The 95,244-nt window shown below is 70.8% G+C and carries 90 protein-coding genes and 4 pseudogenes; 24 read left to right on the top strand and 70 right to left on the bottom strand.

Going from position 1 to position 95,244, the window contains the following annotated elements; translation table 11 throughout:
• Positions 1 to 103 precede the first annotated feature (103 nt).
• Positions 104 to 337 (bottom strand): annotated as a pseudogene (locus ABT078_RS24260) (hypothetical protein); the annotation flags it as partial.
• Positions 338 to 505: 168 nt separating this feature from the next.
• Here ABT078_RS24260 and ABT078_RS24255 point away from each other — a divergent pair.
• Complete coding sequence (locus ABT078_RS24255) at positions 506 to 715, top strand: hypothetical protein (protein ID WP_351231081.1); 210 nt, start codon at positions 506 to 508, stop codon at positions 713 to 715.
• Positions 716 to 1,183: 468 nt separating this feature from the next.
• Here the strand turns inward: ABT078_RS24255 and ABT078_RS24250 are convergent, their stop codons facing one another.
• Both ABT078_RS24250 and ABT078_RS24245 read right to left on the bottom strand, forming a co-directional pair.
• Complete coding sequence (locus ABT078_RS24250; RefSeq protein WP_351231079.1) at positions 1,184 to 1,603, bottom strand: DUF5958 family protein; 420 nt, start codon at positions 1,601 to 1,603, stop codon at positions 1,184 to 1,186.
• 545 nt (positions 1,604 to 2,148) lie between these two features.
• Positions 2,149 to 2,295 (bottom strand): annotated as a pseudogene (locus tag ABT078_RS24245) (GntR family transcriptional regulator); the annotation flags it as partial.
• Positions 2,296 to 2,805: 510 nt separating this feature from the next.
• Here ABT078_RS24245 and ABT078_RS24240 point away from each other — a divergent pair.
• Entirely contained in the window at positions 2,806 to 3,501 is a 696-nt protein-coding gene (locus tag ABT078_RS24240) for a hypothetical protein (RefSeq protein ID WP_351231077.1), read from the top strand.
• A 765-nt stretch (positions 3,502 to 4,266) separates the two neighbouring features.
• Here ABT078_RS24240 and ABT078_RS24235 read toward each other — a convergent pair.
• The 4 genes from ABT078_RS24235 to ABT078_RS24220 all read right to left on the bottom strand — a co-directional run bounded on the left by ABT078_RS24235 (position 4,267) and on the right by ABT078_RS24220 (position 9,100).
• Positions 4,267 to 5,214, bottom strand: a complete 948-nt coding sequence (locus ABT078_RS24235; protein WP_351231075.1) for a restriction endonuclease — start codon at positions 5,212 to 5,214, stop codon at positions 4,267 to 4,269.
• A gap of 327 nt (positions 5,215 to 5,541) precedes the next feature.
• A complete protein-coding gene (locus ABT078_RS24230) occupies positions 5,542 to 5,982 on the bottom strand; it encodes a VOC family protein (protein ID WP_127357022.1) in 441 nt (146 codons plus the stop codon).
• A gap of 120 nt (positions 5,983 to 6,102) precedes the next feature.
• Positions 6,103 to 6,354 carry a hypothetical protein gene (locus ABT078_RS24225; RefSeq protein ID WP_351231073.1) on the bottom strand — a complete coding sequence of 84 codons (252 nt, stop codon included), beginning with the start codon at positions 6,352 to 6,354 and terminating at the stop codon, positions 6,103 to 6,105.
• Between the two features lie 202 nt (positions 6,355 to 6,556).
• Positions 6,557 to 9,100, bottom strand: a complete 2,544-nt coding sequence (locus tag ABT078_RS24220) for a SpoIIE family protein phosphatase (protein WP_351231071.1) — start codon at positions 9,098 to 9,100, stop codon at positions 6,557 to 6,559.
• Between the two features lie 142 nt (positions 9,101 to 9,242).
• Here ABT078_RS24220 and ABT078_RS24215 point away from each other — a divergent pair, with 142 nt between their 5' ends.
• A complete protein-coding gene (locus tag ABT078_RS24215; protein ID WP_351231068.1) occupies positions 9,243 to 9,893 on the top strand; it encodes a response regulator in 651 nt (216 codons plus the stop codon).
• A gap of 176 nt (positions 9,894 to 10,069) precedes the next feature.
• Here the strand turns inward: ABT078_RS24215 and ABT078_RS24210 are convergent, their stop codons facing one another.
• Positions 10,070 to 11,245, bottom strand: a complete 1,176-nt coding sequence (locus tag ABT078_RS24210; RefSeq protein WP_351231066.1) for a sensor histidine kinase — start codon at positions 11,243 to 11,245, stop codon at positions 10,070 to 10,072.
• A gap of 88 nt (positions 11,246 to 11,333) precedes the next feature.
• Between ABT078_RS24210 and ABT078_RS24205 the strand changes: the two genes are divergently transcribed.
• The 3 genes from ABT078_RS24205 to ABT078_RS24195 all read left to right on the top strand — a co-directional run bounded on the left by ABT078_RS24205 (position 11,334) and on the right by ABT078_RS24195 (position 12,621).
• The gene (locus ABT078_RS24205) at positions 11,334 to 11,714 is read left to right on the top strand and encodes a trimeric intracellular cation channel family protein (RefSeq protein WP_351231064.1); all 381 of its coding nucleotides are present in this window, start codon (positions 11,334 to 11,336) and stop codon (positions 11,712 to 11,714) included.
• Entirely contained in the window at positions 11,633 to 12,085 is a 453-nt protein-coding gene (locus ABT078_RS24200; protein WP_351231062.1) for a TRIC cation channel family protein, read from the top strand. The genes ABT078_RS24205 and ABT078_RS24200 overlap by 82 nt, the downstream gene beginning before the upstream one ends.
• A gap of 140 nt (positions 12,086 to 12,225) precedes the next feature.
• Positions 12,226 to 12,621, top strand: a complete 396-nt coding sequence (locus ABT078_RS24195; RefSeq protein WP_351231059.1) for an ATP-binding protein — start codon at positions 12,226 to 12,228, stop codon at positions 12,619 to 12,621.
• 399 nt (positions 12,622 to 13,020) lie between these two features.
• Here the strand turns inward: ABT078_RS24195 and ABT078_RS24190 are convergent, their stop codons facing one another.
• The 11 genes and pseudogenes from ABT078_RS24190 to ABT078_RS24140 form a co-directional block, all read right to left on the bottom strand.
• Positions 13,021 to 13,161, bottom strand: a complete 141-nt coding sequence (locus ABT078_RS24190) for a hypothetical protein (RefSeq protein WP_351231057.1) — start codon at positions 13,159 to 13,161, stop codon at positions 13,021 to 13,023.
• Positions 13,162 to 13,252: 91 nt separating this feature from the next.
• Positions 13,253 to 13,963 carry a GntR family transcriptional regulator gene (locus ABT078_RS24185; protein WP_351231055.1) on the bottom strand — a complete coding sequence of 237 codons (711 nt, stop codon included), beginning with the start codon at positions 13,961 to 13,963 and terminating at the stop codon, positions 13,253 to 13,255.
• A 42-nt stretch (positions 13,964 to 14,005) separates the two neighbouring features.
• Complete coding sequence (locus ABT078_RS24180) at positions 14,006 to 14,965, bottom strand: ornithine cyclodeaminase family protein (RefSeq protein WP_351231052.1); 960 nt, start codon at positions 14,963 to 14,965, stop codon at positions 14,006 to 14,008.
• Positions 14,962 to 15,963 (bottom strand): proline racemase family protein, encoded by a 1,002-nt coding sequence (locus tag ABT078_RS24175; protein ID WP_351231050.1) that lies wholly within the window; start codon positions 15,961 to 15,963, stop codon positions 14,962 to 14,964. Before ABT078_RS24175 ends, ABT078_RS24180 begins: the two co-directional genes overlap by 4 nt.
• 41 nt (positions 15,964 to 16,004) lie before the next feature.
• Positions 16,005 to 16,907, bottom strand: a complete 903-nt coding sequence (locus tag ABT078_RS24170) for a dihydrodipicolinate synthase family protein (RefSeq protein WP_351231048.1) — start codon at positions 16,905 to 16,907, stop codon at positions 16,005 to 16,007.
• A gap of 139 nt (positions 16,908 to 17,046) precedes the next feature.
• Positions 17,047 to 18,603, bottom strand: a complete 1,557-nt coding sequence (locus ABT078_RS24165; RefSeq protein WP_502981288.1) for an FAD-dependent oxidoreductase — start codon at positions 18,601 to 18,603, stop codon at positions 17,047 to 17,049.
• Positions 18,584 to 18,898, bottom strand: a complete 315-nt coding sequence (locus ABT078_RS24160) for a (2Fe-2S)-binding protein (RefSeq protein ID WP_351231044.1) — start codon at positions 18,896 to 18,898, stop codon at positions 18,584 to 18,586. Before ABT078_RS24160 ends, ABT078_RS24165 begins: the two co-directional genes overlap by 20 nt.
• The gene (locus ABT078_RS24155; protein ID WP_351231042.1) at positions 18,895 to 20,070 is read right to left on the bottom strand and encodes an NAD(P)/FAD-dependent oxidoreductase; all 1,176 of its coding nucleotides are present in this window, start codon (positions 20,068 to 20,070) and stop codon (positions 18,895 to 18,897) included. Before ABT078_RS24155 ends, ABT078_RS24160 begins: the two co-directional genes overlap by 4 nt.
• A gap of 69 nt (positions 20,071 to 20,139) precedes the next feature.
• Positions 20,140 to 20,397 (bottom strand): annotated as a pseudogene (locus ABT078_RS24150) (collagenase); the annotation flags it as partial.
• 47 nt (positions 20,398 to 20,444) lie between these two features.
• On the bottom strand, positions 20,445 to 20,843 hold the full coding sequence (locus ABT078_RS24145; RefSeq protein WP_351231040.1) for a RidA family protein: 399 nt from the start codon (positions 20,841 to 20,843) through the stop codon (positions 20,445 to 20,447).
• Positions 20,840 to 21,982: an acyl-CoA dehydrogenase family protein gene (locus tag ABT078_RS24140; RefSeq protein WP_351231038.1), complete on the bottom strand. Its 1,143-nt coding sequence runs from the start codon at positions 21,980 to 21,982 to the stop codon at positions 20,840 to 20,842. Before ABT078_RS24140 ends, ABT078_RS24145 begins: the two co-directional genes overlap by 4 nt.
• 130 nt (positions 21,983 to 22,112) lie before the next feature.
• Here ABT078_RS24140 and ABT078_RS24135 point away from each other — a divergent pair, with 130 nt between their 5' ends.
• Together ABT078_RS24135 and ABT078_RS24130 are read left to right on the top strand one after the other, a co-directional pair.
• Positions 22,113 to 23,729 (top strand): AMP-binding protein, encoded by a 1,617-nt coding sequence (locus ABT078_RS24135; protein WP_351231035.1) that lies wholly within the window; start codon positions 22,113 to 22,115, stop codon positions 23,727 to 23,729.
• A gap of 4 nt (positions 23,730 to 23,733) precedes the next feature.
• Entirely contained in the window at positions 23,734 to 24,546 is an 813-nt protein-coding gene (locus ABT078_RS24130) for a PaaX family transcriptional regulator (protein ID WP_351231033.1), read from the top strand.
• On the opposite strand, the gene ABT078_RS24125 is transcribed toward ABT078_RS24130, so the two are convergent.
• Together ABT078_RS24125 and ABT078_RS24120 are read right to left on the bottom strand one after the other, a co-directional pair.
• Entirely contained in the window at positions 24,527 to 26,854 is a 2,328-nt protein-coding gene (locus ABT078_RS24125; protein ID WP_351231087.1) for a bifunctional salicylyl-CoA 5-hydroxylase/oxidoreductase, read from the bottom strand. The two genes, ABT078_RS24130 and ABT078_RS24125, sit on opposite strands and share 20 nt — an antisense overlap.
• Before the next feature lie 329 nt (positions 26,855 to 27,183).
• Positions 27,184 to 28,011 (bottom strand): enoyl-CoA hydratase family protein, encoded by an 828-nt coding sequence (locus ABT078_RS24120; protein ID WP_351231031.1) that lies wholly within the window; start codon positions 28,009 to 28,011, stop codon positions 27,184 to 27,186.
• Positions 28,012 to 28,301: 290 nt separating this feature from the next.
• Here ABT078_RS24120 and ABT078_RS24115 point away from each other — a divergent pair, with 290 nt between their 5' ends.
• Positions 28,302 to 28,811 carry an ATP-binding protein gene (locus ABT078_RS24115; RefSeq protein WP_351231029.1) on the top strand — a complete coding sequence of 170 codons (510 nt, stop codon included), beginning with the start codon at positions 28,302 to 28,304 and terminating at the stop codon, positions 28,809 to 28,811.
• 3 nt (positions 28,812 to 28,814) lie between these two features.
• Here ABT078_RS24115 and argF read toward each other — a convergent pair whose 3' ends face one another.
• From argF to kdpF, 16 genes and pseudogenes are all read right to left on the bottom strand, one after another.
• Complete coding sequence (gene argF, locus ABT078_RS24110; protein WP_351231027.1) at positions 28,815 to 29,825, bottom strand: ornithine carbamoyltransferase; 1,011 nt, start codon at positions 29,823 to 29,825, stop codon at positions 28,815 to 28,817.
• Between the two features lie 69 nt (positions 29,826 to 29,894).
• On the bottom strand, positions 29,895 to 31,148 hold the full coding sequence (locus ABT078_RS24105) for an arginine deiminase (RefSeq protein WP_351231025.1): 1,254 nt from the start codon (positions 31,146 to 31,148) through the stop codon (positions 29,895 to 29,897).
• 109 nt (positions 31,149 to 31,257) lie between these two features.
• Positions 31,258 to 31,764: a hypothetical protein gene (locus ABT078_RS24100; protein WP_351231023.1), complete on the bottom strand. Its 507-nt coding sequence runs from the start codon at positions 31,762 to 31,764 to the stop codon at positions 31,258 to 31,260.
• A 217-nt stretch (positions 31,765 to 31,981) separates the two neighbouring features.
• Positions 31,982 to 34,549, bottom strand: a complete 2,568-nt coding sequence (locus ABT078_RS24095; protein WP_351231021.1) for a polynucleotide kinase-phosphatase — start codon at positions 34,547 to 34,549, stop codon at positions 31,982 to 31,984.
• On the bottom strand, positions 34,546 to 36,006 hold the full coding sequence (locus tag ABT078_RS24090) for a 3' terminal RNA ribose 2'-O-methyltransferase Hen1 (protein ID WP_351231018.1): 1,461 nt from the start codon (positions 36,004 to 36,006) through the stop codon (positions 34,546 to 34,548). Before ABT078_RS24090 ends, ABT078_RS24095 begins: the two co-directional genes overlap by 4 nt.
• 68 nt (positions 36,007 to 36,074) lie before the next feature.
• A complete protein-coding gene (gene mmuM / locus ABT078_RS24085; RefSeq protein ID WP_351231016.1) occupies positions 36,075 to 36,983 on the bottom strand; it encodes a homocysteine S-methyltransferase in 909 nt (302 codons plus the stop codon).
• An 82-nt stretch (positions 36,984 to 37,065) separates the two neighbouring features.
• A complete protein-coding gene (locus ABT078_RS24080; protein ID WP_351231014.1) occupies positions 37,066 to 37,989 on the bottom strand; it encodes an LLM class F420-dependent oxidoreductase in 924 nt (307 codons plus the stop codon).
• Between the two features lie 66 nt (positions 37,990 to 38,055).
• The gene (locus ABT078_RS24075; protein WP_351231012.1) at positions 38,056 to 38,634 is read right to left on the bottom strand and encodes a DUF6099 family protein; all 579 of its coding nucleotides are present in this window, start codon (positions 38,632 to 38,634) and stop codon (positions 38,056 to 38,058) included.
• Positions 38,635 to 38,759: 125 nt separating this feature from the next.
• On the bottom strand, positions 38,760 to 39,131 hold the full coding sequence (locus ABT078_RS24070) for a nucleotide pyrophosphohydrolase (RefSeq protein ID WP_351231010.1): 372 nt from the start codon (positions 39,129 to 39,131) through the stop codon (positions 38,760 to 38,762).
• Positions 39,128 to 40,320 (bottom strand): annotated as a pseudogene (locus tag ABT078_RS24065) (AAA family ATPase). The gene ABT078_RS24070 and the pseudogene ABT078_RS24065 overlap by 4 nt, the downstream one beginning before the upstream one ends.
• Before the next feature lie 56 nt (positions 40,321 to 40,376).
• Positions 40,377 to 40,793: a cell division protein SepF gene (locus ABT078_RS24060; RefSeq protein ID WP_351231007.1), complete on the bottom strand. Its 417-nt coding sequence runs from the start codon at positions 40,791 to 40,793 to the stop codon at positions 40,377 to 40,379.
• Positions 40,794 to 40,944: 151 nt separating this feature from the next.
• A complete protein-coding gene (locus tag ABT078_RS24055; RefSeq protein ID WP_351231004.1) occupies positions 40,945 to 41,628 on the bottom strand; it encodes a response regulator in 684 nt (227 codons plus the stop codon).
• A gap of 131 nt (positions 41,629 to 41,759) precedes the next feature.
• On the bottom strand, positions 41,760 to 42,473 hold the full coding sequence (locus ABT078_RS24050; protein ID WP_351231002.1) for a potassium-transporting ATPase subunit C: 714 nt from the start codon (positions 42,471 to 42,473) through the stop codon (positions 41,760 to 41,762).
• 5 nt (positions 42,474 to 42,478) lie between these two features.
• Positions 42,479 to 44,626, bottom strand: coding sequence for a potassium-transporting ATPase subunit KdpB (kdpB, locus tag ABT078_RS24045; protein ID WP_351231000.1), 2,148 nt, complete (start codon positions 44,624 to 44,626; stop codon positions 42,479 to 42,481).
• Complete coding sequence (gene kdpA / locus ABT078_RS24040; protein WP_351230998.1) at positions 44,623 to 46,287, bottom strand: potassium-transporting ATPase subunit KdpA; 1,665 nt, start codon at positions 46,285 to 46,287, stop codon at positions 44,623 to 44,625. The genes kdpB and kdpA overlap by 4 nt, the downstream gene beginning before the upstream one ends.
• Positions 46,288 to 46,295: 8 nt before the next feature.
• Positions 46,296 to 46,385: a K(+)-transporting ATPase subunit F gene (gene kdpF, locus ABT078_RS24035; RefSeq protein ID WP_063785316.1), complete on the bottom strand. Its 90-nt coding sequence runs from the start codon at positions 46,383 to 46,385 to the stop codon at positions 46,296 to 46,298.
• Between the two features lie 280 nt (positions 46,386 to 46,665).
• Here kdpF and ABT078_RS24030 point away from each other — a divergent pair, with 280 nt between their 5' ends.
• The gene (locus tag ABT078_RS24030) at positions 46,666 to 46,854 is read left to right on the top strand and encodes a hypothetical protein (RefSeq protein ID WP_351230995.1); all 189 of its coding nucleotides are present in this window, start codon (positions 46,666 to 46,668) and stop codon (positions 46,852 to 46,854) included.
• Positions 46,855 to 47,098: 244 nt separating this feature from the next.
• On the opposite strand, the gene ABT078_RS24025 is transcribed toward ABT078_RS24030, so the two are convergent.
• The 3 genes from ABT078_RS24025 to ABT078_RS24015 all read right to left on the bottom strand — a co-directional run bounded on the left by ABT078_RS24025 (position 47,099) and on the right by ABT078_RS24015 (position 48,917).
• Positions 47,099 to 47,266 (bottom strand): SRPBCC family protein, encoded by a 168-nt coding sequence (locus ABT078_RS24025; RefSeq protein ID WP_351230993.1) that lies wholly within the window; start codon positions 47,264 to 47,266, stop codon positions 47,099 to 47,101.
• A gap of 95 nt (positions 47,267 to 47,361) precedes the next feature.
• Positions 47,362 to 48,459, bottom strand: coding sequence for an XdhC family protein (locus ABT078_RS24020; RefSeq protein ID WP_351230991.1), 1,098 nt, complete (start codon positions 48,457 to 48,459; stop codon positions 47,362 to 47,364).
• 176 nt (positions 48,460 to 48,635) lie between these two features.
• Positions 48,636 to 48,917 (bottom strand): hypothetical protein, encoded by a 282-nt coding sequence (locus ABT078_RS24015; RefSeq protein ID WP_351230988.1) that lies wholly within the window; start codon positions 48,915 to 48,917, stop codon positions 48,636 to 48,638.
• A gap of 489 nt (positions 48,918 to 49,406) precedes the next feature.
• Here ABT078_RS24015 and ABT078_RS24010 point away from each other — a divergent pair, with 489 nt between their 5' ends.
• Positions 49,407 to 50,000: a GNAT family N-acetyltransferase gene (locus ABT078_RS24010; protein ID WP_351230986.1), complete on the top strand. Its 594-nt coding sequence runs from the start codon at positions 49,407 to 49,409 to the stop codon at positions 49,998 to 50,000.
• A gap of 164 nt (positions 50,001 to 50,164) precedes the next feature.
• On the opposite strand, the gene ABT078_RS24005 is transcribed toward ABT078_RS24010, so the two are convergent.
• From ABT078_RS24005 to ABT078_RS23995, 3 genes are all read right to left on the bottom strand, one after another.
• Positions 50,165 to 50,473, bottom strand: coding sequence for an isochorismatase family protein (locus ABT078_RS24005; RefSeq protein WP_351231085.1), 309 nt, complete (start codon positions 50,471 to 50,473; stop codon positions 50,165 to 50,167).
• Between the two features lie 317 nt (positions 50,474 to 50,790).
• On the bottom strand, positions 50,791 to 51,147 hold the full coding sequence (locus ABT078_RS24000; protein ID WP_351230984.1) for a VOC family protein: 357 nt from the start codon (positions 51,145 to 51,147) through the stop codon (positions 50,791 to 50,793).
• Between the two features lie 12 nt (positions 51,148 to 51,159).
• The gene (locus ABT078_RS23995) at positions 51,160 to 51,366 is read right to left on the bottom strand and encodes a cold-shock protein (protein ID WP_351230982.1); all 207 of its coding nucleotides are present in this window, start codon (positions 51,364 to 51,366) and stop codon (positions 51,160 to 51,162) included.
• A 263-nt stretch (positions 51,367 to 51,629) separates the two neighbouring features.
• On the opposite strand from ABT078_RS23995, the gene ABT078_RS23990 reads away from it, so the two are divergent.
• Complete coding sequence (locus tag ABT078_RS23990) at positions 51,630 to 53,576, top strand: ABC transporter ATP-binding protein (RefSeq protein WP_351230980.1); 1,947 nt, start codon at positions 51,630 to 51,632, stop codon at positions 53,574 to 53,576.
• A gap of 180 nt (positions 53,577 to 53,756) precedes the next feature.
• Entirely contained in the window at positions 53,757 to 54,125 is a 369-nt protein-coding gene (locus ABT078_RS23985; RefSeq protein WP_351230978.1) for a hypothetical protein, read from the top strand.
• Positions 54,126 to 54,287: 162 nt separating this feature from the next.
• Here ABT078_RS23985 and ABT078_RS23980 read toward each other — a convergent pair whose 3' ends face one another.
• From ABT078_RS23980 to ABT078_RS23970, 3 genes are all read right to left on the bottom strand, one after another.
• Positions 54,288 to 55,055 carry an NPP1 family protein gene (locus ABT078_RS23980; RefSeq protein ID WP_351230976.1) on the bottom strand — a complete coding sequence of 256 codons (768 nt, stop codon included), beginning with the start codon at positions 55,053 to 55,055 and terminating at the stop codon, positions 54,288 to 54,290.
• A 266-nt stretch (positions 55,056 to 55,321) separates the two neighbouring features.
• Positions 55,322 to 58,402 carry a glycoside hydrolase family 3 protein gene (locus ABT078_RS23975; protein ID WP_351230974.1) on the bottom strand — a complete coding sequence of 1,027 codons (3,081 nt, stop codon included), beginning with the start codon at positions 58,400 to 58,402 and terminating at the stop codon, positions 55,322 to 55,324.
• A gap of 1,047 nt (positions 58,403 to 59,449) precedes the next feature.
• Positions 59,450 to 59,689 (bottom strand): hypothetical protein, encoded by a 240-nt coding sequence (locus ABT078_RS23970; RefSeq protein ID WP_351230972.1) that lies wholly within the window; start codon positions 59,687 to 59,689, stop codon positions 59,450 to 59,452.
• 12 nt (positions 59,690 to 59,701) lie between these two features.
• Here ABT078_RS23970 and ABT078_RS23965 point away from each other — a divergent pair, with 12 nt between their 5' ends.
• Positions 59,702 to 60,349: a hypothetical protein gene (locus ABT078_RS23965; RefSeq protein WP_351230970.1), complete on the top strand. Its 648-nt coding sequence runs from the start codon at positions 59,702 to 59,704 to the stop codon at positions 60,347 to 60,349.
• A 55-nt stretch (positions 60,350 to 60,404) separates the two neighbouring features.
• Positions 60,405 to 61,175, top strand: coding sequence for a DUF1775 domain-containing protein (locus ABT078_RS23960; RefSeq protein ID WP_502981286.1), 771 nt, complete (start codon positions 60,405 to 60,407; stop codon positions 61,173 to 61,175).
• Between the two features lie 75 nt (positions 61,176 to 61,250).
• On the opposite strand, the gene ABT078_RS23955 is transcribed toward ABT078_RS23960, so the two are convergent.
• The 4 genes from ABT078_RS23955 to ABT078_RS23940 all read right to left on the bottom strand — a co-directional run bounded on the left by ABT078_RS23955 (position 61,251) and on the right by ABT078_RS23940 (position 65,654).
• Complete coding sequence (locus ABT078_RS23955) at positions 61,251 to 62,486, bottom strand: DUF418 domain-containing protein (RefSeq protein ID WP_351230968.1); 1,236 nt, start codon at positions 62,484 to 62,486, stop codon at positions 61,251 to 61,253.
• A gap of 255 nt (positions 62,487 to 62,741) precedes the next feature.
• A complete protein-coding gene (locus tag ABT078_RS23950) occupies positions 62,742 to 63,035 on the bottom strand; it encodes a hypothetical protein (RefSeq protein ID WP_351230966.1) in 294 nt (97 codons plus the stop codon).
• 79 nt (positions 63,036 to 63,114) lie between these two features.
• Positions 63,115 to 64,368, bottom strand: coding sequence for an MFS transporter (locus ABT078_RS23945; RefSeq protein ID WP_351230964.1), 1,254 nt, complete (start codon positions 64,366 to 64,368; stop codon positions 63,115 to 63,117).
• Entirely contained in the window at positions 64,365 to 65,654 is a 1,290-nt protein-coding gene (locus ABT078_RS23940; RefSeq protein WP_351230962.1) for an ATP-grasp domain-containing protein, read from the bottom strand. Before ABT078_RS23940 ends, ABT078_RS23945 begins: the two co-directional genes overlap by 4 nt.
• Positions 65,655 to 65,876: 222 nt before the next feature.
• Here ABT078_RS23940 and ABT078_RS23935 point away from each other — a divergent pair, with 222 nt between their 5' ends.
• On the top strand, positions 65,877 to 66,851 hold the full coding sequence (locus ABT078_RS23935) for a helix-turn-helix transcriptional regulator (protein WP_351230960.1): 975 nt from the start codon (positions 65,877 to 65,879) through the stop codon (positions 66,849 to 66,851).
• A 36-nt stretch (positions 66,852 to 66,887) separates the two neighbouring features.
• Here ABT078_RS23935 and ABT078_RS23930 read toward each other — a convergent pair whose 3' ends face one another.
• From ABT078_RS23930 to ABT078_RS23895, 8 genes are all read right to left on the bottom strand, one after another.
• Positions 66,888 to 67,082, bottom strand: coding sequence for a hypothetical protein (locus ABT078_RS23930; protein WP_351230957.1), 195 nt, complete (start codon positions 67,080 to 67,082; stop codon positions 66,888 to 66,890).
• 15 nt (positions 67,083 to 67,097) lie between these two features.
• The gene (locus ABT078_RS23925) at positions 67,098 to 67,517 is read right to left on the bottom strand and encodes an aldo/keto reductase (protein ID WP_351230955.1); all 420 of its coding nucleotides are present in this window, start codon (positions 67,515 to 67,517) and stop codon (positions 67,098 to 67,100) included.
• 494 nt (positions 67,518 to 68,011) lie between these two features.
• The gene (locus ABT078_RS23920; RefSeq protein ID WP_351230953.1) at positions 68,012 to 69,262 is read right to left on the bottom strand and encodes a TIGR02679 family protein; all 1,251 of its coding nucleotides are present in this window, start codon (positions 69,260 to 69,262) and stop codon (positions 68,012 to 68,014) included.
• Entirely contained in the window at positions 69,253 to 73,389 is a 4,137-nt protein-coding gene (locus tag ABT078_RS23915; protein WP_351230951.1) for a TIGR02680 family protein, read from the bottom strand. Before ABT078_RS23915 ends, ABT078_RS23920 begins: the two co-directional genes overlap by 10 nt.
• The gene (locus tag ABT078_RS23910) at positions 73,386 to 74,621 is read right to left on the bottom strand and encodes a TIGR02678 family protein (RefSeq protein WP_351230949.1); all 1,236 of its coding nucleotides are present in this window, start codon (positions 74,619 to 74,621) and stop codon (positions 73,386 to 73,388) included. The genes ABT078_RS23915 and ABT078_RS23910 overlap by 4 nt, the downstream gene beginning before the upstream one ends.
• Positions 74,618 to 76,174 (bottom strand): TIGR02677 family protein, encoded by a 1,557-nt coding sequence (locus ABT078_RS23905; RefSeq protein ID WP_351230947.1) that lies wholly within the window; start codon positions 76,172 to 76,174, stop codon positions 74,618 to 74,620. Before ABT078_RS23905 ends, ABT078_RS23910 begins: the two co-directional genes overlap by 4 nt.
• 227 nt (positions 76,175 to 76,401) lie before the next feature.
• On the bottom strand, positions 76,402 to 76,839 hold the full coding sequence (locus tag ABT078_RS23900) for an SRPBCC family protein (protein ID WP_351230945.1): 438 nt from the start codon (positions 76,837 to 76,839) through the stop codon (positions 76,402 to 76,404).
• Complete coding sequence (locus ABT078_RS23895; RefSeq protein WP_351230943.1) at positions 76,836 to 77,177, bottom strand: ArsR/SmtB family transcription factor; 342 nt, start codon at positions 77,175 to 77,177, stop codon at positions 76,836 to 76,838. The genes ABT078_RS23900 and ABT078_RS23895 overlap by 4 nt, the downstream gene beginning before the upstream one ends.
• Before the next feature lie 113 nt (positions 77,178 to 77,290).
• Here ABT078_RS23895 and ABT078_RS23890 point away from each other — a divergent pair, with 113 nt between their 5' ends.
• The 4 genes from ABT078_RS23890 to ABT078_RS23875 are packed head-to-tail and all read left to right on the top strand — an operon-like array spanning position 77,291 to position 79,042.
• Complete coding sequence (locus ABT078_RS23890) at positions 77,291 to 77,719, top strand: SRPBCC family protein (protein WP_351230941.1); 429 nt, start codon at positions 77,291 to 77,293, stop codon at positions 77,717 to 77,719.
• Positions 77,720 to 77,754: 35 nt separating this feature from the next.
• Positions 77,755 to 78,177, top strand: a complete 423-nt coding sequence (locus ABT078_RS23885; RefSeq protein ID WP_351230939.1) for an SRPBCC family protein — start codon at positions 77,755 to 77,757, stop codon at positions 78,175 to 78,177.
• 8 nt (positions 78,178 to 78,185) lie between these two features.
• Positions 78,186 to 78,515 (top strand): TfoX/Sxy family protein, encoded by a 330-nt coding sequence (locus tag ABT078_RS23880; RefSeq protein ID WP_351230937.1) that lies wholly within the window; start codon positions 78,186 to 78,188, stop codon positions 78,513 to 78,515.
• A gap of 59 nt (positions 78,516 to 78,574) precedes the next feature.
• Positions 78,575 to 79,042, top strand: coding sequence for an SRPBCC family protein (locus ABT078_RS23875; RefSeq protein WP_351230935.1), 468 nt, complete (start codon positions 78,575 to 78,577; stop codon positions 79,040 to 79,042).
• A 344-nt stretch (positions 79,043 to 79,386) separates the two neighbouring features.
• Here the strand turns inward: ABT078_RS23875 and ABT078_RS23870 are convergent, their stop codons facing one another.
• Positions 79,387 to 79,563 (bottom strand): hypothetical protein, encoded by a 177-nt coding sequence (locus ABT078_RS23870; protein ID WP_351230933.1) that lies wholly within the window; start codon positions 79,561 to 79,563, stop codon positions 79,387 to 79,389.
• An 18-nt stretch (positions 79,564 to 79,581) separates the two neighbouring features.
• Between ABT078_RS23870 and ABT078_RS23865 the strand changes: the two genes are divergently transcribed.
• Complete coding sequence (locus ABT078_RS23865; protein WP_351230931.1) at positions 79,582 to 80,001, top strand: hypothetical protein; 420 nt, start codon at positions 79,582 to 79,584, stop codon at positions 79,999 to 80,001.
• Between the two features lie 262 nt (positions 80,002 to 80,263).
• Here ABT078_RS23865 and ABT078_RS23860 read toward each other — a convergent pair whose 3' ends face one another.
• The 4 genes from ABT078_RS23860 to ABT078_RS23845 all read right to left on the bottom strand — a co-directional run bounded on the left by ABT078_RS23860 (position 80,264) and on the right by ABT078_RS23845 (position 83,506).
• Positions 80,264 to 80,839 carry a hypothetical protein gene (locus ABT078_RS23860; RefSeq protein ID WP_351230929.1) on the bottom strand — a complete coding sequence of 192 codons (576 nt, stop codon included), beginning with the start codon at positions 80,837 to 80,839 and terminating at the stop codon, positions 80,264 to 80,266.
• Between the two features lie 80 nt (positions 80,840 to 80,919).
• A complete protein-coding gene (locus ABT078_RS23855) occupies positions 80,920 to 82,170 on the bottom strand; it encodes a hypothetical protein (protein ID WP_351230927.1) in 1,251 nt (416 codons plus the stop codon).
• Positions 82,171 to 82,172: 2 nt separating this feature from the next.
• Positions 82,173 to 82,892 carry an ATP-binding cassette domain-containing protein gene (locus ABT078_RS23850; RefSeq protein WP_351230925.1) on the bottom strand — a complete coding sequence of 240 codons (720 nt, stop codon included), beginning with the start codon at positions 82,890 to 82,892 and terminating at the stop codon, positions 82,173 to 82,175.
• 143 nt (positions 82,893 to 83,035) lie between these two features.
• Entirely contained in the window at positions 83,036 to 83,506 is a 471-nt protein-coding gene (locus ABT078_RS23845; RefSeq protein WP_351230923.1) for a hypothetical protein, read from the bottom strand.
• 392 nt (positions 83,507 to 83,898) lie between these two features.
• Here ABT078_RS23845 and ABT078_RS23840 point away from each other — a divergent pair, with 392 nt between their 5' ends.
• Complete coding sequence (locus ABT078_RS23840; RefSeq protein ID WP_351230921.1) at positions 83,899 to 84,519, top strand: hypothetical protein; 621 nt, start codon at positions 83,899 to 83,901, stop codon at positions 84,517 to 84,519.
• A 245-nt stretch (positions 84,520 to 84,764) separates the two neighbouring features.
• Here ABT078_RS23840 and ABT078_RS23835 read toward each other — a convergent pair whose 3' ends face one another.
• Together ABT078_RS23835 and ABT078_RS23830 are read right to left on the bottom strand one after the other, a co-directional pair.
• On the bottom strand, positions 84,765 to 86,093 hold the full coding sequence (locus ABT078_RS23835; protein ID WP_351230919.1) for a class I SAM-dependent RNA methyltransferase: 1,329 nt from the start codon (positions 86,091 to 86,093) through the stop codon (positions 84,765 to 84,767).
• Between the two features lie 85 nt (positions 86,094 to 86,178).
• Complete coding sequence (locus ABT078_RS23830) at positions 86,179 to 88,227, bottom strand: APC family permease (RefSeq protein ID WP_351230917.1); 2,049 nt, start codon at positions 88,225 to 88,227, stop codon at positions 86,179 to 86,181.
• Between the two features lie 328 nt (positions 88,228 to 88,555).
• Between ABT078_RS23830 and ABT078_RS23825 the strand changes: the two genes are divergently transcribed.
• Positions 88,556 to 89,224 (top strand): potassium channel family protein, encoded by a 669-nt coding sequence (locus ABT078_RS23825; protein ID WP_351230915.1) that lies wholly within the window; start codon positions 88,556 to 88,558, stop codon positions 89,222 to 89,224.
• Positions 89,224 to 89,904, top strand: a complete 681-nt coding sequence (locus tag ABT078_RS23820; RefSeq protein ID WP_351230913.1) for a potassium channel family protein — start codon at positions 89,224 to 89,226, stop codon at positions 89,902 to 89,904. Before ABT078_RS23825 ends, ABT078_RS23820 begins: the two co-directional genes overlap by 1 nt.
• Positions 89,905 to 90,227: 323 nt before the next feature.
• Here the strand turns inward: ABT078_RS23820 and ABT078_RS23815 are convergent, their stop codons facing one another.
• The 5 genes from ABT078_RS23815 to ABT078_RS23795 form a co-directional block, all read right to left on the bottom strand.
• On the bottom strand, positions 90,228 to 90,968 hold the full coding sequence (locus tag ABT078_RS23815) for a DUF3159 domain-containing protein (protein WP_351230911.1): 741 nt from the start codon (positions 90,966 to 90,968) through the stop codon (positions 90,228 to 90,230).
• 3 nt (positions 90,969 to 90,971) lie between these two features.
• Complete coding sequence (locus ABT078_RS23810) at positions 90,972 to 91,379, bottom strand: OB-fold nucleic acid binding domain-containing protein (RefSeq protein ID WP_351230909.1); 408 nt, start codon at positions 91,377 to 91,379, stop codon at positions 90,972 to 90,974.
• Between the two features lie 113 nt (positions 91,380 to 91,492).
• Positions 91,493 to 92,176, bottom strand: coding sequence for a response regulator (locus ABT078_RS23805; protein ID WP_351230907.1), 684 nt, complete (start codon positions 92,174 to 92,176; stop codon positions 91,493 to 91,495).
• Positions 92,177 to 92,242: 66 nt separating this feature from the next.
• Positions 92,243 to 94,786: a DUF4118 domain-containing protein gene (locus tag ABT078_RS23800; protein WP_351230905.1), complete on the bottom strand. Its 2,544-nt coding sequence runs from the start codon at positions 94,784 to 94,786 to the stop codon at positions 92,243 to 92,245.
• 180 nt (positions 94,787 to 94,966) lie between these two features.
• Positions 94,967 to 95,244, bottom strand: a 278-nt coding sequence (locus ABT078_RS23795; RefSeq protein ID WP_351230903.1) for an ATP-binding cassette domain-containing protein, incomplete at its 5' end; no start/stop codon positions are given.

The raw sequence follows: 95,244 nt of genomic DNA, 5'->3' as shown, positions 1-95,244 counted from the left end.
TGGGCGCTGCTGCGTGACGGACGGGTCTTCACCGCCGCCCCACCGGTCACGCAAGCGGCTTGACTTCGTCATTGAGACTCCAGCCCAAAGCCGCTACGCCGACCTACGGAGCTGCCTTCGCCGGATCCCCAGAATGGGCCCTGCGGGTCGGGGCATGGTGCTCTGGTCGACCTGGCCGCGGTGCGAGCAGACGGTCCATGTGGCTGATCGCCTCCCGCTGGGTGTCGTGGACGACGTGCGTATAGAGGTCCATCGTGATGCTGATCTGACTGTGTCCGAGGGTCTCCATGATGACCCTCGGCGCGACACCGGCCGCCGTCAGCAGCGTGGCGCAGCCAGCCGGTACCTCTGTCTTCGCCCCGTCCAGCGTCGGAGGGGTTGCGGCGTCTGCCTGCCACGACTCGCGGGTCCGCTCACCGTCACCCATTCTGAGTAATAGGGCGCCCCTGACATAAGCGCGGTCATCCCGAAGCGCCGAACCAGGAAGACTAGAGAGGAGAATGTCATGCGTATACGACGACTCCTAGGCCTCGCCCTCGCCACAGCAACCCTGGCCGGCGTGAGTGCCGTCGGCGCCGCCACCGCTCAGGCAGCGACGTATCCAGCGATCTCGGCCGAAGAGTGCACGGCCCAGGGCGGAACGGTCAACCAGGGCGGCCCCTACCGCGGCCCCACGTGCACCTTCCCCGACGGGCACTCGGAAAGCATTACCTGAGCGCGCCGGACCAGATGGGCGGGGCATGGTGGCCCTGACATCATGGAGCATCGCCCCGCGTACAGATCCACCGGAGCTCTTTGCGCAGAGCGTCACGAGCGCGCACTACCCAACCTCCAGTGAGACGGCACCACTTGGAGCTGACCTCCTGCCGGCCCGCAAGCCCTCTGCAAGCTGCGGTGACGGCAATCCCCGACGGCAACGTCTGCACACTGAAGCGGTCTCGACCGCTTCCCGGAGCACGTACCGCGCCTTGCCGTCAGCTCGGCAGGCAGGCGAGCCGTCCAGACGAAGCGCAAGATACGCAAGAAGCGCCAGCCCAAGCTGACATCCACAGGTGACTTCAACGACGCCGAACAACAACGCACTTGCACGCCCCGCCGTGCACTCCGCCACCGCAGGACTCCGGGGCCAAAGCGAGCGCTGATCGAACTCCTAAAGCGGGTGTCGCCCCGTGAGCGAGCGCCGTCACGGGGCCGTCTCCTGGCTGGCGGTCAGGTGATGCCAGGGGTGGCTGCAGCTGTGGACACGGCATCGTGCCCTGCGTCTGCCGTCCGCGACGGCCAGCAGGGCGATCAGCAGACGGAAGGCCTTCATTCGCTCGTGCTGCGGGGTCAGCCCGGCGATTCTCCCCACCTGGTCCTCGATCTGTCCTCGAACGAGCATGACCGCAGGAGTGTGGGTCGGCCGAAGGCCGGAACGCCGGATGCTCTCCAGGGCTTCCTCTGCGGTGGGATGAGCCTGGAAGCAGAACACCGCTAGCAGGCCCAGCGTCCCGGTCTGTTCGTCCTCGGAGAGGGACGCGAACCATGCGATCCCCTCGTCGAGCGGGCGCAGGTCCTGGGCGAGTTCGTTCAGGTACTCCCCGGTGCCCGGTCTGTATCGCATGGCTTTCCCTCCCGTCTCGGCTGTCCGCCCATCGTCATCTGTCGGAGGCCACCGCCGCATTCCCATATTGCGGACCCAGAGCCAGCAGGGCGACGTGCCCTCTGAAGGGGCGCTTCCCTTGCCGACCTTGGTTCTGGTGGCGCGACCGCAGGTTCGCGCGTGCTGCCGCACTACGCGCTGAGGACGCGGCCAGCAGAGCGCGATAGCCCGGGGCCGTCTCTGGGCCGTCCGAGGCCACTCAAGGACGGCCAACAACGACCAAGGACGGCAGCACGGTTACAGGTCAATAGTGCCCGAGATCGCTCGCAAGACCCAGGGCAAGAAGAAATATCGCCCACTCGCTCTCACTGCGCCCCCCTGCCTGCGATTGTTCCGCGGGCAGGGGGCTCGTCGCTGCGCTCGGGCCGACGTCGTGACGCACGTCAACGCACCCCGGGAGGAAGTCGCCTGCCGGTACCGCTCACGTCGCCGCAGCTTCAGGTCGCCGGGGGCCGGTGACAGGACGTAGGCGTCAGCCGCCAGGTTTCGCACACTTCCACAGCCCGCCGGCGCCGTCGGGCGAGCACGCGCCGCACTGAACCGACGCGCGCGGAGACTTCCAGACCGGCCTTCTTCTCCTTCACCTCCAGTCTGTCGGCCTGTGGAGGACTGGCCAGCCGCACCCCCTCAACGATGAACGCGGACGCACCTTCTGTTGCCTGGGTCGGGCAGCTCCAAAGCTCACGGATCATGATCACGCGCCGAGGCTGCTCGACCGACCTGCGGCGCGCTGTGGAGCGCCGTCCCACCCGTGCATCCACGCTCGATGAGGTACACAACTGTCGGCTGTCGAACCGCCAGCGAAGGCCCGTCTTGCCGTTAAAGATCGAAAACTATCGCCCCAGCATGCAGCGTGGTTGACCCGCGTAGAGGACGTCATAGCTAGGGGTGATACATGTGAAGTGATACTTAGTTGTCCTACGGCACTCGCTGTACCGCGCATCGCCGTCGCGCCCCATTCCGTGCACTCAGCTACCAGAGATCCGACAAGGCAGTCCAACATTGGGGGCGTGCGAACCGAACCCAGGCTCAGCCATGAAGACACCATCGCGGAACTGCTTCGATCCTCCCGAAGGCTCGGGAAAGCGGTACCCATCCGACGGTCCTTCGTGCAACGGCCACTACGGTCGGAAAATGGAGCGGCGCGCAGCAAGCCAGGACCAATGGCTCAGCTCGTGGCGAGCAGGCAAGAGAAGGCATTGGATCTTCTTCTACTCGTGTACGCCGTCACCGTAAAGGAAGACTTCAGCACCTCTCATTGGTCCACGACGTGGGCCCGAGCCATCAACGGCTCGTACGACGAGCGAAGCGCTTCCGCGCAAATTTCTCGCCTCTGGCGTCAACTCGAAAGCCATAAGTTGATCACGCGGAGCCAGAGCGGACGGCAGGCGAATGTCAAAAAACTAAGAGAAGATGGCACCGGAAAGCCCTACACGCGACCCCTGGCCGAAAAGGATGGATTCCTTGGCGAGGTCTATTTCAAACTTCCATATGGATACTGGGATTCAAACTGGCATAACCGTCTTACGCTTCCCGCAAAGGCAGTCCTGTTCATTGCAATGAGTCTGCGCAAACCCGAATTTACCTTGCCAGACCGCTGGACGTCAGAGTGGTACGGGATTTCCGAAGCAACCGTGACACGGGGGCGAGCCAAGTTGGAGGCCGAGGGAATCATCGCCGTGGCACGAGAGGAGACGACTTCCAGCCTCAAAGAGATGCACGGCTTCGGGAGGCGCATTTACTACAGACTAGAAGATCCATTCAACCGGAACATTCGTAACGGGTTGACTCAAACCTCCCCAATGGGCCCCTCAAGTGGAAAAGGGAAGGCGATAATCCGCAGCATTCGCCCTGATTAGCGCAGGAAGACGGGGGTAGCTCCCTGCGTCACCAGAGAGCCACCGACACACATTGATAATGAACATCAGACAGGAGATCACCATCAACGCCTACGAGCGTACGGCCAGCCAGACACCAGTCAACAGGCCGACCGAAGGAACAGCGCCTGCGGGCCCCACCGCCCTCGCCCCCGCTATGGGAGGCGCAGTGGGAGGAGGAATCACCGCTGGAGTCATTTCGGCAGCAACTGGCAGCCCAAGCGCTCTTCTGGCAGTGCTTGGTGTTGTCGGTCTGCTCCTTCTGCTCGTCCTCGGGCCAGCGGTCTGGTCCAGGAAGGCGGAACGGCGGGAAGCCGCACTCGCAGTAGTGGATCGGATCTTCGGTCCCGCAGGACATCGGCCAAGCTGAGGCTGGCACCTGCACAGGGTCACCCCAAATGAAAAACGGGAGACGGTGTTGGGTGACTTCGGAGGTATACGTCTTCCACTTCCGCCGGGCCCCAAGATCACAGCCGAGGGCGCAGGCGTCGTGGCCACGTGCTGGCCGTCGTGGGCCTCTCTAGGAGGCAGCCCAAAAGCGTGGCTGAGTCCGACGAGGCATACGCGTTCATGATCGGTTGGCGCCCTCACCGTCGTGGCTGACCGTCGTCGGCCGTGGCACAGACAAGCCCCGGGGGGCTGGTCTGGAGCAATGACTGTGCTGGCCGGCGAACGGACAACAAGCGGATGGCGGACAGTGCTGCCGCCTGCTCTTGATGCCGTCCGACCCGGCCAGGTGCAGAGTGCTCAGTCCGACTCAGAGAAGATCTTGGAGACGGGCAGGAAGCAGTGCCCTGTCTCGCTCGCGTGCCGCTTCTTGCGGCGCATCAACTCGTCCAGGCGGATGCGTTGGTCGAGCACAGCCATAAAGTCGCCCCCATCCATCGTGATGAACGGCGTGCTGAGGCTGTAGACCGCCAGGGCGTCCGAGGTGAAGTTGCTCATGCTGATGTATAGGCCGAGGGTGTTCTTGCCCTTGCGCTCGATGTTGCTCTTGAAGACGTCCAGCTCCCGGCGACCGATGGCCTCTTTCCACCACTTGGCTTCGAGGACGTAGTGGTCAGTGTCGAATGAGAACGCACCATCGATCTGCTCGTGGTCCAAGCTGTATGCCGCCCGCGGTTCCAGGTCGTACAGGGCGAACAGCTCATTGATGAAGCCCTCGAAGTCTCTCCCCCGCTGCTGCGGGTTGGCAGCCGAGTGCATCACGATGAACCGTTGATTCAGCTCCTCATGGGCCTGGGCAAACGCTCGGTCGTCCTGGGCCTGTTTGGCGCTCTCCGCGATGGCAACCGCGTGTGCCTCATGCTCCGCGATGACCTCACGCTGCTTGGCAGTCCAACGCCTCAACTCCGCTACAGCCGCAGTCGCTTTGGCTACTTTCTCTTCCCCATCCTGCTGGGAAGTCAGGTTAGGGAAGGTCTCCATGTCGGCGATGTCGAGCATGAGTGCGACCGTCAGGTCGAGGTACCGGGCCTCATTGGCTTGCAGCAGGTTAACCAACTGGCCGGACACTTCCCGCTTGGTGGACGACGGGAAGCTCAGCTGTGCCAGGAGCTCACTGTGGTCCTTCAGCATTGCTCGGACGTAGAGCTCAAAAGGTCCTTTGTTCCAGTAGATCGTGGTCAGCGCCTCGACTAGTGCCGTGTATGCGGCCGGGCGGATGGCCTTACTGCGGTTGTTGGGCTGCGGCACCGTCCCCCTCCTCCTTACGCACGATGACCGACCTATCACGGTACCGCGCGATCAGTCGATGACCAGCCTGTATGACGGGATTTGATCCCGGAAGGGCTTCGATCCTGCGCCGACACCAAGATGATTTTGGTCGGGCTGACATCCACAGGTGACATCAACGGCATCGGACGTAGGTACCCATGCACGTCTCAGCACGTACCCGTCGATCGAGCAGGGGCGCTGCCGGGCCGCGCTCGGATCGAACTCCTGAAGCGGGTGTCGCAGGTTCGAATCCTGCCTGGAGCACAAGGGACAGCCCCGCACCGATCATGGTGCGGGGCTCCTTCGTCAGCGCAGTTGCTCGGCCAGTCCGACGATGATGCCCTCCGGGCCGCGGATGTAGCAGAGCAGATAGCTGTCCTCGAACCGGGCGATCTCGCCGACGAGTTCGGCGCCGTGAGGGCGCAGACGGGCAACGGTGTCCTCGATGTCGTCGACGGCGAACATGACGCGGTGCGTGCCCAGAATGTTGTGCGGCCGGTTGCGCGGCCCGGCGCTGATCACCGCGGGGCTGCGGTACTTCGCCAGCTCGAGCCGGCTGTGACCGTCCGGGGTCCGGACCATCGCGATGTCACAGCGGACGCCGTCGAGTCCGGTGCACTGGTCGGCGAAGAGGCCCTCGACCTCCGCCCTGCCCTCCAGCTCCATACCGAGTTCCACGAAGAACGCGATGGCGGCATCCATGTCTTCGACGACGATACCGACGTTGTCCATCCGCTGAATCGCCATGCTGGGTTCTCCTTCTTCCTCGTGCGGCCGGTGGTGGGCCGCTGATGTCCCTGGGACGGAGCCGGTGGCACGTTCTCGACATCCCCAGGCCGCCGAACTCCGAAAGATCTGGATCGCGCCTCAGGTGAGATTCATCCGGATGTGCCAACCCACCGCCAGCACGATGAGAATGGCTCCCACGAAGGCCCACACCGTGGTTGCTGCGCTGTGCGAGGTATAGATCAGAGCAATCATGCTCAGCCAGATACCCGGCAGGAGCGGCCGTAGCCAGTGGACGTTGGCGCCCCCCTGTCGAATATGTGTCGAAGGCGCCGATCTATCGCGCTCGGCGTCCGTGGAGCACCAGGTCAGGAGGGATGCGCCGACGATCACACCAGGCGCCTTCGAAGCGCCTGCCTACTGCGCTGCCCGGTCAGCCGGGGCCGTCGTGGGGCCGTTGAACGTAGCGGAAGGCTGACCACGGACGACAGTCAACGACAGCCCCGCCGCAGGTGGGAGGGGCCGTCGTTGACAATGGCAGAGCTCAGAAACCCACCCCGTGAGTTCCGCGACATCTGATCCGTGAGGACGGCCGTCAGCCGGAGGGCAGGGCCTGTTCCGTCCAGATGGACTTGCCGTCGCGGCTGTACCGCGTCCCCCACCGCAGGACGAGCTGGGCCACGATGAACAGCCCGCGTCCGCCTTCGTCGTCGTCCGCGCTGTGGCGCAGGTGGGGGGCGGTGTGGCCCGCGTCCGCGACCTCGCACACGAGGGTGCAGTCGCGGATGAGTCGCACGTGCAGCGGGCCCTCGGCGTACCTGACGGCGTTCGTGACCAGCTCGCTGACGATCAGCTCGGTGGAGAACACGAGCTCCTCCAGGCCCCAGTCGGTCAGCCGGCCGGCCACCAGCTCCCGCGCGTGGCCGGCGGCGACCGGCTCCGCGCGCAGGGTCCAGGCGGCGACCCTGCGGCTGTCGAGTTCGCGGGTACGGACCAGCAGGAGCGCCGTGTCGTCGGTGGTGGTGCTGCCGGGAAGGAGTTCGGAGATGACACGGTCGCAGAGCTCCTCCAGGGAACTCGAGTTCTCGCTGAGGACCTTCCCCAGGGTCTCCAGCCCCTTGTCGATGTCCCGGTCGCGCAACTCGACGAGGCCGTCCGTGAAGAGGGCCAGCAGACTGCCCACGGGCAGTTGGACCTCGAGGGACTCGAAAGGCAGTCCCCCGAGTCCCAGCGGCGGGCCGGCCGGCAGATCCGGGAAGCTGACATGCCCGCCGGGCTCCACGATCGCGGGGGGCAGATGGCCCGCGCGGGCCATGGTGCAGGACCGCGACACGGGGTCGTAGACCGCGTAGAGGCAGGTGGCCCCGGCTGCGACATCGTCGTCGGCGGCGGCTTCGAGGGGGTCCGCACCGGCCTCCGCCGTCTGCCCCACGAGATCGTCGAGCCGCTTGAGGAGTTCGTCGGGCGGGATGTCCATCGGCGCGAGCGCACGCACCGTCGTACGCAGCCGTCCCATGGTGGCCGCCGCGTGGAGCCCGTGGCCCACCACGTCCCCGACCACGAGTCCGACGCGCGTTCCGGACAGTGGGATGACGTCGAACCAGTCGCCGCCGACGCCACTCAGATCATCCGTGGGCAGATAGCGATGAGCCACCTCGACCGCCGAGTTCGGCGGCAGGTACTGGGGAAGGAGCTGCCGCTGAAGAGCGAGCGCCGCAGCACGTTCGCGCGTGTAGCGGCGGGCGTTGTCGATGGACACCGCGGCCCGGGCGGCCAGTTCGTCCGCCACCGCGACGGCACCGCTGTCGAAGATCCCCGACCCGCTGCGGCGTACGAAGGTGACAAGGCCGAGGGAACTGCCGCCGGCGCGCAGCGGCACGACGAGTGTGTCGTCCTCGAGCACGAGCCCGCCCGAGGCGAGGCTGCGGTGCTGGGGCGAGCCGTTCTCGTACTCCACCGGATGCGGCGGACGGCCCGGTGCCCGCGCGGAGTTCGCGGAGCCCGCGGAACCCTCCGGTGCGGCCGAGCGGGAGGACGCGCGGACCAGCTCGGTGCCCGCCGGGCCCGCGACGCCCGGCACCTCGCCCTCCAGCACGGCCGGAGCGAGGTCCACCTCGACCAGGTCGGCGAACTCGGGCACCGCCACGGCGGCCAGCTCGTCCGTGGTGGCGATCACGTCCAGCGTGGTGCCGACGCGACGGCCGGCCTCGACCAGCAGATTGAGCTGGCGCTGCGTCTCGTAGCGGTCGGAGATGTCGAACGCGTCCTCGCACACGCCGAACACATGGCCGTCCGGGCCCTGCAACCGGTAGTACGAACAGGACCACAGGTGTTCCTTGCCGGGGTCGCTGGGCTGCTGTCCGCGGAAGTGCAGATCGATGATCGGCTCCCCGGTCTCCAGCACCTGGCGCATGACCGCATGCAGCGTTTCCGGGTAGCCCGGTGTCACGAACCTGCCTCTGGGGTACAGCTCGTCGGCCAGCCTGCCCCGGAGTTTCACGAGCGGCAGCCCGAGCTCGACCTCGGAGGCGGCGTTGCACCAGACGAGACGGAAGTCGGTGTCGTATATGGCGAAACCCAGAGGTGACTGGACCGCCAGCCCGTCCAGCATGGCCAGCCGGGACTCCCAGTCCCTCAGCCGTTCGCGCTCGGCCGCCATGAGGACCCGCTGTGCCGGCCCGGTTCCGGACAGGTGACAGGCCACGGTGACGAGTGGCAGACGGTGACCGTCGCGGTGGACGGCGATCTGCACGTCACGCTCGGGCGGCCAGGGCAGGACCGGCTCGCCGGCGGGCTGGTCGGCCGGCGCGGGTCCGGGCGTGGATGCGGGTGCGGGCGTGGATGCGGGTGCGGGCGTGGATGCGGGTGCGGACGCGGGTGCGGACGCGGCTGGGGATCCAGTTGGGGATTCGGCCGTGGATCCGTCCGTGGATCCGTCCGTGGATCCGTCCGTGGACAGCAGAAATGTGCCGAGAGGCCGTCCGATGATCTCGGCCGGCCGGTAGCCGAGGAGCTCCTGCGCGGCGGGACTCCAGCCGACCACGATGTCCTGGCCGTCGACCACGAAGGTGGCCGCCTTCGTCACGTCGAGCGGGCCACGGAAGTCGGCGTCCCCGGTCGCCTTCCTTGCGTAGCTCATGACGCCCTCACCGGCCTGCTTCATCAGGTCCAGACTCCGCCTGATGCTGACTCTGCGCAAGCGATCGGATCGCTCGTGCGCCCGGGCCCACGGCGCCTCCGGCGACGGCGCGTCGCGGTGCGACCTGCCGCATGATGGGACCATGATCCATGTCCTTGTCGTCGACGACAGCGAGATCGTGCGCCGCGGGCTGAGCGACATCATCGAGTCGACTGACGACATGCATGTCGTGGCCGAGGCCTGGGACGGCCGGAGTGCCGTGGATGCCGCCCGCCAGTTCAGCCCGGACGTCACCCTGCTCGACATCCGGATGCCGGGCATGGACGGGCTGGCCGCGACGCGCGAGATGAGGGAGCTGCCGCGGCCGCCCCGGGTGCTGATCCTGACGACGTTCAGTGCGGACGAGTACGTCGACGAGGCCGTACGGGCCGGCGCCAGCGGCTTCCTCCTCAAGGACACGCCTCCGGAGGAACTGCTGCGCGCCGTGCGTCAGGTGGCCGAGGGCAAGGCGGCCCTGGACCCGGCGGTGACCGGGCGGCTCCTGGACACGCTGGCCGGGCAGGCGTCGCAGCTCACGGCGGCGGAGAAGCAGTCCCTGGAGGCACTGTCGGAGCGGGATCTCGAGGTGCTGAGGCTGATCGCCAGGGGCCTGTCCAACGCCGATATCGGCGCCGCACTCCACATCAGCGAGGGGACGGTCAAGGGCCAGGTCAGCCGGCTGCTGGCGAAGATCGGCGCCGACAACCGGGTGCAGGCCGCCCGGCTGGCCTACCGGGCGCGCCTGGAGCGCTGACGCCCGCTCAGGGCGTCCGGGGCTGACGTTCGCCGTCCGCGGTCCAGGCTCGGAGTCGATCCGCACGCCGGTGCTCGAAGTCCGGCCTCGGCGTGGTGCCCCGAGTCGGTCCTGCGGGGCCGGTGCCGGGAGCCGGTCCGTACGGCGGTGCTCGGACTCGGCCCTCAGGCCGGTGCTCACGGTGCGGCGGGCCTGTGCGGGATGAAGGCGTCGATCCGGTAGCCACCGTCGTACGGCCCCGCCGTGATCTTGCCGTCGAGCAGCGCGACGCGCTCGGCCAGGCCGATCAGGCCGTTTCCGCCGCTCGGTGGCAGCGGTGGCGCGTCCACGTACCGGTCGCCGCCGGCCGGGTGGCCGTTGGTGACCTGCACCTCGACGCCGTCGACCCGGCACTCGACCACGACGCCGACCGACGCCCCGGGCGCGTGCTTGGCGGCGTTGGTGAGCCCTTCCTGGACGATGCGGTGGATGGCGCGCTGGACAGGGGCCGGCAGCGTCTCCGGGTGCCCGTCGATCCGCAGCGTCGCCGGACGGCCGAAACGGGCGGAGCGTTCGACGAGCTTGTCGAGCTGCGAGGCGTCGGGCTGCGGTGCCGTTGCGGCCGGCCGGTTCTGGCGGCCCCGGCGGCCGGGGGTGAGGACGCCGAGGACCTCGCGCAGTTCCTCCAGAGCCTGGTGGCCCTCGTCCCTGATCAGCTCGGCGGCCCGTGCGACGGCCGGGGCACCGCGGGCCTCGGGGCCGACCTTCAGCGCGCCGGCGGTGAGCACGATGTTGCCCACGCGGTGGGCGACCACGTCGTGGAGTTCGCGGGCGATACGGGCGCGTTCGCCCACCTGGGCGCGCTCGACCAGCAGATGCCGCTCCCGCTCCATGGCGTCGATCGTGGCCTGCGCCTCGATGGCGAGATCGCGGCGGATCGCGACGGCGTAGCCGACGACGAGCGGTCCGAGGATGAACGCGAGCGTGAAGGCCGCGGCCCGCAGATCCCAGTCCGGCGGACCGGCCCACAGCACGAGCACCCCCGCCGCGCAGCCCGCGACGCCGAACCGTACGAGGGTGCGGATGCGCCGGTACGCCTCGCCGACGGTGTACATGGCCACGGCCAGGGCCACCGGGGTGAAGGTGATCACGTAGCCCACCATGATGACCGCGGCCACCACGCCGGGGCTCCGGCGGCGCCACCACAGCACGGAGCCGACCAGGCCCGAGGTGACGGCGGCGACGGCGGTCGGCTGCCCGGTGAGCAGCCCGTTGGACGGTTTGATCCAGGTGTCGGCGACGCCGATGACCACGACGAGCGCGGTGAGCAGAGCGTCCTGCCGCCGCACCGACCAGCCTCGCCACCCGGTCACTGCGCCTTCACCACCTCACGCACGTCGTACATGACGCCGTATGTGACGCCGTATACGACGTCGTGCATGGCCGTAAGCGACGTCGTACATGTCGGACGTGACGTCGAGCATGTCGTGCACCTTTCGGCCACTGTATGACTTTCGTCGTGCCGAATCGCGACGACCGGCACGCCGCAGCGGTGTGCCGGTCCCCAAGACTGAACCCATGCTGCATGCGCTCTGCCTCGTGGGCATCGCCGCGTTCACCGCCAGCGGTGTGCTTGCCGCGCACCGCTCCCGGATGGACCCCTTCGGCGGGCTCGTCCTCGCCTTCGCCGCCTCCGTGTCGGGCGGCACCCTGCGGGACCTGATCCGGACCGTCACCCGCTGTACTGGACCCACGACTGGGTGCTGCTGGCGGTCATCGGTGTCGTCGCCGTCGCGACCATGGCGTATCTGCACAGGTGGGAGCTGCCCCAGCGGGCGCTGATGATCGTCGACGCGCTCGGGCTCGCGGTCGTGACCGTCATCGGGGCGCGCGCCGCCGTCGACGCGCAGGTCACCCCGCTCGCGGTGATCATCCTGGCGGTGCTCACCGGCGTGACGGGCGAGGTGGTGCGGGACGTGCTGTGCGGGCAGTTCCCTCCGCTGCTGCTGCGGGAGGAGGTGTACGCGACCGCCGCGGTCGCCGGCGCCGTGTGCTACCTGCTGCTGGACCGGGCGGGCGTCGGCACCGGTGTGGCCACACCGGTGGCGACGGGCCTGGTGTTCGTCCTTCGGATGACCGCGATCTTCCGGCGGATGAATCTGCCGACGTCGAGCCCGCGGCCGTCACACGACGAAAGTTACGTCGCGATGTGACGTACGACAGCCCGGAAACCGGCAGAAAGCGACGCTGCGGGCCCGTTCCGCGCCGCCACGCTGGAAGGAGTCCAGTGGACCGGCGGGACAACCGGTCCGGCGGACGGACCTCCCCGACTGTGACTGCTTGGAGCGCACTCATGACCGGAAACGGCGCTGTCGCCATCCTGCCCCGTCACCCCCGCGCAGCGGCTCAGGCCCGGCGCGTCCTCGATGAGGTCGCCCCCGCAGACTGCGAGATCACCGAGACCGCGGCGTTGCTGCTGTCCGAGGTGGTGTCGAACGCCGTACGCCATGCCGACGGCATCGTCATCGAGGTCACCGTCGCCCTTGACGAGGCCGCCGGCGGCATCACCGGAGCGGTCTTCGACACCGAGCCGGGGATGGGCGGCGGAGCCCGCTCGGGCGACGAACCAGCGGACGCCATGGAGACCGGCCGCGGGCTGGACCTCCTGGAGGCGCTGGCCGGGTCCTGGGGTGTGACGACGGTCGGTGACCGCGGCAAGTGGGTGTGGTTCCAGCTCGCGGCGGCCTGAGCGGCGGCGGCTTGGGCGACGGCGGTGGCTTGGGCGACGGCGACGTACGACCGGCGTGACGGGCAGCCGCGTACGGGCCGAGCGGCTCGACCCTGTCGACGCGTGGCCCGGGATCCTCCACGACATCCGACACGGCGAACGCACCGGCCGGGTCACCGCGGATGCCGTGCCGGGCCGGCGGATGCGGCTCACGGTGCCGACGGCGTCGCTGCCACGTAGTCCCGAACGCCCGTCGGGCGTTGCAGACCTTCTCCGACGGACGGCCCGGACGGACGACGACCCGTCACCACGCTCCATGTGCCGGCCGAAGTCCACTGGATCCGGCCCGTTCGTCGGTGTGCACGCCGACACGGTGGCCACCGTGCTGAGAGGACCACACCGCGCGCAGCACAGCTCGCGTCACGTACCCGCTCTCTCCGCGACGAACGAGCGCAGCATCGCCGCGAGCCGCTCGGGCTGGTCCTCCGCGACCAGCGTGCGGCTGTCCTCGATCTCCACGAGCCGCCCCTGCGGTCCTGCGGAGAGTTCGATCTCGGGCATGGAGCCTCCTCGATCCCTCACGAAGTCGTCCGAGGAGGGGGCCGGGCGGTCGGCGTTGCGGACCGCGCCGGGCGGGGCCAGAGCCGGGCCGTCAGCGGATGCCGATACCGCGCCTCGGTCGAGGCTCCACCGGCTCGTCCGCGGACTCCGCCCACAGTGAGCGGACATGACCGAGATGGCGGGTCATGCACGCCTCGGCGGCCTGCGCGTCCCCGGCGAGCATCAGATCGAGCAGCTCATGGTGCTCCACCGCCGAGGCGATCAGCAGGCCGAGCTCGTCGAGTCTGGTGAGGCCATAGAGCCGGGAGCGCTTGCGGAGGTCTCCGACGGTCTCGACCAGGCGGTCGTTGCCGGCCAGGGCGAGCAGGCCGAGGTGGAAGCGGCGGTCCGCGTCGAGATAGCCGATCAGGTCGTGGCCGCTGGCGTACATCACGATCTCCTCGGCGACGGGGCGCAGCTTCTCCAACTGCTCCCTCGTCGCCAGCCGCGTGACGGCGCCGATGGTCGGCACCTCGATCAGCGCGCGGAGTTCGGTGTACTGGTCGAGGTCGCGCTCGCTGACCTCGGTGACCCGGAAGCCCTTGTTGCGGACGGGTTCCACCAAGCCCTCACGGGCGAGGTCGAGCATCGCCTCGCGCACCGGTGTGGCGGAGATCCCGAAGTCGGCCGCCAGGCCGGGCGCGGAGTAGACGTGGCCCGGGCGGAGTTCGCCCGCCACCAGCGCGGCACGCAGGGCGTGGGCGACCTGGTCGCGAAGCCGCTCCTGAGCGGTGATCAGGCTGATCTGCTTCAGGTCCCCCATGGCGCTTCCTCCGAGAATCCAGTGGAGGGCAAGCGTACAATGTCACGTTGCGCTGCCCGGTCGGCTCGTGGCCGCCCGATGGACAGCGGCGGCCACGGCAAGATCCTCCCAGGCCATGCCCACGCTCTTGAAGAGCTGTGGACAACCTGCGGCCGCGGTGACCCGTCCCATGACCAGCTCGGCGAGCGTGCCCCTGATGTGGTCGGGGCCGATGGCCCCTTCTGTCTCCGGAACGATGAGATCACCGGCCTCGCGGCCGGCGGCCGTCCGCGCCTCGACGTACACCGCCGAGCGGCGGACGAGCGCGGTGTCGGTCTCGCGGGCGTCCGGCTCGTGCGAGCCGACCGCGATCACGGTGGCGTGGTCCGGGACCAGTCGGCCGTCGAACAGCGGTCGGCGCGCGGTGGTGCAGCACAGGACGAGATCGGCGTCCGCCACATCGTCGGGAGTGCCGGTACGGGCGTCGAGCCCTCGTGTCCGGGCGTGTGCGGCCAGCTCCTCGGCCGGTTCCCGGCGTGGCGCGACCACCGTCACCCGCGTCAACGGCAGCACCGCGAGGGCCGCTTCGAGGTGGCCGTGGGCCTGTGGTCCGGCGCCGAAGAGCACGGCGTGCCCGGAGCCGGGCTCGGCAAGGTGTCGCAGGGCGACGGCGGAGACGGCCGGTGTGCGCAGGGCGGTGAGCGCCGCCCCGTCGAACAGGGCGAGCGGCACCAGGGTCTCCCCGTCGAGGAGCAGACAGCTCCCGGTGATCCGGGGCAGTCCGCGCGCCGGGTTCGCCGGGGCGACGCCGGCGATCTTCACTCCGGCGTATGTCCCGGCCGCGGCGGGCATCAGCAACAACTGGCCTGCTGTCACCGCGACATGGGTGCGGGGCGGGCAGCTCTCGGGGTCGAGGCCGTCCCTGAGCACCGCCTCCACGGCGTCGGCCGCGGCGGCGGGTGCCAGCAGCGCCGCGATGTCGTCGGCGCCGAACTGGAGCAGGCCCTTCGCGTGCACGGTCACAGGAGGAAGCCTCCGGGGAACGGGTCGGACGGATCCAGGAAGTACTGTGCGGTGCCGGTGATCCAGGCGCGGCCCGTGACGGTGGGGACGACGGCCGGCAGTCCGCCGACAATGGTCTCCCCGACGAGGCAACCGGTGAACTCCGTGCCGATGTACGACTCGTTGACGAAGTCACGGCCGAGGGGCAGTTCACCGCGCGCGTGGAGCTGTGCCATCCGGGCGCTGGTGCCGGTGCCGCACGGGGAGCGGTCGAACCAGCCGGGGTGAATGGCCATGGCGTGCCGGGATCGTACGGCGTCCGAGCCGGGGGCGGCGAGATAGACGTGCTTGACGCCGCCGATGCCCGGGTCCTCCGGGTGGACGGGCCGGTCGGTGGCGTTGATGGCGTCCATGACGGCGAGTCCGGCGGCGAGCAGGTCGTCCTTGCGGGCGCGGTCGAAGGGCAGGCCGAGGGCGTCCAAAGAGACGAAGGCGTAGAAGTTGCCGCCGTATGCCATGTCATAGGTGACCGTGCCATGTCCGGGTACATCGACCTTGCGGTCGAGCCCGAGACAGAACGACGGCACATTGGTGAGGGTTACGGAGGTGGCCTCGCCGTCCGAGACCTGTACGTCCACGCTGACGAGCCCGGCCGGGGTGTCGAGGCGGACCGTGGTGACGGGTTCGGTGGCGGGCACCATGCCGGTCTCGACGAGGACGGTGGCGACGCCGATGGTGCCGTGGCCGCACATGGGCAGCAGTCCGGACACCTCGATGTACAGCACTCCGTAGTCGGCGTCCGGCCGGGTGGGCGGCTGCAGGATCGCGCCGCTCATGGCGGAGTGTCCGCGCGGCTCGTACATCAGCAGCGTGCGGATGTGGTCGAGGTGCTCGATGAAGTGCAGCCGGCGTTCGGCCATGGTGGCGCCGGGGACGATCCCGACACCGCCGGTGACGACACGGGTGGGCATGCCTTCGGTGTGCGAGTCGACGGCGTGGTAGACGTGACGCGTGCGCATGGGTCCCCTTCTCGCTGCTGGTTCCCGGCGGCTGCCGGCGGCTACCGGTGGCCTTCGGCGAGCGCCTTCTCGGTGGCGGCGCGAACGGCCGTCTCCTGCTCACCCGTGAGCTGTGCGCGCGGCGGACGCGTCGGACCGCCGGGACGGCCGGTCACATCCATGGAGAGCTTGATGGCCTGGACGAATTCGGTTCTGGAGTCCCAGCGCAGCAGCGGGTGCAGGGACTTGTAGAGCGGCAGCGCGGTGTCCAGGTCGCCGGCGACGGCGGCGTGGTAGAGCGCGGCGCAGGAGGCGGGCAGCGCGTTGGGGTATCCGGCGATCCAGCCGACCGCGCCGGCCAGGGCGAGTTCGAGCAGGACGTCGTCCGCGCCGGCCAGCAGGTCGAGCCCCGGCGCGAGTTCGGCGATCTCGTACGCCCGGCGCACATCACCGCTGAACTCCTTGACGGCGACGATGCTCTGCTCGCCGTGCAGCCGGGCGAGCAGGGCGGGGGTGAGATCGGTCCTGGTGTCGTACGGGTTGTTGTACGCGACGACGGGAAGGCCGCAGCGCGCGACGGCGGCGTAGTGGGCGGAGACCGCGCCCTCGCCGGCACGGTAGGCGTTGGGTGGCAGCAGGAGGACGGATCCGGCGCCGGCCTCGGCGGCCTGGTCGGCCCAGCGGCGGGCCTCGGCGCTCCCGTACGCCGACACACCCGGCATCACGCGGTTCCCGTCGCCCGCCGCCTCGACGGCGGTACGGACGACGCGGGCGCGTTCGTCGTCGGTGAGCGTCTGGTACTCGCCGAGGGAGCCGTTCGGGACGACGCCGTCGCAGCCGTGCTCGATCAGCCAGGCGACATGGGCGTCGAAGGCGTCGTAGTCGATGGAGAGGTCGTCGCGGAGGGGCAGGGCGGTGGCGACCATGAGGCCGTGCCAGGGGCGCGTACGGGATGCGGGTGCCATGGCAACTCCTAGTGTGAGATGTGACATTTTATTAATCGTCGTGACGCCTCCACAAGGGCAAACACCCTCACCGTGCTCATGTCTGACGAGCCGTCGGCCCCCGGGCGCGTAGTCTCCCGCCCGAGTCTCGCCCCTGGCTTCAGGCCCGGTCCGCTTCGTTTGGCGGTACGGGCTCTCCGGGGTGCGCGTCCGGCCCGGGCAGACCGGCAAGCTGGTTCAGCGGCACCGGGCAGGACAGCGGCCGTCGGTCCGGGGCGGGCTCCTCGCCGGCCAGACAGGCCACCGCGGGCCCGCACATGCGCCCCTGGCACCAGCCCATTCCGGCGCGGGTCAGCAGTTTCACGGTGCGGGCGTCGTGCGCACCGAGTTGACCGGCTGCCTCCCTGATCAGCCCTGCCGGGACCTCCTCGCAGCGGCACACCTGGGTGGTGTCGTCGAGCCACGCGGTCCAACCGGGCCCCGGGCGGTGCACGGCCGCCATCACCTCGGCGAAGGCACGCAGCCGGTCCCGGCGGGCCCGCAGCACCGCCGCGCGCCTCGGCCGCGGGGTGCCGTGCAGGGCGCGAGCGACGGAAAGAGCGGCCAGTTCGCCCTCGGCCAGGGCGAGTTCGGCCCCGCCGATCCCGCCGGTCTCCCCCGCCGACCACACACCGGGGACGGAGGTGCGCTGCTCGTCGTCGAGATCCAGGACGGCAGTGCCGTCGGCCGAGCGGCGCGTGGCGCAGCCGAGTCCGGTGGCGAGCTCCAGCTGCGGGACCAGGCCGTGTCCGACGGCGAGCGCGTCGCACGGGATGCGGCGCGCGCTGCCGGACACGGGCAGCCAGTCGCGGTCGAGCCGCGTCACGGTCACGGCCTCGACCCGGTCCGAGCCGTGCGCCTCGGTGACCGCGTGCCGGGTGAGCAGTCGCACGCCGTGCCGGAACAGCACGCCGCCGTGCACGGCCCCTTCGGCGAGCTTGGCCGGATTCCGTACCAGGGCGGGCAGATGACGGGCGTACGCGGGGTACGCGGCGGCCTCCACGACCGCGGGCACCGCGGCCCCGGCGGCGGCGAGGGACCCGGCGACGGCGAGCAGCAGCGGTCCGCTGCCTGCGACGACGATCCGCTTGCCGGGCAGGACGAGGCCGGACTTGAGCATGGCCTGTGCCCCGCCGGCGCCGACGACGCCTGGCAGGGTCCAGCCGGGAAAGGGCAGTTGACGTTCGTAGGCGCCGGTGGCGATCAGCACCGTACGGGCTCGGACGGTGACGGCGCTCTCGTCGCCGCCGTGGCCCGCGACGGCGTGGAGCCGTCGGCACGGTGTCCCGCCCGGCTCCCCTGTCTGCGGGGCCTCTTCGGGGAGGACGGTCCACACATGGTGTGCGGGCAGCTGGCGGATGCGGCCCGAGGCCATGTGGGCGCGGAGTCCGCGTTCGAGGCGCGCGAACGCCTGCCACTGGTGGTGCAGGGCTTCGGGCCGCGCGGCGCGGAGGCCGGGTGCCGGGTGGCGGTAGAACTGTCCGCCGGGCCGCTCCCCCGCGTCCAGGAGCGTCACCCGCAGCCCCAGTGCGGCCGCGGTGACGGCGGCGGCGAGCCCGGCGGGGCCCGCTCCGACGACGGCCAGCTCGCAGGGCCCAGCGGGCCCGGAGGATTCGAGGGGCACCAGGCGACAAGAGGGCTGAGGGGGCTGACGGGGCTCAGACGGTGAGGTCGTCATGGCCGGTGCCCTTCTGAGTGGTGACCGCATCGCCCGGGCGGGCCGGAACCAGGCAGACGCGCTGGTTGGGGCGGCCGTTGACCGTGGCGAGGCAGTCGTAACAGGCGCCGATGCCGCAGAACGCCCCTCGGGGCGCGCCGCCGTCGCGGGTGGTGCGCCAGGCGAGGATGCCCGCCGACCAGAGCGCGGCGGCGACGCTCTGCCCGGGCAGCGCGGTGACGGGCCGCCCGTCGAAGGTGATCTCGTACGGGGGTCCGGGCTCGGCCCGCACCAGGGAGACCGGTGTCCTGGTCACTGCGCTGCTCCTGCCTGGTCGAAACGGTCTGGCCGGAACGGCCTCAGGTCCAGGGCGGACTGATCACCACTCAGGACGGCGGCGATCAGCAGCCCGGTCGCCGGGGCGAGCCCGATGCCCGCGCCCTCGTGGCCGCACGCGTGGAACAGGCCGGGCACGCGCGGGTCCGGGCCGATGGCGGGCAGGTGGTCGGGGAGGTACGGGCGGAAGCCGTGGTAGGCGCGGATGACGCGTACGCCTGCGAGTACGGGAAAGAGCGCGGCGGCCTGGCCGGCGAGCCGACGCAGGGCTTCGGCGGACAGGCTCCGGTCGAAGCCGACGCGCTCGCGGGTCGCGCCGATCAGGACCGGGCCGGCGGGCGTGCCTTCGACGACCGCAGAGGACTGGAGGGCGGCGGAGCCGCTGGCGACGTCGGAGATGTAGTCGGCGGCGTAGACCTTGTGGCGGACGACGCGCGGCAGGGGTTCGGTGACGAGGACGAAGCCTCGGCGCGGGAGGACCGGAAGGTGGGCGCCGGCAAGCCGGGCGAGGTCGCCGCCCCCGGTGCCGGTGGCGTTGACGACGGCCGGGGCATGCAGTTCCCCGCGTGGTGTGCGGACGCCGTGCAGGGTGCCGTCCGGCCGGGTGAGGACGGCGGTGACCTGCTCACCGAGGCGGATGCCGGCGCCCGACTCCCTGGCTGCTCGGAGCAGTTGGGCTGCTGCCCGGGCCGGCTGGACCTGGGCGTCCTGCGGGTAGTGGAAACCGCCCGCGAGTCCGTGCGCGAGGTGGGGTTCCAGGTCGTGGAGCCGGTCGGCGGGGATCTCCTCCGTCGTGACGCCGGCCTTCCGCTGCCCTTCGGCCAAGTCGCGCAGTGCGGTGAGGGCGGTCTCGTCGGGCGCCACGACGAGACCGCCCTTGGGCTCGTACTCCGTCTCCGGTGGGAGCACATCGGTGAGTTCGCGCCAGAGCCGGGTGGACAGCAGCGCGAGGTCGAGCTCGGGTCCCGCCTCCTTGTCGGAGACGAGGAGATTGCCTTCCCCGGCGCCGGTGGTGCCGCCCGCGACCCAGCCGCGGTCGACGACCGCGACGGCGAGTCCGGCGCGGCTCGCGTAGTAGGCGCAGGCCGCTCCGACCACGCCTGCGCCGATGATGACGGCGTCCAGGGGACCACGAGGGTTTCTGGTGGGCACAGCAGTAATATGTCACATTGCTATGTGCCGGGGAAGAGAATCATGTGGAACGGCACGGGCCCGCGCGGCTCAGCTGCGCAACGGCCCCTCGCAGCGGTAAGTCGACGTTCCCGCACGGCCGTTGGTCCAGATCTCGACCGGCCCGAAGGAGCAGTTCATGTCGGCGAGATTGGTGGAGGCCACTCCGGCCCGGTCGAGGAGGAAGTAGTCGACCGTCTCGGACATGTCCTTGAAGACGAGGTCCGGATCGCCGGAGTCGGCAAGGCCGGCGGTGATCCTGCCCGTGCAGGCGAAGCGCCGCCTGCCGGGCTCGCCGTTCTCCGTGCAGGCCATCACGGCGGCGTGCGGCAGCGCGCTGCGGCGCGTGCAAGGCCCTACGGCAGTACGGCGATCCCGTCCAGCTCGACCAGTGCCTGTTCGTCCCAGAGGCGCACGGCCCCGATGACCGCCATCGCGGGATAGTCCCGGCCGGCGAGCCGGCGCCAGACGCGGCCGAGTTCGGCGGCGTGGGTGCGGTAGTCCGGGACATCTGTGGCGTAGACGGTGACGCGGGCCAGGTCGTGGGAGGTGCCGCCGGCCGCGGCGAGGGCGGCGAGGAGGTTGGCGAGGGCCGTCTCGAACTGCTCCACGAGCCCGGTTCCGACCACCTTGCCGTCCGCGTCGAGTGCGGTCTGTCCGGCCAGGAAGACCATCCGGGAGCCGGTGGCGGCGACGGCGTGCGAGAAGCCGCTTGCCGGGGACAGCCCGGGCGGGTTGATGCGTTCGAGGCTCATCGGGCGTCCTCCTCGGCACTGGTCCCGGCGTACAGCTCCTTGGCGATGATGCTGCGCTGCACCTCGCTCGCGCCCTCGTAGATCCGTGGGGCGCGCACTTCGCGATAGAGGTGCTCGAGCAGATGGCCGCGTTGGAGGGCGCGTGCACCGTGCAGTTGCACCGCCGCGTCCACGACGTACTGGGCGGTCTCGGTCGCGAAGAGCTTCGCCATGGCCGAGCGCTGCGGTACGTCCACCGCGCCGGAGTCGTACGCGCAGGCCGCCGCGTACACCAGCAGCCTCGCCGCCTCCGTCCGCGTGGCCATCTCGGCGGCCCGGTGGGAGACGGCCTGGAGGTCCTTCAGCGGTCCGCCGAAGGCGAACCGGCCGGAGGTGTGCGCGAGCGTCGAGTCGAGTGCGGCCTGCGCCATGCCGACCGCGAAGGCGCCGACGCTGGGCCGGAAGAGGTTGAGGGTGTTCATGGCGACGCGGAAGCCGCGGCCCGGCTCGCCGAGCACGTCCTCGCGGGTGACGGGCACGCCGTCGAACGTCAGGGCGCCGATGGGGTGCGGGGAGAGCATCTCCAGCGCGCTGCCGGTGAGGCCGGGCCGGTCGGCAGGGACGAGGAAGGCGGTGATGCCCCGCGCGCCGGGCGCCTCACCCGTTCGGGCGAACACGGTGAAGAAATCCGCCTCGGGGGCGTTCGAGATCCAGCACTTCTCGCCGGTCAGCCGCCAGCCGTCGGCGCCGCTGCCCACGGCTTCGAGGGCGAGCGCCGCGGCGTCGGACCCGGCGTCAGGCTCGCTGAGCGCGAAGGCGGCGACGGCCCGGCCCGCGACGATGTCCGGGAGCCAGCGCTCGCGCTGCGCGCCGGTGCCGGCCTGGACGAGCGGGTAGGTGCCGAGCCCCTGCAGCGCCAGGGCGGTCTCGGCCTCTGTGCAGGCGTAGGCGAGCGACTCGCGCAGCAGGCACAGATCGAGGGCGCTCGTGTCGCCGAACAGGCGCTTGAGCAGGCCCAGTTCGCCGAGGGCGGCGACGAGGGGACGGTTGATGCGGCCCGGTTCGCCCTTCTCGGCGAGGGGGCGCAGCCGCTCGGCCGCGAGCGTACGGAGCTCCGCGCACCAGGCGGTCTGTGCCGGGTCGAGCGAGAATGCGGACATCCGTGCCCCCACTTCCTGCGGCAGGGGGTCCGGGAGTGGACCCGGGAAATGCACCGTATCGCGAACCATTGACTGTCGTCACCATCACGATACGCTCGATGCGCGACCCCACCACGACAAGGGGGCGAACATGGAGCTGACACCCTCGGCCCACCGCGACACCTTCTCGCGCGAGCATCTCCCGCCCGCGGAGCAGTGGCCCCGGCTGCTGCTCGACCTGCCCGAGCTGCGCTATTCCGGGCGGCTCAACTGCGGGGCGGAGCTGCTGGACGCGACGATCGAGCGGTACGGGGCGGGCCGGACCGTCTTCCGTGACGGGAACGGCACCGTCTGGACGTACGGCGAGCTGCGCGAGCACGTGGACAGGATCGCGCACGTCCTGACCGACGAGCTGGGTGTGGTGCCGGGCAACCGGGTGCTGCTGCGCGGACCCACCACCCCCTGGCTCGCCGCCTGCTGGCTCGCGGTGGTGAAGGCGGGTGCGGTGGCCGTCACCGTGCTGGCCCAGCAGCGGTCGCAGGAGCTCGCCACGATGTGCGAGATCGCCCGGGTGGGCCATGCGCTGTGCGACGTCCGTGCGGTCGACGACCTGGTGAAGGCCGAGGTGCCGGGGCTGCGGATCGTGGCGTACGGCGGGGACGCGCCCGACGATCTGCTGCGGCTGGCGGCCGGGAAGCCGGCGTCGTACGAGGCCGTGGCCACGGCGGCGGACGATGTCGCGCTGATCGCCTTCACGAGCGGGACGACGGGGCGGCCGAAGGGGTGCATGCATTTTCACCGGGATGTGCTGGCCGTCGCCGACACCTTCTCGGCCCGGGTGCTGCGGCCGACGCCCGACGACGTCTTCGCGGGCAGCCCGCCGCTCGGCTTCACCTTCGGGCTCGGCGGCCTGGTCGTCTTCCCGATGCGGGTGGGCGCTTCGGCGCTGCTGCTGGAGCAGGCGGGTCCGAGGCAGTTGCTGCCGGCGATCGCGGAGCACCGGGTGTCGGTGCTGTTCACCGCGCCGACCGCGTACCGCGTGATGCTCGACGACGCCGCGGGGTACGACCTGACGTCGCTTCGGCGCTGTGTGTCGGCCGGGGAGAACCTGCCGGCGGCGACATGGCACGCGTGGCAGGAGCGGACGGGGCTGCGCATCATCAACGGCATCGGTGCGACCGAGCTGCTGCACATCTTCATCTCCGCGGCCGACGGGGACATCCGGCCCGGCACGACCGGGCTGCCGGTGCCGGGCTGGGAGGCGCGGGTCGTGGACGGCACGACCGGGGTGCCGGTGCCGGACGGCGAGCCGGGGCTGCTCGCGGTGCGCGGGCCGGTGGGCTGCCGGTATCTGTCGGACCCGCGGCAGCGCGACTACGTGCGTGACGGGTGGAATGTCACCGGTGACACGTACGTACGCGAGCCGGAGGGGTGGTTCCGCTATGTGGCCCGCGCCGACGACATGATCATCTCGGCGGGCTACAACATCGCGGGGCCCGAGGTCGAGGACGCGCTGCTGGACCACCCCGACGTGGTGGAGGCCGCGGTGGTCGCCCGCCCCGACGAGCTGCGCGGCCAGATCGCGGCGGCGTACGTCGTGGTGCGCGAGGGCGTGGTGCGCGACGACGCGACGGCGCGGGCGCTGCGCGACTTCGTCAAGTCCCGCCTGGTCCCGTACAAGTGCCCGCGCGTGATCGTCTTCCTCGACGCGCTGCCCCGTACGCCGACGGGCAAGCTGCAGCGCTTCCGGCTGAGGGGCCTAGAGTGATCACGTGGCCGAGCAGCACACCCCCCGTTCCCTGATCGTCACCCTGTACGGCGCGTACGGACGCGAGACCGCGGGTCCGCTCGCGGTGGCGGAGCTGATCCGTCTGCTGGGTGCGCTCGGTGTGGACGCTCCGTCCGTGCGCTCCTCGGTCTCCCGGCTCAAGCGGCGCGGTCTGCTCGTCGCCGAACGCACGGCGTCCGGTGCGGCCGGTTACGCGCTGTCGGCGGACGCGCGTCAGCTTCTCGACGACGGTGACGAGCGCATTTACGGCCATCCTGTGCCGAGGCCGTCCGACGGCTGGGTGATCGCGGTCTTCTCCGTCCCCGAGGCCGAACGCCACAAGCGGCACCTGCTGCGCTCCCGTCTGGCCCGCCTGGGCTTCGGCACGGCTGCGCCCGGCGTCTGGATCGCGCCCGCCCGCTTCGCCGAGGAGACCCGTCACACCCTGTGCCGTCTGCAGCTCGACCCGTACGTGGATCTCTTCCGCGGCGAACACCTCGGCTTCGCCCCGACGGCGGAGGCGGTGGGGCGCTGGTGGGACCTGGCGGCGATCGCGAAGCAGCACGAGGAGTTCCTGGACACGCACGAACCGGTGCTGCGGTCCTGGGAGTCCCGCTCCGACACCCCGCCCGAGGAGGCGTACCGGGACTATCTTCTGGCTCTCGACTCCTGGCGCCGTCTGCCCTACGCGGACCCGGGTCTGCCGAGGGAGCTCCTCCCCGACGACTGGCCGGGCGGCCGCTCGGCAGGGGTCTTCGCGGGGCTGCACAAGCGGCTGCGGGACGCGGGCGCGGAGTTCATGACGACGGCAGCGTGAGGCGCGGCTTGGGGGCGTCCGTGCGGCCGGTCGGGGGTTTGCGGCTGCCGGCGCGGTACGGGGGCGGCCAAGGGGCGGCCTCGCCGGTGTAGTCCTGGTCGGCGGCCGCGTGGAGGGTCCAGTGGGGGTCGTACAGGTGGGGGCGGGCCAGGGCGCAGAGGTCGGCGCGGCCCGCGAGGAGGAGGGAGTTGACGTCGTCCCAGGAGGAGATCGCGCCGACTGCGACGACGGGGACGCGGAGGGTGTTGCGGATCCGGTCGGCGTAGGGGGTCTGGTAGGAGCGGCCGTACTCGGGCCGTTCGTCGGGGACGACCTGGCCGGTGGAGACGTCGATGGCGTCGGCGCCGTGGGCGGCGAACGCGCGGGCGATCTCCACGGCGTCCTGTGCGGTGGTGCCGCCCGGTGCCCAGTCGGTGGCGGAGATGCGGACGGTCATGGGCCGGTCGTCGGGCCAGACGGCACGGACCGTGTCGAACACTTCGAGCGGGAAGCGCAGCCGGGCGCCGAGTGAGCCGCCGTATCCGTCCGTGCGCCGGTTGGTGAGCGGGGAGAGGAAGCCGGAGAGCAGGTAGCCGTGGGCGCAGTGGAGTTCGAGCAGGTCGAATCCGCTGTGCGCGGCGCGCCCGGCGGCCGTGGCGAACTGCTCGCGGATCGCCGTGAGTCCGGCCCGGTCGAGCTGGTGCGGGACCTGGTTGACGCCCGGGTGGTACGGGAGCGGTGAGGCCGCGACGAGCGGCCAGTTGCCGTCCGGCAGGGGCTGGTCGATGCCTTCCCACATGAGCCTGGTGGAGCCCTTGCGGCCGGAGTGGCCGAGCTGGACGCCGATGGCCGTGCCGGGCGACCGGGTGTGGACGAAGTCGGTGATGCGGCGCCAGGCCGCGGCCTGTTCGTCGGTGTAGAGGCCGGCGCAGCCTGGGGTGATGCGGCCGTCGGCGCTGACGCAGACCATCTCGGTCATGACGAGCCCGGCGCCGCCGAGGGCCCTTGCGCCGAGGTGGACGAGATGGAAGTCGCCGGGGACGCCGTCCTCGGCGGAGTACATGTCCATGGGCGAGACGACGACACGGTTGCGCAGGGTCAGCCCGCGCAGCCTGAAGGGCGTGAACATCGGGGGCGTGCCGGGCGGGCAGCCGAAGTCCTCCTCGACGGAGTCGGTGAACGCCCGGTCGCGCAGCCGGAGATTGTCGTGTGTGACACGGCGGCTGCGCGTGAGCAGGTTGAACGCGAACTGCCGTGGCGGCTGGTCGAGATACGTCCCGAGCTCCTCGAACCAGCGCAGGCTGGCCGCCGCGGCGCGCTGCGTGGACTCCACGACGGGCCGGCGCTCGCTCTCGTACGCCGCGAGGGCCTCGGGGAGTGTGGGCTGCTCCTCGATGCAGGCGGCGAGGGCGAGGGCGTCCTCGACGGCGAGTTTGGTGCCGGAGCCGATGGAGAAGTGGGCGGTGTGCGCGGCATCGCCGAGGAGCACGGTGTTTCCGTGCGCCCAGCGGTCGTTGACGACGGTGCGGAAGGCGATCCAGGTGGAGCTGTTGCCGCGCAGCGGGCGGCCGCCGAGGGCGTCGGCGAAGACCTTGGCGCAGCGCTCGGCCGACTGCTGCTCGTCGCACTCGTCGAGCCCGGCCGCCCGCCAGACCTCCTCGCGCATCTCGACGATGACGGTGGAGGCGCCGGAGGGGTTCTGCGGCGCGGAGGGCCTCGTCGGGGGGTGGTGGTCGGGTGACGGGCGGGCGAAGGGGTATCCGTGCAGCTGCATCACGCCGTGCTCGGTCTCGGCGATCTCGAAGCGGAAGGCGTCGAAGGCGAAGTCGGCGGCGAGCCAGATGTAGCGGCAGCGGTGGGTGGTGATGCGCGGCGCGAAGACGTCGGCGTGCGCGGCGCGGGTGAGGCTGTGCACACCGTCGGCGGCGACGACGAGGTCGTACGAGGCGGCGAGCTCGGCGGCGGGCGGGGCCTCGGTGCGGAACCGGAGCCGCACTCCGAGGGACGCGCACCGCTCGTGCAGGATCTCCAGCAGTCTGCGCCGGCCGAGCGCGGCGAAACCGTGCCCGCCGGAGGTGAGGGTGCGGCCGCGGTGGACGATGTCGATGTCGTCCCAGCGGACGAACTCGTCCTGGAGCGCCCGGTAGACGGCGGGGTCGGCGTGCTCGATGCCGCCGAGGGTCTCGTCGGAGAGGACGACGCCGAAGCCGAAGGTGTCGTCGGGGGCGTTGCGCTCCCACACGGTGATGTCGCGGCGGGGGTCGAGCCGCTTCAGCAGCGCGGCGGCGTACAGCCCGCCGGGGCCGCCGCCGATGACGGCGACGCGCAGGGGTGCGCCGTGGTGGAGGATGCGGTCTGCGGCGGGTTCTTGCCCGGCCTGCCCCTTCGCGAAGCGGGAGGCAAGCCCCTCGGCCTCCCACCGGTGCTCCGCGCCGGGCCCCGATGAGGGGGCGCCGTCCCCGCGCCCCCTCCCCGTACGCCCTGGCGGGCCCGGGGGGACCTCCACCTCGATCGCCGGGGGGACTCCTGCTGAGCCTGTCCGGCGATGGTGGACGGACATCCGGGCCGACCGGGCGGTCCCGGACCCGTCCCGGGGGGCTGCGGGCTCGCCCGCGGAGCCGAGGTGGCCGCGGGGCTCCCCCGCGTACGACGGCATCGTCAGCGCCCCTGCCAGTTCGGGGCGCGCTTCTCCGTGAAGGCCGCGTGGAACTCCGCGTAGTCCTCGCCGTTCATCAGCAGCGCCTGCGTCGCGGCATCGAGTTCCACCGCCGCGGCGAGCGGCATGTCGAGTTCCGCGGTGAGCAGGGCCTTGGTCTGGGCGTGGGCGAGGGCGGGGCCGTCGGCGAGCCGGCGGGCGAGCGCCGCGGCCGCCTTGTCCGCCTCGCCCTCCCCGGTCAGTTCGCTGATCAGCCCGATCCGCTCGGCCTCGACGGCGCGGACCGGCTCGCCGAGCATCAGCAGCCGCGTGGCGTGCCCGAGCCCGACGACGCGCGGCAGCAGATACGCGGCGCCCATGTCGCCGCCGGAGAGTCCGACCTTGGTGAAGAGGAAGGAGAAGCGGGCCGACGGGTCCGCGACCCGGAAGTCGGCGGCGAGCGCGAGCACCGCTCCGGCTCCGGCGGCGACGCCGTGGACCGCCGCGATGACGGGGAAGGGGCATTCGCGCAGGGCCCGTACGACCTGCCCGGTCATCCGGTTGAAATCGAGGAGCTGGGCGGTGTCCATGGCGAGCGTGGCGCCGATGATCTCGTCGACGTCGCCGCCGGAGCAGAAGCCACGGCCCTCGCCGCCGAGGACGAGTGCGCGCACGGATCGCTCGCGGGACAGTTCGGCGAGCAGGTCACGCAGGTCGGCGTAGGCGCCGAAGGTGAGCGCGTTGAGCTTGTCGGGGCGGTCGAGCGTGACAGTGGCGACACCGTCCTGCCTGGTCAGGCGGATATGGCGCCATTCGTCGGTGCGGGGCGCCGAGCTGGGAAAGGGGCTCATGGACACGGCCTCCCTCGGGCTGCCGGCTGCTGCGGACTGCCGCCGGCCAGTGCCTGCCCCACGAAGTTATCACCTGTGCGTGACTTCCGTCACGAGTACGCGATACGGCGGAACCGGCAACCCGGGTGGGCCCGACGGCCCGTCACATGGTCGCGGCCGCGCAAAGGTCCCGTATCAGGTGGGGCACAGGTCCTGGGACGGACGGCACAGAGGCCCTTGGATAGGGGGCTACCCCTCCGTACGGTGGAAAGCAGTACCAGCCGGTACGGAGCACAGCGAACGGACCCGCCTTGTGTAAAGCCCCCTCCACCGCCGCACCGGCGGCGGACGCCCCCACCACTTCCTGGCGTCTCGCGCTGCCGCACACGACGGCCGCCATACCGCTCGCCCGCGCACTGATCCGTACCGCCTTCGCGGAGCTCGAGGCGGCCGACAGCGACACCGCGGAGCTCCTGACGGCGGAGCTCGTCGCCAACGCGGTGGAGCACACCGCGGGCGGGGGCTCGATCCAGCTGGTCGTGGAGCTGCTGCCGACGGGCTGCCAGGTCGAGGTGCACGACCACGACCCCGCCCCGCCGGGCGGCCTCTGCGAGCCGCTGCCGGACTGCGGGCCCGACCCCTGGCAGGAGCACGGGCGCGGCCTGCTCCTCATCCGCGCGCTCAGCTCCGCCTGCGGACACCGCCCCACTCCTCACGGCAAGGCGGTCTGGTTCACGCTTGCCGCCGCCGAGGGGCCCGCTGCCGAGGCGGGTCCGGCTGCGGGCGTGCCGTCCCCCCGCTCGCCGCTGCCGGAGTCGTAGCGGCTATTCGCTCGCGCCGCCCAGCGTCGCCACCAGCACCGCCTTGATCGTGTGCATCCGGTTCTCCGCCTCGTCGAAGACGACCGAATGCGCGGACTCGAAGACCTCGTCCGTGACCTCGAGCTCGCTCAGGCCGTGCCTCTCGAATATCTCCCGCCCGATCGTGGTGCCCAGGTCGTGGAGGGCCGGCAGGCAGTGCAGGAACTTGACGTCCGCATTGCCGGTGGCGCGCAGCACGTCCATCGTCACCGCATACGGGGAGAGGGCCTTGATGCGCTCGTCCCACTTCTCCTTCGGCTCGCCCATCGACACCCAGACGTCGGTGGCGACGAAGTCGGCCCCGGCGACACCCTCGGCGATGTCCTCGGTGAGCATGATCCTCGCGCCGGCGGCCGCGGCGGCCTCGCGTGCGACGGCGACGACCTCGTCCGCCGGCCAGTACGCCTCGGGCGCGACGATCCGCACGTCCATGCCGAGCAGGGCGCCGGTGACCAGGTACGAGTTGCCCATGTTGAAGCGGGCGTCACCGAGGTAGGCGAAGGCGATGCCGGTCAGCGGCTTGTCGCTGTGCTCGGTCATGGTCAGCACGTCCGCGAGCATCTGGGTGGGGTGCCAGTCGTCGGTGAGCCCGTTGAAGACGGGGACCCCGGCGTGGGCGGCGAGCTCCTCGACGGTCGCCTGGCTGTTCCCGCGGTACTCGATTCCGTCGAACATCCGCCCCAGCACCCGGGCCGTGTCCCTGACCGACTCCTTGTGGCCCATCTGCGAACCGGCGGGGTCGAGATATGTCGTCGCCGCCCCCTGGTCGGCGGCGGCGACCTCGAACGCGCAGCGCGTACGTGTCGACGTCTTCTCGAAGATGAGCGCGATGTTCCTGCCACGCAGTCGCGGGACCTCGGTACCGGCCCGCTTGGCGGCCTTGAGTTCCGCGGCCAGGTCGATCAGGCCTCGGAACTCCTCCGCGGTGAAGTCGAGCTCCTTGAGGAAGTGGCGGCCTTCGAGGTGTGTCGCCATGGTGGGTGCTCCTGGGTCGCGAATGCGGGGACCATGGAAGTCTATACGAAGTACTGTATTGCTATACAGTCAGGGGGTGCCCGCGCCGGCGGTATCACGCTCGACGGGACAGCTCATGCACCGCGGGCCGCCGCGCCCTCTGCCCAGTTCGCTGCCCGGGATCTCGATGACCTCGATCCCCTGCTTGCGCAGATGGGTGTTCGTCGTGACGTTCCGGTCGTACGCCACGACCACGCCCGGCTCGACGGCGAGGACGTTGCAGCCGTCGTCCCACTGCTCGCGCTCCGCCGCGTGCACGTCCTGCTTGGCCGTGAGGACCCTGATGTCCTGCAGTCCGAGGGCGGCGGCGATCGCACTGTGCATGTGCTCGGGCGGATGGTCGGTGACCCGAAGGGCCACGCCCCGCTCGCCCTCCGCCGGCTCGATCGTGTACGAGCGCAGCATGCCGAGGCCCGCGTACTGGGTGAAGGTGTCGTGGTCCACCATCGTCAGCACGGTGTCGAGGTGCATGAAGGCCCGCCGCTTGGGCATGTCCAGGGCCACGATGGTCCGCGCGGACCCGGCCTGGAACAGCCCGCGTGCCAGCATCTCGACGGCCTGCGGGGTGGTGCGCTCGCTCATCCCGATCAGCACCGCGCCGTTGCCGATGACCAGGACGTCGCCGCCCTCGATGGTCGAGGGGTAGTCGGCCTGGCCCTCCGACCAGTGGTGGAACTCGCCCGCCTCCGGGCCGGTGAACAGCGGATGGTGTGTGTAGATCGCCTCGAAGTGCACCGTCTCGCGTCGGCGGGCGGGCCAGCGCATGGCGTTGATGGAGACGCCGTCGTAGATCCAGGCGGAGGTGTCGCGGGTGAAGATGTGGTTGGGCAGCGGGCCGAGCAGGAAGTCGTCCAGGTCCATCACATGGAAGCGGACGGACGCGGGCTCCGAGTGACCTGCGAGGAACTCCCTCTTCGTCATCCCGCCGACCAGGGCCTCGGTCAGGGTGGCCGTGTCCATCGCGTCGAAGGCCGCCCGCAGATGGTCCGTGGCGAGCGGGCCGTACTCCTTCTCGTCGAAGACGCGGTCGAGGACCAGCTTCCTGGCCGCCGGGATCTCCAGTGACTCGCGCAGCAGATCGCCGAAGAGATGCACCTTCACTCCGCGGTCGCGGAGCACGTCCGCGAAGCCGTCGTGCTCCTGGCGGGCGCGCCGGACCCACAGGAGGTCGTCGAAGAGGAGCGCGTCCTTGTTGCGGGGGGTGAGCCGCTTCAGTTCCAGATCGGGGCGGTGGAGTACGACCCGGCGCAGCAGCCCGGTCTCGGAGTCGACGTGGAATCCCATGGGGAAACGTTCCCAGACCGGCCCCCTCCCCGCCCACCACAGGCGCAAAGCGGGGGCGAAGAGGGCGGGAGGGGGCCCGGGTCGAAGCCGGGCCGCGCTTCCTACGGCGCTACTGGTCGAACCCGAGCACGGTCCTCGGCGTCGCCCGGAGCTCCGGGAGCAGCACGCCGGCTTCCGGCCGGGCCAGGCCCGGCAGCCCGTCCGTCCCGGCGGCGGGAGCCGTCAGGGGCGCGGCGATGTCGGCGCCCGGAGTCGCGGCCATCACGTCCGTGTCGGGCGACGCGAGGTGGACGGTGCCCACCTCCTCGTCGCTCAGCGGGTGCGGCAGCGGGACCCCGGCCCGCGCCCCCGGCAGCTCACTCGTCAGCGGCACCCGGGGCACGATGCCCGTGGGCAGCACCTTCCCCTCCTCGTACCGCGGAACCTCGGGCGCGCTCGGCACGGGCAGCGGCGCCGCCGCGCTCACGGTGGGCGCCTCCAGCGGAACGGCCTGCTCCAGCGGGTCCAGCGGGACCACGACCGGCACATGCGGCGCGGCCACGGCGGACGGCGCCGCCACCGCCGCGGCCACACATGCCATGAGCGCTCCGAGGCTCCCACGCGCGATCGACTTCATACTGCACTCCGTCCTTCCGGAAATCGCGGACACCCTGCTGTCCGGAAGAACGAGCCCGGCGCCGGAATCCGGCCGCCTTTCCCCCGACTGCAGTAATCGTCGGATCAGCGGCAGGCCCCGTGGAACGGTGCGATCCGTCCACGGGGCCCTGCGCTCGGAACCGGAGGCCGACCGGATCGGAGGCGGAGGCCGCCGGGTCAGAGCCGGGGGTCGCCGGTCAGAGTCGGGGGTCGACCGGCTCCGACTCCAGGGCGAGGACCGCGAAGACCGCCTCGTGGACCCGCCACAGCGGCTCCCCTTCGGCGAGCCGGTCCAGGGCCTCCAGGCCGAGGGCGTACTCGCGCAGCGCCAACGACCGCTTGTGGCCGAGGAACCGGCTGCGCAGCCGGGTCAGGTTGTCCGGACGGGTGTACTCGGGACCGTAGATGATCCGCAGGTACTCGCGCCCGCGCACCTTGATCCCGGGCTGGACGAGCCGGCCCTTGCCGTCCCGTACGAGCGCACGCAGCGGCTTGACGACCATGCCCTCGCCGCCCGCGCCGGTCATCTCCAGCCACCAGTCCACTCCGGCGCGCACCGATTCCTCGTCGCCCGTGTCGACGACGAGACGGCGGGTGCGCTGGAGCAGCCCGGATCTGCCGGCGGCTCCGGACGTGGCGGCGTCGGCTTCCACGAGCCGGTCCAACCAGGCCAGTTGCTCGTCGTGCGGTACGGCGGCGAGGGAGCGGCCCTGGGCTGCGAGGATCTGGAAGGGCGCGAGGCGCACTCCGTCCAGGCCCTCGGTGGTCCAGCAGTACCGCCGGTACGCCTCGGTGAACGCGGCCGCGTCCGCGGCCCGTTCGCGCTGGCGCTCCAGCAGCCCGCCCACCTCGATGCCGCGGGCGACGGCGGCTTCGAGGGCGGCGGTCGCGCCGGGGAAGACCGCGCCGGACGCGGCGCCGACGGCCGCGTACTGCTTGCGGAGCAGTCCGGCCGCCTTGAGCGACCACGGCATCAGCTCACCGTCCAGCAGCAGCCAGTCGGTCGCGAGCTCGTCCCACAGGCCGGCGCCGGTCACGGCCGCGCGCAGGCGCTCCAGGATCTCCTCGGTGACCTGCGCGTCGTCGAAGAAGGGGCGGCCGGTGCGGGTGTGCAGGGCGCCGGTCGCCCCTTCCGCTCCGAAGCGCTCCCGGGCCACGTCCGCGTCGCGGCAGACCAGCGCGACCGCCCGCGAGCCCATGTGCTTCTCCTCGCACACGACCTGCGCGACACCGTCCGCCTTGTACTGTGCGAATGCCTCGGCCGGGTGCTCGAGACAGCCGTCCTCCTGCGAGGTCGCGGTCGGTGCCATCGTCGGCGGCAGGTAGGCGAGGAGCCGCGGGTCGACCGCGAAGCGGCTCATCACCTCCAGGGCCGCGGCCGCGTTCTCCTCCCGCACGGCGACGCGACCCATGTGACGGGTCTCCACGATGCGGCGCCCGTGGACATCGGCGAGGTCCAACGGGCGGCCCTGGTGTCCGCCGGGCGCCTCGGTGACCAGTGGCTTTACGGGTTCGTACCACACCTTCTCGGCCGGAACCTCGACGAGTTCACGCTCCGGCCAGCGCAGCGCGGTCAGCTTTCCGCCGAAGACGACACCGGTGTCGAGGCAGATGGTGTTGTTGACCCAGGACGCGGTGGGCACGGGTGTGTGGCCGTACACCACGGCGGCCCGGCCTCGATAGTCCTCGGCCCAGGGGTAGCGGACGGGCAGCCCGAACTCGTCGGTCTCCCCGGTCGTGTCGCCGTACAGCGCGTGCGAGCGGACCCGGCCGGAGGTGCGGCCGTGGTACTTCTCGGGCAGGCCCGCGTGGCACACGACGAGCTTGCCCTCGTCGAGGACGTAGTGGCTGACGAGGCCCTCGATGAACTCCCGCACCTGCGCACGGAAGTCCGGGTCGCTCGCGTCCTCGCGCTCCAACTGCTCGATGGTCTCGGCGAGGCCGTGGGTGTGCTGGACCTGCCGGCCCTTCAGCCAGCGGCCGAGCTTGTTCTCGTGGTTTCCCGGCACGCACAGGGCGTTGCCGGCCGCCACCATGCCCATCACGCGGCGCAGCACACCGGGGCTGTCGGGGCCCCGGTCGACGAGGTCACCGACGAACACGGCGGTGCGGCCCTCAGGGTGTGCGCCGTCCCCGTAGCCGAGCGTCGCGAGCAGGGTGTCCAGCTCGGAGCGGCAGCCATGGATGTCGCCGATGATGTCGAACGGGCCTGTCAGATGCCGCAGGTCGTTGTAGCGCTTCTCGAGGACGACCTCGGCCGCGTCGACCTCCTCGGCGCTGCGCAGGACGTGCACCTTGCGGAAGCCCTCGCGCTCCAGTCCGCGCAGCGAGCGGCGCAGCTCGCGGCGGTGCCGCTGGATGACGTGGCGGGGCATGTCCGCGCGGTCGGGGCGGCCCGCGTTGCGGGCGGCGCACACCTCTTCGGGCAGGTCGAGGACGATCGCGACGGGCAGGACGTCGTGCTCGCGCGCGATCTGGACGAGCCGGCGCCGGCTCTCCTGCTGGACGCTGGTGGCGTCGACGACGGTGAGCCGGCCGGCGGCGAGCCGCTTGCCGACGATGTAGTACAGGACGTCGAAGGCGTCACCGCTGGCGCTCTGGTCGTTCTCGTCGTCGGCGACCAGACCGCGGCAGAAGTCGGACGAGATCACCTCGGTGGGCTTGAAGTGCCTGCGGGCGAACGTGGACTTGCCGGAGCCGGTGGCGCCGACGAGGACCACGAGGGAGAGGTCGGGGACGGGCAGGGTGCGGGTGATGGTGGTCATGCCGCCTCCACCTCCTTCGTGGTCATGGTGAATACGGCCATCTGGGTCGGGGCGCCCACTTCGGGGTCGTCGTCGCCGACGCCGACGTAGCGGACGTCGTATCCGTGGCGCCCGGCCACCTGTTCGGCCCAGTCCCGGAACTCGGCCCGGGTCCACTCGAAGCGGTGGTCGCTGTGGCGCACGTGCCCGGCGGGCAGGGACTCCCAGCGGACGTTGTACTCGACGTTCGGCGTCGTCACGATCACCGTGCGCGGGCGCGCGGAGCCGAAGACGGCGTATTCCAGGGCGGGCAGCCGTGGCAGGTCGAGGTGCTCGATGACCTCGCTGAGCACGGCCGCGTCGTAGCCGGTGAGCCGCTTGTCGGTGTACGTGAGCGAGCCCTGGAGGAGCGTGACGCGGCTGGACCGGCGCTCGCCCATGCGGTCCAGCTTCAGTCGGCGGGCAGCGACGGTGAGGGCGCGCACGGACACATCCACACCGACGATGCCGGTGAAGCGCACGTCCTTGAGGAGCGCCTGCACCAACTGGCCCTGCCCGCAGCCCAGATCGAGCACGGTGGCGGCGCCCGCTGCGCGCAGGGCCTCCAGGACGGCCTCGCGGCGCTGCTCGGCGAGCGGCACCGGGCGCTCGTCGGTGTCCGTGGTCTCGTCCACGGCGTTGTCGACGTCCTCGACCTCGAGGTCGTCGCTCTCGGCGAGCCGTACGAGCTCGAGCCGCTCCATCGCCTGCCGTGTCAGTCCCCAGCGGCGGGACAGATAGCGGCTGGTGATGAGCTTCTGCTCGGGGTGCTCGGCCAGCCAGCCCTCGCCTGCCCGCAGCAGCTTGTCGACCTCGTCGGGTGCGACCCAGTAGTGCTTGGCGTCGTCGAGGACCGGCAGCAGGACGTACAGCTGCCGCAGTGCGTCGGCGAGCCTCAGCTCCCCTTCCAGGACGAGCCGTACGTACCGCGAGTCCCCCCACTCGGGGAACTGATCGTCGAGCGCCACCGGCTCGGCGTCGACGGAGGCCCAGCCGAGCGGGTCGAACAGCTTTCCCACGAGCTCGGCTCCACCGCGCGCGGGCAGTGCGGGAACCTCGATCCGCAGCGGCAGCGGGTTCTCCGCCCGCTCCGGCATCGCGTGGCACACCCCGCGCAGTGCGCTCTTGAAGACGGTGCTCATCGCGACGGAGAGGAGCGAGGACGCCGCGTAGGGCCGGTCGTTGACGTACTGCGCGAGAGCCGAATCCGGCGCTCCGCCGCGCCCCTTGCCCTTGCCGCGCCGCACGAGCGCCACCGGATCCACCTCCAGCAGCAGCGCGGCTGTGCAGCGCTCGGCGGTGGCCTCGGGGTAGAGGATGTGCGCCGTGCCGTGGGAGGTGGAGAACGTCTGCGCCTTGTCGGGATGCTTGTGCAGCAGAAAGCCCAGGTCGGTGGCGGGACGCTCGGGGGTACCGGTCGCGCTGATCGTCATGAACACGTGTCCGAGTATTGCCCGGTCGACGCTCTCTGACCAGGAATTTTCTCGGGTTCGGCCATGCCGTACCGCTACGGCTGCGGACGGGTGAGGGCGGCCAGCCCGGCGATACGGTCCGGGCCCACGCGGCAGCATCCGCCGAGGAGCCGTGCGCCGGCCGACTGCCAGTCGCGCGCGCGTGCCGGATCGAAGGTGGCGCCGCCGCGCCAGGAGCGTGCGTCGGCATCCCACCGCTCGCCGCTGTTCGGGTAGACGACGACCGGCTTGCCCGTCACCCGGGCGGCGAGCTCCACGGCCCGGTCCGCGTCGCCGGGCTCGCAGCAGTTGACGCCCACGGCGATCACCCGGTCGTCGCCCGCGGTGAGGGCGAAGGCCGCCGCCAGGTCCTGGCCGGCGCGGGTGCGCACTCCCGCGATGGTGTACGAGAGCCAAACCGGCAGTCCGACCGCGTGCGCGGCCCTGAGCAGCGCCTCGGCCTCGTCGGTGTCCGGCACCGTCTCCAGGGCGAGTGCGTCGGGGCCGGCGGCCGCGAGGGCCTCGATGCGGGGGCGGTGGAAGGCCTCCAGCTCCCGCACCGTGAGTCCGTACCGGCCGCGGTACTCGCTCCCGTCCGCGAGCATCGCGCCGTACGGACCGGCCGACGCCGCGACCCACACCTCCCGGTCCGTGCGCTCGGCCGCGGCACGGGCGAGATCCACACTGCGGGCCAGCAGGGCGGCCGCCTCGGCCCTGCCCACGCCGCGCCGGGCGAAGCCCTCGAAGGTCGCCTGGTAGCTGGAGGTGATGAGCACCTGGGCGCCCGCCCGCACATACGCCGTGTGGGCGGCCTCGATCTGCTCCGGGCCGTCAGCGAGCAGCCGCGCCGACCAGAGGTCGTCGGACAGGTCGCAGCCCTGCGCCTCCAGCTGGTTGGAGAGACCGCCGTCGAGGACGAGCGGCCCTTCGGCGAGAGCGGCGGCGAGGCTGCGGACGGGCTTCACAGGTGACTCCGGGTGACTCCGGCCGGCTCCAGGTGAGCTGGGGTGGGGTGAGCGAGGTGAGGGGGGTGGGGTGAGGAGGGGATCAGCCGAGCTGGGACTGGACCTGGGAGGAGATGAGCTCCAGGTGGTCGAGGTCGTGCAGGTCGAGGACCTGCAGATAGACGCGGGAAGAGCCGGCCGCGGCGTACCGGCCGAGCTTGTCGACGACCTCCGCGGGCGAGCCGGCGAGGCCGTTGGTCTTCAGCTCCCCGACCTCGCGTCCGATGGCGGCGGCACGCCGCGCGACCTCCGCGTCGTCCTTGCCGGCGCAGACGACAAGGGCGTTGGAGTAGACGAGGTCGTCCGCCTTGCGGCCGGCCGCCTCGGCGGCGGCGCGGACCCTGCCGAACTGCCGCTCGCTGTCCTCCACGGACGCGAAGGGCATGTTGAACTCGTCCGCGTACCGGGCGGCCAGCCGGGGGGTGCGGGTCGCACCGTGGCCGCCGATGAGCACCGGGACCCTGCGCTGGGCGGGCTTGGGCAGGGCGGGCGAATCCTGCAGCTGGTAGTACGTGCCCTCGTAGCTGAAGGTCTTCCCCGTCTCCGTGGCCCACAGGCCGGACACGATGGCGAGCTGCTCCTCGAGCCGGGCGAACTTCTCCTTGGGGAAGGGGATGCCGTACGCCTTGTGCTCCTCCTCGAACCAGCCCGCACCGAGACCGAGCTCGATCCGGCCGCCCGACATCCGGTCGACCTGGGCGACCTGGATGGCGAGCACTCCGGGCAGCCGGAACGTGGCGGCGGTCATGAGCGTGCCGAGCCTGATCCGCTTGGTCTCGCGAGCGAGCCCCGCGAGGGTGATCCAGGCGTCGGTGGGGCCTGGGAGGCCGTCGGCCGAGCCCATGCGCAGATAGTGGTCCGAGCGGAAGAATGCGTCGAAGCCGAGGTCCTCGGTCGCCTTGGCGACCATCAGCAGGGTGTCGTAGGAGGCCCCTTGCTGGGGTTCCGTGAAGATTCGAAGATCCATGCCTCCATCCTGCACCGTCGTGCGCGGGTCAACCTCTCGATGCGGGTCGGTACGGCCCGTCCGGCCTCAGGGCGAGCTCGTCGCCGAGTCCGGATCGACCCTGCGGCCCTCGCGGTCGCCACGACCCTCCCGGTCGCCACCGCCTGCACGGCCCCCGTCCCGGTCGCGGTCCGGATCCCGGTCACAGACCCGGTCGCGGTCGCGGTCGCGCAAGGAGAGTCTTCGCAGCATCGCCCGGACGCGGTCGTTGGATTCGTCCGTGGCGTCGATCGCCTCGATGCACTGCCAGTAGAGGCCCTCCTCGTCGGTGGCACAGGCGACGCCGACGAGGGCTATGCCGATCTCGCCGAGCAGCGCGCTCAGGAGAGTCAGCGCCCGGCGTGGATCGGTGACTTCGCTGAGCTGCGCGGCCCGGAGGCTGCCGACACCGAGCAGAGGGGGATCGGCGAACCCGCCGCCGCGACCGCCCGCCTCGCTGAGGCCGCGGGCCTCTCCGCGCAGCTCCTGGGGCCCGCACAGGGCCAGTTGCGTTCCGACCGCCTGGGCGAGGGCCTGCGCCTGCCAGGCCTCCGCCACGATGTCCAGCGCGACACGGCTCTCCGCCAGTGCGTGCCGACCGGCCGCGATGAGCCGCTCCGCTTCCATGTACGACGCCCCCGTTCGTACGAAATTCCGCCCAATCAGTCACTACCCAGAGTGAAGGTCGTCCAGACGAAAAGCCAGGGGAATTCGGAAATCTGTGGACAGGAAGCGGGTTGGGGAAAGGTCGATCACTCCGAAGAGTGACGGTCTGCTCGTGAGGGTCCGTCCGACGGCCGTTCGGCCGCCGGGAATCGCAGTTCGTTCCGGTCGATCTTCGCGGCGAGAGCGGCCAGCGCGTCGACGCCGAGCACCTCGCAGAACTGCAGCAGATAGGCGAGAACGTCGGCCACCTCGTCCGCCACACGGTGGGCCTTCTGCGGGTCGTCCATCACCCGCGCGGACTCCTCGGGCGTCAACCACTGGAAGATTTCGACGAGTTCGGCCGCCTCGACGGTCAGCGCCACCGCGAGGTTCTTCGGGGTGTGGTACGGCCCCCAGTTCCGGGCGGCCGCGAACTCGGCCAGTCTGCGCTGCAGTGCCTTCACGTCCAGTTCTGTCACGGCACCAGGTCTACCACCGACACTCCCTCGATCTCCCGGGCGGATGCCCCTCGGTCGGGGTCGCTCACGGTGCCCAGCAGCCGGAGATGGCCGTCGGCGCAGACCGAAGCGGCCAGGGAGGCCAGTTCGGCGATCTGGCGGCGGTCCAGGCAGCGGTCGAAACCGTCGGCCAGGACCGTGAGGCACTGCAGTGCCCTGGGGACCTCCGCCGCCTGGTCCACCGCGAGCACGCCGGGACCCGTGAGCAGGACCAGGGCGAGCGCCAGATAGCGCAGTTCGCCGTCGCCGAGCCGCCCGAGCGGTGTGGCACCGCCGGCGGCCCGGCCGAGGACCGCCCGTACCGTCCCGTCCGCGAGCTCCTCGACGCCCACCTCGGACACCGGGCCCGCGCAGCCCGCCCGGGCGACGGCGGCGAGCCGGGCATGGCGGCGGACGCACTCGCTGCGCGTGCGGTGGAGCACCGCCGCGATGTTGTCGCAGCCCCGTCGCAGCCGCCCCTCACCCGGCGGGACCGGCACACGCATCGACCGCGGCTGCGGGTCGCACGCGAACACCGACCGCAGCGCCACCACCACCTGCTCGGCGGCGGCCAGCACTGCGCGCTCCCCGTCCGTCCTGCCGGAGACCCGCAGCGGCAGCAGCGCCGTGCCGAGCCGGTCGTCGGGAAGCGGGGCGCGGGTGACCCGGACGGCGCCCGCCGTGTGCCAGGCGGCCTGCACACAGGGGCGGGCGGGGTCGCGCAGGGCCGTGCTCAGCAGAGTCCGTCCGCCGCTCGTCAAACGCTCGCCGACGATGCGGAGTTCCGGTTCGGCCTGTACGGCGAGGTCGAGGCGCACGGAGCCGGCGGGCCCGTGGACCGTGCAGCCGATGCGGAATCCGCGCCGGCCCTGCGCGTCCGCCTCCGCGCGCTCGGGGACACAGCCCGCGGGGTCGGGGAAGGCCTCGCCCAGGTCCGCGCCCGAGCCGAGTCTGGCCAGCGCCTCGTACGCCCGCAGGGCGCTCGACTTGCCGCTGCCGCTCGGCCCGGCGAGCAGCGTCACCGGCGCGCCGAGCGGAAAGGCCGCTCCCGGTGCGAGGCGAAGGCGGAGAGCCGCAGCTCGGTGACCACGGGGAGAGCAGCGGCCACATGGGGAGCGCAAGAGGAATCGACGGCCGCGGACGCGGGAAGTGTGCTGGTCGGTGCGTTCATAGAGGGGACGCTACGCAGGGCCGCGCGCGACGAACCGTTACGCCGGAAGGGGCTTCCTACGAATGGGGGACGGCCGCTCCTGCGATGCCTTCGACCTCTGTGCCGAGCGGTGCGAGCAGGAAGACGTTCCGGTCCACCCGGTGCATCCCGCAGCCCAGCCCGAACACGACACCGCTGCTGAAGTCCAGGATGCGCTTGGCCACTTCGGCGTCCGCGCTCGTGAGGTCCAGCAGCACCGGGATCTGCGCGGTGAGGTACTCGGCGACCTCGCGCGCGTCGGCGAACACCTGCACCCGCAGGACGACCATGCGGCGCTGCTCGGCCGCCTCCGCGGCCGAAACGCCGTAGCGGTCCCGCGGGATCGTGTCGTGGTCGACTCTCGACGGCCACTCGTTGCGACCGCGCAGTGGAACGACCTGGGCCAGGCCCTCCCACTGCTCGTCGGTGACGTCGTACCTCTCGTACCTGCTCATGGGACCATCCTCGCGCCCCTCACCCGTTCGGCCCAACACCGACACGGCGCGACAGGTCCCCGTTCTTGACGACCGCTCGGTGCCCGGACGCCCGGTCCTCGAACGCCCAGTGCCCGAACGCCCGGTCCCCGGCCTCTCGGTCCCCGGACCCTCAGCCCTCGAAGCGGTAGCCCATGCCCGGGGCGGTGATGAGATGCCTCGGGTGGGAGGGATCCGATTCGAGCTTGCGCCTCAACTGGGCCATGTAGACGCGGAGATAGTTGGTCTGCGTGCCGTACGCCGGCCCCCAGACCTCCTGGAGCAGCTGCTTCTGGCCCACGAGCCGGCCGCGGTTGCGGATCAGCACTTCGAGCAGATGCCACTCGGTGGGGGTCAGCCGTACGTCACGGCCCTGCCGTTGGACCTTCTTGGCGAGCAGGTCGATCGTGAAGTCCTCGGTCCTGACGGTCAGCGAGCCCTCTCCCGGGACCGCGGCCGCGGTCCGGCGGGTCGCCGCACGCAGGCGGGCGAGGAGCTCGTCCATGCTGAACGGCTTGGTGATGTAGTCGTCCGCGCCCGCGTCGAGGGCGGCGACCTTCTCTTCGGAGGTCCGCCGCGCGGAGACGACGAGGACGGGCACCTGGGTCCAGACGCGCAGGGCGTGGAGTACGTCGATGCCGTCCATGTCGGGCAGGCCGAGGTCCAGGAGTACGGCGTCCGGCGTGGACTCCCCCGCGATGCGCAGGGCGGAGGCCCCGTCGGTCGCGGCGTCCACATCGAACGTGCGGGCCTTCAGGTTGATCACGAGAGCCCGTACGAGCTGCGGGTCGTCCTCGACCACCAGCACCCGGGTCATCGGTGTGCCTTTCTGTAGTACGGCCCCGGGCAGCAGGCCGCTGAGGTTTCCCAGCTGCCCGCTGCCCGGGGTTCGATCACTTGCCGGTCACCGCTCGATCACTGCTCGATCACTGCTCGATCACCGTCGGCTCACTTCTCGGTGAGCTGCTTCAGCGCGATGTTGAGCTCGAGCACGTTGACGCGGGGCTCACCGATGAAGCCGAGGGTCCGGCCGCTGGTGTGCTCGTCGACGAGCTTCTCGACCTGCTTGACATCGAGGTTGTTCTTCTCGGCGACCCGGTGGACCTGGAGGTCGGCGTACTCCGGGGAGATGTCCGGGTCCAGGCCGGAGCCGGACGAGGTGACGGCGTCGGCCGGCACGTCCGCGGGCTTGACCTTGTAGGTGGCGGTGGAGTTGTCCTTGATCACGGCGGCCTTGGCACCGAGGACCTGGGCGCAGAGCGTGCCCTCCTCGGCGTTCTCCGGGCACTTGCCGTCGACCGCGCCGTTGTCGCCGGACCGGTTCGTCGCGCCGGACAGGAGCAGCGAGTACTGGGTGTTCACGCTGTTGCTGCCGAGGCCGTTGGACGGGCGCGGCTGGAACCACTTGAGGTCCGCGACCGACGCCTCCTCCGCGTCGTCCGGGTTCTTCTTCGGCAGGTAGTAGGTCTGGCCGATGAGTTCGGAGCCCACCACCTTGTCGTCGACCTTGATCTCCGAGCCGTTCGCCTTGTTGCTGAACAGGCCCTGGGCGACGCCCGTGATCACCAGCGGGTAGATGACGCCCGTCACCAGGGTCAGGACGAGCAGGGCACGGAGCCCGGCTCCGATCAGCCGTGCCGCGTTTCCGAATGAGTTGTTCATGGCGATCAGCCGATTCCGGGGATGAGGGAGATGAGCAGGTCGATGATCTTGATGCCGATGAACGGGGCGATGAGGCCACCGATGCCGTAGATCCCGAGGTTGCGGCGGAGCATCTTGTCGGCGCTCGTCGGCCGGTACTGCACGCCCCTGAGGGCGAGCGGCACCAGCGCGATGATGATCAGCGCGTTGAAGATGACCGCGGACAGGATCGCGGACTCCGGCGAGGACAGCTGCATGATGTTCAGCTTGTCCAGGCCCGGGTAGACCACCGCGAACATCGCGGGGATGATCGCGAAGTACTTCGCCACATCGTTGGCGATCGAGAAGGTCGTCAGCGCGCCGCGCGTGATGAGGAGCTGCTTGCCGATCTCGACGATCTCGATGAGCTTGGTCGGGTTGGAGTCGAGGTCCACCATGTTCCCGGCCTCCTTGGCGGCCGAGGTACCGGTGTTCATCGCCACACCGACGTCCGCCTGGGCCAGCGCCGGGGCGTCGTTCGTACCGTCACCCGTCATCGCGACGAGCTTGCCGCCGGCCTGCTCCCGCTTGATGAGCGCCATCTTGTCCTCGGGAGTGGCCTCCGCGAGGAAGTCGTCGACGCCCGCCTCTTCGGCGATCGCCTTGGCGGTCAGCGGGTTGTCACCCGTGATCATGACGGTCTTGATGCCCATGCGGCGCAGCTCGTCGAACCGCTCCCGCATGCCGTCCTTGACGACGTCCTTGAGGTGGATGACGCCCAGGATGCGGGCGCCGCCCTCGGGGTCCTCGGCCGCGACGAGCAGCGGCGTGCCGCCGGCCTCGGAGATACGGTTCGCGACCTTGTCGGCGTCGTCGGCGATCTGGCCGCCGCGCTCCTGCACCCAGGCGATGACCGAGGCCGCGGCGCCCTTGCGGACCTTGCGGCCGTCGACGTCCACGCCGGACATACGGGTCTGGGCCGTGAACGGCACCCACGTGGCGTGGGCCAGCTCGCCCTGGTGGCGCTCGCGCAGCCCGTACTTCTCCTTGGCGAGGACCACGACCGAGCGGCCCTCCGGAGTCTCGTCGGCGAGCGACGAGAGCTGGGCGGCGTCCGCGAGCTCGGCGGCGGTGGCGCCGTCGACCGGGACGAACTCGGCGGCCTGGCGATTGCCGAGGGTGATGGTGCCCGTCTTGTCGAGCAGCAGCGTCGACACGTCACCGGCGGCCTCGACGGCACGGCCGGACATCGCCAGCACATTGCGCTGGACCAGTCGGTCCATACCGGCGATACCGATCGCCGACAGGAGTGCGCCGATCGTGGTCGGGATGAGGCAGACCAGTAGCGCGACGAGCACGATCATCGTCTGCGGGGCGTCCGCGTAGGTCGCGAACGGCTGCAGGGTGACGACCGCGAGCAGGAAGACGATGGTCAGCGAGGCGAGCAGAATGTTCAGCGCGATCTCGTTGGGCGTCTTCTGGCGCGCGGCGCCCTCGACCAGATTGATCATCCGGTCGATGAAGGTCTCGCCGGGCTTGGTCGTGATCTTGATGACGATCCGGTCGGACAGCACCTTCGTGCCGCCGGTGACGGCCGAGCGGTCGCCGCCGGACTCACGGATCACCGGAGCCGACTCACCCGTGATGGCGGACTCGTCCACCGAGGCGACGCCCTCGACGACGTCACCGTCGCCGGGGATGATGTCACCGGCCTCGCAGACCACGAGGTCGCCGATGCGCAGCTCGGTGCCCGGAACGCGCTCCTCGGTCTTGCCGTCCTTGGCCAGGCGGCGCGCCACCGTGTCGGTCTTGGCCTTGCGCAGGGTGTCCGCCTGCGCCTTGCCGCGGCCCTCGGCGACGGCCTCCGCCAGGTTGGCGAAGATCACGGTCAGCCACAGCCAGGCCGTGATGGCCCAGCCGAACCAGTCGCTCGGGTCCGAGATCGCGAAGACCGTGGTCAGCACCGAGCCGACCAGGACGACGAACATCACGGGGGACTTGATCATCACCCGGGGATCGAGCTTGCGGACCGCGTCCGGGAAGGACTTGATCAGCTGCTTGGGGTCGAACAGACCCGCTCCGACACGCCCGGCGTCGGGCTTGTGCCCGGTCGGGACGTCCTGGTGCGGCGCCCGGGTGGGTGTGGCAGTGGACATGGAGCCGGGCTCCTCTTGCTTCTTTACGTTGGTGGTCATGACGCCAGCCCCTCGGCGAGCGGACCCAGCGCCAGGGCCGGGAAGTAGGTCAGACCGGTGACGATCAGGATCGTGCCGACCAGCAGACCCGCGAAGAGCGGCTTCTCGGTCCGCAGCGTTCCGGCGGTGGCGGGTACCGGCTTCTGCTCGGCGAGCGAGCCGGCCAGCGCCAGGACGAACACCATCGGGAGGAACCGGCCGAGCAGCATGGCCAGACCGATCGTGCTGTTGAACCACTGGGTGTCGGCGTTGAGACCCGCGAACGCGGAGCCGTTGTTGTTGGCACCGGAGGTGTACGCGTAGAGGATCTCGGAGAAGCCGTGCGCGCCCGAGTTGGTCATCGAGTTGCCCGGGGTCGGCAGGGCCATCGCCGCGGCGGTGAAGCAGAGCACCAGCGCCGGGGTGACGAGAATGTAGAGCGCCGCCAGCTTGATCTCGCGGGTGCCGATCTTCTTGCCGAGGTACTCGGGCGTACGGCCGACCATGAGGCCCGCGATGAAGACCGCGATGATGGCCATGATCAGCATGCCGTAGAGGCCGGAGCCGACACCACCGGGAGCGATCTCGCCCAGCTGCATGCCGAGCAGCGTGATGCCGCCGCCGAAGCCGGTGAACGAGGAGTGGAAGGAGTTCACCGCACCGGTCGAGGTGAGCGTGGTGGCGACCGCGAAGAGCGACGAGGCGCCGATGCCGAAGCGGGTCTCCTTGCCCTCCATCGCGCCGCCGGCGACCTCGAAGGCCGGGCCGCGGCCCGCGAACTCGGTCCACCACATCAGAACGGTGAAGCCGATCCAGATGATGGCCATCGTCGCAAGGATCGCGTAACCCTGCTTCACCGAGCCGACCATCTTGCCGAAGGTGCGGGTCAGCGCGAACGGGATCAGCAGGATCAGGAAGATCTCGAAGAGGTTCGAGAGCGGGTTCGGGTTCTCGAAGGGGTGGGCCGAGTTGGCGTTGAAGTAGCCGCCACCGTTGGTGCCCAGCTCCTTGATGACCTCCTGCGAGGCGACGGCGCCGCCGTTCCACTGCTGCGAGCCGCCCATGAACTGGCCGACCTCGTGGATGCCGGAGAAGTTCTGGATGGCGCCCATCGCGACCAGGAGGATCGCGCCGATCACGGAGATCGGGAGCAGGATGCGGAAGGTGCCGCGGACCAGGTCGGACCAGAAGTTGCCCAGCTCACCGGTGCGGGAGCGGGCGAAGCCGCGCACGAGGGCGACGGCGATCGCCATGCCCACGGCGGCGGAGACGAAGTTCTGCACCGCGAGGCCGCCGGTCTGGACGACGTGGCCCATGGCCTGCTCGCCGTAGTACGACTGCCAGTTGGTGTTCGCCACGAAGGACGCGGCGGTGTTGAACGCCTGGTCCGGGTCGATGGCGGAGAAGCCGAGCGAGCCGGGCAGGCTGCCCTGGACGCGCTGCAGCAGGTAGAGGAAGAGGACGCTGACGGCGGAGAAGGCGAGGACGCCGCGCAGATAGGCGGGCCAGCGCATCTCGGCGGTCGGGTTGGCGCCGATGGCCTTGTAGATCCACTTCTCGGCACGCAGGTGCTTGTCGGAGGAGTAGACCTTGGCCATGTAGTCGCCGAGCGGACGGTACGCCAGCGCGAGCGCCGCGATCAGCGCGAGCAGCTGGAGCACACCAGCAAGAACGGGGCTCATATCTGTGCTCAGAACCTCTCCGGCTTGACGAGGGCGAGGACGAGATAACCCAGAAGGGCGACGGCCACGATGAGGCCGACGATGTTTTCGGCGTTCACAGCTTTGCCACCCCCTTGGCGACGAGAGCCACCAGTGCGAAGACCGCGATCGTGGTGACGACGAAGGCCAGGTCGGCCATCGTGTGCTCCTAGATTTGAGGCTCGGAAATTCGGATCGGACTGTTAGAGGAAACCCCGGGACGGGGGCACTGAGCGCACCGTTGACGGTGCCCTTACGGTCACTGACACGTCCTTGACGCGACTCTTACGCGTGTCGCCGTCGCCCGGGGAAACTCGCAGGCAGGGCGCACGCCGGTGGGCCGGACGGGTGCACCGCGGCATGCGGAACGGCCGGCCGGTCACCGCTGAATCGGCCAACCCGGCGCTGTGGCGCCGCCTGGACGAGGACGCGCGGACGTGTGTGGAACACGGGACGCTGCTGTGCGGGGCGACGGCCCTGCGGCAGCTGTCCGAGCGCATCGACCGGGAGACGGCGCGGACGGTCTTCAAGGTCTCCGGCCTGGAGTAGGCCGGGCAGCGTGGCACCGGCCTGGAGCGGGAGGACCATCTCTCCGAACCGGAGCAGAGCATGGCGCAGAATCTGTACAGATCTCTACAACTCACACCCAAATCACCTTGATCTTCCGGAGTAGGGCGGTGGCCGGGAGACCGGTGCGGACCGGCACGGCCGTCGCGCCGCCGAGCCGGGGCGAGCGCGGGCGTCACGGTGGAACGTGCCGTGCCCTGGTCGCGCGCCTGCTTGCCGCCGACGGTCAGCACCATCCGGTGCGCTTCTCGTCCCGCTCGTCGAAGAGGGCGGTGCCGCGGTAGGTGAGCCTGATCGGGCGGAGCTCGACCTTTGCCGTGCCGCTGATGGCCTCGCCGTCGTAACTCTCGCCCTCGTACGACTCACAGTCGCCCCTGGCGTACAGGCGCGACACCTCGGTGTCGAGGAGCGCGCGTCAGGCGGTGTCGCCCGGGACGGGAACGGTGAATGCGTGCCGGAGTTCCACGGGCCTCGCGTCCTGTCAGGCGTTCAGGCCGGGTGGATCGCCCCCGCCGTCGCGGTCAGCGGCGCGCCGCTGCCGCCCCAGCGCAGCGCGACGATCTCCGCGGCCACGGACACGGCCACCTCCTCCGGGGTACGGGCCCCGAGGTCCAGGCCCACGGGTGAGCGCAGCCGCGCCAGTTCCGTCTCGCTCAGCCCGGCCTCCCGCAGTCGTTTCATGCGGTCGTCGTGGGTGCGGCGGCTGCCCATCGCTCCGATGTACGCGGCCTCGCGGCGCAACGCCTCCTCCAGCAGCGGCACATCGAACTTCGGGTCATGGGTGAGGACGCAGATCACCGTGCGTGAGTCGGTCTCGGTGGCACCCAGATAGCGGTGCGGCCAGTCGACCACGACCTCCACGCCCTGCGGGAAGCGCTTGGGCGTGGCGAAGACCGGGCGGGCGTCGCACACGGTGACGCGGTAGCCGAGGAAGTCCCCGATGCGGGCGACGGCCGCCGCGTAGTCGATCGCGCCGAAGACGAGCATCCGCGGCGGCGGGGCGAACGACTGCAGGAACACGGTGACGGCGTCCTCGCGGCGCTGGCCCTGCGGGCCGTAGTGCCGGAGCCCGGTCGCTCCCTGCGCGAGCTCGCCGCGCGCGTCGGCGGTCACGGCCGCGTCGAGGCCGGGTGCGCCGAGGGTGCCGGCGACGGTGTCCGGCCACACGGCGAGGGCGGCTCCGCGAAGGGCCGGGCCGTCCGTCACCGACGCCACCGTCACGGGGCGGTGCCCCGCGACCGACTCGGCGACCGCACCAAACCCCGGGTCGGTGTCCGGCGCCACCCGCCGGACGAGCAGGGTGATCGCGCCGCCGCAGGTCAGACCGACGGCGAACGCGTCCTCGTCGCTGTACCCGAAGGTCTGCAGCCGCGCCTCGCCGTCGGCGACGACCTCCTTGGCGAGCTCGTAGACCGCGCCCTCCACGCATCCGCCGGACACGCTGCCCAGGACCTCGTCGTCCGGCCCCACGGCCATCGCCGCGCCCGGGCCGCGGGGGGCACTGCGGCTCACCGCGACGACCGTGGCGAGCCCGAAGGGTTCGCCGGCCGCGTACCACCGGCTCAGCGCGGGAAGGATGTCACGCACGCTCGGCTCCTCTCACGGACGTCCATGCCTGTCCGGGTCCGTGCGACGGGCCTTCTCCGGACGTGCCCGGCACCGTCCGGTCGCCCCGGGGGTCCGCCCTCAAGCACCGGTCGGGCTCACCGAGAACCGGGACCGTGCAGCCGCCCCCGGTATCCAGCCTCGAACACCGCACTCGCTCACCGCGAAGCGGAACCCTCGAACTCCTCGTCGACGCGGTCGACTTGATCGACCAGCAGCGCGGAAGGCTGGGTCTGCGGGGCCGGCAGCAACCGCCGTTCGAACAGGACGGGGAACCTCCGGTCGTACAGCCCGCCCTCCAACCGCGCGGCGTCGGTGCTCCCGGCTGCCTCCGCGGCCCGCGGGTGCGGCAGCTGCCGCGAGAAGTCCCCGTCGTACGGGGTTTGCGAGGCGTCGACCCCCTCATGGCGCTGGAGCCGGACGAGCGGCGCGCCCAGCATGTCGGCGAGTGCCCCCGCAGCGACGTCTCGCCCACACCCGCGTCGCCCCCGCAGAAGACCGGCCGGTGCAGCTCGAGCGCCTGACAGCAGGCGATGATCAGCCCTTCGTCCATGGGATACCCGCCGCCCTCCAACCGCCTCCGCACCTCGTCCGGTCCGACCGTCACCGAGATACGGGTCATGAGCCCTCCCCGGGGCCCGGGCAGGGGGTACCAGTCGATTTGTTGTTGCCTATACGACTTTAGGGCGGCCGGGACACCCCCGCGACCGCGTGCGTCCGCGGCTGACCGGCTCCCCTGACTCCTCGCCAGGGGGTCCTCCACGGTCCTGACCCGGGCCGTCAGTGAGTGCCCGCCCGGGATCGTCGGGGCGCGTCGGCCCCGCGTCGCGGTCGGCAGTCCGACGCCGACGAAGCGGTGGACACGGTCCGCGCGGGATCGCGCGGCCCGGTTCCCGCATGGCGCGGACTCGTGGTGCGACGATCTGCGAATGAGCGATGCCGATGCCCATGCCCCTTCCCTCGCCTCGGCCTGGTGGCCGGCGCGGCTGTACACGGAGCGGCTGGTGTTGCGACCGGTCGGCGGACAGGACCTCCCCGTGGCCGAGGTCCTGTGGCGGGACGAGAGGGTCCGGGCCTATCTCGGCGGGCCCGTCAGCGAGGAGAGGATCGCGATCCGGCGGGCCTACCTGCCGGTCGCCGTGGGCGTGTTCGCGGTCGCCCTCCGGGAGACCGGGGCGACGATCGGCCTGGTCACGGTCGACCCGCGATCCTCACGGGGCGCCACGGAGGTGTCGTACCAGTTGCTGCCGGATTCCTGGGGCATGGGCCTGGGCCGCGAGGCGGTGGGAGCCGCGGTGGGCTGGGCACGGGAGAGCGTGCCGGGCTCCGGCCGGGTCGTGGCCGTGACCCGTGCGGCGAACCGGGCGTCGTGCAGGCTGCTGGAGGCGATCGGTATGCGCTGCACCGACGTGCTCGTCGAGTACGGAGAGCGCCAGGCCGTCTACCACACGGACCCGCCGCCTCCGCCCCTCGGCCGCGACACGGTCCCGGTCGTCAACGGACTGCTGCCGGGCGCCGCCTGAGCCGCTCGGTCGTCGATGCCGCCGCCTTCGCCGCGTCCGAGGTCCGGCGCCACCGCCGTCGCATCCCTCGCGAGCCGGGTCAACGGCCGGCGGGTACGGAGCGGAACTCCTCGGCCGTGGTCGGCAGGGCGTCCCCCGCAAAGCGAAACGCGGCCGGCGAACGCTCACCGGCCTCCGCGTCGCCGGCTCCGCAGGCGTCCGTGGCGACGACCGGGACGTGTCCCAGGTCGGCCGCATGCTGGACGGTGGCTCGACACCGATCTCCAGGGCGACGACGCCGATGAGACGGCGGCGGTGGTGATCCCGCAGTCGTGCAGCGCGATGTCGAGCCAGGTGCCCTCGAAGGCCGACATGATGATCTTGTCGATCACGGCCTCGCGGTGCGTGGGCAGCAACTCGGGGACGAGCTGTGTCCGCGGAGCACCCGGCGGGAAGGGCGAGACACGTCCGCGGCTCGTTCGACCCGCTGCCAGGCCGCCACATGCGCAGGCGGGAGGCGCCCATCAGGTCGACGGGAAGCGTGACGTGACGCAGGAACTGCGTGCGGACCCCGCAGGCGCGGGCGGCCTCGACGAACTCGACGGCCCGGAGGACGACACGGTCGCGTCCGCCGATCTGGTCCAGGACGCCGGTCCGCATGTCGTGGACCAGCAGCGCCGCACGTCCGCGGATCGCGCGCCTCTACGAGCGAACGCGAAACACGAGCCCCTCTCGGTCCTCGAGCCCCTGGTGGCTCCAGCCCTAGTGTCCGGCGGCAGCGCCACGGAGCCCCGGCGGCGCCGGGGCTCCCTCATGGACCGAGGCTGTGGGCGACCGGGTGCAGCGGCTGGTAGAGCGGGAGTTCGCACCCGCTCGGCATACGCACCGCCGCGAGCCGCCCCCAGCCCTGTTCGCTCACCGGCTGTGTGATCTCGACACCGTGCTCGGTCAGCTTCGCGAGTACGGCGTCGAGGTCGTCGCACATCAGGTAGAACCCGGTCTGCGCCGGCCCCTCGGTCGGATGCACCGCGATCTCCGCCGGCGGCAGCTTGAAGATCAGCCAGCCGTGCCCTGCATCGACATGCGCAAATCCGAGCACGTCCCTGATGAAGGCCCGGTCGGCGTCGGCGTCCTGGCTGTAGAGGATGACGTGTGCGCCACTGAACACGGCAGCGCCGCCCTAGGTCAGACGGACGACATTGTCCGCCTGGGGACCTTTGGGGCCCTGGCTGACGTCGTACTCGACCTTGTCACCCTCGTCCAGCTGCTTGAAGCCGGTGCCCTGGATGGCGGAGAAATGGACGAACACGTCCGGGCCGCCGTCGTCCTGCTCGATGAAGCCGAAGCCTTTGTCCGCGTTGAACCACTTCACCTTGCCTGTTGCCATGCCGCCAGTGTTCACCACACGACCCCGGCGTCCGCGGCGTGACACGCGCTCACGCGGAGCACCGGTCGTTCCGGACCAGGTACGCGTGCAGCCGTGAGGCCGTGGACCATGGCGCGGGTCCGGCGGTCGTGCGCCACACGTCGACCGCGGCGCGCAGTGCCTCGGTACCGACGGCTTCGAACCGGCCGTGCCGGGCCTGCTGATCCGCTTCACTGAGGGCACGGCAATCCGTCAGCCCGTCATGGCATCCCACGAGGACATTCATGGACACCCAGCCGGACACTCAGCGGGAAACCCCGCTGGACACTCCGTCGCACACCAAGCCGGCCCCCCAGCCGGACACCAAGCCTTACCTCGGATCCGCGCACACGCCGCGGACCCCTCCCGTTGACGGTGACCCGGCTGCCGCCGGCCCGCCTGCGTGGCGCGTGTTGCTGGGCTACGTACGCCCGTACCGGCACTGGCTGTTGCTGGGCGGGCTGCTGAGCCTGGTCACCGGTGCGACCGGGCTGATCCTGCCGCTGGCCGCCAAGCAGCTGGTGGACAATCTGGGCGCGGACAGGCCGGTGACCGGCGCTCTGCTGCTGATGACCGTGCTGGTCGTCGCCAACGCAGGGATCGGGGCGCTCGGGGGGTTCGTGCTGCGGCGCACCGCCGAGTCGGTGGTGCTCACCGCGCGGCGGCGGCTCGTGTCCCATCTGCTGCGCCTGCGCATATCCGCCGTCGACCACGCCGAGCCCGGTGATCTGATGTCCCGGGTCACCTCCGACACGACGCTGCTGCGCGCGGTGACCACCGACTCCCTCGTGGGCGCAGTCACCGGAAGCCTCACGCTGGTCGCGACCGTGGCCATGATGGGCGTACTCGACCCGGTACTGCTGGCCGTCACGCTCGGCGTTCTCCTCTTCGCCGGTACCGTCATCGGGGTCCTCGTCCCCAGGATCAACCGGGCCAGCAAGCGGGCCCAGGAATCGGTGGGCCTGATGGGCGCCGCGCTGGAGCGGATGCTCGGTGCGCTGCGTACGGTCAAGGCGTCCGGGGCCGAGCACCGAGAAGAGGAGGCCATCCACCGGGCCGCCACCGAGTCCTGGCGGTCCAGCGTGCGCGCGGCCAAGTGGGCGGCGCTGGCCGGGAACACCGCGGGCCTTGCCTCGCAGATCGCGTTCCTCACCGTCCTCGCCGTCGGCGGCTCCCGGGTGGCGTCCGGAGCGATCGACGTGGGCACGCTCATCGCTTTCCTGATGTACGTCTTCTATCTGATGCCGCCGATCCAGCAACTCGTCGGCGCCGTCACCGAGTACCAGGTGGGCGCCGCGGCGGTCGGCCGCATCCAGGAGGCCGAGCGGCTGCCGACCGAACCGCTGAGCAGTTCCGCGGCGCTGCCGGCGTCCGGTTCCGAGCCCGCCCGCCTGGCCTTCCGGGACGTGCACTTCCAGTACGCGCCGGACCTGCCGCCGGTGCACCACGGGGTGGGTTTCGCCGTCCCGCCGCGTGGGATGACCGCCTTCGTCGGCCCGTCGGGGGCGGGCAAGACGACAGTCTTCTCCCTCATCGAGCGGTTCTACGAGCCGACGTCCGGCACGATCCTCCTCGACGACCGGGACCTGCTGTCCTGGAAGATCCCGGAACTGCGGGCCGCGATCGGTTACGTCGAACAGGACGCTCCCGTGCTGTCCGGGTCCCTGCGCGACAACCTGGCGCTCGGCGCGCCCGATGCCACGGAACACGACCTGCGGGAGGTCCTTCGCACCACCCGCCTCGACGGCCTCGTCGCCCGGCTGCCCAAGGGCCTCGACACCCTGGTCGGCCACCGCGGCACAAAACTCTCCGGAGGCGAGCGCCAGCGCGTCGCCATCGCCCGCGCTCTGCTTCGCCGTCCCCGACTGCTCCTCCTCGACGAGGCCACCTCGCAACTCGACGCGGTCAACGAGGCGGCGCTGCGGGACACCGTCGCCGAGGTCGCCCGCACGACGACCGTGCTCGTGGTCGCGCACCGCCTGTCCACGGTGACGCTGGCCGACCGGATCGTCGTCATGGACGGCGGCACGGTCCGGGCCGTCGGCACCCACGCCGAGCTGGTCGGCTCCGATCCGCTGTACGCCGAGCTCGCCACGACCCAGTTCCTGGCCGCCACCGACGCCGGCCCCGGTGTCTACGGCCCCGGTGTCGACGGTGCCGTTGCCGCCGACCCCGCTGATACCCACGGTTGAGCCGTCCTGAGCATGTGTCCCCAGGACCGGCATCGGCACGACGCCGTCCACGGAGGGTTGTCGCTGCGTCGACTCGCCCTGCCTGGCGTGCCGTCGGCGCGAGCGATCGCGCGGTCGAACGACTGACCGGCTGACCGGCCGCCGACAGGACACGACTTGGTGGAGAGACGGTGGAACGTCATGACCTCCTGCGTGGAGCAGTCATCAGCACCTCGGCGGCGGCCTTCGGCGGCCGCCCTGCCCGGTCGGTCGCCGACCCGCCCCGTCGGTCGGTCCTACTGCGCGTACGGCTTCGGCTACTTCACCTACTTCGCCGAGGCCCTGCGCGAGCGGGCCGGGATCCGTGACCCGGTCGGGACGGTCAGCCACGGTCACCCTGCACTTCGCGCCGGATGCCCGGCTGCCGGCGGTCGAGGCGGGGAGGCCGGTCCGGTCGCCGTGGTGCAGCCGGCGGCGAGGGCGATCCCGAGAGCCAGGGCGCCGAGCCTGCCGGGCATGGTCGTGGCGCGGCGTGAAGAGGTGGAGCGCGAGGTCATGCCCTCGACATGATCAGCACGCCCGGCGGTGTGTCCAGCACCGCCGTCGATCCCGGATCGACCGATCTTCGACATCGTCGCTGCTCATGGAACTGACAGGGGCATCCGGGGTGATGTGCCACTGTTGCGGAAGAATGACGGTTCGGTCGTTCCGGGATCGTCTTCAGGGCAGCGGTCAGGCGTTGGGGTCGAACGGGATGCCGGCCGGCTTGGCCTCCGCGAGGTGGCTGTTGAAGCTGCCGTCCTTGAGCCCGAAGTGGGCACTGCCGAAGTCGGCCTGGCTCAGCTTGTCGCGGAGACCCGCGGGGTAACCGTTCCAGCCGATCAGCTTGGGGAACTGCCAGCCGTGGTAATGGTTCTCCGGCGGCTCGTCGTTGGAGTTCGCGGGGCGGAAGCAGTGCGTGCTCGCGCCGTCCTTGTGGTAGACGATCTTGGGGTGCGTCCCGTCCCACCGGATCTGGTCACGGCCGTAGATGTTGAAGTCGCCGTGGGCGGAGGTGGAGACGTACTGGGCCTGGTTGTTCTGCACCCACACCACGACGTGCTCCCAGTCGTGGCGGTGCCCGCCGAGGCTGATGCCGGGTATGGCCTGGTCCTTCTCGAAGTAGAGGCCGTAAATGATCGCGCACCAGCCGTTGTTGCACTTGTAGCGCGCGTATCCGTTGGTGTTGTCGAGGTCCCAGGAGTCGCGGCAGCTGCCGTTGAGGGCCCCGGTCGGGTTGAGGCCGGGGTTGATCGTCCCGTCGGGGCCGATGGCGGGAGTGGGGTAGCAGCCGTCCGTGTCGTAGTCGTACGCCGGCTGGAAGGACTGCTCCAGCCCGTCCGCGTTGGCGGGCAGGGCCGGCGGCGGAGCGGCGAACGCGCTGCCCGGGAAGGCGACGACCAGCGCGAGGGCGCTGCCGACGACGAGCGAGGCCTTGCGGATGCGGGAGCTTTTCTTCACTGCGTCCTCCTGGTCGACGGCCGGCGTGGAGCGCCCGTCATATTGGCATGCTCAGCTCAGCCTGTCCGCACTCGTGCACACACCGACCGTCGACAGGTGTCGCGGCGATGAAGGGTCCACCAATACAAGGGGGTTGGGGAACGGTCAGGGACGCCGGCCGCGATGCACCCGGACCCGCGGCAGCGTCGCGTCCGGTGCCACGGCGAAGGGCCCGACCCCACCGGGTCGGGCCCTTCGTCCGGAGCGCGCGAAGGTGCCCGGAGACGTCAGCCGGCCGCCCCGGCGGCCCGGTGGGCCGCGGTGAGCTTGGCCACCGCGCCCGTCAGGTCGCCCGTCAGGAACAGGTGGTCGGCCTCCGCGAAGGGCTTGGCCACCGCAGGCGTGATGCGCTGCCCGATCCGGTGCTGGGCGATCTCCCGCGCCTTGGTGGCGATGGCGCGGCCCGCATCGGACGTGGCCCCGCCCGCCCTCTCGACGAGCGCGGCGGCGACCGCCAGGGCCCTGAGCGTGCGCTCGCCGCCGGCCGGGGCGGAGCCGAGCGTCGTGAGCCCCCAGCCGTACGGGAACTGCGGGTCGTACGCCGTGTCCCCCACGTTGATCGGGATCTGGGACTCGGACCTGGGCCAGGTGACCGGGAGTTGGCCGCTGAAGGCGCGCTTCCCGTACAGCACGTCCGCGACGCCGTCGCCCTCGGTGCCGGGCAGCCAGGAGGCGACCAGGGCGTCGATGTCGCCGAGGCGGTCGCCGATGAGCTGCGGACGACCGGACACCACGAGGACCGCGCACTTCATGGCGGCACAGACCTTGTCGACCACGGCCTTGTCGGCGGCCGACAACTCCAGGTCGTGTCCGTTGCCGACGTCGCCGATGCCCTCCGCGTACGGGGTCTCGCCGACCACGACGACACCCACGTCATGGCCGTCCAGGGGCGCCGACGCGTCCTTCGAGTGCGTGACGGTGCCGGGCGCGGCCTTCTCCATCGCGGCCAGGATCGTCGTCCCCTGGGTGCTCCTCCCCGACGAGCCCTGCCAGCTGACCGTCCAGCCGCCCGCCTGGTTGCCCAGGTCGTCGGCGTTCGATCCCGCGACGTACACCTTCTGTGAGGGCTTCAGCGGCAGCAGACCGCCGTCGTTCTTCAGCAGCACCTGGGACTTGGCCGCCGCCTCCCGGGCCACCGCCCGGTGTTCGGCGGAGCCGACCTTCGCCGGACCCGAGGTGTCGGAGTACGGCTTCTCGAAGAGACCGAGCGTGAACTTCTGCTCCAGGATGCGGGACACCGCGTCGTCCACCCGGGCCTGCGGGATGCGGCCCGCCCCGGCCTCCGCCACGAGCGTGCGGTGGAAGTCCTGGTACGCCGTCGGCACCATGATCATGTCGAGGCCCGCGTTGACCGACGTACGCACGTCGCTCGCGTAGTCGCCCGGGATCTGGTCGATGGCCTGCCAGTCGCTGATGACGAAGCCCTTGAAGCCCATGCGGTCCTTCAGGACACCGTTGATCAGCTCGGCGTTGGCGTGCATCTTCACCGGGCCCGCGTCGTCGCCGACGATGTCGACGGAGGAGTACGAGGGCATGACCGTGCCCACTCCGCGCTTCACCGCGTCCTCGAACGGGGCGAGGTGGACGGCCTCCAGCTCCTCGCGCGTGACCTTGGTGATGCCCTGGTCGATCGTGTACGAGCCGGTGGTGGACGAGCCGAACTCGGTGCCGCCGTCGCCGACGAAGTGCTTGGCCGTGGCCAGCACCTTGTCGTTGCGCTTCAGGTCCTTGCCGTTCGCGGCGCCCTGCATGCCGCGGATGACCGTCTCCATCGCGGTGACCAGTGCCGGGTCCTCGCCGTACGCCTCGTACGAGCGGCCCCAGCGCTCGTCGCGCGTCACGCACAGACAGGGCGCGAAGTCCCAGGGGATTCCGGTGGCACGCACCTCGGCAGCGGTGACGGCGCCCGTCCGCTCGGCGAGCCGGGGGTCGCGGCCCGCTCCGATGCCGATGTTGTGGGGCATGATCGTGGCGCCGACAACGTTGTTGTGGCCGTGGACGGCGTCCACCCCGTAGATCAGCGGGATCTGGAAGCGGGTCGCCTGCGCGCGCAGCTGGTACGCGTCGATCATCTTCGCCCAGGCCTCGGGGGCGTTGGGTGTCGGGACCGAACCGCCGCCGGAGAGCAGCGAGCCGAGGTCGTACGCCGCGATGTCGCCCTGCGCCTTGAGCGCGTTGCGCTCCGCCTGGGTCATCTGCCCCGCCTTCTCGGCCAGGGTCATCCGGGAGAGGAGGTCGGCGACCCGCTTCTTCACGGGCAGCCGCGCGTCCAGATACGGCAGGCCGTGCGCGTCGATCACGACCTGCGGGTTCTCTGCGGGCGCCTTCGCCCCGGAGACCGTCAGCTTCAGCGGGACCGTCTCGGCGGCCTCGGCCGAACCGTCCTTCAGGGTGGGCACGGTGACGGTGCGGGAGGTCCCGGAGGGCGTCCCCGCGGGGAAGGTGACCGTGCCGGTCACCGCCGTGTAGTCCTTGCCGGCGGTCGCGGTGCCGCCGTCGCTGGCGTACTCGACGGTCACCGGCTCCTCGATCGGGGCGGAGCCCGTGGTCGCGACGGTGATCCGGACATCGGCCGAGCCGCCCTCGCCGACCGGGTGGACGGCGGCGTCGGTGACGACCTTGGCGGTGAGCGCCGGGTCGGCCTTGCCGTACAGCTCGACGCCGTCGAGGGCGAACTCGCCCTGCTGCCCGACCGGGAGGGTGAGGGCGTAGCCCCAGATCTCGTTCAGGCCGAGCACCTGGTCGATGCCGCCGACCGGCTGGTAGTCGGTGCGGTACTCGAACTGCGAGAACGGGATCTCGACGAGATGCCAGCCCTCCCAGTCGTCGGTGAAGGACGTGGTCCAGAGCTCGGACGCCTCGCCGTTGGCGCCGCCGTCCTTGAGCTCGAAGTTGATCCGCTTGCCGGAGCCGGGCGGCAGGGGCGCGGTGTTCTGGCCGTACCACCAGAAGCGGATGCCCTGGTGGGCGGTCCAGTCGTGGGCGGGCTCGGCGAAGGCGAAGTCGTGGGTGAATCCGCCCCAGCCGCTGATGTCGTACGAGCCCTTGAGGACCTTGGCGCCCTCGGGGGCGTCCGGGCGCTCCTCGAAGGCCAGCCGGGGATGGTCGTCGGCGTCGCTGCCCCAGGTGAAGATGCCTTCGGCGGGCGGGTTGGCGAAGGGCACCTCGCCCTCGAAACGGTCGACCGCGACCGGGGGCGGTTCGTCCGCAGCGGCCGTGGCCGCCGAGGTGAGAGGGAGCAGTCCGGTGAGGACACATGCGGACACGAGCACGGCGGTTCGTGCGAACCGGGGTCTTGCTTGGTGCATGGGGCTTCCTCCGAGGACGACGCCGGCTTCATTTCACGGGGCGCGAGTCAACTGGCCTGGACCATTGCCGTCAAGACTTCACACCAAACACGTGACAGAGCCAAACCTCGGAGTCTCGTGGGGAGTTGTTCGTTCAGCCTTTGAACACGATGCCCGCCGAACGGCTCACCTTCCGTCGGTCCTCCGTACCCGGGCACCGGAACGACGTCGCCGCTCCCGGTCGTCCGCCGTCACCCCGATCCGGGGTCCTCGGCCGCGTACGGCACCAAGGTGCTGCTGTTCCCGTCGACCGCGAGGGGCCGGCCGAGCGATGGCACCGCGCGCCGTGGTCTGTCGAGGCGTTCGCAGATACGGCGGCCCTCCCGATGGAGGCGGCGTCACGGCTGTCGGTCCAACGCCCCTGCCTCCACACGTCCCCGGAGACGGTGGCCGCGGAGGAGCACTTCGCCACCCGGACGCCAGGCAGGTGCTCTCCTGGGACCACGCGGGCTTCGTCGTCGACGCCCCGCCCATCGCGTATCCGGCGTCCGCGGTCGGCATGGCGGGGTCCGGGTTCGCCACGGTCGCAGACACGGACACGGGCGAGGCGGGGCTTCTCGGCCGCAAGGGCGGCCGGGGGGTTCCACACCTGCGACCAGGGCTGAGGGGACCTGGGCCGCCAGGTCCCAGGGGGCCGCCGCTGCCGCGGGGAACAGGGCGAGGAGCAGTCCGACCGAGCTGCTCCGCGCCCTGCCGCGCGCGGCGAGGGCCTCATCCGCGGCTGCGGTCTGGTCCCGGCGTAGTGGCGCTCCGTCCCGACGGACGAGTGCGGGGCGGGCCTCCGTCCCCACAGACGAGTGCGGGGCAGACCTCCATCCCCACAGACGAGTCCAGGGCAGACCTCCATCCCCACGGACGAGTCCGGGGCAGACCTCCATCCCCACAGACGAGTCCAGGGCAGACCTCCATCCCCACAGACGAGTCCAGGGCAGACCTCCATCCCCACGGACGAGTCCAGGGCAGACCTCCATCCCCACGGACGAGTCCAGGGCGGGCGCACCCAGCGCCTCACACCCGGCAGGAGCCCTTGCGAACGCGGGACCCGACCGCGGGACCGGTGACGATGCCGGCGCTCTCGTCGACCACCGCCCGGCTGCGACGGCCGCAGCCGTGGTGGCCGTGCCTGCCCGGGCTGCGCCGGGTGCCGGCGGCGACCGCGCTGCCGGGTTCGGCCGTTCCGGTCGGGATCACCGCGACCGCCCGTCGAATCCCGAACTCGGCGGCCCGCACCGCGCGGCGGTGCCCCATGATGGAGCAGCCATGTCGTGGACCAGCAGCAGGAGTGCCGCGCGCCGCACCGGTAGGGAACCGGTGACCGGCGTGGCGGTCGCTGCCGTGCGCGCGGCGACCTTCGGCGCGACGAGCACCGGACTTGCCGTCACCGGCCATCACCTGGCCTCCGGGCATCCCGCGTCGTGGCGGGCCGCCCTGTTCGCCGGTCTGCTGCTCTTCCTGCTCGTCCTGCCGGCCGTACGCTCGCTACGGTCGCTGACCGCCGTGACGGCGGCGACCGCAGCAGCGCAGTACCTCCTGCACCTGTGGCTCGCAGGGGTGTCGGCGCACCGGCCTCACCCTTCGCATCAGGCGCCCGTCGACAGCGGGTCGCACGAAACCTGGCACGCCGGCCACCACGGTGCCGCCATGACCGCCGCTCATCTTGCGGCGGCGGTGCTGGTGGCCTGGCTCATGCAGCGTGCGGACGCCGCATGCCGCTCCGCCGGACAGCGCATCGGTGACACGGTCGCCGGGCTCGTCGGCCGTCTCGTGCCCGCACGGCCGCCACAGGCCGTGAGGCACATGCGCCGACCGGTCCGGGCGCGGGCTCTGGTGTGCTCACCCGGCTCCCTGGTGCTGGCACATTCGGTCGTTCGTCGCGGGCCACCGGTGGGGACCGCTCTCGCCCACTGACCTCGGGGCACGTTCCGGCGTGCCCGCACACCGCCCACCACTTCGGGAGCCACCCGTGCCTCGCATCGCCCTGACGCGTTCCGCGCGCCCTCTGTCCCTGCTCACCGGCGCCGCCCTCGCGGCCTCCTTCGCCCTCGCCGCCCCGGCCGCGGCACACGTGGAGGTCGAGGCCGAGGGCGCCGCCGCCCTCGCCGAGAACGTCACCCTGAACTTCACCGCAGAGTCGGAGTCCGACAGCGCCGGCATCACCAAGCTGGAGGTGATCCTCCCCGAGGGCCTCGCCCCGGCCGACATCGCGTACAAGGCGGGACCGACCGGCTGGAAGCTCGCGGCCACGGCCCGCGGTTACACCGTCTCCGGCCCGGCGGTCGCCACCGGCGACGACGCCGCCTACTCCGTGATCGTCCGACAGCTGCCCGACGCCAGGACGCTGGCCTTCAAGACCCTGCAGTCCTACGCGGACGGCCGGGTCGACCGCTGGATCGAACTGGAGGAGGCCGGCGGGCACGGGGACGGACACGGGCACGGGCACGGCAACTCCGCGCCGATCCTCGCCCTGAAGCCCGCGGCCCCCGGGGCCGAGACGATCGCCCCCGGCCCGAGCACCGCGCCCACGACCGCGGCGCCCACCACTCCGGCACCGAGCACGCCCGCCGGGCAGAACGGCGAGCCCGCGGACGGCGCGGCCGAGCAGACGGCGGCGGAGCAGGACAAGGGCAGTGGATCCTCGCCGGCCGCGGCGATCGTCATCGGTGTGCTCGTGCTCGCGGTCCTCGCCGGGGGTGCCTGGTGGTGGAGGCGCCGAGGCGCTGCCGACCGCGTCTGAAGCCGACACGCCTGCCGGGGCGCCGGGCTCGCCCGGCGCCCGGGCAGGGTCCGGAGGGGGCGCGCTGTTCCCCGGTCATTCGATCAGGCGGGCCGGCAGCGTCGCCGCGTGCATCACGTACTCCAGCGGCCCCCGCCGGAAGAACCGGGTCCAGACGAGAGCGAAGAGCATGACCGCCACGGCGAAGCAGAGGAAGACCGGCAGGGCGGCTGCCTCCGGCATGTCGACGTCGCCCAGGGCCCGGATGGCGAGGATGTGGGAGACGTACGCGGTCAGGGCGATCGAGCCGACCGCGACGACCGGCGTGGCTGCCCACCGGAGCCGCGGCAACCGTTCCAGGGCGACGAGGCAGCCGGCCAGGACCGCCAGGGCGACGCCGGTGTTGCCGAGGATGGACCAGGTCGTCTGGCTGTGCGGCGAAGCCACCAGCAGCCAGGCGGGAATTCCTGCGGTGGGGTCCTCGCCCACGGCGTCGGACCACCAGGCCGACGCCGCCACCCCGGTGTCCGAGGCCTCTCTCACCCCGTTCAGCGCACCGGGGACGAGGTGCATTGCCAGCCAGGAACCTCCGTAGCCGATCACGGTGAGCCCACCGCCGAGCAGGCCCACTCTGCCCACGAGGCCGGGCCGGCCGAGGTCCAGTCTCGCCACCGCCATTCCGGCGACGATGAACGGAAGCCAGGTCAGTACGGGGTACGCCCCCGTGATGAACAGCTCGACGAGCCCGTCCGAATCAGTGATCCACGCCAGCGGATCGTGGCCGATGACGGCGTCGCCCCAACTTCCGTCCTCGACCGCCACCCGCAGCAGGTACAGGACCTGGGGCATGACGATCGCGGTCGCCGCGGCAATGGCGGCCAAGGAGGCGGCTCGCAGCCGGTACAGCGGAAGGGCGAGGACGAAGAGGACCCCGTAGCAGGGGAGGATCACGTCGACATCGGTGTCCAGGGCGATCAGGGCGTAGCCCAGGGCGATCAGGAGGACCGAGCGGATCAGCACCCGCCCCACGGCCTGCCGCCCCGGGCGTCCCGTCCGAGGCTCCGGCCGGCCGGTCAGAATCACCAGGGTGAACCCGGCCAGCAGCGCGAACAGGGCGGCGGGCCGGCCACGCGCCACCTCCATCACCCAGCCCAGCGCACCACCCACCGACGGCTCGGGGCCGACGTGCGCCGCGAACATCCCCAGGATCGCCAGGCCGCGCGCCAGATCGAGGCCGATCAGCCGCCCCGTCGACGACGTGTACGGCCGGCGGCCCGGCACGGCGGAACTCGGCGCCTCCGGCGGCACGGGGGGTGATGCGCAACGCCTCATGTGCTCCAGGGTTGGCGAATTTGAGAGTTTCAACCATCCGACAGGTGTCCAGAGCCACCCCCGCCGACTGACCGGCGCACCGCGAATCCGCTTCGTGGGCGTTGTGGGGCGCCTTGCCGGGTCCGGCCTCCCTGACCGGCGCCGAGGACGTCGCCGAGGAGGCGGAGCACTCGGGCCTCGTGCGCGGCTGCCCTGACCATGCGACGTGGTGACCGGTCCCGTCTGCTCCGCCTCTCGGAGACGGGCGGGTCCCGGTCACTTGAGGCTGTGTGCCGTGCTCGGGTGGAACAGACGCTCACTCCACGGGCCGTACTGGAACGACTTGGTCAGCTCGCCGGCGACCTTCTCGTCGAGGACCTCGGCGGACAGGCCCAGGTACTCGAAGCCGGTGGTCTTGCCGTCCGCCGCCTTCGACGCCGTGCGGTCCAGCGGATCGAAAGCGTACGTCGTCGACTTCATCGCGCCGCCGGCGTCCATGTGCCGGGACTCCACGACGTCGTCGAAGCCGTCGTAGCGGCTCCGCTCGATGACCTTGCCGCCGGAGATCACCGACTGCCGGCGGCCGAAGCGGTCGTAGGTGTACTCGGCGGTGACGCCCGAGGTCGGCGCGGTCAGCAGCCTGTTGCGGTCATAGCGGAACGTGGTGCTCGTTCCCTTGACGGTCCGACTGAGGCGCCGCGCGGCGGCGCGGCAGAGAGAGCTGGGCGGCCAGCAGCCCGGCCGCGCCGACCAGGGCCCACAGCGCCCATGGGCCGATCGCGTACACGGCGCCGCCGATGAGCGGTCCGGCTCCCGTACCGGTCGTGTACGCGATGCCGTACAACCCCTGGTAGCGCCCCACCATCCGTGGCGGAGTCAGACTTCCCAGGTATGCCTGGGAGATGGTGCTCGTTGTCATCTCGCCGAGCGTCCAGATCAGCACCGTCGCCGACAGCAGGACCATGCCGGTCATGAACCCGGTCAGCGCGAGACCGACACCGGTGAGCAGGTTGCCGATGGCCAGTACGTACTCCGGCCGGTACCGGGAGACCGCGCCGGTGATGGGCAGCTCCAGCAGCAACACCAGCAGACCGTTGAGCCCGATGAGGAGACCGAAGTCGCCCGGGCTCAGACCCACGTCGCTGACGTGCAGGGGCAGGCCGACGGTGGACTGGATGTAGACGAACTCGGCGACCACTGTCATCAGCAGGAATCGCACCAGGGTGCGGTCGGCGAGCGCCTGCCGGTATCCCACCGCCCGGTCCGCCTGCGTGTCCGCGTCGTCCTGGTCGGACCGCGACTGGGGCGCATCGCGCAGCAGCATCGCCACGACCACGCCGAACAGCAGGCACGCGGCGGCATTGCCCAGGAAGAGCTCGACATAGGAGGTGCCGGCCAGCACACCGCCGATGACGCCGCCCAGGGCGGCGCCCACGTTCATCGCGAACCGGAACACCCCGAAGGCGGCCAGCCGTTGCTGATTGGTCGTCACGGCGTCGACCAGTACGGCGGCGACGGCCGGCCGGTAGATCTGCGACGTCACGCCGATGAGACCGACCACCGCGACGATGAGCGGGAGCGGCCCGAGGAACGGCACGGCCGCCGTCAGCCCGGCGGTGGTCACCGCCGACAGCACGATGGTCCATCGCCGGCCGATCCTGTCGGCGAGGTGGCCGCCGACGGCGTTGCCGAGCACCTTGCCCACCCCGGACACGCCCAGCACCAACCCCGCGGCACCGGCGGAGTAGCCGCGCTCGGTCAGGTAGAGCACGATGAACACGGGCAGGAAGTTGCCGACCTGGTTGACCAGGATTCCGAGACCGATGATCCACACCCGGCCGGGCAGGCCGCGCAGCGCGTCGCGGAATCGCTGCTCATCGACCTCCGGCGGCGCGCTGCTCACGCGACGGGCTCGGTGCGCACGTGTGTCGCCGCGGCCAGCCGCCTGGCGTGGGCGATCGCTTCGGTGGCGGTGGCGCCGCGGGCGATGACGTGACCGACCTTGTCCTCGTTCCAGGTCAGTGGTGGTACCTCGTCGCCCGGCTGTACCTCCAACTGGAGGTCGACGAACGCCGGATCCGCGCGTACTGCGTCGACGCCGGCCACCTCCACGACCCGTCCGGGCTCCGGCGTGAGGAACCGGACGGCCGCTCCGCCCCGAGGCTCGGGCGACGTGGTCAGCGGCTCCACCACGCCGAACCTGGCGCCCAGCGCGTAGCGCTCCATGTCGACGCCGTAGGTGATCTCGGCCAGTTCGTTGATCCGGTCACCGCCGATGCGGTTGTGCGACTCGACGATCCGCGGGCCGCGCGAGGTCAGCTTGACCTCGGTGTGCCCTGGACCGCTGCGCAGCCCCACCGCGTCGAGGAAGTCCGTCACCAACCGCGTGACCTCGCGGAGCGTCTCCGCCGAGCAGCCGCTGGGCTGCGAATGTCCGATCTCGACGAAACCGGGGCCGACGCACTCCTTGTCGGTCACCGCGACGACCACATGCCGGCCGTCGAAGGTCAGGGTCTCCACGCTGATCTCCGGACCGTCCAGGAACTCCTCCATGAGGAACTCGTCGAAGGAATCGGCACTGGACAGGTCCTTGGCGGCCCAATGCCCGTCGCCGAGGGATCGGAACCGTGCGGCGACGACGTCCACGTCGGCTCGGTCGCGGATGCAGGACACCCCCAGGCTGCCCGATTCGCGGATCGGCTTGACGACGATCGGGAGCCCGTGCGCCTGAACGAACTCCCGAACGTCCTGCGCGGAACGGCCGACCGCGGAGGCCACCGGGCTGATGCCTTTGGCGGCCAGGTGCAGGCGCATCCGCCACTTGTCCAGCAGCAGTTCCACGGTGGCGACGGACTCGCCGCCGAGGCCGAGCGCCTCGTTGATCCGCGCCGCCGGCAGCAGCCCGAGTTCGAACAGCGACACGGCGGCCTGGAACGGGCATGCCTCGTGCAACGCCCGGACCAGCGGGAGGAGCCGGTCGGTATCGCCGTAGTCGAGCAGCAGCGCCTGATCGACGTAGGGCCAGTGACCGCGGTCGTACTCGTCCGGGAACTGGGCCTGAACCACGTCCAGGCCGAGCTCCCGGGCCTTGCGCACATGCTTGAGCTTGCCGCCGACGACCAGGACGCGAGGCCGTCCGGTGGCGACCGCCGATGACCGTCGGCCGGTGGGTACGACATCGTTGAACAACGTGGCTCCCTCTCTCACGTTTCCTCCCGGCGGGCTCGCCGGGAGTCGGGATCGGCGTCACGGCTGGGGGAGGATCGATTCGGCACCTCCGTGCGGTGCGCCGCACGGAGGCTCCGTGGCCTCAAGTCCGTCCACATGCGATCGATGCGGTCGGCGGCTCACGGATCCGACGCTAGCCTGCATTCAGGACGATCTACTTCCGGAAATGAGGGGAGGCCGGCCGTGCACGACGACACGAGCCCCACCGCCCGCGCGCTCCTCGCCCTCGAACTGATCCAGAACAGCCCGGGGATCACCGCGGAGCGGCTGGCCGGCAGGCTGGCGGTCTCCGAACGGGCGGTCCGCCGGTACGTCGGCATCCTGCGCGAGGCCGACGTGCCGATCGACGCGACCCGCGGCCCGTACGGCGGCTACCGCGTCGGGCGCGGGCACCGGTTGCCGCCGCTGATGTTCACCGACGCGGAGGCGCTCGGCCTCGTCATGGCCGTACTGGAAGGGCACCATGCGGCCGGCGACCCGGACGACCCGGCCGGCAGCGCACTCGCGAAGATCGTCCGCGTGCTACCGGCGCCGGTCGCAGGCCCTGCCGACGCCGTTCGGCAGATCCGCGCTCTGCCCCGCGACCGCGACGCCTCGACCCCGGACCCCGAGACGACGGCGCTCCTCGTCCAGGCCAGTGCCGCACGGCAACGGTTGCGCCTCGTCTACCGTCCGGGCCCAGGCCGCGACCGCGCCATGGAGGTCGACCCATGGGCGGTCGTCGTCCACCACGGCCGCTGGTTCCTGCTGTGCTGGTCGCACCCGGTCGACGCCCGGCGCCTCCTGCGCATCGACCGGGTGCTCTCCGTCGACGTCCAGGCGGACACCTTCACACCGCCGCTCGACTTCGACCCCGTACGCACCCTCGAAGAGCACCTCTCCGAAGACTGGAAGCACCACGTGGAGGTCGTCATCGAGGCGCCCGCGGCGGCCGCCGCCGAGTGGATCCCGCGCAGCCTCGGCCGCCTGGAGCCCCTCGCCCCGGACCGTACCCGCCTCCTCGGATCCACCGACGACCCCGACTGGTACGTCCGCCAACTCACGGCGATCGGGGCGCCGTTCCGCATCGTCGGCCCCGTCGAGCTGCGGCGTGCCGCCCGCCGGCTGGCCGACCGGCTCGGGCAGGCGGCCGCCCGGTCACCCGATCCGGCTCACTGACCTGTCCTCCTCGCCGATGCTTTCGCACCAACTCTCTTACACCACACTGACGTTGTGGTGACCGGCGAGCGTACGGGCCGAGCGTCCCGAGACTCCGCGTACAGCGGTGCCCTCCTTGCGCCTGCGCAGGGCTCCGCCGAGCACGCCGCCCTTCAGCGGATCCCAGGAGACCATGCCGATCCCGTTGTGCCGTGGCGCAAGCAGCACCTCCAACTCGGCCCAGTGGGTCACCAGGTCGTACCTCCACTACTCAGTGACCAGTCCGAGGGAGTGCCGGGAGCGCGCGGCCTCGTGTGCCCGGGCGAGAGCCGTCCGGCAAACCGGGCGAGCCGAAGTGGAGCACTTTGCCTCGCCTTCGCAGAACGTCGAACGCCTCCGAGATCTCCTCCCAGGGCCTGTCCCGTCGATGTGGTGCATCTGGCAGAGGTCGATGTGGCCGGCCCCCAGCCGCTTCAGGGACGCGTCGCATGCATGCCGGATGTGCCGCGCCGACAGAAACCTGTCGCCCGGCCGGTCGCTCGCCGACAGGTAGACTTCGGTGGCCGGGACGGTCCGTTCGCGGCAGCTGCCGCCGGTGGCGAACCACCGGCCGATGATCGCTTCGGTGTCGCCGCCGGGGCCCGTGGCGTAGACGTCGGCAACCGGCCAGGGACGAAGCCGAGGCATGGATCGCTCGGGCCGAGAGTCACGTGCAACCCCTGAACCCGCTCAGCGGTTCACCGTTGCTACCGGAAGTCCCCGAGCCCCGCGCCGAAGGACCTCAAACCATTGATGCACGGCTTGAGCCCCTACGGACCCACCCACTGAACGCACACTGCCCGAACCTGCAGGTCAGGCCGCCTTTTCGGCCGGTTCAAGGATCGCGACGCACTCCACATGACGGGTCATCGGGAAGCGATCAAGACGTCACCGACGGGGATAACACCAGGCCGGGCCAGGTCTCTTGCCGGGGTAGCGCAATCAACCAGGGCTCACAGCGCCAAGAGAGCGTCACGAGCTGCGAGCGGGTCGAGCCCACGCCGGCCTTCGTAGGGCTCGACCTGCTCGGCACGCATGTCGGCCCCTGGCGGTGCTCTGCAAGCTGCCCTGCTGCCCTCGTCGCGGTGGGGCACCGGCCGGTTCGGTCATGCCCTCCGCCGTCCCCCCGACACACACCGCTCTCACGACAGGTCGGACAGCAGGATGTCAAGGACCGTCTCCTCCTCTACGCGGACGCCCAGTTCTGCGAGAGCCCGGGGCAGTTCCGAGTCCCAAGGCGCCTCCGTCGGCCGACCGGTGAGGGGTGTGCCACCGGCGCCGGCGCGCACCGCGTCACGGTAATCGGCGGCGGTGAAGCGCCAGGGCCGCCAGGAGACGTGGCGCATCAGGGTTGCGGCGATGCGCATCCCGCCCCAGTCGAAGTCCCCGTGGTACTGGAGTGTCGTCCCGTGCTGATGCAGGTGGCGCAGGAGGGTGAGGGCGGCGGCGGACGGCTGGCCCTGGAGGCACACGAGCGGTGCGGAGTGAGGGCCATGGGTATCGGCCGCCGCTGCGAGCACGGCAGGATTCTCGCAGATCCGAACGGTCGCGCCGGTCGAAGCGGGCGGACGGCGCACGAGCTGGCGCAGGGTGAGCACGGTCGGCTCACCCGCGTCAGCCGTCCAGTCCAGGGCGGGAGTGCCGCGCAGGTTCAGCGTCAGCACGGTCGAGGAGAGTTCGTCGCGGAGCAGGCCCGCCGATGCCCAGACGTCCCGCCGCCACTGGGCGCCGGTGCCGTCCGGGTGACCGCACAGGGCCCGGATGCCGGAGAGGGTGAGGGTGGCGAGTGCGGTTCCGTCGTCCAGGGCGTGCGCGCTGCCGAGGTGGCGGGCTGCGAAGGCGGGAAGCGACACCGACGGCTCCGCGGGCAGGGCGCGCAGGGCGGTCGCGACCTGGTCGAGGAGGTCGCGGGCCGCGGCGGGGGTGCGGGAAAGGCGACGTAGCAGGCCGTCGCCCCGGAGCCGGTCGGCCCATGCGGCAAGGGCCGGGGCCTCGTCCACGAGGGCGTTGAGCGAGGTGTATGCCTCCTGCCAGGCCCGTTCCTCCGCCTGGCGGGCCGGGCCGAGCGGCACGACCGGACCGGTGAGCGCGGCCACGGCGTCGGCCAGACCGTCGGGGCCGACGCCCGAGCGGCGCAGGAGGGCGTCCACCGCGTCGAGCCGCACGGTCAGGGACCGTCCACTGCCCGGAGCCCGACCCAGCAGCCGCTCCGCTGCTGCCCGTTGGTCAGGGGTCGGTGTGCCGAGGGAGACCGGGCCGGTGAGCGGCTGCCCTCGTTCCAGGCGTCGGCGTGCCCGGTCGACCAGCCAGGCGAGGCCGGGATCGCCCAACAGGCGGCGTAGCCGCTGCTCGTCGACCCCGGCGGTGTCGGGTACGGCGGGTGTCAGGTCCACAGCTGCTCCGGTCCGGCCTCCGCCGACTCCGCGCGCGGTGCCGGGATGATCGTGCTCTCCTGCCGCACCGGGTCCTCGCGGCGCAGCCGCCGGCTGCCGTCCCATTCCCAGCGGGTGACGAGCACCGCCGCGACCTCGTCGATCCGCGACAGCTGCGCGATGGCGATACCCGGCACCTGCGGATAGCAGGCCCATTCCCGCTCACTGGTCATCACCACGTCGAGGTCGAAGGCGTGCAGCAGGCCCAGGCACTTGGCGCGTGAGTCGTCGTCCACTCCGGCGAACGCCTCGTCGAGGGTGACCAGACGGGGCGCGTACGGGCTGCCGGCGCTCGCGTAGTGCGAGGAGGCGGCTGCGAACAGCGGCACGGACACGGCGAGGACCCGCTCGCCACCCGAGGCAGGGCCGGTGGCCGGGACCCAGCGTCCGTGCTGGTGCCGCTCGACCCCGAACTCGTGCCAGGTGCGGTAGTCGAGTGCGGCGGTGAGATGCTCGAGCCAGCTGCCGGACGCGTCGTCGGTGTGCTGCCGGGCGATCTGGGCCTGCAGGAATTCGCCGACGGCCGCGCGGTCCTCAGGGGTCCAGGCGTCGGCCGACTGGCGGAGGCGGTCACGGGCCTGGGCGAGGCCGGCGGGGGCCTTGCGGGAGGCCCGCCACACCAGCCGCAGCTTCATGCCGGTGGAGGTGGGACGCTCCTCCAGCTCGACGTTCATGTCCCGTGCCTGCCGTTCGGCTGCCCCCATCAGTTCCTGGAGCGTGCCCGCGACCTCGGTGATCAGGTGGGTTTCGAGGATCTCCCGCTCTCGTGCGGTGAGGATGCGGGTGAGTTCGCCGACCTCGGCGGCCAGCGCCTCGGCGAGTTCGGGCACGGCGCGTTCACGGCCCTGGTAGACGATGTCGACGACCACCCCGTCCTCCACCATCCGGGCGGAGGCGCTGTGTCCGTGCCGGGACAGGGCGTCCTGGAGGGTCTTGAGTTCCTCGCTGAGGCGGCGCTGCACACGTTCCCAGGCGGCGTCCGAGTCGTCGGTCGCCGACAGACCCGCTTCGATGGCGCGGGCCAGCGCGACGGCGGGGGTGGCGGCCCAGGGATCACCGTCCGCAGCAGGCACGGGAAGTTCGGGCAGGGCGACCGCGATCAGGCCAGTGGCCGTGAACCGCTGAAGCGAAGCGATGGCCTCCGTGCGCGCCTCGGCGGCCTCCGTCAGGCCCTTTTCCAGCTGTTCGATGCGCCCTTCGGCCTTGCCTGCCGCCCGGTCGGCCTCGGCGTGGCGCTTCCGTGTGAGCTGCTGATCGGCTTCGCAGGTGCGCAGCGCCTCGGCGGTCTCGGCCAGCCGCCGCTGAAGTTCGGCGACGGCGGCGCCCACCGTCGAGCGCAGGGTGGCATGGCGCTCGTCCGTGGCGGCCGCCTCGCGCCCGGCCTCCTCCGCACGCAGCGCCAGTTCGGCGGCCCGTTCCCCTGCTTGTCCGGCCTCGGTGGCCTCCTCCTCCGCCTGGCGGGCCACCTCGCCCCGCTCCCGTAGGGCAGGCCACAGGGCGGCCAGGACGGCTGTGAGAGAACCGAGGGCGTCACGCACGGCGGACAGCCCCACCGGGTCGGCGGGCAGCCCCAGATCAGCGGCAGTCCCGGCGAGTTCGGCGGCGGCCCGCTCGGCCTGTTCGGCCGCTTCGGTGAGGTCGGCGGCCCTTTCCTCGCGCCGCGTACGGGCCCGGCGTACCGTCTCGGCGGCGGCGGCCACCTGGGCCTGTGCCTGGGTGAGGGTGTGCTCGTCGGGTACCGCTGCCAACTCGCCATCGAGGGTACGCCGACGGGCGGCCACCGCGTCGAGTGCGGCCGTGACGGCGTCCATCTCGCCCTGGAGCAGGGCGAGTTCGGTGCGCAGGGCAGCGATACGAGCTCGCCGTGCGACCTCCCGCGCAGCCTCGCCGATGTACTCGGCGGCGGGCTTGGTCCACCGGCCGGTCAGTGTGCCGATCCGGAAACGTCCGTCCGACGCGGCCCAGGTCCCGGCTTCGCCGTCCGCTGCACCGCCGATGGCCGCGAGCAGCCGCGCCACTCTCTCCTCGCCCACCGCAGCGGCCTGGGCGTCCCCGTGGTCCACGGCCGGCCGCAGCAGGCCGGCGAGCGATGCGCCGTCCACCGGGCCGGTGGCCGGCGAGATCAGGACGTCGTGGCCGTCGGCGGCCAGGACCGAGCCGTCGGGGAGGACCCAGGCGTCCAGCATCCCGGACGCTTCCAGTGCCGCCTCAAGACCGGCACGTTCCCCCTCCTGGAGTCCGTCACGGAAGTCCACCAGCCGCCACAGGGGTGCGCCAGGCAGCCGCTCGCGCAGGCCCGGGGTCCGGGTGGGCGGGGGCTGGGGTGCTCCGCGCCCGCCCGCTTCCAGCATGGCCAGTTCCTGGCGCACCTGGTCGGTGCGCTCCGTCAGCTCCACCCGCCGACGGTCGGATTCGGCGGCCTGCTCGGCCAGTCGCGCAGAGGCGGTGCTGTGGGCCCGGGTGGCGTGGGCACGCGCCGGGTAGGGCCCATCGAGGTGCAGAACCCAGTCCTGGAGTTCGTCCAGCAGACCGACCGGATCGGGGTGGGCCAGCTCGGTCCAGGCGCGGGCACGTTCCCGTACGTCGTCCAGCAGGGCCCGGCCGGCAGCGGCTGCCTCGGCCTCGGCCTGAAGGTGTGCCGTGGTGGCCTCGCCGAGGTCGGTGTCCGCTTCGTCCAGCCGAACGGCTTGCCGGCGGCGTTCTTCGGCCGCGCGCACGGCCGCCTCGGCGAGACCCTCCACGTGGCTCAGGACACGGTGCCCTCGTTCCACCGACTGTTCGGTGTCGCGCCGCAGTTCCGTATCGGACAGCCGGTCGCCTTCGGGCAGCTCGATCCGGGCAGCGGCGGCCGCCTCGTTTGCCTTACCGAAGGTGTCCGCGGCCAGCTGCTGGGCGGCGCGCAGCCGGTTTTCGGCCGCGCCGAGCCGCTCCAGGGCACGCGCGTGGAGTCGTGCGGCCTGTTCCCGGTCGTCCCAGGCCCGGTGCAAGGCGGCGGCCGTGCGCTCCACCGCCGTGGCAGCCTGTTCGAGTTCCCGGGCGCTGCGCATTTCGGGGCCTTCACGCAGGGCGGCGTCCTGAGCCCGCAGCCGGGCCTGCGTCTCCTCCAGGGCGGCGATCCGGCCCTCTGCCGCGGTCCGTTCCTCCTCGGCCCTGGCCTGCTGGGCCTGCGCCTCGGCGAGGTCCCGCAGGAGGTGCTCGTAGCGGGAGTGCTCGCCACGCGGAAGGCGGGCGCGCCGACGGGTGGCGATACGGGCATAGCGCCGGTAGTGCTCCAGGAAGCCGGAGGCGGCCCGATCGGCGGCAGAGGCGGCCGCCAGCTCCTCCTTCTCCTCGTCCAGCGAGCGGAAGGCCTCGGCGACATCGGCGATGACGGCTTGGTCCATGGGGGGCAGGGCCTCGGTGAGGGCCCGGGAGAGAGCCGCCTCGTTGGGGCGTTTGGACAGCTGGGGCTGGCGCAGCTGGACAAGCAGGTCGACGAGAGCGCCGTAGCGCTGCTCACCGAGCCCGAAGAGCGCTTCGTCCACGGCCCTGCGGTACGGCCTGGCTTGGTCGTACACCATGCCGTGCCCGGCAATCGCCTCGGCGAGGCGGTCCCGGGAGAGGGCCGTGCCGGTGGCGTCGAGCAGGCTCAGGGACTCCTCGGCGCGGGCGCGGGGGCCATGGTCGACGCGCTGACCGGTCAGCGCGTACCAGTGGCGGGCGATGCCGCGTCCGCTGACGGCCTTCAGACCGCAGAGCAGCGTGCGGAAGTGCTGCTCGCCGCTGGACCCGTCGAGTCTGCCGAACTCGATCCAGGTGTAGCCGAGTCGCTCGGAATGCGGGTGCTCACCGCCGAGGAGCAGATTCCACTCCATCCGCTTGGCGGGGTCGCCGTCCGGTTCGACCCGACGCGGGCTGAGGTCCCCGTCGAGCAGAAGGGGCAGGGTGAGAGCGAGCACCTTGGACTTGCCGGTGCCGTTGTTGCCGCGCAGCAACAGTCGTCCGTCCCGGAAGTGGAACTCCTCCACGTCGTAGTGGAAGAGATCGACGAGTCCGATACGCAGGGGCTGCCAGCGGGAACGGAGTGGCGTGGGCAGAGCGGTGGTCACGATGAGCCGGCCTTTCGCTGCGCCGGCATGCGTGCGGTGCCGGGTTCGAGTACGACGGGATCGCCGACCGCGTATCGGGCGAGCGCGGGGCGCGGCACGATCCCGTGGGCGGTGCGGGAGACCAGCCCGAGGGCGGTGAGCCGGGTGACGGCCTGTTCGACGAGTTCGGCCTCCATGCCGGGGTCCCGCGCGGACTTGGCCCAGAATCCACCGTGCTCGGCGGCAAGTTCGCGTACCCGGCGGGCCAGCTGGTCGGCGGTGACCGCGTCGGCCGCCCCGGCCAAGTACTCGGCGAGCAGCAGAGTGATGTGGCCGTGCGTGCCCTGCTCCGGCATCCGGATGTCGGTGAGGTCGTCGTCGGGGTCGACCATGGCGATGCCCTCGGCCCGGACCTCGGGGACCAGGCCGGTCAGTTCGGTGATACGGGCGGTGAGGAAGCCCCGCTGCCGGGTGAGGTAGCCGAGCTCGGCGTCGGTCAGTTCGTCGTAGTAGAGCACCGGGTCGTCCAGCAACCTGCGGGTGAGCGAGTGACGCATCGCGCGGAAGCGCAGTTCATCGCTGTCCAGGGCGGTCTCGGAGACGAGCTCGTGCAACCGGTCGTCCAGAGCCTCGGCGTGCACCGTGGAGGGGCCCCGGCGGGTGGCGAGCAGCCCGGCCAGCACCCGCCGTTCGACGTCGTACAGGACGTCTCCGGCTCCGCTGATGTACGCCTCCTCGTCGCCGGCGACCCGGCGCAGCACACCGAGGCCGAGCAGAAGCCGTACGACGGCGGCGAGGTCGAGGCGTTCGTCACGGCGGTCCAGGGTGAACTCGATTCCGGCACGGGCGAGTTGCGGGTCCGCGGCGTCCAGCACGACCTGGTCGGCGAGGCGGCCGAGAGCGATCTGCGCCTCGCCGCGTTCGAGGGCGGCGAGCGCGAGGCAGAGCAGCACGTAACGGCGGCGAGTGAAGGGGACGGCAGCGCGGGTCGCCTCACGTGCAGGGTGGGTTGCGTCCGTGAAGACGCCCGGGATCTTCCGCAGCCTGGCCGTCTCGGCGTCCACCTGAAGGGACCAGCCGGTGTTGCGGTCGAACCACTCGCGAAGCTCGGACGCATGGCGGCGGACGAGACGGAACTCGTCGGCGTACCGGCCGCGGGCGAGCAGGAGAGGCGCTTTCAGCAGCGTGCGTGCGGCTTTGCGGAGGTCGGCGGCGTGCTGTCCGTCGAGGACCTCGGCGAGGGGGGTGGTCATCGGTGGCCGCCTCCGTCCGTCAGATCGACGATCTCGATGAGATGATCCGGTCCCCGGAAGGTGCCGGAGGGCGTCCGGACCTCAGCCTCGCCACCGTCGGCGAGTGCGCTCATCCGGATCTCCATGGAACCGTCGTTACTGGTGGCCACCGTGTGCCGCATACCGGGCCGCCAGGTGGCGAGGGCATCGCCGAGCAGTTGGAGGAAGAACTGGAAGGACGCCGGGTCGAGCTCGCCGAGTTCGGAGAGCCGGGTGGTGCCGTCGGTGACGAGCCGGGCGCGGGCCGCGGCGGTCTCCGCGGCCTGTTTGGCCGCCACCTCGCCGAGGTGGCGGCGCCGATCCTGCCGGTCCTCGACCTTGCGGGGCTTTCCGCGCCGCTCGTAGCTGCCGGTGCGACGCAGCTGGGGGCTGATCCGCAGCGGGTCGGCCGAGGCCCAGGGTGTGGCGGCGGGAACCGGGCGGGCGGCGCGTGCGGCAAGGGTGTCGGCGTCGACGGTGAGGTGCCGTCCGGGGTAGAGCCCGAACGCAGTACGCCACAGCCGGTGCCGGGAGTCGTCGTCGGGGGCTTCGGCGAACCAGCGGGCGAGTGTGCGGAAGTCGGCGGACCGGTCGGAACGCCCGGCCCGCCTCTCCCCCAGCGACCGTACGACGGCGAGCATCTGGGGAATCGCCCCGAGGGCCCGGCCGCGCAGCAGCCGGGCCTGCGACTCGCGCCCGTCCCGGCTGATGAACCACGCCGCGAGCCCGTCCCACCGTCCGGCCCACCCCAGGTAGGCCTCCTCCTCGGCATGCCCGGCCTGCTCGGGCGCGGCGTCGGCGGCCTCACGTGCGGCGGCGGCCCGCAGCAGCACATCGATGCGGCCGTCCGTCTCCAGGCTCAGGATGAGCTGGGCGATGCGCCCGCCGAGGGTGATCAGGTCCTGGATGAAGCGCTCCAGGTACTGGATGAGCCGGTCCTTGTAGGCGAGGAAGACCTCCTCCTCCACCTCATGGAGGTCGATGGTGCGCTGCAGGGAACCCATGAAGGCACGGGCGTTGTCGGCGAGGGCGGTGAACCGGCTCGCCAGCGCGTCCAGCGCCAGATGTGTCTTGGCAGGGTCGGGCCGGTCGTCGGCGGACAATGCGAGGAGGGCTCGCAGCTGGGTGACGATGTCGTGCAGAGCTACGGCCTGGAGGGCGCCGCGCCGCCCGAGTGTCTCGTCGTACGCCCCCAGAGCCGCCTCGGTGGCCTCGCCGGCCCGTGTGAGCTGGTAGATGAACCGCTTGCGGTAGAAGTCCTCGACCGCCGTCACCCGTGCGGTGTCCGGGTCGGCCCGCAGATTGCCCCAGTCGACCAGGCTGTCCAGCGCCTTCGTCACCGTCTCCACGTCGGCGGGGCGCTCCCCCGGCTCCATCGCGATGTGCACGTCCTCCGGCCGCAGGTGCACCGCGAACCGCTCCTTGGCGGCCAGGAACGTGCGCATCACCTGCCGGTAGAGGGCGGCGTTGGGGACGGTCAGATGGGCGAAGGGGCTGTAGTCGGGCTGCTCGGGGCCCTCGATCCGGGGTGTCATCGTCGATCATTCTTCCCGACCCGCACCCACGCCGGGTACGAGATATCAGAATGCACCCGAAACCCGATCTTCCACCTGCGCCCCCAACAGCCCGCTCGCGCACACGCACCATTGGTGACGGACCTCGCGCCCGGCCGGACCAGCAGCGTCCCAGCAATGTCCGAGTGTGGCGACGCGCTCCCCGAGAGCACCCTCGCGTGTGGAGCGCGGCTCTGCGGCCGGGGCGGTCACATCCACTCGTCGGGGCCCGGGTCGCCGCCTTCCGCTCGTGCGGCGAGGCGCTGGACGTAGTGTGTCCAGCCTTCCTCGTGCGCGGCACATGCCTCAGGGGTGGGCAGTCCGCTGTGGACGAGACGCAGCAGGGTGCCGCCGGTGACCGGTTCCAGGGTGATCTCCACGGTGGTGGAGCCGGGCGGCACGGGCATGCCGGCCTCGGCCCAGCCCCAGGTGAAGACGAGTCGCTTGGGCGGGTCGACCACGACGAAGCGGCCCTCGGCAACGTTCTCACCTGTGATGTTCGTGCGGTAGGCCCCGCCCGGTTCGAAGGAGAACTCGCCGTCCTTGCCCATCCAGGACAGCCACTTCTCCTTGTCGGTGAAGAAGGAGAACACGGTCTCGGGCCGGGCGGCGATGCGCCGTTCCACCGTGACTACGCCTGTGCTCACTGAGCCGTCCCTCCGGACCTCTCGTTCCGCTCGGCCACCTCCGCCGCCTCGGCCGCCTCGGCCAGCTCGGTGAGGGTGTCGAGCCTGCTGGCCCACATCGACTGCAGGTAGTCGGCCAGCGGCCCCATGGCTTCGCGGTCCGCGCGGTAGTAGCGCCGCTTGCCCTCCTGGCGCAGCGTAACGAGGCCCGAGTCCCTCAGCACCTTGAGGTGCTGCGAGACCGCGCCGAAGGTGACGTCGAAGCGCTCGGCGATCTCTCCGGCGGACAGCTCCACGTCCCAGACCAGGCGCAGGATCTGTCGCCGTCTCGGCTCGGCGACCGCCCGTACCGCATCCATGGTCGTCATTTTAGTCGCCACTTCAGTTTGCCAACGCCGAGGACTTCATTTTAGTGTCGACTAAAGTAAATCCCCGGGCCGACCGGGCCGGGACCGTTCATGAAGGGACACCCATGGCCGACATCGCGCTTCAGATCCGTATCGACTCCGACGCCGACACCGTCTACCGGGCGATCTCCACTGCCGAGGGCGTGGCCGGCTGGTTCACCACCAGGGCCGAGATCGGCGAGGGCGTCGGCGCCCTGCATCGGCTCTCCTTCCCCGGTGCGCCGATGACCTGGGACTTCCGTATCGAGACGGCGGAGCCGGGCAAGCGCCTTGCACAGACCGTGGTCGCCGGCCCGCCGCAGTGGATCGGCACCGAGATCGTCTACGCCCTGGAGGCGCACCCCGAAGGCGGCACGGTGGTGCGGTTCGACCACACCGGCTTCGCCGAGATCGACGACATGTTCCGCGAGGTCACGATGGGCTGGGCGGGCATGTTCCTGCGCCTGAAGGAGAACGTCGAGACCGGCAGCCCGGTCCCGTACTTCACCGTCTGACCCCCTCCCACCCCGCATCATCAGGAGTACACCCCATGTCCGAGATCGCATTCCAGGTCGACGTCGACGCCGAGCGCACCGCGGTTCACAGAGCCCTGAACACCCATGACGGCCTCACCGGCTGGTGGACCACCGGCGTGAACCGTAAGGACGACATCCTCTTCTTCGACTTCCCCCAGATCCCCGAGCCGTTCCAGCTGCGCCGGGACCGGGCCGACGAGGACGAGGTCCGCTGGACGTCCGTCGGCGCCTTCCCTCCGCACTGGTCGGGCACCGTCATCACCTGGCAGCTGACCGACATCCCCGACGCGTCCGGCACCCGGGTCCTCTTCCACCACACGGGCTGGCAGGACGACGACCCGGGCCTGCCTCCGGCCGCCTACACCTGGGGACAGCTCATGACCCGGCTCAAGCAGTACGCCGAAACCACCACCCCACAGCCTCTGTTCACCCTCTGAGGACCGCCATGGCATACGACGAAGGACTGGCTCAGCGCATCCGCCAGCACCTCGGAGCGCAGGACGACATCACCGAGAAGCGCATGTTCGGCGGCCTTTCGTTCCTGTGCCACGGCAACATGGCCGTCGGGGTCGTCGGGGACGAGATGATCGTCCGCGTCGGCCCCGACAGCACCGAGGCCGCGCTGGCCCGGCCGGGCGCGCGCGCTTTCGACTTCGGCAGCCGCCCGGTGCGCGGCTGGGTCACCGTCGCCGCGTCCGCGCTCGCGCAGGACGCATTTCTCCTCGCCTGGATCGACGAGGGGCATGACTACGCACTCGGTCTGCCGCCCAAGTGACCAGAACCCTCGGACCGTACGGACGCCGAGGGCACGACACGACACAACGCAGGAGAGCGATGACGATCGACGAGACGGCGGAGCGTGTGATCCCGCTACCGCCCGAGCAGGTCGCGGCCTACGCCATGGACTGGCGCAACGACCTCGAGTGGACCCAGGGCATCCGTGAGGCAGCGCTGACCCGGGAGGCGGACGCGGGCGGGTTCGGCGTGGGTGCCGAGGTCACTCGTACCGCGCACTTCCTCGGCAAGCGCATCCACTACGTGCTGCGCGTCGACGCGTTCGAACCCGCCAGGCTGCTGGACATGGTGTCGGTGGCCGGCCCGATGCCCATGCACATCACCTACACTTTCGCCCCGCATCCCCGCGGCGCACTCGCCCGGATCCGTGTCCGCGGCGACGCCGGAGGCTACTACCGCCTGGCCGCGCCCATCATGGCGAGAAAGGTCCGCTCGTCCATCGGCAAGGACCTGCGCGACCTGGAGCGCAGGCTGTCGGAGCCGCCACGGTCCGCGGACGCCCCCTAGCCGCCGATCACGCATGTCGAGTGAGCCCGGGGTGTGGTGGCTCCGATCGCCCACGGGCCTGACGGAAACTCAGAACGAGCGTCGTCCGAGCGTCAAGGTTTCTGCGTAGCACGGTGACATTTTGCCGGGCCAAGCACCGCTTCAGGGAATGATGCAGGTCAATCCGCCTGCGGTAGGCAGGTGGGCCGCTCGACCCGTTGCGTGACCGAAAGCAGGCCGAGGCAACCCTTGCGACGCAAAGCAGCAGGTCAGATGCCCTTCTGAGTCGGCTCGAGAATCGCCACGCACTCCCGTGATGCGTCATCGGAAACGCGTCACGAAGGGTAGGTGGGAGGACCCGCAGATCAGATGGTGTTTCCCGGGCCCGAGAGCGAGGTGCAGGACGCGGTGGGCGTCCGTGTGCCGGGGGTGATGCCGAGCCGTGCGCGTACGTCGTCGGCCTCGGCGACGCCGATCTCGGTGAACGCCTCCAGGGCCTGGGTCCAGTAGTCCCGCGCCCGCGGGAGGTCGCCGTCGAACATGGCGACGGTGCCCAGGACGTGCTGGGCCCTCGCGATGTTCAGACGCTGCGCGGTGGGCTGCGACAGGGCGAGCGCCAACTGCGCGCACTCCTCGTCCTGCTATTCGACGCGCTCGACCATCTGCACAGCGACATCGGGTGGGCCGCCCTCTCTGTCGAACTCCTCGGGGGCAGTCAGGTGCCGATGGAACGCTCCGCCGTCTGTTGGTTCGCCTGGGAGAGCAACGGGCTGCGCACCAAGGTCGCCAAGCTGCTGGAGGACGGGAAGCAGGGCACCGGCCCACGGGACCTCGCCAGTTACGGCGAGATCATCCTGGAGCTGCTCGATCTGGGGGTCATGACCGAGCGCACCAACAAGTCGATCGACCTGCCGGACATCTACCGGCTGGCCTTCGAGATCGGCCGCAAGGGCGGGGTCGCCCGGAAGCCCGTGGCCTGACCCACAACAGGACGGCTCATCGATGAGACGACGGCCAGGGTGCCACCACAGGACGGAAGACCAAGCCCGACAACCGGACGAGAACCTCATCCGCGCCGGCGGGTACGGATCCTGTGCAGTTTCTTGAAGAGCAGCGCTGCGCCGAACCCGATAATGTTCGCGATGACCAGGGCGGCTGCGATGGTCCATACCTGCTGCATGACGGGGCCTTTCGTAGGATTCACCGGTCACGCGCACATGTTCCTCGCGCGGCCTGGGGGTCTCATTCAGCTCGGGTGCCGGGTGCGGGGCTACGAGTTCGGCTGAAGCGCCCGACGTGCCCTCGCGCGACGGGAGCGAATGCGTAGAGCGCGGCGGCCAGGGTGAAGGCGGTTGCGGTCACCCCCCAGTGGGTTACCGTGACCGTCTCTTCCATGATCATGGCCCACCAGTAGTAGCCGGGCTCGGAGGGCGGATAGCCGAAAAGCATGGCGACCAGAGTCAAGGTGACCGGGGGAAGCCAGGCCATCGCCGGGCCGAGGAGTCTGACCGTGGCAACGGCGAGCGATGCGTGCAGCATGAGGTTGCGTGCGCCCGGCTGCCAGGTGATGTCGGGACCGGCGAGCTGGCCGAGGCTGACCGCCGAGCCGGCGAGGACGGCGAGGAACGCCAGCCAGGCGAGGCGGGCGGGGATGAGACGCCTGTGTTCCGGCAAGGGGAGCCGGGCGGTGTTGTCGGAGCCGATCCCGACGGCGATTCCCGCGAGTACCGGCAGCAGCAGGAGGAGTGACACCGGGGTGTCGAACAGCAGGAAGCCCATGCTGTCGATCATCGCGCGGGCGCACAGGACGGAGAGCACGCCGGTGACCGCAAAGAGGATCAGGGCCGGGCGAGTGGAGTGTACGCCTGCCCATGCGCGGAGAGATCGCGGGACATTGGTCACGTCCCCTCCAGATTGCAGGTCCCGTAGTCCCGCATGATCTTGTCGACGTCCTGGGGGGAAAGGATTCTGGGTGATGCAGGGAACTCCTCTTCTCTCACCTTGACGCCGGCTGTGTTCAGCAAGGTGGCGTACAGGGAGAACTCCCTCTCCCAGTACTTGGGTCCCGGACCGGGCTCGGTGTACATGAGGTCGCAGTGCAGGGGGCGGACCATGGCGGAGGCCACTTCCTCAAGACTGACCTCGCCGGTGGCGTAGGCGTCGGCGGGGATCTCCATGCCGATGGTGTTCGGAGCGTTGATGCGGTAGGTACGGCTCAGCTCTTCGAATCGCTGCGGAACGAGGGACCGGTATCCGGCGGCGTCGGCGGCCTGGGAGAGGGTTTGCACGTGCTGGACGACCTGGCTGCGAAATCGCTGATGGTCGGGGTAGAGGCAGACCTTCGGGGCTGTGCGAGTGCAGTCGGTCGGTGCTGCGGCATCGGCTGTGAAGCGCTCGTCCGGCAGCATGTACGGTCCGGTCGTGACCAGCGCAGCGGCGATTGCCACGCAGGGGGCACCGGCAGGGGTGGGCAGGCGCAGTCCGGAGCGCTGATGCAGAGGCAGCAGCAGCACGAGGGCGGCGGTGAGGGTGAATACCACGATTTGAGCGGCGAGGTAGCCGGGGGCGTAGTCGTAGCCCAGCCGGGAGACGGTGGCGCCGCCCAGCGCAAGGAGATTGAATCCGTCGCTGCCGCCTTCGCCGAGCAGGTAGATCAGTGCGAACGCGCCGAGGGATGCCACTGCGCCGGCGACGAGTGGGCCGGCGAGACGGCCGATCGCGGAGCCGATGGCGGTGTACCAGCAGATCGCCAGGCCCTGGACGAGGGCTGCCAAGGCGATGCCGAGCCATGGTGTGGAGCCGTGAACACGGCTGACGATCAGACCGGTGGCGATGGTGACGAGGTGGACGGCCAGGACCGGTCCGGCGCACCACATGGCGGCTCTCAGATAGGGCCGGTAGGGCCGGCGGGTCGCCAGGACTAGGTGGATGTTGCCCGGCTTCGACAGCCGGGCCGCATCGACTGCGGCCGCGCCGGCAAGGAGCGGTCCGATGATGAACAGAGCGATGGCGAACCAGTCCACGGTCCACAGCGCCTCGCCGCGCCACGGCATGCCCCGCTGGGCGAAGTTCACCGCCTCGAGTACGGCAGCGGGCAGCACCAGCCAGGGCCCGACGAGTGTTCTGCACGCGTACCGAAGCGAACGCATGGTCACTCCGCCTCCCCCATCAGCGTGGCGATGGCCCGCTCCAGGTCTGTGTCGCCCGGGGCATCCGGGGTGGCCTTCCCCTCCAGCGCCGGTACGTCACCGTCGAAGATGACCGCCCCCTCGTTCAGGACGATGACGCGGTCGGCGAGGCCGCGGATGTCCTCCACAAGATGAGTGGAGACGATGACGATGCGGCCGCGGGCGGCCGATGCGATCGTCTCGCGCAAGGCGATGCGCTGGCGTGGGTCGAGTCCAACAGTGGGCTCGTCCAGCAGCAGTAGCGCAGGATCGTGGATGAGAGCCTGGGCTATGCCAAGCCGCCTCGACATACCGCCCGAGAGTGTGCGGATCTTGCTTGTCCGGCGATCGGCCAGATTGGTATGCGCCAGGACTCGGGTGACGGTCTCGGAGCGCTGCTGCGCGGGAATCCTGTGGACCCAGGCCACGTAGTGCAGGAAGTCCTCGCAGGTCGCGCCGCGCGGGAGGTCCGGGTCCTGCGGGAGGTAGCCGAGTTTCTCCCCGTCTCCGGCCTGCAGGGCAATGGTTCCTGTGGTCGGCTTCTCAATACCTGCTGCGAGCCGGAAGAACGTCGATTTGCCAGCTCCGTTGGGCCCGACCAGACAGGTCAGTCCCTCGGCCAGATCGAGTGACAGCGGTCCCAACTGGAAGCCTCCGCCGTGGTCTTTGACCAGTTCCTCACAGCTGAGGCGATGTTGACTCACCGGTGCCGTTCTCTCTCTGCGTGGGCTGAAGGAAGCTGCGTGATGTCAGGCCACCGGTGCGGCCACCGGGCCGAATGCCCGTTGGCCGCACCGGTCGGAGGTACGGCTCCACGGTGCTGGAGAGCCGCCGTCCTGACGTCGGATCAGTACTTGTCGCCGCCGTCGGTGTAGGACCAGCCGGTCGCCGGGTCCGAACGCCACGGAATGTCCAGACGTGCCCGCACCTTGCCACGGGCGTAATCAGCATCACCGGACACACCCGTCGACGCGGACTTGGCCACGTACGACTTGCTGCTGTGGTGGTCGGTCTCGTCGCTGGCGTGGTCCCAGTACTTCTGCGTGCAGGACATGTACTTGGACGCCTGGATGCAGTAGCCCGCGTTCACCTGCGTCCCCAGCTCGGCGTACACCTTGTGGTCGTCGGCATTCGACAGCTTGCTGTAGGTGCTCGCGATGGACCGGGTCCCGTTGGAGGTGTTTCCCACCCGCCAGGTTCCGTACGCGTACCCCGTACTGCCGTAGCCGGTGACCTTCAGCGGAGTCTGCACAGTGTTCCACGTACGGACAGCGTTGAGTGCCTGCGCCGTCGTCGGCACAGCGCCGATGGCCACCATCGCTATCATGCTCGCGCCGACGGCGCGTCTGAGTACGGTGGAGCGCTTCGTCCGAGCCACATTTCCCCCCAATGGGCTTGGTCGTTCCCGTATGCGGCCAACAGAGTCAGTCGAACATTCCATCGACCGCGTTGACGTCCAGAACCTACAGACCGCGATCAGCGGGAGACACGGTTCCCCCTGGTCTCTGAGGTAAATCTGAGATTCCGGTGACGCATGAGTAGAGGGGCGGGGCTCACAGCCGAGGCCGAGCGGAGCGCCGTCCTGCCCGACTCCCCAGCAGCGACCGTGGGCCCGCTGGAAGCCTTGCCGGACGGACCGGCTTCGCTCCCCCGTCTCATCGCCGCCGCAGGGCATCTCCCCACTTCACCATCACCGCACGGGGCCAGACCGTGGGGTTCCTTGTCCTCCAGGAGCAAGACCGGACCGAACACGTCGCCACCGAGAAGGAACTCGCCGCGGCCAAGAAGGACTCCTGGGTCAGGATCCCCCGCTTCGACTACACCCCGTCCGAACGGCTCCACTTCGTCCTCAGCGGCGGCCAGCCGCACCGAGCGAGCGAATGGGCCGACACCCCCGGCCGCTCCGTCGAAGAGCAGCTCGCCGAGATCGCCCAAGAGGTCACTCTCCGCGGCGAGGCCGCTGAACGCAGACGCCAGGACGAGATCGAAGCGGCACGCCAGAAGCGGATCCGCTGGGAAGCCGCCATGGAAGAAGCCCGCATCCGGTACGCGGAGGCGTACCGCATCAGGCACTTCGAAGCGCAGGAAGCGGCTTGGCGCCACGCCACCCGGTTGACCGAGTACGTGAGCGTTGTGCGCACGCGAGTCGAGGCCATGCCGCCGAGGCAGGCCAGAACCGACGCCGAAGCATGGATCAGCTGGGCAGCGACCACCGTCGCGCGCCTCGACCCGCTGAGCTCACCACCCCGGTTGTCCGACGTCCCCGAACCGCGAGCCGACGACCTAAGGCCCTTCCTCGGGCACTGGAGCCCTTACGGACCGACCTATTGAGCGCCCGCTCCGCCAACGTCCGGCCCGCCGAACTACGGCATGCAGGAACTCGGCCGAGTTTCCTTCAAGTTTCCTGCAAAGACAGCCTGCAGGAACGCGCCCTCCACCTGGCACGACCTGCACGATCAGCTAGGTGACGCCCCGTCAGAACGAGCGTCATTTGAGCGTCACGAGCGTCATTTCAGCGTCAAGATATCGCCCGCAACGCCCACAACGCACATAATGCGCACGCACGAAACCGCAGGTCAGGAGCCCTTCGCGGCCGGTTCAAGGATCGCCACGCACTCCACGTGATGCGTCATCGGGAACAGGTCGAACGCCCGCAGGGTCCGAGGCTTGTACCCGTTCTCCCGGAAGTACGCCAGGTCCCGCGCCAGCGCCGCCGGGTCGCAGGCGACGTACGCGATGCGGCGGGCGCCGAGGCCCGAGACGTACGCGACCGTCTGCTTGCCGGCGCCCGCGCGGGGCGGGTCGAGTACGACGAGGTCGGCGTCGGTGATGCCGGTGCGCGGGAGGACGGATTCGACCTTGCCCTGTTCGATGCGGACGCGCGGGAGGTCCTGGAGGTTGTGGCGCGCGTCCTCGACGGCGCGCTTGCCGGACTCGATGCCGAGGACCGCGCCCTTCTCGCCGACGCGCTGGCCGATGGCGCCCGCGAAGAGGCCCACGCCGCAGTAGAGGTCGAGGGCCATGTCGCCCTTGCGCGGCATCAGTCCCTGCATGACGGCCTGGACGAGGGTCTCGGCCGCCTTCGGGTGGACCTGCCAGAAGCCGCCCATGCCGACGCGGTAGGTGCGGTCGTCGGCGCGCTCGCGGACGAAGGGGCGGCCGTGGACGCGGTGGACGCTGCCGTCCTTCTCGTGGATCCGCAGAACGGAGACGGGCTTGTCGAGCTCCACGATCGGCAGCCGGGCGCCGGGGCGCGGGGTGAGGATCACCTGGCGGTCGCCGGAGCCGGTCGCGGCGATGGCCTCGATCGACGCCATGCCCTCCCAGGTGCGCTTCTCGATGCCGAGTTCGGTGACGCCCGGGGCCGCGATCATGCAGTGTTCGACGGGCTCGACCTCGTGGGAGCGGTGGCGCCGCAGACCGGCCCTCCCGGAGGCGTCGACGGTGTACTGGACACGGGTGCGCCAGGCAGGCACCTCGCCCGCGGGCAGCTTGTCGCCCTCCGCCGGCATGACCGTGCCGTCCCAGCCGGCCTCCTCGGGGGTCAGGCCCGCGAGCCGCTTCAGCTGCTCCGTGATGACCTCGCCCTTGAAGCGGCGCTGGGCGCCCGGCTTGGCGTGCTGCCAGTCGCAGCCGCCGCACTTGCCGGGGCCGGCGTACGGGCAGGGCGCCTCGACGCGGTCCTTGGACGCCTCCAGGACGCGTACGGCGTCGGCGCGCAGATAGCGGGAGCCCTCCTCGCCCTCGGTGATCCGGGCGACGACCTTCTCACCGGGCAGCGCGTGCCGCACGAAGAGCACCCGCCCTTCCTCGGTGCGGGCGATGCAGTGACCGCCGTGTGCGACGGGGCCGACCTCGACCTCGTACTCCTCCCCGACGAGCGAAGACTCAGGTGCGTTCTGCATGACGGGGACAGCTCCAGGGATACGAGAGGGGGCCGTCGCCCTGTGCGGACGACAGCCCCCCAGTCTACGTGGGTGCGAGGGCGCCTCAGCCCTTGCCGCTGGCCTCCTTGGACCGCTCGTTCACGGGGCCGCGGCGCACCGAGCCCGGTGCGTTCCAGTCCTGCCGCTTCTTCGCCCGCGCCTTCGCGAGTTCGGAGGACTGCAGCTGGTAGGGCACCGAGGTCACCATGACGCCCGGCGTGAACAGCAAACGGCCCTTCAGGCGCAGGGCGCTCTGGTTGTGGAGCAGATGCTCCCACCAGCGGCCGACCACGTACTCGGGGATGATCACGCTGACGGCGTCGCGCGGGCTCTCGCGCCGCAGGCCCTTCACGTAATCGATGATCGGGCGGGTGATCTCGCGGTACGGCGAGTGGAGGATCTTCAGCGGTACGTTGATGCCGCGCCGCTCCCACTCCTCCTTGAGCGCCTTGGTCTCCGCCGGGTCGACGTCGATGCTGAGCGCCTCCAGCCTGTCGGAGCGCATCAGCTGTGCGTAGGAGAGGGCGCGCAGGGTCGGCCGGTGGAGCCTGGAGACGAGCACGATGGAGTGGACCCGGGAGGGGCGCACGGTGTCGTCGGTCGGCTCGTCGGGGGCGGAGATCTCCTCGGCGACCCGGTCGTAGTGCTTGCGGATCGCCGTCATCGTCCCGTAGAAGATCACCATGCCGAGCAGGGCGACCCACGCACCGTGCGTGAACTTGGTGACCAGCACGACGACCAGCACCAGGCCGGTGAAGAAGGCGCCGAAGGCGTTGATCGCCCGCGAGCGGACCATGTGGCGGCGCTTGGCGGGGTCGCGCTCGGTCCGCAGATGCCGGTTCCAGTGCCGGACCATGCCGGTCTGGCTGAGCGTGAAGGAGACGAAGACGCCGACGATGTAGAGCTGGATCAGCTTGGTGGAGTCGGCGCCGTACACCCAGACCAGCAGGATGGCCGCGCCGGCGAGCAGCACGATGCCGTTGGAGAAGGCGAGCCGGTCGCCGCGGGTGTGCAGCTGGCGCGGCAGGTAGCGGTCCTGGGCGAGGATCGAGCCGAGCAGCGGGAAGCCGTTGTACGCGGTGTTCGCGGCCAGGAAGAGGACCAGGGCCGTGGCCGCGGCGAGCACGATGAAGAAGAACGTTCCGTCACCGAAGACGGCGGCCGCGACCTGCGAGATCACCGGGTCCTGGACGTAGTCGGAGCCGACCGGAGTGCCGTTGCTGAGCAGGTCGTGTGCGGGGTTCTCGGCCATCTTGACGTCGGTGGCCATGGCGAGCCCGATGATGCCGCAGAACATGGTGACGGCCAGGCCGCCCATGAGGAGCAGCGTGGTCGCGGCGTTCTTGCTCTTGGGCTTGCGGAAGGCGGGGACGCCGTTGCTGATGGCCTCGACGCCGGTGAGCGCGGCACAGCCGGAGGAGAAGGCGCGCAGCAGCAGGAAGACGAGCGCGAAGCCGGCGAGCCCCTGCTCCTCGGCCTTGATCTCGAAGCCGGCGGTCGGGGCCCGCATGGTGTCGTCGAGGACGAGGCTCTGGAAGGCGCCCCACGCGATCATGGTGAAGACGCCGACGACGAACACGTAGGTCGGGATGGCGAAGAGCTTCCCCGACTCCTTCACGCCCCGCAGGTTCATCAGCGTGAGCAGCACGATGATGACGATGGCGCTCAGCACCTTGTGCTCGACGACGAAGGGGATCGCGGAGCCGAGGTTCTCCACGCCGGAGGAGATCGACACGGCGACGGTCAGGACGTAGTCGACGAGCAGCGCGCTGGCGACGGTGAGGCCGGCCTTGGGGCCGAGGTTGGTGTTCGCCACCTCGTAGTCGCCGCCGCCGCTGGGGTACGCATGGACGTTCTGCCGGTACGAGGCGACGACGGTGAACATCAGGACCACGACGGCGACCGCGATCCAGGGACTGAAGTGGTACGCCGACACACCCGCGATCGAGAGGACCAGCAGGACTTCTCCCGGGGCGTACGCCACCGAGGACAGCGGGTCGGAGGCGAAGACGGGGAGTGCGATGCGCTTCGGCAGGAGTGTTTCTCCGAGCCTGTCGCTGCGCAGCGCCCTGCCGATCAGGATCCGTTTGGGAATGTCGGTCAGTTTGGACACGCAGAGGATCGTAAGGGCTTCATATTGATCGCGCCCACCCGCTGTGCCTTCTGGTACCGAAACACACGTTGTCGCCACGTTGCGGCTACGAACGCACACACAGAGCCACCCATTCCTGGGCCCACGTCACGTTCCGTATCGCGGACCCGTGCAGTGTGCAGCGCCATGGGTACCTCGGATGAGGGCAACCCCGGTGCCGCGTCATAAGCTCGTCAAGGGCAACCACCGCACGCCGATGGCCCCGTCGTTGCCCGGCAGAGCCGAGAGAAAAGAGTCACCAGGGTGTTTGCGCAGGTCAGCGGGATGACCAGGACTGCGGGGTAAGTAGGTGCACATCGTCATCATGGGCTGCGGGCGAGTGGGAGCGGCACTTGCGCAGACCCTCGAGCAGCAGGGGCACACGGTCGCCGTCGTCGATCAGGACCCCACGGCCTTCCGTCGGCTCGGCTCCGGCTTCGGGGGCCGCCGCGTCACCGGTGTCGGCTTCGACCAGGACACGCTGCGCGAGGCGGGGATCGAGGAGGCCGGCGCGTTCGCCGCGGTGAGCAGCGGCGACAACTCGAACATCATCGCCGCGCGGGTCGCGCGCGAGATGTTCGGCATCGAGAACGTGGCCGCCCGGATCTACGATCCGCGGCGCGCCGAGGTGTACCAGCGCCTCGGCATCCCGACCGTCGCCACGGTCCGGTGGACCGCCGACCAGATGCTGCGGCGGCTCCTGCCGTCCGGGGCCGAGCCGCTGTGGCGGGACCCGAGTGGTGGCGTGCAGCTGGCCGAGGTGCACACGTCCCCGGCCTGGATCGGCCACAAGGTGAGCAAGCTGCAGGACGAGACGGGCGTGCGCGTCGCGTTCCTCACCCGGCTCGGCGAGGCGGTGCTGCCGACGTCGCAGACGGTGCTGCAGGAAGGCGATCTGGTCCACGTGATGATGCGTACGGACGAGATCGAGAAAGTCGAGGCGGCGTTCGCCCAGGGTCCCGAGGAGGGCGGTCACTGATGCGGGTCGCGATTGCAGGGGCCGGCGCGGTGGGGCGTTCCATCGCGGGAGAGCTGCTGGAGAACGGGCACGAGGTGCTCCTGATCGACAAGGCGCCCACCGCCATCTCGGTGGAGCGGGTGCCTCAGGCGGAGTGGCTCCTGGCCGACGCCTGCGAGATCACGTCGCTGGACGAGGCGGCGCTGCAGCGCTGCCACGTCGTGATCGCGGCGACCGGTGACGACAAGGTGAACCTGGTCGTGTCGCTGCTGGCGAAGACCGAGTACGGCGTGCCGCGTGTGGTCGCCCGGGTGAACAACCCCAAGAACGAGTGGCTCTTCAACGAGTCCTGGGGCGTCGACGTCGCGGTGTCCACTCCGCGTCTGATGTCCGCCCTGGTCGAGGAGGCGGTGAGCGTCGGCGACCTGGTCCGGCTGCTGCGCTTCAGCCACGGTGACGCGAACCTGGTCGAGCTGACGCTGCCGCCGGAGTCGGCGCTGGCGGGGACGCAGGTCGGGGACGTGGCCTGGCCGGAGGACACGTCGCTCGTGACGATCATCCGCGGGCCGCGTGTGCTGACTCCGCACGCGGAGGAGACGCTGGAGCCGGGGGACGAACTGCTCTTCGTCGCGGCCCAGGCGCGGGAGGAGCAGCTGGAGGATCTGCTCTCGGTGCGCCGCGAGGACACGACGACGAGCTGACGCTCGTCACGCACGGGCCGGGGCCCGGGGGACCGACACGGTTCCCCGGGCCCCGCCGTGTGACGGTGGGGCCCGCGGCATGAGCACGGGAAGGGCCCGGGACCGTGCGGTCCCGGGCCCTGAGTCCTGGCTTCACCGGCGTACCCCGCCCGTCGCCGGACGGGATCGAAGTGGGGCCGGGCCCACCGGCCGTAGTGCGGGCGTCCGCCGCCCGCCACGGCACAGGGAGTAAGGGATTCCTGGCAGAGCCCTCGATGCAGGAGGGCCCTCGATGCAGGAAGGGCCGAGGACGGGCGATGACGGCGAGGAGGGGCCGAAAGCCCCTACGCCTCCGGCTCGCGCGCGGCCGCGGCCTTGCGGGCCTCCTCCTCGCGCTCCTTCGCCTCCATCTCCGCGAAGACATCGATCGGCGGCGGCGCCTTCGCGAGGAAGACCCAGGTCAGATACACCGCGAGGAGGAACGGCGGGATCTTGAGGGTGACGAGGACCCAGCCGAGCTGGGTGGTGTCCGCCCACCAGTAGAGAGGGAAGAGGATCGCGCACTTGGCGAGGAGGATCAGGCCCCAGGCCCAGCTGGCCTTGGCGTAGGCCTTCTTGCGGCCGGGGTTACGGGTGCGCCAGGAGAGGTTCTCCTTGAAGACCGGGCCGAGGATCAGCCCGATCAGCGGGACGCCCGCGAGCGTCGTGATGATGTACGCGAGGGCCAGGCCCAGCGTGTACAGCATGCCCGGCAGATAGAAGTCCTTCGCGTTGCCGGTCATCATCGCGAAGACGACACCGAAGGCGACCCCGAAGACCCCGCTGAATGCGTGCTTCACGGTGTCCCTGCGGATCAGCCGTACGGCGACGAGCAGCAGCGAGAGGGCGAGTGCCGCGATCGCCGAGATGTGCAGGTCCTTGTTGATCGTGAAGATCGTGACGAAGAGCAGTCCGGGCAGGACCGTCTCCACCGTGCCCCTGATGCCGCCGAAGGCCTCGAACAGGGCCGCCTCCGTGACGGCCTTGCCGTCGTGGTGGCCGCCGTTTTCCTGTTCCTGCGCGGTCGGCTTGTCGAGAGACGTCACCGGCTACTCCTGTCCGAGCGGTCGGAGCTCGTATTTGGGATTGAACAGCACTCGCCGGCCGTGACTCATGGCGATCCGGCCCGAGGCGATCATCTTGCGGCCCGGCTCTATGCCCACGATCGAGCGCCGGCCCAGCCACACCACGTCCAGGGCGGCGGAACCGTCGAACAGCTCCGCCTCCAGGGCCGGCACTCCGGCCCTGGGTCGCAGGGTGACCGTGCGCAAGGTACCAGTCACCTTGACTATCTGGCGGTCGCCGCAGTCGGAGATCGGCGTGCAACCCGACGCGTGCGAATCCTCCTGGAGCTCCTCGGACTCGAGATCCTCCTGGGAGCTGGACAGGCGGTCGAGCATCCGGCGGAAACGGCTCGCCGGCCTCTCGGCCTTCTCGGATCGGGGCGCAGCACTCATACAGAAAGCGTACCGGGGTACCACTGGGCCCCGGTCAAGTGCCGAGCACGTGCCGGTCGGGCATGAGGTGCGGCACCTGCGACTTTCGCCGACGCCTCGTCCCGACGCCGCACTCAGCGCTCGAAGCGGTATCCCATGCCCGGCTCGGTGACGAAGTGCTTCGGGTGCGAGGGGTCCGCCTCCAGCTTGCGGCGCAGCTGGGCCATGTAGACCCGCAGGTAGTTGGTCTCGGTGCCGTACGAGGGCCCCCAGACCTCCTGGAGCAGCTGCTTCTGGCTGACGAGCCGGCCCGTGTTGCGGACCAGCACCTCGAGCAGGTGCCATTCGGTCGGCGTGAGGCGTACGTCCTTGCCGTCCCGGTTGACCTTCTTCGCGGCGAGGTCGACGGTGAAGCCCTCCGTCTCGACGAGGACGATCTCGTCGTCGCTACCCGCAGGCTCGGCCCTGCGCACCGCCGCGCGCAGCCTGGCCAGCAGTTCGTCCATCCCGAACGGCTTGGTCACGTAGTCGTCGGCACCCGCGTCCAGTGCCTCGACCTTCTCGTCGGAGGTGTGCCGGGCGGAGAGCACCAGGATCGGTACGCGGGTCCAGCCGCGCAGGCCCTTGATCACCTCGACGCCGTCCATGTCCGGCAGGCCGAGGTCGAGGACGACGACATCGGGATGGCGTGCAGCGGCGAGCTGCAGCGCGGTCGTCCCGTCGGGGGCCGCATCGACTTCGTACTTGCGCGCCTTCAGGTTGATCACGAGGGCGCGTACGATCTGCGGCTCGTCGTCGACGACGAGCACTCGGGTCATGAGTGCCTTCCTTTCATCTCTCGTCCGTGGGTCGGGTGGCCGGGGGCCGGTGGGCAGGGGGTCGGATCAACGGGTGACCGGGACGGGGACTTCCTGGCCGGCCGGAGCGAATCCGGGCGCTGCCTGGAGGGTGAGGACCATGGTCAGCCCGCCGCCGGGAGTGTCCTCGGCAGTCAGTGTGCCGCCCATCGCCTCGACGAAGCCGCGGGCGACGGCGAGGCCGAGTCCGACGCCGGAGCCGTGCGGAACGTCGCCGTACCGCTGGAAGGGCTCGAAGATCCGCTCCTTCGCCTCGTCCGGGACGCCGATGCCGCGGTCCACGACCCGTAGCTCGACACGGTCCGCGATCGCACTGGCGGACACCACGACGGGTGTCGCGTCGGGGCTGTACTTGACGGCGTTCTCGACGACGTTGGCCACGGCCCGCTCCAGCAGTCCCTTGTCGACGCGCACGATGGGCAGCGTCTCCGGGATGTCCGGCTCGACCGCGTCGTCGGGCACGCCGACGAGCGCCATGGGGACGACCTCGTCGAGGTCGATCTCGCGGATCACCGGCATGACGGTGCCGGTCTGGAGACGGGACATGTCGAGCAGGTTGCCGACCAGGTTGTCGAGCCGGTCCGCGCCCGCCTCGATGCTCTCGAGGAGCTCGGCCTGATCCTCCTCGGACCACTCGACGTCGTCGGAGCGGAGCGAGCTGACCGCGGCCTTGATGGCCGCGAGCGGGGTGCGCAGATCGTGGCTGACGGCCGCGAGCAGGGACGTACGGATCTTGTTGCCCTCGGCGAGCTTGCGGGCCTCCTCGGCCTCGCCGACCAGGCGCTGGCGGTCGAGGACGACGACGGCCTGGGCCGCGAAGGCGCCGAGCACGCGGCGGTCCTCGGCGGGCAGCACCCGCCCGGTCAGCGCCAGCGCCAGGTGGTCACCGACGGGCATGTCGACATCGGCGTCCTCGGGACGGTCGACGGGAGCGGGTCCCACACTGCCCGCGCACACCCAGGGATCCACGTCGCTCGAACGCTCCAGCAGGGCCACCGACTCCATGCCGAACGTCTCGCGCACCCGCTCCAGCAATGCCTCCAGGCTCGTCTCCCCGCGCAGCACGCTGCCGGCCAGGAACGACAGCACCTCCGACTCGGCGCGCAGCCTAGCGGCCTGATGGGTGCGCCGGGCCGCGATGTCGACCACCCAGGCGACCGAGATCGCCACACCCACGAAGACCGCGATGGCCACGATGTTTCTCGGATCGGCGATCGTCAGCCGATGGATCGGTGGCGTGAAGTAGTAGTTCAGCAGCAGGGATCCGAACGCGGCCGATGCCAGGGCCGGGAACAGCCCGCCGAGCAGCGCCGCGGCCACGGTCAGCGACAGGAACAGCAGCATGTCGTTGGCAAGGCCGAGGTCCGCGTCGATGTGGGCCAGCATCAGCGTGAGCAGGGCGGGCCCCACGACGCCGACGAACCAGCCCCCGAGGATCCGGGAGCGGCCGAGCCGGGCACCGCGGGCGACGGGAAGGCCCCTGCCTCGGCCCACCTCGCCGTGAGTGACGATGTGGACGTCCAGGTCGGGCCCCGACTCACGGGCGACGGTCGCGCTGACGCCGGGCCCGAACGCGTACTGCCACGTGCGGCGGCGGCTGGCGCCGAGCACGATCTGGGTGGCGTTGACGCCCCGGGCGAAGTCCAGCAGCGCCGTGGGCACATCGTCGCCGATGACGTGGTGGAAGGTCCCGCCGAGATCCTCGACCAGGGTGCGCTGGACCGCCAGCTCCTTCGGGGAGGCGGACGTCAGGCCGTCGCTGCGGGCGATGTAGACGGCGAGCACCTCGCCACCGGCGCCCTTCTCCGCGAGCCGGGCGGCACGGCGGATGAGGGTGCGTCCCTCGGGGCCGCCGGTGAGTCCGACGACGATGCGCTCGCGGGCCTGCCAGGTGGAGCGGATGTTGTGTTCGCCGCGGTACTGCTGGAGGTACTCGTCGACGCGGTCGGCGACCCAGAGCAGGGCCAGCTCGCGCAGAGCGGTGAGGTTCCCGGGCCGGAAGTAGTTGGACAGGGCCGCATCGACCTTGTCCGGCTTGTAGATGTTGCCGTGCGCCATGCGGCGGCGCACCGCCTGCGGGGACATGTCGACCAGTTCGATCTGGTCGGCACGGCGCACGACCTCGTCGGGCACCGTCTCCCGCTGCCGCACGCCCGTTATCGACTCGACGACATCGCCGAGCGACTCCAGGTGCTGGATGTTGACGGTCGAGACGACGTCGATGCCGGCCGCGAGGAGCTCCTCGACGTCCTGCCAGCGCTTGGCGTTGCGCGAACCCGGCACGTTCGTGTGCGGCAACTCGTCCACCAGGGCGACGGCGGGACGGCGCCCAAGCACCGCGTCGACGTCCATCTCCGTGAAAGTGGTGCCGCGGTACTCCAGCGTCCGGCGCGGGATCTGCTCCAGGCCGTGCAGCATGACCTCGGTCCGCGGCCGGTCGTGGTGCTCCACGAAGCCGACCACGCAGTCGGTGCCGCGTTCGATGCGACGGTGTGCCTCGGAAAGCATCGAGTACGTCTTGCCGACGCCCGGTGCCGCCCCGAGGTAGATCCGTAGCTTGCCGCGTCCCATGGGCCCCATTGTCCTTGAGTCACCGCCGTGCGGCGGCTGCTGCGTCCGCTGCGGACGCCTCTTGAAGCTACAACCCTTGAATCGGGCAATTCGGACAGGATGCGCTGCTCAGGGACGTATTGACGCGATTCTGATGCGCGTCGGTGCTCTCCGTGATCCGCGTACGACCGCTCGGCGCTCCTACTGCTCGGTGATCTCGCCGTCGCTCAGTTCGAGCACCCGGTCGGCGAGGCCGAGCAGCTGGGCGTCGTGCGTGGCTACCAGGGCGGTCACGCCTTCGCCGTGGACCACGGCGCGCAGCAGTTCCATCACCGCGAGGCCGGTCTCGGCGTCCAGTTGGCCGGTCGGTTCGTCGGCGATCAACAGGGCGGGCCTGTTGGCGAGCGCGCGGGCGATGGCGACGCGCTGCTGCTGCCCGCCGGACAGCTCGCCCGGCCGCTGGGCGGCGTGGTCGGCCA

It is taken from the genome of Streptomyces sp. NPDC002133 (genome assembly GCF_040296405.1).
Taxonomy (GTDB): Bacteria; Actinomycetota; Actinomycetes; order Streptomycetales; family Streptomycetaceae; genus Streptomyces.
This window is presented reverse-complemented; position numbering and strand designations above follow the sequence as displayed.

Bases quoted from the DNA above. Each gene is read 5' to 3' on its own strand.
- ABT078_RS24010 (WP_351230986.1), top strand. From the start codon at position 49,407: ATGAGCGATGCCGATGCCCATGCCCCTTCCCTCGCCTCGGCCTGGTGG.
- ABT078_RS23805 (WP_351230907.1), bottom strand. From the start codon at position 92,176: ATGACCCGAGTGCTCGTCGTCGACGACGAGCCGCAGATCGTACGCGCC.
- ABT078_RS24015 (WP_351230988.1), bottom strand. From the start codon at position 48,917: ATGCTGGGCGCGCCGCTCGTCCGGCTCCAGCGCCATGAGGGGGTCGAC.
- ABT078_RS24050 (WP_351231002.1), bottom strand. From the start codon at position 42,473: ATGAACAACTCATTCGGAAACGCGGCACGGCTGATCGGAGCCGGGCTC.
- ABT078_RS24175 (WP_351231050.1), bottom strand. From the start codon at position 15,963: ATGCGCACGCGTCACGTCTACCACGCCGTCGACTCGCACACCGAAGGC.
- ABT078_RS23880 (WP_351230937.1), top strand. From the start codon at position 78,186: ATGGCATACGACGAAGGACTGGCTCAGCGCATCCGCCAGCACCTCGGA.
- ABT078_RS23835 (WP_351230919.1), bottom strand. From the start codon at position 86,093: ATGCAGAACGCACCTGAGTCTTCGCTCGTCGGGGAGGAGTACGAGGTC.
- ABT078_RS24080 (WP_351231014.1), bottom strand. From the start codon at position 37,989: ATGGATCTTCGAATCTTCACGGAACCCCAGCAAGGGGCCTCCTACGAC.
- ABT078_RS24250 (WP_351231079.1), bottom strand. From the start codon at position 1,603: ATGCGATACAGACCGGGCACCGGGGAGTACCTGAACGAACTCGCCCAG.
- ABT078_RS23895 (WP_351230943.1), bottom strand. From the start codon at position 77,177: ATGGATGCGGTACGGGCGGTCGCCGAGCCGAGACGGCGACAGATCCTG.
- ABT078_RS23820 (WP_351230913.1), top strand. From the start codon at position 89,224: ATGCGGGTCGCGATTGCAGGGGCCGGCGCGGTGGGGCGTTCCATCGCG.
- ABT078_RS24215 (WP_351231068.1), top strand. From the start codon at position 9,243: ATGATCCATGTCCTTGTCGTCGACGACAGCGAGATCGTGCGCCGCGGG.
- ABT078_RS24255 (WP_351231081.1), top strand. From the start codon at position 506: ATGCGTATACGACGACTCCTAGGCCTCGCCCTCGCCACAGCAACCCTG.
- ABT078_RS23905 (WP_351230947.1), bottom strand. From the start codon at position 76,174: ATGACACCCCGGATCGAGGGCCCCGAGCAGCCCGACTACAGCCCCTTC.
- ABT078_RS24060 (WP_351231007.1), bottom strand. From the start codon at position 40,793: ATGAGCAGGTACGAGAGGTACGACGTCACCGACGAGCAGTGGGAGGGC.
- ABT078_RS24105 (WP_351231025.1), bottom strand. From the start codon at position 31,148: ATGGGATTCCACGTCGACTCCGAGACCGGGCTGCTGCGCCGGGTCGTA.
- ABT078_RS24190 (WP_351231057.1), bottom strand. From the start codon at position 13,161: ATGCCCGAGATCGAACTCTCCGCAGGACCGCAGGGGCGGCTCGTGGAG.
- ABT078_RS24135 (WP_351231035.1), top strand. From the start codon at position 22,113: ATGGAGCTGACACCCTCGGCCCACCGCGACACCTTCTCGCGCGAGCAT.
- ABT078_RS23885 (WP_351230939.1), top strand. From the start codon at position 77,755: ATGTCCGAGATCGCATTCCAGGTCGACGTCGACGCCGAGCGCACCGCG.
- ABT078_RS24095 (WP_351231021.1), bottom strand. From the start codon at position 34,549: ATGACCACCATCACCCGCACCCTGCCCGTCCCCGACCTCTCCCTCGTG.
- ABT078_RS23995 (WP_351230982.1), bottom strand. From the start codon at position 51,366: ATGGCAACAGGCAAGGTGAAGTGGTTCAACGCGGACAAAGGCTTCGGC.
- ABT078_RS24205 (WP_351231064.1), top strand. From the start codon at position 11,334: ATGTCGGACGTGACGTCGAGCATGTCGTGCACCTTTCGGCCACTGTAT.
- ABT078_RS24185 (WP_351231055.1), bottom strand. From the start codon at position 13,963: ATGGGGGACCTGAAGCAGATCAGCCTGATCACCGCTCAGGAGCGGCTT.
- ABT078_RS24170 (WP_351231048.1), bottom strand. From the start codon at position 16,907: ATGGCACCCGCATCCCGTACGCGCCCCTGGCACGGCCTCATGGTCGCC.
- ABT078_RS24220 (WP_351231071.1), bottom strand. From the start codon at position 9,100: ATGAGCTACGCAAGGAAGGCGACCGGGGACGCCGACTTCCGTGGCCCG.
- ABT078_RS24240 (WP_351231077.1), top strand. From the start codon at position 2,806: ATGGCTCAGCTCGTGGCGAGCAGGCAAGAGAAGGCATTGGATCTTCTT.
- ABT078_RS24230 (WP_127357022.1), bottom strand. From the start codon at position 5,982: ATGGCGATTCAGCGGATGGACAACGTCGGTATCGTCGTCGAAGACATG.
- ABT078_RS23855 (WP_351230927.1), bottom strand. From the start codon at position 82,170: ATGCGTTCGCTTCGGTACGCGTGCAGAACACTCGTCGGGCCCTGGCTG.
- kdpB (WP_351231000.1), bottom strand. From the start codon at position 44,626: ATGACCACCAACGTAAAGAAGCAAGAGGAGCCCGGCTCCATGTCCACT.
- ABT078_RS23890 (WP_351230941.1), top strand. From the start codon at position 77,291: ATGGCCGACATCGCGCTTCAGATCCGTATCGACTCCGACGCCGACACC.
- ABT078_RS23985 (WP_351230978.1), top strand. From the start codon at position 53,757: ATGACCTCCTGCGTGGAGCAGTCATCAGCACCTCGGCGGCGGCCTTCG.
- ABT078_RS24145 (WP_351231040.1), bottom strand. From the start codon at position 20,843: ATGAGCCTCGAACGCATCAACCCGCCCGGGCTGTCCCCGGCAAGCGGC.
- ABT078_RS23955 (WP_351230968.1), bottom strand. From the start codon at position 62,486: ATGAGGCGTTGCGCATCACCCCCCGTGCCGCCGGAGGCGCCGAGTTCC.
- ABT078_RS23910 (WP_351230949.1), bottom strand. From the start codon at position 74,621: ATGACCACCCCCCTCGCCGAGGTCCTCGACGGACAGCACGCCGCCGAC.
- ABT078_RS23800 (WP_351230905.1), bottom strand. From the start codon at position 94,786: ATGGGACGCGGCAAGCTACGGATCTACCTCGGGGCGGCACCGGGCGTC.
- ABT078_RS24030 (WP_351230995.1), top strand. From the start codon at position 46,666: ATGCGGAACGGCCGGCCGGTCACCGCTGAATCGGCCAACCCGGCGCTG.
- ABT078_RS23990 (WP_351230980.1), top strand. From the start codon at position 51,630: ATGGACACCCAGCCGGACACTCAGCGGGAAACCCCGCTGGACACTCCG.
- ABT078_RS24195 (WP_351231059.1), top strand. From the start codon at position 12,226: ATGACCGGAAACGGCGCTGTCGCCATCCTGCCCCGTCACCCCCGCGCA.
- ABT078_RS24075 (WP_351231012.1), bottom strand. From the start codon at position 38,634: ATGGAAGCGGAGCGGCTCATCGCGGCCGGTCGGCACGCACTGGCGGAG.
- ABT078_RS23925 (WP_351230955.1), bottom strand. From the start codon at position 67,517: ATGCCTCGGCTTCGTCCCTGGCCGGTTGCCGACGTCTACGCCACGGGC.
- ABT078_RS23975 (WP_351230974.1), bottom strand. From the start codon at position 58,402: ATGCACCAAGCAAGACCCCGGTTCGCACGAACCGCCGTGCTCGTGTCC.
- ABT078_RS24055 (WP_351231004.1), bottom strand. From the start codon at position 41,628: ATGACCCGGGTGCTGGTGGTCGAGGACGACCCGCAGCTCGTACGGGCT.
- kdpA (WP_351230998.1), bottom strand. From the start codon at position 46,287: ATGAGCCCCGTTCTTGCTGGTGTGCTCCAGCTGCTCGCGCTGATCGCG.
- ABT078_RS23875 (WP_351230935.1), top strand. From the start codon at position 78,575: ATGACGATCGACGAGACGGCGGAGCGTGTGATCCCGCTACCGCCCGAG.
- ABT078_RS23965 (WP_351230970.1), top strand. From the start codon at position 59,702: ATGTCGTGGACCAGCAGCAGGAGTGCCGCGCGCCGCACCGGTAGGGAA.
- ABT078_RS23970 (WP_351230972.1), bottom strand. From the start codon at position 59,689: ATGGGGCACCGCCGCGCGGTGCGGGCCGCCGAGTTCGGGATTCGACGG.
- ABT078_RS23845 (WP_351230923.1), bottom strand. From the start codon at position 83,506: ATGGTGGCCATCGGCGCTGTGCCGACGACGGCGCAGGCACTCAACGCT.
- argF (WP_351231027.1), bottom strand. From the start codon at position 29,825: ATGGCGACACACCTCGAAGGCCGCCACTTCCTCAAGGAGCTCGACTTC.
- ABT078_RS23810 (WP_351230909.1), bottom strand. From the start codon at position 91,379: ATGAGTGCTGCGCCCCGATCCGAGAAGGCCGAGAGGCCGGCGAGCCGT.
- ABT078_RS23870 (WP_351230933.1), bottom strand. From the start codon at position 79,563: ATGTTCGACGGCGACCTCCCGCGGGCGCGGGACTACTGGACCCAGGCC.
- ABT078_RS24165 (WP_502981288.1), bottom strand. From the start codon at position 18,603: ATGACGACCTCACCGTCTGAGCCCCGTCAGCCCCCTCAGCCCTCTTGT.
- ABT078_RS24140 (WP_351231038.1), bottom strand. From the start codon at position 21,982: ATGTCCGCATTCTCGCTCGACCCGGCACAGACCGCCTGGTGCGCGGAG.
- ABT078_RS24100 (WP_351231023.1), bottom strand. From the start codon at position 31,764: ATGAAGTCGATCGCGCGTGGGAGCCTCGGAGCGCTCATGGCATGTGTG.
- ABT078_RS24120 (WP_351231031.1), bottom strand. From the start codon at position 28,011: ATGAGCCCCTTTCCCAGCTCGGCGCCCCGCACCGACGAATGGCGCCAT.